This is a genomic window from Streptomyces atratus (assembly GCF_900119365.1).
Taxonomy (GTDB): Bacteria; Actinomycetota; Actinomycetes; order Streptomycetales; family Streptomycetaceae; genus Streptomyces; species Streptomyces atratus_B.
The window spans coordinates 56,454-171,796 of the sequence record NZ_FPJO01000014.1 but is presented as its reverse complement, the minus strand read 5'-3'; the positions used below and the strand labels follow the sequence as shown (position 1 = coordinate 171,796).

Annotated in this window: 98 protein-coding genes and 1 tRNA gene (2 of these 99 cut by a window edge); 51 read left to right on the top strand and 48 right to left on the bottom strand. The window is 71.3% G+C overall.

Annotation, left to right across the window (positions count from 1 at the left end; genetic code table 11):
• Positions 1-53, bottom strand: the beginning of a protein-coding gene (locus tag BT364_RS23230; protein WP_072487159.1) for a metallophosphoesterase. It extends 886 nt beyond the left edge of the window; 53 of the gene's 939 nt are visible here — the first part of the coding sequence; it begins with the start codon at positions 51-53; the stop codon falls past the left edge of the window.
• Positions 54-132: 79 nt separating this feature from the next.
• Between BT364_RS23230 and BT364_RS23225 the strand changes: the two genes are divergently transcribed.
• Positions 133-597 carry a GatB/YqeY domain-containing protein gene (locus BT364_RS23225; protein WP_072487158.1) on the top strand — a complete coding sequence of 155 codons (465 nt, stop codon included), beginning with the start codon at positions 133-135 and terminating at the stop codon, positions 595-597.
• Between the two features lie 108 nt (positions 598-705).
• Here the strand turns inward: BT364_RS23225 and BT364_RS23220 are convergent, their stop codons facing one another.
• On the bottom strand, positions 706-2,958 hold the full coding sequence (locus tag BT364_RS23220) for a transglycosylase domain-containing protein (protein WP_072487157.1): 2,253 nt from the start codon (positions 2,956-2,958) through the stop codon (positions 706-708).
• A gap of 386 nt (positions 2,959-3,344) precedes the next feature.
• Between BT364_RS23220 and BT364_RS23210 the strand changes: the two genes are divergently transcribed.
• A complete protein-coding gene (locus tag BT364_RS23210; RefSeq protein WP_177328207.1) occupies positions 3,345-3,695 on the top strand; it encodes a WhiB family transcriptional regulator in 351 nt (116 codons plus the stop codon).
• 13 nt (positions 3,696-3,708) lie between these two features.
• Here BT364_RS23210 and BT364_RS23205 read toward each other — a convergent pair whose 3' ends face one another.
• Entirely contained in the window at positions 3,709-5,127 is a 1,419-nt protein-coding gene (locus tag BT364_RS23205) for an ATPase BagB (RefSeq protein WP_256260175.1), read from the bottom strand.
• Positions 5,124-6,110, bottom strand: a complete 987-nt coding sequence (locus tag BT364_RS23200; protein WP_072487154.1) for an ATPase BagA — start codon at positions 6,108-6,110, stop codon at positions 5,124-5,126. Before BT364_RS23200 ends, BT364_RS23205 begins: the two co-directional genes overlap by 4 nt.
• A gap of 71 nt (positions 6,111-6,181) precedes the next feature.
• Between BT364_RS23200 and BT364_RS40285 the strand changes: the two genes are divergently transcribed.
• The 4 genes from BT364_RS40285 to BT364_RS23180 all read left to right on the top strand — a co-directional run bounded on the left by BT364_RS40285 (position 6,182) and on the right by BT364_RS23180 (position 8,710).
• Positions 6,182-6,340 carry a Sp36 family protein gene (locus BT364_RS40285; protein WP_003967454.1) on the top strand — a complete coding sequence of 53 codons (159 nt, stop codon included), beginning with the start codon at positions 6,182-6,184 and terminating at the stop codon, positions 6,338-6,340.
• Positions 6,340-6,810: a RidA family protein gene (locus tag BT364_RS23190; RefSeq protein ID WP_072487153.1), complete on the top strand. Its 471-nt coding sequence runs from the start codon at positions 6,340-6,342 to the stop codon at positions 6,808-6,810. Before BT364_RS40285 ends, BT364_RS23190 begins: the two co-directional genes overlap by 1 nt.
• 179 nt (positions 6,811-6,989) lie before the next feature.
• Positions 6,990-7,883 carry an NUDIX hydrolase gene (locus tag BT364_RS23185; RefSeq protein ID WP_072487152.1) on the top strand — a complete coding sequence of 298 codons (894 nt, stop codon included), beginning with the start codon at positions 6,990-6,992 and terminating at the stop codon, positions 7,881-7,883.
• Positions 7,880-8,710: an MBL fold metallo-hydrolase gene (locus BT364_RS23180; protein ID WP_072487151.1), complete on the top strand. Its 831-nt coding sequence runs from the start codon at positions 7,880-7,882 to the stop codon at positions 8,708-8,710. Before BT364_RS23185 ends, BT364_RS23180 begins: the two co-directional genes overlap by 4 nt.
• Positions 8,711-8,780: 70 nt before the next feature.
• Here the strand turns inward: BT364_RS23180 and BT364_RS23175 are convergent, their stop codons facing one another.
• The gene (locus BT364_RS23175; RefSeq protein WP_014046869.1) at positions 8,781-9,455 is read right to left on the bottom strand and encodes a Crp/Fnr family transcriptional regulator; all 675 of its coding nucleotides are present in this window, start codon (positions 9,453-9,455) and stop codon (positions 8,781-8,783) included.
• Positions 9,456-9,768: 313 nt separating this feature from the next.
• Between BT364_RS23175 and nth the strand changes: the two genes are divergently transcribed.
• From nth to BT364_RS23160, 3 genes are all read left to right on the top strand, one after another.
• Positions 9,769-10,584, top strand: coding sequence for an endonuclease III (gene nth / locus BT364_RS23170; RefSeq protein ID WP_256260173.1), 816 nt, complete (start codon positions 9,769-9,771; stop codon positions 10,582-10,584).
• A gap of 268 nt (positions 10,585-10,852) precedes the next feature.
• On the top strand, positions 10,853-11,515 hold the full coding sequence (locus BT364_RS23165; RefSeq protein WP_256260180.1) for an NUDIX hydrolase: 663 nt from the start codon (positions 10,853-10,855) through the stop codon (positions 11,513-11,515).
• An 88-nt stretch (positions 11,516-11,603) separates the two neighbouring features.
• A complete protein-coding gene (locus BT364_RS23160) occupies positions 11,604-12,809 on the top strand; it encodes a MarP family serine protease (RefSeq protein WP_072487148.1) in 1,206 nt (401 codons plus the stop codon).
• A 140-nt stretch (positions 12,810-12,949) separates the two neighbouring features.
• On the opposite strand, the gene BT364_RS43190 is transcribed toward BT364_RS23160, so the two are convergent.
• The 6 genes from BT364_RS43190 to BT364_RS23130 form a co-directional block, all read right to left on the bottom strand.
• Positions 12,950-13,153: a hypothetical protein gene (locus BT364_RS43190; protein ID WP_072487147.1), complete on the bottom strand. Its 204-nt coding sequence runs from the start codon at positions 13,151-13,153 to the stop codon at positions 12,950-12,952.
• A 106-nt stretch (positions 13,154-13,259) separates the two neighbouring features.
• Positions 13,260-14,372: an alpha/beta fold hydrolase gene (locus BT364_RS23150; RefSeq protein ID WP_072487146.1), complete on the bottom strand. Its 1,113-nt coding sequence runs from the start codon at positions 14,370-14,372 to the stop codon at positions 13,260-13,262.
• Positions 14,369-14,902, bottom strand: coding sequence for a phage holin family protein (locus BT364_RS23145; protein ID WP_072487145.1), 534 nt, complete (start codon positions 14,900-14,902; stop codon positions 14,369-14,371). The genes BT364_RS23150 and BT364_RS23145 overlap by 4 nt, the downstream gene beginning before the upstream one ends.
• 47 nt (positions 14,903-14,949) lie before the next feature.
• Complete coding sequence (gene nhaA / locus BT364_RS23140; RefSeq protein WP_072487144.1) at positions 14,950-16,365, bottom strand: Na+/H+ antiporter NhaA; 1,416 nt, start codon at positions 16,363-16,365, stop codon at positions 14,950-14,952.
• A gap of 244 nt (positions 16,366-16,609) precedes the next feature.
• On the bottom strand, positions 16,610-18,607 hold the full coding sequence (gene acs, locus BT364_RS23135) for an acetate--CoA ligase (protein WP_072487143.1): 1,998 nt from the start codon (positions 18,605-18,607) through the stop codon (positions 16,610-16,612).
• A gap of 219 nt (positions 18,608-18,826) precedes the next feature.
• Positions 18,827-21,511, bottom strand: coding sequence for a SulP family inorganic anion transporter (locus BT364_RS23130; RefSeq protein ID WP_107408289.1), 2,685 nt, complete (start codon positions 21,509-21,511; stop codon positions 18,827-18,829).
• Between the two features lie 285 nt (positions 21,512-21,796).
• On the opposite strand from BT364_RS23130, the gene BT364_RS23125 reads away from it, so the two are divergent.
• Positions 21,797-23,188: a polysaccharide deacetylase family protein gene (locus tag BT364_RS23125; RefSeq protein WP_256260168.1), complete on the top strand. Its 1,392-nt coding sequence runs from the start codon at positions 21,797-21,799 to the stop codon at positions 23,186-23,188.
• Between the two features lie 200 nt (positions 23,189-23,388).
• Here the strand turns inward: BT364_RS23125 and BT364_RS23120 are convergent, their stop codons facing one another.
• Entirely contained in the window at positions 23,389-24,384 is a 996-nt protein-coding gene (locus tag BT364_RS23120; protein WP_072487142.1) for an ATP-binding protein, read from the bottom strand.
• 102 nt (positions 24,385-24,486) lie between these two features.
• Between BT364_RS23120 and BT364_RS23115 the strand changes: the two genes are divergently transcribed.
• On the top strand, positions 24,487-25,311 hold the full coding sequence (locus BT364_RS23115; protein ID WP_072487141.1) for a Fic family protein: 825 nt from the start codon (positions 24,487-24,489) through the stop codon (positions 25,309-25,311).
• A gap of 108 nt (positions 25,312-25,419) precedes the next feature.
• Positions 25,420-26,275 (top strand): IS5 family transposase gene (locus BT364_RS23110; protein WP_256260167.1). Its coding sequence is split into 2 segments (ribosomal slippage): positions 25,420-25,476 and positions 25,478-26,275, totalling 855 coding nucleotides; the frame shifts between segments, so codons are not numbered across the junction.
• Positions 26,276-26,321: 46 nt separating this feature from the next.
• Here BT364_RS23110 and BT364_RS23105 read toward each other — a convergent pair.
• Together BT364_RS23105 and BT364_RS23100 are read right to left on the bottom strand one after the other, a co-directional pair.
• Positions 26,322-26,717, bottom strand: a complete 396-nt coding sequence (locus BT364_RS23105) for a contact-dependent growth inhibition system immunity protein (protein ID WP_256260166.1) — start codon at positions 26,715-26,717, stop codon at positions 26,322-26,324.
• A 491-nt stretch (positions 26,718-27,208) separates the two neighbouring features.
• Entirely contained in the window at positions 27,209-28,048 is an 840-nt protein-coding gene (locus tag BT364_RS23100; RefSeq protein WP_072487140.1) for an HAD family hydrolase, read from the bottom strand.
• A gap of 566 nt (positions 28,049-28,614) precedes the next feature.
• Here BT364_RS23100 and ssd point away from each other — a divergent pair.
• The 7 genes from ssd to BT364_RS39295 are packed head-to-tail and all read left to right on the top strand — an operon-like array spanning position 28,615 to position 33,717.
• On the top strand, positions 28,615-29,676 hold the full coding sequence (gene ssd / locus BT364_RS23095) for a septum site-determining protein Ssd (protein ID WP_256260179.1): 1,062 nt from the start codon (positions 28,615-28,617) through the stop codon (positions 29,674-29,676).
• A complete protein-coding gene (locus tag BT364_RS23090) occupies positions 29,673-30,821 on the top strand; it encodes a TadA family conjugal transfer-associated ATPase (protein ID WP_072487139.1) in 1,149 nt (382 codons plus the stop codon). The genes ssd and BT364_RS23090 overlap by 4 nt, the downstream gene beginning before the upstream one ends.
• Positions 30,818-31,687, top strand: a complete 870-nt coding sequence (locus BT364_RS23085) for a type II secretion system F family protein (protein WP_072487138.1) — start codon at positions 30,818-30,820, stop codon at positions 31,685-31,687. The genes BT364_RS23090 and BT364_RS23085 overlap by 4 nt, the downstream gene beginning before the upstream one ends.
• Positions 31,684-32,508 carry a type II secretion system F family protein gene (locus BT364_RS23080; RefSeq protein ID WP_072487137.1) on the top strand — a complete coding sequence of 275 codons (825 nt, stop codon included), beginning with the start codon at positions 31,684-31,686 and terminating at the stop codon, positions 32,506-32,508. Before BT364_RS23085 ends, BT364_RS23080 begins: the two co-directional genes overlap by 4 nt.
• Before the next feature lie 45 nt (positions 32,509-32,553).
• On the top strand, positions 32,554-32,766 hold the full coding sequence (locus BT364_RS23075) for a DUF4244 domain-containing protein (protein WP_072487136.1): 213 nt from the start codon (positions 32,554-32,556) through the stop codon (positions 32,764-32,766).
• On the top strand, positions 32,753-33,151 hold the full coding sequence (locus BT364_RS23070) for a TadE family type IV pilus minor pilin (protein ID WP_072487135.1): 399 nt from the start codon (positions 32,753-32,755) through the stop codon (positions 33,149-33,151). Before BT364_RS23075 ends, BT364_RS23070 begins: the two co-directional genes overlap by 14 nt.
• A complete protein-coding gene (locus BT364_RS39295) occupies positions 33,148-33,717 on the top strand; it encodes an Rv3654c family TadE-like protein (protein WP_079179592.1) in 570 nt (189 codons plus the stop codon). Before BT364_RS23070 ends, BT364_RS39295 begins: the two co-directional genes overlap by 4 nt.
• Here BT364_RS39295 and BT364_RS23060 read toward each other — a convergent pair.
• Entirely contained in the window at positions 33,647-36,136 is a 2,490-nt protein-coding gene (locus BT364_RS23060; RefSeq protein ID WP_072487134.1) for a DEAD/DEAH box helicase, read from the bottom strand. The two genes, BT364_RS39295 and BT364_RS23060, sit on opposite strands and share 71 nt — an antisense overlap.
• A gap of 78 nt (positions 36,137-36,214) precedes the next feature.
• Between BT364_RS23060 and BT364_RS23055 the strand changes: the two genes are divergently transcribed.
• The 15 genes from BT364_RS23055 to BT364_RS22985 all read left to right on the top strand — a co-directional run bounded on the left by BT364_RS23055 (position 36,215) and on the right by BT364_RS22985 (position 60,365).
• A complete protein-coding gene (locus tag BT364_RS23055; protein ID WP_003967428.1) occupies positions 36,215-36,568 on the top strand; it encodes an STAS domain-containing protein in 354 nt (117 codons plus the stop codon).
• A 403-nt stretch (positions 36,569-36,971) separates the two neighbouring features.
• Complete coding sequence (locus tag BT364_RS23050) at positions 36,972-37,454, top strand: ATP-binding protein (RefSeq protein ID WP_072487133.1); 483 nt, start codon at positions 36,972-36,974, stop codon at positions 37,452-37,454.
• Between the two features lie 354 nt (positions 37,455-37,808).
• Positions 37,809-40,259, top strand: a complete 2,451-nt coding sequence (locus BT364_RS23045) for a sodium-translocating pyrophosphatase (RefSeq protein ID WP_072487132.1) — start codon at positions 37,809-37,811, stop codon at positions 40,257-40,259.
• A gap of 325 nt (positions 40,260-40,584) precedes the next feature.
• The gene (locus tag BT364_RS23040) at positions 40,585-41,202 is read left to right on the top strand and encodes a small secreted protein (protein WP_072487177.1); all 618 of its coding nucleotides are present in this window, start codon (positions 40,585-40,587) and stop codon (positions 41,200-41,202) included.
• A 49-nt stretch (positions 41,203-41,251) separates the two neighbouring features.
• A complete protein-coding gene (locus tag BT364_RS23035) occupies positions 41,252-42,766 on the top strand; it encodes a N5-glutamine methyltransferase family protein (protein WP_072487131.1) in 1,515 nt (504 codons plus the stop codon).
• A gap of 427 nt (positions 42,767-43,193) precedes the next feature.
• The gene (locus tag BT364_RS23030) at positions 43,194-43,391 is read left to right on the top strand and encodes a hypothetical protein (protein ID WP_072487130.1); all 198 of its coding nucleotides are present in this window, start codon (positions 43,194-43,196) and stop codon (positions 43,389-43,391) included.
• Positions 43,392-43,719: 328 nt separating this feature from the next.
• Positions 43,720-46,587 carry a type I DNA topoisomerase gene (gene topA / locus BT364_RS23025; RefSeq protein ID WP_072487129.1) on the top strand — a complete coding sequence of 956 codons (2,868 nt, stop codon included), beginning with the start codon at positions 43,720-43,722 and terminating at the stop codon, positions 46,585-46,587.
• A gap of 184 nt (positions 46,588-46,771) precedes the next feature.
• Entirely contained in the window at positions 46,772-49,909 is a 3,138-nt protein-coding gene (gene tmk / locus BT364_RS23020) for a dTMP kinase (protein ID WP_177328203.1), read from the top strand.
• A gap of 222 nt (positions 49,910-50,131) precedes the next feature.
• Positions 50,132-51,337 (top strand): DNA polymerase III subunit delta', encoded by a 1,206-nt coding sequence (locus BT364_RS23015; RefSeq protein WP_072487127.1) that lies wholly within the window; start codon positions 50,132-50,134, stop codon positions 51,335-51,337.
• A gap of 123 nt (positions 51,338-51,460) precedes the next feature.
• Complete coding sequence (locus BT364_RS23010; protein ID WP_072487126.1) at positions 51,461-53,005, top strand: alpha/beta hydrolase; 1,545 nt, start codon at positions 51,461-51,463, stop codon at positions 53,003-53,005.
• Positions 53,006-53,123: 118 nt separating this feature from the next.
• A tRNA-Thr gene (locus BT364_RS23005) sits at positions 53,124-53,197 on the top strand.
• A 160-nt stretch (positions 53,198-53,357) separates the two neighbouring features.
• Positions 53,358-54,344, top strand: a complete 987-nt coding sequence (locus BT364_RS23000; protein WP_072487125.1) for a hypothetical protein — start codon at positions 53,358-53,360, stop codon at positions 54,342-54,344.
• A gap of 59 nt (positions 54,345-54,403) precedes the next feature.
• The gene (locus BT364_RS22995; protein ID WP_072487124.1) at positions 54,404-56,251 is read left to right on the top strand and encodes an HSP90 family protein; all 1,848 of its coding nucleotides are present in this window, start codon (positions 54,404-54,406) and stop codon (positions 56,249-56,251) included.
• A 2-nt stretch (positions 56,252-56,253) separates the two neighbouring features.
• The gene (locus tag BT364_RS22990; RefSeq protein ID WP_072487123.1) at positions 56,254-59,193 is read left to right on the top strand and encodes a tetratricopeptide repeat protein; all 2,940 of its coding nucleotides are present in this window, start codon (positions 56,254-56,256) and stop codon (positions 59,191-59,193) included.
• A gap of 233 nt (positions 59,194-59,426) precedes the next feature.
• On the top strand, positions 59,427-60,365 hold the full coding sequence (locus tag BT364_RS22985) for a coiled-coil domain-containing protein (RefSeq protein WP_256260161.1): 939 nt from the start codon (positions 59,427-59,429) through the stop codon (positions 60,363-60,365).
• A gap of 3 nt (positions 60,366-60,368) precedes the next feature.
• Here BT364_RS22985 and BT364_RS22980 read toward each other — a convergent pair whose 3' ends face one another.
• From BT364_RS22980 to BT364_RS22915, 14 genes are all read right to left on the bottom strand, one after another.
• Positions 60,369-62,939, bottom strand: coding sequence for an AAA family ATPase (locus BT364_RS22980; RefSeq protein WP_072487121.1), 2,571 nt, complete (start codon positions 62,937-62,939; stop codon positions 60,369-60,371).
• Positions 62,936-64,312: a coiled-coil domain-containing protein gene (locus BT364_RS22975; RefSeq protein WP_072487120.1), complete on the bottom strand. Its 1,377-nt coding sequence runs from the start codon at positions 64,310-64,312 to the stop codon at positions 62,936-62,938. The genes BT364_RS22980 and BT364_RS22975 overlap by 4 nt, the downstream gene beginning before the upstream one ends.
• Positions 64,302-64,994, bottom strand: a complete 693-nt coding sequence (locus tag BT364_RS22970; RefSeq protein WP_072487119.1) for a 4Fe-4S single cluster domain-containing protein — start codon at positions 64,992-64,994, stop codon at positions 64,302-64,304. The genes BT364_RS22975 and BT364_RS22970 overlap by 11 nt, the downstream gene beginning before the upstream one ends.
• Complete coding sequence (locus BT364_RS22965; RefSeq protein ID WP_072487118.1) at positions 64,991-66,562, bottom strand: vWA domain-containing protein; 1,572 nt, start codon at positions 66,560-66,562, stop codon at positions 64,991-64,993. Before BT364_RS22965 ends, BT364_RS22970 begins: the two co-directional genes overlap by 4 nt.
• Entirely contained in the window at positions 66,559-67,983 is a 1,425-nt protein-coding gene (locus BT364_RS22960; protein WP_072487117.1) for a hypothetical protein, read from the bottom strand. Before BT364_RS22960 ends, BT364_RS22965 begins: the two co-directional genes overlap by 4 nt.
• Positions 67,980-70,637, bottom strand: coding sequence for a hypothetical protein (locus tag BT364_RS22955; protein WP_072487176.1), 2,658 nt, complete (start codon positions 70,635-70,637; stop codon positions 67,980-67,982). Before BT364_RS22955 ends, BT364_RS22960 begins: the two co-directional genes overlap by 4 nt.
• Positions 70,634-71,800: a hypothetical protein gene (locus BT364_RS22950; RefSeq protein ID WP_072487116.1), complete on the bottom strand. Its 1,167-nt coding sequence runs from the start codon at positions 71,798-71,800 to the stop codon at positions 70,634-70,636. The genes BT364_RS22955 and BT364_RS22950 overlap by 4 nt, the downstream gene beginning before the upstream one ends.
• A 27-nt stretch (positions 71,801-71,827) precedes the next feature.
• Positions 71,828-73,678, bottom strand: coding sequence for a hypothetical protein (locus tag BT364_RS22945; RefSeq protein ID WP_072487115.1), 1,851 nt, complete (start codon positions 73,676-73,678; stop codon positions 71,828-71,830).
• A 264-nt stretch (positions 73,679-73,942) separates the two neighbouring features.
• Positions 73,943-75,016 (bottom strand): macro domain-containing protein, encoded by a 1,074-nt coding sequence (locus BT364_RS22940; RefSeq protein ID WP_072487114.1) that lies wholly within the window; start codon positions 75,014-75,016, stop codon positions 73,943-73,945.
• 56 nt (positions 75,017-75,072) lie between these two features.
• A complete protein-coding gene (locus tag BT364_RS22935) occupies positions 75,073-75,738 on the bottom strand; it encodes an RES family NAD+ phosphorylase (RefSeq protein WP_072487113.1) in 666 nt (221 codons plus the stop codon).
• Complete coding sequence (locus BT364_RS22930; RefSeq protein WP_072487112.1) at positions 75,735-76,418, bottom strand: hypothetical protein; 684 nt, start codon at positions 76,416-76,418, stop codon at positions 75,735-75,737. Before BT364_RS22930 ends, BT364_RS22935 begins: the two co-directional genes overlap by 4 nt.
• Entirely contained in the window at positions 76,415-77,707 is a 1,293-nt protein-coding gene (locus BT364_RS44300) for a CHAT domain-containing protein (protein WP_072487111.1), read from the bottom strand. Before BT364_RS44300 ends, BT364_RS22930 begins: the two co-directional genes overlap by 4 nt.
• The gene (locus BT364_RS22920) at positions 77,704-78,261 is read right to left on the bottom strand and encodes a hypothetical protein (protein ID WP_072487110.1); all 558 of its coding nucleotides are present in this window, start codon (positions 78,259-78,261) and stop codon (positions 77,704-77,706) included. The genes BT364_RS44300 and BT364_RS22920 overlap by 4 nt, the downstream gene beginning before the upstream one ends.
• A 174-nt stretch (positions 78,262-78,435) precedes the next feature.
• A complete protein-coding gene (locus BT364_RS22915; protein WP_072487109.1) occupies positions 78,436-79,116 on the bottom strand; it encodes a phosphotransferase in 681 nt (226 codons plus the stop codon).
• 117 nt (positions 79,117-79,233) lie between these two features.
• Between BT364_RS22915 and BT364_RS44295 the strand changes: the two genes are divergently transcribed.
• Together BT364_RS44295 and BT364_RS41035 are read left to right on the top strand one after the other, a co-directional pair.
• Positions 79,234-79,746 carry a carbohydrate-binding protein gene (locus BT364_RS44295; RefSeq protein WP_371268636.1) on the top strand — a complete coding sequence of 171 codons (513 nt, stop codon included), beginning with the start codon at positions 79,234-79,236 and terminating at the stop codon, positions 79,744-79,746.
• A gap of 67 nt (positions 79,747-79,813) precedes the next feature.
• On the top strand, positions 79,814-80,020 hold the full coding sequence (locus BT364_RS41035; protein ID WP_143166530.1) for a hypothetical protein: 207 nt from the start codon (positions 79,814-79,816) through the stop codon (positions 80,018-80,020).
• Here BT364_RS41035 and BT364_RS22905 read toward each other — a convergent pair.
• From BT364_RS22905 to BT364_RS44290, 5 genes are all read right to left on the bottom strand, one after another.
• Positions 79,983-81,677, bottom strand: a complete 1,695-nt coding sequence (locus BT364_RS22905; RefSeq protein ID WP_072487108.1) for a bifunctional 3'-5' exonuclease/DNA polymerase — start codon at positions 81,675-81,677, stop codon at positions 79,983-79,985. The two genes, BT364_RS41035 and BT364_RS22905, sit on opposite strands and share 38 nt — an antisense overlap.
• 106 nt (positions 81,678-81,783) lie before the next feature.
• Positions 81,784-82,842 (bottom strand): type III polyketide synthase, encoded by a 1,059-nt coding sequence (locus BT364_RS22900; RefSeq protein WP_072487107.1) that lies wholly within the window; start codon positions 82,840-82,842, stop codon positions 81,784-81,786.
• Between the two features lie 496 nt (positions 82,843-83,338).
• Entirely contained in the window at positions 83,339-84,544 is a 1,206-nt protein-coding gene (locus BT364_RS22895) for a cytochrome P450 (protein WP_072487106.1), read from the bottom strand.
• Between the two features lie 229 nt (positions 84,545-84,773).
• On the bottom strand, positions 84,774-85,790 hold the full coding sequence (locus BT364_RS22890) for a DUF1259 domain-containing protein (protein ID WP_072487105.1): 1,017 nt from the start codon (positions 85,788-85,790) through the stop codon (positions 84,774-84,776).
• Positions 85,791-85,873: 83 nt separating this feature from the next.
• Positions 85,874-86,227, bottom strand: a complete 354-nt coding sequence (locus BT364_RS44290; protein ID WP_177328202.1) for a hypothetical protein — start codon at positions 86,225-86,227, stop codon at positions 85,874-85,876.
• A gap of 419 nt (positions 86,228-86,646) precedes the next feature.
• Between BT364_RS44290 and BT364_RS22880 the strand changes: the two genes are divergently transcribed.
• Complete coding sequence (locus BT364_RS22880; protein WP_072487103.1) at positions 86,647-87,843, top strand: DUF2786 domain-containing protein; 1,197 nt, start codon at positions 86,647-86,649, stop codon at positions 87,841-87,843.
• Positions 87,844-87,940: 97 nt separating this feature from the next.
• Positions 87,941-90,112 carry an FUSC family protein gene (locus tag BT364_RS22875; RefSeq protein WP_072487102.1) on the top strand — a complete coding sequence of 724 codons (2,172 nt, stop codon included), beginning with the start codon at positions 87,941-87,943 and terminating at the stop codon, positions 90,110-90,112.
• Between the two features lie 18 nt (positions 90,113-90,130).
• On the opposite strand, the gene BT364_RS22870 is transcribed toward BT364_RS22875, so the two are convergent.
• A complete protein-coding gene (locus BT364_RS22870) occupies positions 90,131-90,613 on the bottom strand; it encodes a hypothetical protein (RefSeq protein ID WP_072487101.1) in 483 nt (160 codons plus the stop codon).
• Positions 90,614-90,878: 265 nt separating this feature from the next.
• On the opposite strand from BT364_RS22870, the gene BT364_RS22865 reads away from it, so the two are divergent.
• Complete coding sequence (locus tag BT364_RS22865; RefSeq protein WP_037690973.1) at positions 90,879-91,121, top strand: DUF397 domain-containing protein; 243 nt, start codon at positions 90,879-90,881, stop codon at positions 91,119-91,121.
• 96 nt (positions 91,122-91,217) lie between these two features.
• Here the strand turns inward: BT364_RS22865 and BT364_RS22860 are convergent, their stop codons facing one another.
• Complete coding sequence (locus tag BT364_RS22860; RefSeq protein ID WP_072487100.1) at positions 91,218-91,715, bottom strand: ATP-binding protein; 498 nt, start codon at positions 91,713-91,715, stop codon at positions 91,218-91,220.
• A 329-nt stretch (positions 91,716-92,044) separates the two neighbouring features.
• On the opposite strand from BT364_RS22860, the gene BT364_RS22855 reads away from it, so the two are divergent.
• The 4 genes from BT364_RS22855 to BT364_RS22840 all read left to right on the top strand — a co-directional run bounded on the left by BT364_RS22855 (position 92,045) and on the right by BT364_RS22840 (position 95,744).
• Positions 92,045-92,926, top strand: a complete 882-nt coding sequence (locus BT364_RS22855) for a helix-turn-helix domain-containing protein (RefSeq protein WP_072487099.1) — start codon at positions 92,045-92,047, stop codon at positions 92,924-92,926.
• Positions 92,927-92,979: 53 nt separating this feature from the next.
• Positions 92,980-94,437 carry an aldehyde dehydrogenase family protein gene (locus tag BT364_RS22850; protein WP_072487098.1) on the top strand — a complete coding sequence of 486 codons (1,458 nt, stop codon included), beginning with the start codon at positions 92,980-92,982 and terminating at the stop codon, positions 94,435-94,437.
• 95 nt (positions 94,438-94,532) lie between these two features.
• Positions 94,533-95,084: a DinB family protein gene (locus tag BT364_RS22845; RefSeq protein ID WP_072487097.1), complete on the top strand. Its 552-nt coding sequence runs from the start codon at positions 94,533-94,535 to the stop codon at positions 95,082-95,084.
• A gap of 18 nt (positions 95,085-95,102) precedes the next feature.
• Positions 95,103-95,744: a PadR family transcriptional regulator gene (locus BT364_RS22840; protein ID WP_072487096.1), complete on the top strand. Its 642-nt coding sequence runs from the start codon at positions 95,103-95,105 to the stop codon at positions 95,742-95,744.
• A gap of 17 nt (positions 95,745-95,761) precedes the next feature.
• On the opposite strand, the gene BT364_RS22835 is transcribed toward BT364_RS22840, so the two are convergent.
• From BT364_RS22835 to BT364_RS22825, 3 genes are all read right to left on the bottom strand, one after another.
• Positions 95,762-97,186, bottom strand: coding sequence for a glutamate decarboxylase (locus tag BT364_RS22835; protein WP_072487095.1), 1,425 nt, complete (start codon positions 97,184-97,186; stop codon positions 95,762-95,764).
• 71 nt (positions 97,187-97,257) lie between these two features.
• Positions 97,258-97,881 carry an NAD(P)H:quinone oxidoreductase gene (gene wrbA, locus BT364_RS22830; RefSeq protein ID WP_072487094.1) on the bottom strand — a complete coding sequence of 208 codons (624 nt, stop codon included), beginning with the start codon at positions 97,879-97,881 and terminating at the stop codon, positions 97,258-97,260.
• 87 nt (positions 97,882-97,968) lie between these two features.
• Positions 97,969-99,255 (bottom strand): ion channel protein, encoded by a 1,287-nt coding sequence (locus BT364_RS22825; protein ID WP_072487093.1) that lies wholly within the window; start codon positions 99,253-99,255, stop codon positions 97,969-97,971.
• 136 nt (positions 99,256-99,391) lie between these two features.
• Here BT364_RS22825 and BT364_RS22820 point away from each other — a divergent pair, with 136 nt between their 5' ends.
• The gene (locus tag BT364_RS22820) at positions 99,392-100,150 is read left to right on the top strand and encodes a MerR family transcriptional regulator (protein ID WP_072487092.1); all 759 of its coding nucleotides are present in this window, start codon (positions 99,392-99,394) and stop codon (positions 100,148-100,150) included.
• A gap of 42 nt (positions 100,151-100,192) precedes the next feature.
• On the opposite strand, the gene BT364_RS22815 is transcribed toward BT364_RS22820, so the two are convergent.
• A complete protein-coding gene (locus BT364_RS22815) occupies positions 100,193-100,558 on the bottom strand; it encodes a YbjQ family protein (RefSeq protein WP_072487091.1) in 366 nt (121 codons plus the stop codon).
• A 170-nt stretch (positions 100,559-100,728) separates the two neighbouring features.
• Here BT364_RS22815 and BT364_RS22810 point away from each other — a divergent pair, with 170 nt between their 5' ends.
• On the top strand, positions 100,729-101,442 hold the full coding sequence (locus BT364_RS22810; protein ID WP_072487090.1) for a DedA family protein: 714 nt from the start codon (positions 100,729-100,731) through the stop codon (positions 101,440-101,442).
• Positions 101,443-101,488: 46 nt separating this feature from the next.
• On the opposite strand, the gene BT364_RS22805 is transcribed toward BT364_RS22810, so the two are convergent.
• Positions 101,489-103,198, bottom strand: a complete 1,710-nt coding sequence (locus tag BT364_RS22805) for a threonine/serine exporter family protein (protein WP_072487089.1) — start codon at positions 103,196-103,198, stop codon at positions 101,489-101,491.
• Between the two features lie 203 nt (positions 103,199-103,401).
• On the bottom strand, positions 103,402-103,896 hold the full coding sequence (locus tag BT364_RS22800; RefSeq protein WP_031090989.1) for an inorganic diphosphatase: 495 nt from the start codon (positions 103,894-103,896) through the stop codon (positions 103,402-103,404).
• 56 nt (positions 103,897-103,952) lie between these two features.
• On the opposite strand from BT364_RS22800, the gene dacB reads away from it, so the two are divergent.
• The 6 genes from dacB (at position 103,953) to folE (ending at position 111,610) form a co-directional block, all read left to right on the top strand.
• Positions 103,953-105,488 (top strand): D-alanyl-D-alanine carboxypeptidase/D-alanyl-D-alanine endopeptidase, encoded by a 1,536-nt coding sequence (dacB, locus tag BT364_RS22795; RefSeq protein WP_107408287.1) that lies wholly within the window; start codon positions 103,953-103,955, stop codon positions 105,486-105,488.
• 49 nt (positions 105,489-105,537) lie between these two features.
• On the top strand, positions 105,538-106,671 hold the full coding sequence (locus tag BT364_RS22790) for a zinc-dependent metalloprotease (protein WP_072487087.1): 1,134 nt from the start codon (positions 105,538-105,540) through the stop codon (positions 106,669-106,671).
• A gap of 198 nt (positions 106,672-106,869) precedes the next feature.
• Entirely contained in the window at positions 106,870-107,952 is a 1,083-nt protein-coding gene (gene tilS, locus BT364_RS22785) for a tRNA lysidine(34) synthetase TilS (protein WP_072487086.1), read from the top strand.
• A gap of 100 nt (positions 107,953-108,052) precedes the next feature.
• Positions 108,053-108,592 (top strand): hypoxanthine phosphoribosyltransferase, encoded by a 540-nt coding sequence (gene hpt / locus BT364_RS22780; protein ID WP_072487175.1) that lies wholly within the window; start codon positions 108,053-108,055, stop codon positions 108,590-108,592.
• A 227-nt stretch (positions 108,593-108,819) separates the two neighbouring features.
• On the top strand, positions 108,820-110,850 hold the full coding sequence (ftsH, locus tag BT364_RS22775) for an ATP-dependent zinc metalloprotease FtsH (protein WP_072487085.1): 2,031 nt from the start codon (positions 108,820-108,822) through the stop codon (positions 110,848-110,850).
• Between the two features lie 154 nt (positions 110,851-111,004).
• Positions 111,005-111,610 carry a GTP cyclohydrolase I FolE gene (gene folE, locus BT364_RS22770; RefSeq protein WP_072487084.1) on the top strand — a complete coding sequence of 202 codons (606 nt, stop codon included), beginning with the start codon at positions 111,005-111,007 and terminating at the stop codon, positions 111,608-111,610.
• A gap of 64 nt (positions 111,611-111,674) precedes the next feature.
• Here folE and BT364_RS22765 read toward each other — a convergent pair whose 3' ends face one another.
• From BT364_RS22765 to BT364_RS22740, 6 genes are all read right to left on the bottom strand, one after another.
• Complete coding sequence (locus BT364_RS22765; protein WP_072487174.1) at positions 111,675-112,157, bottom strand: DUF3180 domain-containing protein; 483 nt, start codon at positions 112,155-112,157, stop codon at positions 111,675-111,677.
• Between the two features lie 99 nt (positions 112,158-112,256).
• Positions 112,257-112,868, bottom strand: coding sequence for a 2-amino-4-hydroxy-6-hydroxymethyldihydropteridine diphosphokinase (gene folK / locus BT364_RS22760; protein ID WP_072487083.1), 612 nt, complete (start codon positions 112,866-112,868; stop codon positions 112,257-112,259).
• Positions 112,865-113,224, bottom strand: a complete 360-nt coding sequence (gene folB / locus BT364_RS22755; protein WP_072487082.1) for a dihydroneopterin aldolase — start codon at positions 113,222-113,224, stop codon at positions 112,865-112,867. Before folB ends, folK begins: the two co-directional genes overlap by 4 nt.
• A 203-nt stretch (positions 113,225-113,427) precedes the next feature.
• Complete coding sequence (locus BT364_RS22750) at positions 113,428-113,910, bottom strand: nuclear transport factor 2 family protein (RefSeq protein WP_072487081.1); 483 nt, start codon at positions 113,908-113,910, stop codon at positions 113,428-113,430.
• Positions 113,907-114,767: a dihydropteroate synthase gene (gene folP, locus BT364_RS22745; protein ID WP_072487080.1), complete on the bottom strand. Its 861-nt coding sequence runs from the start codon at positions 114,765-114,767 to the stop codon at positions 113,907-113,909. Before folP ends, BT364_RS22750 begins: the two co-directional genes overlap by 4 nt.
• Positions 114,768-114,793: 26 nt before the next feature.
• Positions 114,794-115,343: the final stretch of a phosphatidylglycerol lysyltransferase domain-containing protein gene (locus BT364_RS22740; RefSeq protein ID WP_072487079.1), read on the bottom strand. It continues 1,292 nt past the right edge of the window; the window shows 550 of its 1,842 coding nt (coding positions 1,293-1,842); its start codon lies beyond the right edge, outside the window; its stop codon occupies positions 114,794-114,796.

Genomic DNA, 115,343 nt, shown 5'->3' with positions numbered 1-115,343 from the left:
ATCGCCGCGCCGACTGCCGTGACTTTCAGGGGTACTCCGTAGCGTGCGCGCATGCGCCCATCGTCGCAGACACCATGCGGCCAGCAGAAAACCGGCGGGCGCCGGTCGCCCCGTACCTGCCACAATCAGCACATGACCACGCTCAAGTCCAAGCTCAAGGAAGACCTCACCACGGCCATGAAGGCGCGTGACGAGCTGACCTCGTCCACGCTGCGGCTGACCCTCACCGCCATCACGAAGGAGGAGGTCAGCGGCACGACGGCCCGCGAGCTCTCCGACGACGAGGTGCAGAAGGTGATCGCCAAGGAGGCGAAGAAGCGCCGCGAGGCGGCCGAAGCCTTCGCGACGGGCGGCCGGACCGAGCAGGCCGAGCGTGAGAAGGCGGAGGGCGAGATCCTCGACGCGTACCTGCCGAAGCAGCTGAGCGACGACGAGCTGGGCGTGATCGTGGCGTCCGCCGTCGAGGAGGCCAGGGCCGCCGGGGCCGAGGGGCCGCGCGCGATGGGCGCCGTCATGAAGATCGTGAACCCGAAGGTGGCGGGGCGCGCGGACGGCGGCCGGGTGGCCGCCTCGGTGAAGAAGCTCCTCGCGGGCTGAGCCCGCGCGACGTATGCAGGACGTACGCGCAGGGACATGAAGGTGGGGTGTCCGGACCGGGATCGATCCGGACACCCCACCTTCATGTCAGGGGTCGAGCCGTGTGGCTCAGGGGCCCTGTGTGCCGCTGTTGGTCTGGCCGCGGTGGCCGCCGCCGTTGTTCCCGCCGGTCAGGTTCGGCGGGATGGTGATGCCCGGGAACGGGTTCTTGTCGGTGGGCTTCTTGCCCCCGGCGCCGGGCCGTCCCTCGTCGCGGCCCCGGCCCCTGTCCCGGCCCCGGTCGTCGTTCGTCGGCGGGTCCGGGATGTCGACCGTGTTGAAGGGGGGAGCGGCCACGCCGTTGAGGGCGCCCGTCATCGCGTCACGCCAGATGGGTCCGGGGACCTGTCCGCCGTACACCTTGTCCTGGTACACGCCACCGATCGTGATGCGCTCCATCTCGACGCTCTGGGACGGGCTGCCGACCCAGACCGCGCCGGACATGTTCGGCGTGTACCCGACGAACCAGGCGTTCTTGCGGGCGTCGGTCGTACCGGTCTTGCCCGCGTTGTCGCGGCTCTGGAGGCCCGCCTCCTGCCCGGTACCGGAGTCGACCACGCCGCGCAGCAGCGTGTTGACGGTGTCGGCCGTCGTCGGCGACATCGCCTGCGAGCAGGAGGTCTTGGGCACGGGGAGCGAGCTGCCGTCGGCCTTGTTGACCGACTCGATGGCGATCGGCGTGCAGTACGTGCCCCGGTTGGCGAAGGCGGCGTACGCGCTGGCCATCGTCAGCGGCGACAGACCGTTGGAGCCGAGGGTCAGGGTCGACGGGTTCTGCGGGAGCTTGGTGCCGTCGCCCTGCACCACGCCGAGCTTGTCGGTCATCTGCGAGACCGGGCACATGCCGATGTCCTGGAGCATCTGGACGAAGTAGGTGTTGACCGACTTCTCCATCGCTTCCTTCAGCGCGTACGGGCCCTTCTCGGTCTCGCTCTCGTTCTCCAGGTGATACTTCGGCACCCCGTCGTTGACCCACGGCTTCCCGCAGGACCGCACCGTGTCCGGGTAGTCCATCTCGTACGGGGACGGATAGACCTGCGTGGCCGGCTTGCCGCCCTCTATGGCCGCGGCGGCGAGGAAGGGCTTGAACGTCGAACCCGTCGGGAAGCCGTAGTTGGAGCCGCCCATGGACTTGTTGACCGAGTAGTTGTACTGGGTCTCGTTGGTCCCGAAGCCGTACGGCTTGGACTGGCCCATGCCCATGATCTTGCCGGTGCCCGGCTGGACCAGCGTCACGGCCGTCGCGACCTTGTCCGACTTGTAGACGTGGTTCTTGATCGAGGCCTGCACCGACTGCTGGGACTGCGGGTCCAGCGTCGTCCGTATGGTCAGGCCGCCCCGGTTCCAGATCTTGGCCCGGTCCTCCTTGGTCTCGCCGAAGACCGGGTCGGTGAGGAAGACGTGGCGTACGTAGTCGCAGAAGAAGCCGGCGCCGCTGACGGCCGTGATGCAGCCGTTCTGCGGCTTCTTGACCTTCAGCTTGATCGGGTTCGCCTTCGCCTTGTCGGCCTCGGCCTGCGAGATGTTCCCGACGTCCGCCATGCGCTGGAGCACCATGTTGCGGCGCTTGGTGGCCTCGGCCGTGTCGTTGACCGGGTCGTAGCGGCTGGGCGACTGCACGACGCCGGCCAGCAGTGCGGACTCCTCCAGCGTCAGGTCCTTCGCCGACTTGGAGAAGAAGCGCTGGGAGGCGGCCTCGATGCCGTACGCCTGCTGCCCGAAGAAGGTGATGTTGAGGTAGTTCTCCAGGATCTTCTTCTTGCCGAGCTCTTCCTCGACCTGGATCGCGTACTTCAGCTCCTGGACCTTGCGGCCCATCGTCTGCTGGGTGGCCTGCGCGACCTTGTCCGGGTCGTCGCCCGCCTCCTCGACGAAGACGTTCTTCACGTACTGCTGGGTGAGGGTCGAGGCGCCCTCGGCGGTCCCGCCCGTCTGCACATTGCGGTTCAGCGCGCGCAGGATGCCCTTGAGGTCGATGGCCCCGTGCTCGTAGAAGCGGGCGTCCTCGATCGCGACGATCGCCTGCTGCATGTACAGCGAGATGTTCTTCAGCGGGACCACCGTGCGGTCGCGCGAGTACACCGAGGCGATCATTCCGCCCTTGCTGTCCAGGATCGTGGTGCGTTGGCTCAGCGGCGGGGTCTTGAGGTTGGCGGGGATCTCGTCGAATCCCTCGACCGTTCCCTTGGTGGCGAGCCCCAGTGCTCCGGCGGCCGGCAGCGCGATGCCCGCGAGCACGACTCCGGAGAGTGCGGCGACACCGAGGAACTTGGCGGCCTGCTGGGTCGTCGAGAGACCCCCGCCCGAGCGCTTCTTTGGCATGGGGGCAGCCTACGTTCTCATTCGCCGGACACACGTATATGCCTTGGCCTAAGCTGCTCTCAACTGTCACAGCTGTCCGGTTCCGTATCAACCCCCGTGCATATTTCGGCCACGACCTCAGGTGCTCCCGAATTCGCCTTGTGTGTCACTGAACGTCCGTTGTGATCCAGGTGAACTGTCCCGATTCTGACGGGATGGTCGCGTATGCCCTCGCCTCACTCCCCTGGGTGATCTGCCGCATACGCATAGTCCGTTCGGGCCATTCAAGATTGGGCCCGAAGGGGGTGTTGTGCTGCCCCTACCTTCCGTAACGTCCTCAACCGGCAGCGGTGAATATGCCGCTACCGCCGTGGGGGAGCCTCGATTCGGGAGAGGACGGCGCCGTGATGGGCTGGGTAACCGACTGGAGTGCGCAGGCAGCCTGCCGCACTACCGATCCGGATGAACTGTTCGTACAAGGGGCAGCGCAGAACAGGGCCAAGGCGGTGTGCACCGGATGCCCGGTGCGGACGGAGTGCCTGGCCGATGCGCTGGACAATCGCGTCGAATTCGGCGTGTGGGGCGGAATGACCGAGCGGGAGCGCCGCGCACTGCTGCGCAGGCGGCCCACCGTCACGTCCTGGCGCCGGCTGCTGGAGACCGCACGCAGCGAGTACGAGCAGTCGACGGGCATCCTGCCCGTGGTGATCGGACTGGACGACGACGAACTGCACGAGAGGTACGCCGCGGTGGGATAGGGCTGACGAGCGGTTACGCAGCTCCGGCCGGGACAGAACCGGTCGCGAGCCGGTCCCCTACGGCCCGAAGTCCTTCGAGGTCGTGTACGTCACCGGGCAGCGCGGCCACTTCGGTCACGGCGACCTCGGGGTGCAGCGCGGTGAAGCGGTCGCGTGTGCGCTGTTCGCGCGCGACCACCTGCATCCGTTCGGCATGCAGCCGCAACAGACCTGCGGTCAGCTCCTCGACGGAGGGGGTTCCAGGGGTATCGGGAACGTGTCCCGGCGTCGGCTCGCGGTCTTCGCTGTCCTCACGCTCGGAGTTGTCGGGCGTGGCGTCGGGGGTGGTGTCCGGTGCGGCACCGGGCGCAGGAACGGCCGCGGGGGAGTCGGCCGACCGGTCGGCCGGGTCACGAAGTCCAGCCTTCCCGGCCGTCTGATCCACAATGCCGACCCCGTCAAGATTTTCTGCGGCGGCCAGAGCCTGCTCGGCGGAGAGCCGGGCGGCATCGCTGCCGTGGACCCGGTTCAGCACCAGACCGGCCAGCGGCATCTCCTCCGCGGCCAGCCGTTCCACGAAGTACGCCGCCTCGCGCAGCGCGTCCCGCTCCGGTGTCGCGACGACGAGGAACGCCGTACCGGGCGCCTGGAGCAGTCTGTACGTGGCGTCGGCCCGGGTACGGAATCCGCCGAACATGGTGTCCATCGCCGCGACGAAGGTCTGTACGTCGCGCAGGAACTGACCGCCGAGCAGTTTGCCGAGGGTACCGGTCATCATCGACATGCCGACGTTCAGGAACTTCATCCCCGCCCGGCCGCCCATCTTCGCCGGGGCCATCAGCAGCTTGATGAACTTTCCGTCCAGGAACGAACCGAGCCGCTTCGGAGCGTCCAGGAAGTCCAGCGCGGAGCGCGACGGAGGGGTGTCGACGATGATCAGGTCCCACTCGTTGCGCGCCCTCAGCTGCCCGAGCTTCTCCATCGCCATGTACTCCTGTGTGCCCGCGAAACCGGCCGACAGGGACTGGTAGAAGGGGTTCTCCAGGATCGCGCGGGCCCGCTCGCCGTCCGCGTGCGCCTCGACGATCTCGTCGAAGGTCCGCTTCATGTCGAGCATCATGGCGTGCAGTTCCCCGGTGCCCGCGCCCTCGATGCCCGGCACCCGGCGCGGGATGTTGTCCAGCGAGTCGATGCCCATGGACTGGGCGAGTCTGCGGGCCGGGTCGATGGTGAGCACGACGACCTTGCGGCCGCGCTCGGCCGCCCGTACGCCCAGCGCCGCCGCGGTCGTGGTCTTGCCGACGCCGCCCGAACCGCAGCACACGACGATCCGGATGTCGGGATCGTCGAGCAGCGCGTCGGCGTCCAGCGCGGGCGCGGGAGCGGGGGATCCGGCCGTGTCCGTCTTCGCGGCCGGGTCCGTCTTCGTGGCCGCGTCCGTGCGCTGTGTCATGTACCCACCCCTTGTCCCGCCCCTTCGCCCACGCCCTGCTTGCGGAGCTCGGTCGCCAGGTCGTAGAGACCGGCCGGGTCCATCCCCTCGTCGATCAGCGGGAGTTCGTACCCCGGAAGCTCCAGGTCCGCGAGGACGGCGCGCTGTTCGCGCTCCAGCTCGACCCGCTGGGCATGCTCGGCCGCCTGCTCGACCAGGGGGCGCACGAGCCCCGCGGAGCCGGTCACTCCCGCCCTCGTCAGCGCCTTGGCGATCTCCTTGCGGCGGCCGCCCACGGCGGTGCGCAGGGTGTCCTCGTCCAGCAGATGGGGCCGCACCATGTTCACGATGACCCGGCCCACCGGCAGTTCGGCGGCGCGCAGCTCGGCGATGCCGTCCGCGGTCTCCTGGACCGGCATCTCCTCCAGCAGCGTCACCAGATGGACGGCGGTCTCCGGGGACTTCAGCACCCGCATCACGGCCTGGGCCTGATTGTGTATCGGGCCGATCCTGGCCAGCCCCGCCACCTCGTCGTTCACATTGAGGAAGCGGGTGATGCGCCCGGTGGGCGGGGCGTCCATGATCACGTAGTCGTAGACGTACTGGTTCTGCTTGTCCTTGCGGCGTACGGCTTCGCAGGCCTTGCCGGTCAGCAGCACGTCCCGCACGCCGGGCGCGATCGTGGTGGCGAAGTCGATCGCGCCGAGCTTCTTGAGCGCCCGGCCCGCGCTGCCCAGCTTGTAGAACATCTGGAGGTAGTCGAGAAGGGCGCGCTCGGCGTCGATCGCGAGGGCGTACACCTCGCCGCCGCCCGGTGCGACGGCGATCTTTCGCTCCTCGTACGGGAGGGATTCCGTCTCGAAGAGCTGGGCGATGCCCTGCCTGCCCTCGACCTCCACGAGAAGGGTGCGCTTGCCCTCGGTCGCGAGGGCAAGCGCGAGGGCGGCGGCGACCGTGGTCTTACCGGTACCGCCCTTGCCGCTGACGACCTGGAACCTGCTCACGTATTCGAGCCTAACCAGTCGCGCCGCAGGCTACGCACGAGGCCGTGCGTGCCAGGTATTACAGTCGGGCCATGACCAAGTGGGAATACGCGACCGTGCCGCTTCTCGTGCACGCGACCAAGCAGATTCTGGACACCTGGGGCGAGGACGGCTGGGAGCTGGTCCAGGTCGTTCCCGGCCCGAACAACCCCGAGCAGCTCGTGGCCTACCTGAAGCGGGAGAAGGCGTAGTGGCGGGCGCCGTCGAGGCGAAGCTCGCCGAGCTCGGGCTGACGCTGCCGGACGTCGTACCGCCGCTGGCCTCGTACCAGCCGGCCGTGCAGTCGGGGGTGTACGTCTACACCTCCGGCCAGCTGCCGATGGTGGACGGCAAACTCGCGGTCACCGGCAAGGTCGGTGCCGAGGTCACGCCCGATGAGGCCAAGGAACTGGCGAGGACCTGTGCGCTCAATGCGCTGGCCGCCGTGAAGTCCGTCGCGGGTGACCTGGACCGGATCGCGCGGGTGGTGAAGGTCGTGGGCTTCGTCGCCTCGGCGTCCGACTTCACCGGGCAGCCCGCCGTGATCAACGGCGCCAGCGAGCTGCTGGGCGCGGTGCTCGGCGACAAGGGCGTGCACGCGCGCAGCGCGGTGGGCGTCGCGGTGCTGCCGCTGGACGCACCGGTGGAGGTCGAGGTCCAGGTCGAGCTGGTCGGGGCCTAGAGGTTCGGGTTCTTCACCGCTTTTCCGATCCCGTCCGGTCGTCACGACCGGGCGGGATCTTCCGTGTACGGGGCACGTGCGGCATCTGCGCACCGGTGTGCTGTCGGACCCGGTGTGCCTCGCGATGCGCTTTCCATGCACCTCTCGAACATCGGCGCGGTTCCGGATAGCCTCCGGCCATGTCCAATGGTCAGTGGTACCCACCGGAATGGCCCGACCGGATCCGGGCACTCGCCGCAGGTGAGCTGACGGCCGCGACCCCGAAGCGGGCCGCCACGGTGATGCTGCTCCGGGACTCCGCCGCTGGCACCGAGGGCGGTCCCGCCGTCCACATGCTGCGCCGCCGCGCCTCCATGGCTTTTGCCGGCGGGGCGTACGCCTATCCGGGTGGCGGGGTCGACCCGCGCGACGACGACCGGCTCGTCGGCTGGGCCGGGCCCGCGCTGGAGACCTGGGCCGAGCGGCTCGGCGTCGGGACTCCGTCCGAGGCCCAGGCCATCGTCTGCGCGGCGGTCCGCGAGACGTACGAGGAGGCGGGCGTCCTCCTCGCGGGGCCGGGCGCCGGCACGGTGGTCGGCGACATCACCGGCGCCGACTGGGAGGCCGACCGGCAGGCGCTGGTCGCCCGGGAACTGTCCTTCGCCGAGTTCCTGGACCGGCGCGGGCTGGTGCTGCGCTCGGATCTGCTGGGCGCCTGGGCGCGCTGGATCACCCCCGAGTTCGAGCCCCGCCGCTACGACACCTGGTTCTTCGTCGCCGCGCTCCCCGAGGGCCAGCGCACCCGCAACGCCTCCACGGAGGCCGACCGCACGGTGTGGATCCGGCCCGGCGAGGCGGCCGACGGATACGACAGGGGCGAGCTGCTGATGATGCCGCCGACCGTGTCGACGCTGCGGGCGCTGAGGCCGTTCGGGACGGCGGCCGAGGCCCTGAAGGCGGCGGATTCCCAGGACCTCGCCCCCGTACTGGCACAGGCGCGGCTGGAGGGTGACGAGTTGGTGCTGTGCTGGCCGGGACACGACGAGTTCACCAAGCACATCCCGAGCGGCGGCGTGGGCGGTGAGGCCGTATGACCGAGGCCGCAGCCCTTCCGGGACAGCCGCGCGGCGGGGTCCTGTCCGGGCCCGCCACCAGCCGTGCCGTCAACGTCCTCGCCCCCAACGCCTCGCCGATGACGCTGGACGGCACCAACACCTGGATCGTCGCCGAACCCGGCTCCGATCTCGCCGTCGTCATCGACCCGGGCCCGCTGGACGACACGCATCTGCGGGCCGTCATCGAGACAGCCGAGCGGGCGGGCCGCCGGATCGCGCTCACCCTGCTCACCCACGGGCACCCCGACCACGCGGAGGGCGCGGCGCGGTTCGCCGAGCTGACCCGTACCAAGGTGCGCGCCCTGGACCCGACGCTGCGGCTGGGCGACGAGGGGCTGACCACGGGCGATGTGATCACCACCGGCGGCCTGGAGCTGCGGGTCGTGCCGACCCCCGGGCACACCGCGGACTCGCTCTCCTTCCATCTGCCCGCCGACCGGGCGGTGCTGACGGGGGACACGATCCTCGGACGCGGCACCACGGTCGTCGCGCATCCGGACGGGCGGCTCGGCGACTACCTCGACTCGCTCCGCAGGCTGCGCTCGCTGACCGTCGACGACGGCGTGCACACGGTGCTGCCGGGGCACGGTCCGGTGCTGGACGACGCACAGGGCGCGGTCGAGTTCTACCTCGCGCACCGCGCGCACCGGCTGGCCCAGGTGGAGACGGCCGTCGAGGCGGGGCACCGGTCGGCGTCGGAGGTGGTGGCGCAGGTGTACGCGGACGTGGACCGGTCCCTGTGGCCCGCCGCGGAACTCTCGGTGCTGGCCCAGCTGGAGTACCTGGGCGAACACGGGCTGATCTGATCTGCGGCACAAGCACGGGAAGACCCCGCCGGGCGGCGGGGCCTTCCACGTCGTGAGGGGGTGCCCTGGGCTAGCGGGACCGCTTCGCCAGGCGCTCCACGTCCAGCAGGATCACGGCGCGCGCCTCCAGGCGCAGCCAGCCGCGGCCGGCGAAGTCGGCGAGTGCCTTGTTGACCGTCTCGCGGGAGGCGCCGACCAGCTGGGCCAGCTCTTCCTGGGTCAGGTCGTGGACGACGTGGATGCCTTCCTCCGACTGGACGCCGAAGCGGCGCGACAGGTCGAGGAGGGCGCGGGCGACACGGCCCGGCACGTCGGAGAAGACCAGGTCGGACATCTGGTCGTTGGTCTTGCGCAGGCGGCGGGCGACGGCGCGCAGCAGGGCCGTGGCCACCTCGGGGCGGGCGTTCAGCCAGGGCTGGAGGTCGCCGTGGCCCAGGCCGAGGAGCTTGACCTCGGTCAGCGCGGTCGCGGTGGCGGTGCGGGGGCCCGGGTCGAAGAGCGACAGCTCGCCGATCAGCTCGCCGGGGCCGAGGACGGCCAGCATGTTCTCGCGTCCGTCGGGGGAGGTGCGGTGGAGCTTCACCTTGCCCTCGGTGACCACGTAGAGGCGGTCGCCCGGGTCGCCCTCGTGGAAGAGCGCGTCGCCGCGTGCGAGGGTCACCTCACTCATCGAGGCGCGGAGCTCCGCGGCCTGCTCATCATCGAGCGCCGCGAAAAGCGGGGCGCGCCGCAGAACGTCGTCCACGAGTTCTCTCCTTGTCGGCCTGTCCAGGGAACCGTGGTCCCCATCATGCCGGACGGTAAAACAGTGCGATCAATCACAAACCAGTTTGACGCACGGGAGTGCCGATCCGAGCGGCAGGGGGCCGATTGGGGGCGGATACGCGGTGACAGGCGCGGATGTCAGTGCGTGGCTCTAGGCTGGCCGGGTGTCCAAATCGCCGGTGAGAGTGCAGGCCAAGGGGGCTGATGGAGTGTCGGAAGGCCGTGATTCCGCTGTGGGCGAACAGGGTGCGATTCGCCCGGAAAAAGCGACAAAACGCCCCGCGAGGGAGTCGGTGAAACGCCCCGCGAAGGCGAAGCCGGCGGGAGCAGGAGCAAAGCGGAAGCCGGAATCACGTCTGGCGATGGTGCGTCGCGCCCGCAGGATCAACCGCGAGCTCGCCGAGCTCTACCCGTACGCCCACCCCGAGCTGGACTTCAGGAACCCCTTCGAGCTCCTGGTCGCCACGGTCCTCTCCGCCCAGACCACCGATCTGAGGGTCAACCAGACCACTCCCGCGCTCTTCGCCGCCTACCCCACCCCCGAGGACATGGCGGCGGCCGTTCCGGAGGAGATGGAGGAGCTCATCCGGCCGACCGGATTCTTCCGGGCCAAGACCAAGTCGCTGATAGGCCTCTCCGTGGCGCTCAGGGACAATTTCGGCGGCGAGGTGCCGGGCCGGCTCGCCGATCTCGTCACGCTTCCGGGGGTCGGCCGCAAGACCGCCAATGTCGTCCTGGGCAATGCCTTCGGCGTCCCCGGGATCACCGTCGACACCCATTTCGGCCGTCTGGTCCGGCGCTGGCGGTGGACGGAGCAGGAGGATCCGGAGAAGGTCGAAGCCGAGATCGCCGCGATCTTCCCCAGGAGCGAGTGGACGATGCTCTCCCACCGGGTCGTCTTCCACGGCCGCCGGATCTGCCATGCCCGCAAGCCCGCCTGCGGCGCCTGCCCGATCGCCCCGCTCTGTCCCGCGTACGGCGAGGGCGAGACGGACCCGGAGAAGGCCAGGAAGCTGCTGAAGTACGAGATGGGCGGCCAGCCGGGGCAGCGGCTGAGCCCGCCGGCGGACTACCCCGGCAGGCCCGCGCCGCCTCTCGGGGCCGGCTGACCACGGCACCGCTCCGGAGCCGACGCACGCCGCCGGTTCCGGAACGGCCGGAACGAAATGCGTGACGACAGGCGTTGTGAGACGAGGGGTGCCTATGAAGACGCACGAACAGAGCACGGAACGCGGACATGGCACAGAAGCGGCAGCCGCGCCCTCGGCGGACAGATATGCGGCGGCCGCGCCCGCAGCAGGAGGCCCGGCAGTGGTCAGTCCCGCGGCGGCGGTCGCGGCGGCCGCCGCAGCGGCAGGCGCCGGTGAGGATGCCGCGATCACCGTCACGACCGAGGGCCTGCCCGCCTGGCTCGACCCCGTGGCCCGCGCCGCGCGGACGATCGAGCCCGACCAGCTCAGCCGCTTTCTGCCGCCGGAGAGCGGCGCCGGGCGGCAGTCCGCCGTGCTCGTGCTCTTCGGCGAGGGCGAGCGCGGCCCCGAGCTGCTCCTCATGGAGCGATCCGGAAGCCTGCGCTCCCACGCCGGGCAACCGTCCTTCCCCGGCGGCTCCCTGGACCCGGAGGACGGCGACCAGGCGACGACAGGGCCGCTCAGGGCCGCTCTGCGGGAGGCCAGGGAGGAGACCGGCCTCGATCCGCGCGGGGTCCAGATCTTCGGCGTGCTGCCCCGGCTCTACATCCCCGTGAGCGGCTTCGTGGTGACGCCGGTCCTGGGCTGGTGGCGTTCGCCGAGTCCGGTCGGTGTCGTCGATCCGGGTGAGACGGCCCGGGTCTTCACCGTTCCCGTGGCGGATCTCACGGATCCGGCCAACCGCGCGACCACGGTCCATCCGAGCGGTCATCGAGGCCCGGCATTTCTGGTCGAATCCGCCCTGGTGTGGGGCTTCACGGCCGGAGTGATCGACCGCATTCTGCACTACGCGGGCTGGGAGCGCCCCTGGGACACCGCCAAGCAGGTGCCGCTCGACTGGCGCGCATGACAGGCTGAGACCCCTGCTGCGCTGTCCGGCCCCGCCCGGACCCAGCCGAAGGAACGGGCCCGGTGACGAATCTGCGAGGCTATAGACGGTGAACGTGCTGGACATCCTGCTGCTGGCCGGCGCCGTGTGGTTCGCGGTCGTCGGCTACCGACAGGGGTTCGTCGTCGGCATCCTGTCGGTGATCGGGTTCCTGGGCGGCGGTCTCGTCGCCGTCTACCTGCTGCCGCTCCTGTGGGACCAGCTGACGAACGGCTCCGAGGTCTCGTCGACGGCTGCCGTCGTCGCCGTCGTCATCGTGATCGTCTGCGCCTCGGTGGGCCAGGCATTCACCACCCACCTCGGCAACAAGCTCCGCCGGTACATCACGTGGTCGCCCGCGCGCGCCCTCGACGCCACCGGCGGCGCCCTGGTCAACGTCGTCGCGATGCTGCTGGTCGCCTGGCTGATCGGCTCCGCGCTGGCCGGCACCTCGCTGCCGACGCTGGGCAAGGAGGTCCGCAGCTCCTCGGTCCTGCTCGGCATCTCCCGGGTGATGCCCACGCAGGCCTCCACCTGGTTCACGGACTTCTCCTCGGTCCTCGCGCAGAACGGCTTCCCGCAGGTCTTCAGCCCGTTCGCCAACGAGCCGATCACCGAGGTCCAGGCCCCGGACCCGGCGCTGGTGGGCAGCCCCGTCGCGGCCCGCGCCAAGAAGTCCATCGTCAAGGTCGTCGGTACGGCCCCGAGCTGCGGCAAGGTCCTCGAAGGCACCGGCTTCGTCTTCTCCGACCGCCGGGTGATGACCAACGCGCACGTCGTCGGCGGCGTCGACGAGCCGACCGTCCAGATCGGCGGCCAGGGCCGGCTGTACGACGCGAAGGTCGTCCTGTACGACTGGCAGCGCGACATCGCCGTGCTCGACGTACCGGACCTCGACGCGAAGCCGCTGAAGTTCGCCGAGCCCGACCGCGACGCCCGGACGGGGGACAGCGCCATCGTCGCGGGCTTCCCGGAGAACGGCTCGTACGACGTACGGGCCGCGCGCGTCCGGGGCCGTATCGGCGCCAAGGGCCCGGACATCTACCGCCGGGGCACCGTCCGCCGCGATGTGTACTCGCTCTTCGCGACGGTCCGTCAGGGCAACTCCGGCGGACCGCTGCTGACCCCCGGCGGCCTGGTGTACGGCGTCGTCTTCGCCAAGTCGCTCGACGACCCCGAGACCGGCTACGCGCTGACGGCCGACGAGATCCGCCAGGACATCAAGCGTGGCCGCTCCGCCAACCAGCAGGTCGACAGCCAGGCATGCGCGCTCTGAGCACCTGTCCCTGAGCGGCCCGCGCGAGAGTGGCCCGTGTACGGCAGGGGGCGGGCACAGCACGGCGTGCCGAGGCCCGGAAGAGCCGCGGTGAAGTCCCGCCCGGCCGGTGAGCGTTCACCGGCCGACCGGGGCGGAGATCATCCGCGTGGATGGCGCAGCCGCGCCGAGACCCAGCGGGCCCGACGGCGCAGAATGCGCGGAATGCCGAGCCGGGGATCATGCAGAACATGCATATCGTGCACCCGGCCCTGGGGGCCGCCCCCCTCATGAGCGCTCGAACCCGCCGTGGCGGTCGAGCGGCGGTTGCGTGCTGTGTCACCGAAGTCGTGCGTCCAGCCCATACCGGGACGTCTGCCCGTGCCTCATGGTCGGTAACCGCCCATCCGTCAGCCAATTGGCCTATGCGCCGGGCAATTGGCTGTTCGTCGGACAACTGTGCCCGTACGGCTACCGATCGGGCTCGGAATCCTTGAGCCAGCTGATGAGTTCGGCCGAGAACCCGGCCGGGTCCTCCTCGTGCGGGAAGTGCCCCAGACCGTCGAAAAGTCGCCAACGGTACGGCGCTTCGACGTACTCGCCGGAGCCCGCCGCGCTCCGTGTGCGGATCGCCGGATCGAGTGAACCGTGCAGATGCAGGGTCGGTACCCGCACCGGCAGCTTCATCCGCCGGTTGAACTGGATTCCGTCCGGACGGGCGAGGGAACGCACCATCCAGCGGTACGGCTCGATCGAGCAGTGCGCCGTCGACGGGATGCACATCGCGCGCCGGTAGACCTCCACCGTCGCGTCGTCGGGGAAGTCCGGGGTCCGGGGGCCGGCCCATTCGTGGATCAGCCGGCCGACCAAGGCCGCGTCGTCCGCGACGAGCTGACGCTCCGGTACCCATGGGCGCTGGAAACCCCAGATGTACGAGCCGGCCCGGGACTGTGCGAAGTCGGAGAGCATCGAGGAGCGCCAGCGGCGCGGATGAGGCATCGAGGAGACCACGAGGCGGCGCACCAGCTTCGGCCGCATCACCGCGGCCGTCCAGGCGAGGTAGCCGCCCATGTCGTGGCCGACCAGGGCCGCGTCCGGTTCGCCCAGCGAGCGGATCACACCGGTGATGTCGAGCGCCAGGTTGGCGGGGTCGTAGCCCCGGGGTGTACGGTCGCTGCCGCCGACCCCGCGCAGATCCATCGCGACGGCCCGGAAACCGGCGTCGGCCAGCGCGGTGAGCTGGTGGCGCCAGGTCCACCAGAACTGCGGGAAGCCGTGCAGCAGCAGCACCAGCGGCCCCTCGCCGAGCTCGGCGATGTGGAAGCGGGCGCCGTTGGCCGCCACGTCCCGGTGCGTCCACGGCCCCTCGATGCGTACGGGCCCGCCGGAGCCGCCCGGGACCGCTGGGCCCGGTGAGGCAGAGCCCGGTACCGCTGGGCCGTCCGAGCCTGTCCGGCTGTCCTTGCCCGCGGAGCCTGACTGACCTGCCGGGCCCGCGGGGTCGACCGGGCCTGCCGGATCTGCAGGGCCCACAGGATCTGCCGGACCTTCTGGGTCGAATGCGCTGGAATCGGGGACGGTCATGTGGACGAGCGTGCCACAGAGGAGGCCTTGTCCTGGACCGGAGCCTTCTCCATGGCGGTGCCCGCCAGCGTGCTGCCCGAGACGGCCGGACGGCTCGTCCCCGCCGTGACGGCCGGCCGCGGGTGCGGCTTGACGCCCTGGAGGACGGCCGCCGTCTGCTTGGCCGAGGCGATGGACTTCTCCGGCGGCTTCAGCTTCTTGAACTTGAGCCAGCCGATCAGCCCCAGCAGGGCGGCCAGGAGGAAGAACCCGCCGGCCACGATCAGGAACGACCACGCCAGGCCCAGGCCCAGGTTGTGGATCCCGTAGGCGGCCGCGAAGCTCAGCATCGGCATCATGAACAGAAGCAGCACGGCCGCGACGATCATCGCCACGCTGCCGATCGCCCCGCGCTTGACGTCCTGCCGTACCTCGGCCTTGGCCAGGGCGATCTCGTCGTGCACCAGTGCGGACATCTCGGCTGTCGCCGCGGCGACCAGCTGCCCGAGACTGCGGTCGGCGCTGCCCGCGTTGTTGCCGGGGTCGCTCATCCCTGACTCCCTCTCCTGTTCTGCTGCTCAACACATCTGGTGTCAGATCATGCCGGACTGTCCGGCTCGTTGCTCGCTGCCCCCGCCCGTTGGGCAAGGCGGCGGTGCTCGGCCGCCTTCTTCTCGTGGATCGCCGCCATCCGCAGGTGGTACTCCGGATCGTCCTGCTCGTAGACATCGGGCACCCCGTCCTCGTCCTCGTCGAGCTCCTCCGCCTCGTACAGCGCCCGGTATTTGCGTACCCGGAGTTTGAGCAGTACGCCGGCGAGTACGGCGGCCGTCAGGGAACCGAGCAGCACGGCGGCCTTGATCTCGTTGATCATGGCCTCGTCGCCGACGAAGGCCAGCTCACCGATGAGCAGCGAGACAGTGAAGCCGATCCCGGCGAGCATGGCGACCGCGAAGACATCCGCCCAGGCCAGGTCCTTGTTCAGCTCCGCCTTGGTGAAGCGGGAGGCCAGCCACGTACCGCCGAAGATGCCCACGGTCTTGCCGACGACGAGGCCCAGGACGACACCGAGCGTCTCGGGCCGGGTGAAGACGTCCGCCAGGGCGCCGCCGGAGAGGGAGACACCGGCCGAGAAGAGAGCGAACAGCGGCACGGCGAAACCGGCCGACAGCGGGCGGATCAGGTGCTCGATGTGCTCGCCGGGCGAGTGGGTCTCGCCCTCCCGGCGGGTGCAGCGGAGCATCAGACCCATGGCGACACCGGCGATCGTGGCGTGGATGCCGCTGTTGTACATCAGGCCCCAGATGACCACGGCGAGCGGTACGTAGATGTACCAGCCGCGCACATTCCTGCGCAGCAGCAGCCAGAAGACGGCCAGCCCGACGAAGGCGCCGAGCAGCGCCATGAAGTCGATCTGCTCGGTGAAGAAGACCGCGATGATCAGGATCGCGAAGAGGTCGTCGACGACGGCGAGGGTCAGCAGGAAGGCGCGCAGCGCGTTCGGCAGCGAGGTGCCGATGACCGCGAGTACGGCGAGTGCGAAGGCGATGTCGGTGGCGGTGGGGACGGCCCAACCGCCCGTCGAACCTCCGCCGACCACGTTCACCAGCGTGTAGACGATGGCCGGAACGGCCATTCCGCACAGCGCGGCGACGACGGGGAGTGCGGCCGCCTTGGGATCACGCAGTTCGCCCGCGACCAGTTCCCGCTTGAGCTCGACGCCCGCGACGAAGAAGAAGATCGCGAGCAGCCCGTCCGCCGCCCAGTGCGCCACAGAGAGGTTGAGGCCCAGCGACTCCGGCCCGAAGTGGAAGTCGCTGACGGACCTGTAACCGGAATAGAAGGTGTTCGCCCACACCAGGGCGGCTATCGCGGCGACCAGCAGGATGACGCCGCCGACGGTCTCGGTGCGCAGGGCGTCGGCGAGGTAGTTCCGCTCGGGGAGGGAGAGCCTCCCGAGAAAGGTGCGGCGGGAGGGAGAAGGGGGTGCGGGGGAGGGGGCGGGCGCGGCCACGGGTGGAGACCTCCGGTGTCGGTACGGCAGCGATGGCATGGCTGATGCACTTGCCGACCAGACTTCCCGGCACCCCTGTGGAGATTTCTTATTGCTTTGTTGACGCGGCAATCACTGTACCCGGGGCGTGCGGGGCTGTATCCGGTGATCTTCACCTTAAATGCCCGAGGGGCATCCGGCGCGTTGCCGGATGCCCCTCGGGGACGTACTGCTGCTCGCTGTGGCCGGTCCTCGCAGGCTGTGATCAGTCCTCGGAGGGGGACGACGGCAGCTGGGCCTGGATCAGGTCCATCACCGAGGAGTCGCTCAGCGTGGTGACGTCTCCCACCTCGCGGTTCTCGGCGACGTCGCGCAGCAGGCGGCGCATGATCTTGCCCGAGCGGGTCTTCGGCAGCTCGGCGACCGGAAGGATCCGCTTCGGCTTGGCGATCGGGCCGAGTGTGGCACCGACGTGGTTGCGCAGCTCGGCGACGAGCTCGTCGGAGGCGTCGGCCGTGCCGCGCAGAATCACGAAGGCGACGATGGACTGGCCGGTCGTCTCGTCGGCGGCGCCGACCACGGCTGCCTCGGCGACCGAGGGATGCGAGACGAGCGCCGACTCGACCTCGGTGGTCGAGATGTTGTGCCCGGACACGAGCATCACGTCGTCGACCCGGCCGAGCAGCCAGATGTCACCGTCCTCGTCCTTCTTGGCGCCGTCGCCCGCGAAGTACTTGCCCTCGAAGCGCGACCAGTAGGTGTCGATGAAGCGCTGGTCGTCACCCCAGATGGTGCGGAGCATCGACGGCCACGGCTCGGTGAGGACGAGGTAGCCGCCCCCGCCGTTCGGAACCTCGTTGGCCTCGTCGTCGACGACCGTGGCCGAGATACCGGGCAGGGCGCGCTGGGCGCTGCCAGGCTTGGTCTCCGTCACGCCCGGCAGCGGCGCGATCATCATCGCGCCGGTCTCGGTCTGCCACCAGGTGTCCACGATCGGGCACTTGTCGGCGCCGATGTGCTTGCGGTACCACATCCACGCCTCGGGGTTGATCGGCTCACCGACCGAACCGAGGATCCGGAGGCTGCTCAGGTCGAACTTGGCGGGGATGTCGTCACCCCACTTCATGAACGTGCGGATCGCGGTCGGCGCGGTGTAGAGGATCGTGACGCCGTACTTCTGCACGATCTCCCAGAAACGCCCCTGGTGCGGGGAGTCGGGCGTGCCCTCGTACATGACCTGCGTCGCGCCGTTGGCCAGCGGGCCGTAGACGATGTACGAGTGGCCGGTCACCCAGCCGATGTCGGCGGTGCACCAGAAGACATCGGTCTCCGGCTTGAGGTCGAAGACCGCGTTGTGGGTGTACGCCGCCTGCGTCAGGTAGCCGCCGGAGGTGTGCAGGATGCCCTTCGGCTTACCCGTCGTGCCGGAGGTGTAGAGGATGAAGAGCGGCTGCTCCGCCTCGAAGGCCTCGGGGGTGTGCTCGGCGGACTGGCGGCCGGTGATCTCGTGCCACCAGACGTCGCGGCCCTCGGTCCACGCGGTGTCCTGGCCGGTGCGCCGCACCACGAGGACGTGCTCGACGCCGTCGATACGGGAGACGGCGTCGTCCACGGCGGGCTTGAGCGCGGACGGCTTGCCGCGGCGGTAGCCGCCGTCGGCGGTGATGACGACCTTGGCGTCCGCGTCCTGGATGCGGGCGGCGATGGCTTCGGCGGAGAAGCCGCCGAAGACCACCGAGTGGGCGGCGCCGATGCGGGCGCAGGCCAGCATCGCGATGGCGGCCTCCGGGATCATCGGCAGATAGACGGCGACCCGGTCGCCCTTGCCGACACCGAGCTCGATGAGCGCGTTGGCGGCCCGGGAGACCTCGTCCTTGAGCTGTGCGTAGGTGATGGCGCGGCTGTCGCCCGGCTCGCCCTCGAAGTGGATGGCGACCCGGTCGCCGTTGCCGGCCTCGACGTGACGGTCCACGCAGTTGTACGCGACGTTGAGCTTGCCGTCCGCGAACCACTTCGCGAAGGGCGGGTTGCTCCAGTCGAGCGTCTCGGTCGGCTCCGTGGCCCAGGTCAGGCGACGGGCCTGCTCGGCCCAGAAGCCCAGCCGGTCCGCCTCGGCCTGCTCGTACGCCTCCGCTTTGACGTTGGCATTGGCGGCCAGATCGGCAGGCGGTGCGAACCGCCGCTCCTCCTTGAGCAGATTGGCCAGGCTTTCGTTGCTCACGACATCTCCCATTCCCAGGGTGTCCGTTGTGTCCCGGGGCATAGCTCATCAGGCCAAAGGCCGGGTGACAAGTGTCTTCCCGGAATTGGTTTAGACCTGTGTCTCGTGTATTAGGAGACACAGTCCCGCATCCACATGCGGCGCAACGCGGCGCGACGGGCGCGGTGCGACGTGGTGCGACGCGACCGGCGCGGTGCGACGCAGTGCGCCGCAGTGCGGAGGCAGGACCACAAGGTCTCACGGACCCGGGGCAAAGGTGGTTCAGACGCCGCTCCGTTCCAACTCGCCCGGACCGGAGGGCTCGCCGGGGCCCACGCGGTCGAAGACCTCGTCGAGCTCCAGCCCGCTGCTCGCCCCCTCGGTCAGCAGATACGCCTGCGCCTCGCCCACGTGGAAGTACATGCCGTGCAGCCGAAGCGTGCCTTCGGCGAGCCGCCGAGCCACGGATTCGTGTGCCCGCAGGTGGTCCAGTTGCTGGACCACATTGGTGAGGCAGAGCTGCTCCAGCGCATCGGCCGGCAGCCGCCCGGAGATCCGGGCCCAGGCGTGGTGCCGGGACGCCATCCGCTCCAGGCTCGGCAGCCCATGTCTCAGCCACCGCCACAGGGACGTGGGCGGAGTGCCCGGGTCCGGTCTGGTGCCGAGCAGCGCCTGCATCGCTCCGCAGCCGGAGTGCCCGCAGACGGTGATGGACTCCACCTTCAGTACGTCCACCGCGTACTCGATCGCCGCGCCCACCGAGTCGTCGCCCGACTCGGCGTTCGGCAGGGGCACCAGATTGCCGATGTTCCGCACGGTGAACAGGTCGCCCGGGCCGCTCGCCGTGATCATGCTGGTGACCAGGCGGGAGTCCGCGCAGGTGATGAAGAGCTGGGAGGGGCGCTGCCCCTCGGCGGCCAGCCGGGCCAGCTCGTTGCGCACCAGCGGAGCAGTGTTGCGCTGGAACGAACTGAGGCCGCTGATCAGCTGATTGCCGCCGGGGCGGCGGCCGGCCGCGGAGTGCGGGCCGGTCGTCCGGCCGGGGGAGCGGTGGACAGTGGGGTCCGGGCCGGGGGCGGCGGTGGGGCGTGGGTCAAGGGTGCAGGCGAGGGTGGAGGCGGGGGTGGAGGCGTTGCGGGGAGTGTCGTGGGATGTGTTGATCCGGTCGGTGCCGGGGTGGGCTTCGGCGGAGGGGCTGATGAAGTGGCCGCCGAGGCCGTGGCCGGCCTCGGGCGCACTGCCGGGCTCGTCGTGGCAGTGGTGGTTGCGCCAGGGTGTCCAGGGGCGACAACAGGAGTGCGCCGCCGAGGAGGGCTCGGCGATCCGGCCGCCGGACCTGCCGGTGAACACGACCCTGCCGCCGTGCGCGGTCTGAGCGGTGCTCCAGTCCTGGATCGCCTCGTATGCCGCATGGTCTATGAAGAAGCCGTCCAGTTCGACGACAGCATCGCCGCCCTGGGGCAGCTGGCCGAGTGTGCGGCTGAGCCGGGGCACCGCGAGGAACGTCAACTGGCCCCGTACGACGACCAGATGCTGCCCGCCCTGATCGGTGACCGTGATCCGGGTGCGGGCCAGCCGGTGCAGGGCGACCGCCACCGCCACCGTGATGCCGATCGCCACGCCCTTCAGCACGCCGAAGAGGATCACGCCGGTGATCGTCGCCCCGTACACCAGGACTTCGCGGTGCTTGTGGACGTTGCGGATGTGGGCGAAGCTCACCATCTTGATACCGACCATCATCACCAGCGCGGCGAGCGCGGCCAGTGGAATCCACTCCAGCACCGTGACCAGCAGCCCGGTGGCGAGCAGCACCCAGACGCCGTGCAGCACGGTGGAAGCACGCCCGGTCGCCCCGGCGCGTACGTTCGCCGAACTGCGCACCGCGCCGCCGGACACGGCCAGCCCGCCCACCAGCCCGGACAAGGTGTTGGCGATTCCCTGGGCCCGCAGCTCACGGTCGAGATCGGAGCGTCTGGCGGGCAGCGTGGGCGCGGTGGTCGAGTCGGCTGAGCCCGGTGAGCCGGACGGCGCGGGCGGTGCCGAGGCCGGGGCCGAGTGCGAAGGTGAGGCCGAGTGCGAAGGCTGGGCCGACAGTTTGTCCACGGCCACTGCGGCGAGCAGTGACTCCAGGCTGGCCACCAGCATCACCGTGAACACGGCCGTGGCCAGGGCGAGTACGGGGCCGTGCGGCATCTCCGGCAGGGCGTGCGAGCGCCAGGACGGCAGATCGACCCGAGCGATCCCGGGGGCGGCGATCGCAGCCACCGCCGTAGCGGTCACCACCGCGGCGAGGGCGGCCGGAATCCGTCGTACACCGCTGCCGATCCGGCCCGGAATCCGTGGCCACAGGACCAGGATCGCGATGGTCAGCACACCGATGAGCGGCGCGGCGGGGCTCACCCGGCCCAACTGGTCGGGAAGCGCCAGGGTGTTGGCGACGGCGGAACTCTGCGGCGAACCGCCGAGCACGATGTGCAGCTGGGCGAGCGCGATGGCCACGCCGATACCGGCGAGGGTGCCGTGGACGACGGCGGGGCTGACGGCGAGGGCGCTGCGCGCCGCCCGCAGCGAGCCCAGCAGGATCTGCAGAAGCCCGGCGCCGATGGTGATCGCGCAGGTGGTGCGCCAGCCGTAGACCTGGATCAACTCGGCTGTGACCACGGTCAGTCCGGCGGACGGGCCACTGACCTGGAGGGGCGTGCCGCCGAGCAGTCCGGCGACGATGCCGCCGATCGTGGCGGAGATGAGGCCGGCTTCCAGCGGGGCGTCCATGGCGACGGCGAGGCCGAGCGACATGGGGACGGCGAGCAGGAAGACCGTGATCGATGCGGACAGATCGGCGCCCGCGATACGGAATCGTCCGCCGCGCGGTGGCGGCGGGCTGTGTGGTCGCTTGACTCCCGAGGCACGCGGCGGGCGCGAACTACGGGATGTGCGGTTGTGACGAGTGGGGACGCAAGCGGACATGTTCCCGTCTCCTCCGGGGCAGCGCGGTCGCGGAATGTGGGGACGCGGCCATGGGTCACGGCGTGCAGCGGCGGGATTTCTCAACTCTCAGTAAACAGATCGTAATGGAGAGTAAAGATCCGTGTCCATGCTTGAGGTCAAATGGCCCATTTGATCAGCCATTCAAGTGAATAAGCATCTTTTCATTCGGCCTGCCGTGCTGATCCGACGGAGCCGTGTGCGAGCTTGACCGCGCCGTGTCGGCACTTCGATGCAAATTACCGGCAAGGAAGAGGTGGGCGGATGATGGCTGCCACGACGAGAGTCGCCGCGAAGAGAGTCGTTGCGAGGAGAGCCACCGAGAAGACGGCCGCCGCCGGGCGGGTCGCCCTGGGTGCCGTGGCCGTCGCGCTGACCGCGGGAGTGGCGGGTTGTTCTTCCGGTTCCGACGCCGGCCGCGGAGCCGGAGGGCCGGGAGTGGCGAAACCGGCCGCTGGAGCGAAGAAGCCGGCCGCCAAGACCAGGAGGAAAGTCCCTGAAGTCGCGCCCAAGGGCGTCTTCCGGCTCATCGGTGACGGCTCGACCGCCTTCACCGGCAGTCAGCCGAAGCAGCCCGTGGCTAAGCGCCTGACCCCAGGTCAGAAGCCACCGCAGTTCGTGGTGTTCTCGTGGGACGGCGCGGGCGAGGACAGCCAGAAGCTGTTCTCGCACTTTCGCGAGGTCGGCAAGAAGTACCACGCGAACATGACGTACTTCCTCAGCGGCGTGTACATGCTGCCGGAGGACAAGGCGCAGCTCTACGACCCGCCGAAGCACAACGCCGGCAGCTCCGACATCGGCTTCAACGACACCGAGGGAATCCGGAACACCATCACCCAGGTGCGCGGGGCCTGGGAGGACGGTGACGAGATCGGCACCCACTTCAACGGCCACTTCTGCGGTCCCGACGGCGGTGGCACCTGGTCCGTCGACCAGTGGAAGAGCGAGATCAGCCAGGCCAAGTCCTTCGTGAAGAACTGGAAGACCAACGACCCCGGCCTCGAAGGGGAGAAGCCGCTTCCTTTCGACTACGACAAGGAGCTCATCGGCGGCCGCACACCCTGCCTGGAGGGGCAGAAGAACATGGTCGCCGCAGCACGGACGATGGGCTTCCGCTACGACTCCAGCGGGGTCAACAACCAGGTCTGGCCGAAGAAGAAGGACGGCCTCTGGGACCTGTCGATGCAGCTCGTTCCCGTGCCGGGCCGAGAGTTCGAGACCCTGTCGATGGACTACAACTTCATGTTCAACCAATCCGGTACGACGCAGGGCGACCCGGACCGGCACGAGTACTGGGGCAACCAGATGCGCGACGGCCTGCTCCAGGCCTTCGACCGTTCGTACGACGGAAACCGCGCCCCGCTGATCATCGGCAACCACTTCGAGTCCTGGAACGGTGGCACCTACATGCGCGCCGTCGAGGAGACCATCGCGACGGTCTGCACGAAGGAGAACGTGCGCTGCGTGTCCTTCCGGCAGCTCGCCGACTGGCTGGACGCGCAGGATCCGGCGACGCTGGCGAAGCTCGGCACGCTCGAAGTCGGCCGGGCACCCGCGAAGGGATGGACCGCGTTCCTCGGCGGAACGGGGACCTCCGGGACCGACCGGGCAGCGGAGGCCGACAAGCGTGACCGGGGAACCGCCGGGCACGGCCGCTGAGCTGCGCGACCTTCGGCTGCGCCGGCGTGTCATGCGCCGGACAGACCGAACAGACCGGACAGCCCGGACAGCCCGGGCAGCCCGGGCAGCAGGGCCGCGCGTCGAGCGCCGGACGGGTCGGAGAGCCGATCCCGTCCGGCGTCCGGGATGCGACGGCTCCCGCAGGGAGACGCGAATCCTGCCGACGGGGTGCCGGTGGCTCAGGCGGGCTGAGTGGCGCCGTCCTGCGCGTACCGCTCGTCGAGGACGAAGGCGGGGTCGACCTGGGCAGCCAGATCGGCGCCCGTCTTCTCGTTGCCCCAGCTCTCCGCGTTCTTCAGATGGAAGTGCACCATCTGCCGCGTGTAGCGCCCCCAGTCCCGCTGTTCGTACGAGTCCTCCGCGGCGTTCTGCAGCGCCTGCAGAGCCATCCGGTTGTCCGCCTCCAGCAGCTCGAAGCGAGCGGGGCGACCCTTCTCCATCGCCCGTACCCAGTTGGAGTGACCGACGGTGACCAGCAGGTCGTCGCCCACCTCGGCGCGCAGGAAATCCAGATCGTCCTCGCCCTGCACCTTGTTGCCGATGACCTTCAGCGCGACCCCGAAGTCCCGCGCGTACTCCTTGTACTGGCGATAGACCGAGACGCCCTTACGGGTCGGCTCCGCGACCAGGAACGTCATGTCGAAGCGGGTGAACATCCCCGAGGCGAAGGAGTCCGAACCCGCCGTCATGTCGACGACGACATAGTCGTCGGGGCCGTCGACGAGATGGTTGAGGCAGAGCTCGACCGCGCCGACCTTGGAGTGGTAGCAGGCCACGCCCAGATCCGACTCGGTGAACGGCCCGGTGGCCATCAGCCGGATCTCCCCGTCGTCGAGCCGGACCGCACGGGCGCACGCGTCGTAGATCGGGTTGTCCTCGCGGACCCGCAGCAGCCGGGAGCCCTCGCCGGGTGGAGTCGTCTTGATCATCGTCTCGCCGGAGGCGATACGGGGATTGCTGCCGCGCAGATACTCCTTGATCAGAGGCAGGTGCGCTCCCATGGCGGGCAGCGCGGCGGCCTCCTGGTCGTCGAGGCCGAGCGCGGCCCCGAGGTGCTGGTTGATGTCGGCGTCCACCGCGACGACATGGGCTTCATTGGCGGCGAGGTGGCGGATGAAGAGCGAGGACAGCGTCGTCTTGCCGCTGCCGCCCTTCCCCACGAAAGCGATCTTCATGTTCACCTAGGGTAGCGGCGTGATCGCGTTCGGTTGTCAGACTTCGTGAAGAAGGCCACTCCCGGGCGGCAGCGGTGCGGCGGGCGCGTAGCCTCGTTACCTATGAGTACGACTGCCTCTGATCCGCTCGCCGCCCTCGGCACCCTGCCGGGCGTCGCCGACGCGGTGGACTCCGTACGCAAGGCCGTCGACCGGGTCTACGGTCACCGCGTCATGCGGCGCCGCAGCAATGAGGTCACCGCGGAAGCGGCGCTGCGCGGCGCCCGCGGTTCGGCGGCGCTGTCCGGTGCCGACTGGAATCTGGAGGAGGTGCGCCGGCGCACCGACTTCAGTGGTGACGACGAGGCGCAGGTTGTCGGGGCGGCCCTGCGGCTGACCGCCGAAGCGGGTCAACTGCTCTCCATCTGGCGGCAGTCACCGCTGCGGGTGCTGGCGCGGCTGCATCTGGTCGCGGCCGGCGGGGCGGCACCCGATGACGCCGTCGGCCGGCCGAGACTGGCGGGCGAGTCCGTGGACGAGCCGCTGGTCGAGGCGCCGCTGCCGGATGCCGACGAGGTGGCCGGGCGGCTGGAGGGTCTCTCCGGGCTGATCCTCTCGGGTACTTCGGCGCCCGCGCTGGTGACGGCGGCGGTCGTGCACGGTGAACTGCTGGCCCTGCGTCCCTTCGGCTCGTACAACGGCCTGGTGGCGCGGACCGCCGAGCGGATCGTGCTGATCGGGAGCGGGCTCGACCCCAAATCGATCTGCCCCGCCGAGGTCGGCCACGCCGAACAGGGGCGGGCGGCGTACATCGCGGCGTTCGAGGGCTACCTGTCGGGAACGCCGGAGGGGATGGCGGCCTGGATCGCGCACTGCGGACGCTCCGTGGAGCTGGGTGTCAGGGAGTCGACGGCGGTGTGCGAGGCGCTGCAGCGCGGAGCCGCGTAACGGGGGACGGCCATGCCGTGTGTGCGCTGCGGCGGGTGCCGTGATGTGTTCTGAGACCGCGTTTGAGATCTGTCGTGTCCCTGTGCGGGAGGGGTCGTTGAGCCTTGCGTGAGTGGCTCTAGGGGTGGGTATCCGTCGGATCTAACGGATGAGCAGTGGGCTCTTTGTTGAACTGTTACTGCCGGCGGCGAGGGTCGGGCCGAAGGGCGGGCGGCGGGAGAAGCACCCACGTCGGCGGATCGTGGACGCGATCTTCTATGTGGTGCGGACCGGGTGCGCCTGGCGCCAGTTGCCGAAGGACTTCCCGCCCTGGCCGACCGTGTATTGGTACTTCACTTGGTGGCACGACGACGGCACGGTCGAGCAGGTCCACGACACGTTGCGCGGCCGGGTCCGCGAGGCTGACGGCCGTAGAGCGGAGCCGAGCGCCGGGCTGATCGACTCACAATCCGTGCGCACGGCCGATACGGTCCCGGCCAGAACCCGAGGCTTCGACGCGGGCAAGAAGGTGAAGGGCCGCAAGCGGTTCATCGTCACGGACACCCTTGGCCTGCTCCTGGCTGTTCACGTGGTCGCGGCGAACATCCAGGACCGCGACGGCGCGAAGCGTTCGTTGCTGTGGACTCGCCTGGACCATCCGGGCGTGCAGAGGATTTGGGCTGACCAGGGCTTTGCAGGCCGCCTCGTCGAGTGGTCACGGACGATCCTCGGCCGCGAACTGGAGATCGTGCGCAAGGCCCCGGACCAGCGCGGATTCCAGGTTCAGCCCAAGAGGTGGGCGGTCGAGCGCACCTTCTCGTGGCTCACCGCCCATCGCCGCCTCGCGCGTGACTACGAGACCAGCCCGGCCCGCTCTGAGACCATGATCCGATGGGCGATGATCGGCATCATGGTCCGTCGGCTCGCCCGTGGCCGACCGGCGACACGTCCGGGTCCGCGCGTGTCCCTGCGAGACGTTTCGTAGTTACACGCCGACCGTCGCTTCGAGAGGGAGCGCCCTGCGGCGGTGCCTATGGAGCCAGGAAGAGCTCAACCTTCTGTTGCAGGTCAGGGGGCAGGTCAGTCAACTTCGAGGTGATCACGCGAAGCTCTCTGCCAAGGTCGGGAAACTCGTCCCAGACTGATGGATTCCTGGCGAGGACCGCGGACAGTAGATCACCTTCGTACATGTGCCCCTCGGCCATTGGGTTCTCCCGAAGTACCTCCAGTGCCAGCGGCAGGAGGTAGGGCAGGCCCATGCCCTGCCCTATCAACAAGCGCAAGTCCTCGACGGCCAGTTCGTCGATCGGCCGACGCCGCAAGGCGTGGGCAGTAGTGACAAGACGGGTGTCGTCGGCAGATGGGGCTGGCCAGCGGGTGCGTTCAAGCTCTTCAAGCGAGCGGTCACGATTCAAGGGGAGTGTCACCGGTCGATTGTCCTACGAGCAGATCTCAAACGCGGTCTGAGATGTGTGTTGAGATAAATCCACCGAAGTAACTTCATCGCGGTAACTTCGCCGAATTGTCTTCACCGCATCGGCTTCACTGCCCGGTAAAAGGGTTGCGGCGGTACCGTCCTCGGTACCGCCGCTGGCATGTCTACCCAGTTACCATGCGTCCTCGATATATGCCCATCAGGTCGGGTTGCTTTGCCCGTTTCCCTGGTGCGGCTGGCCCGTAATCGACGGGTCGACGTCGCGTGGGTGCTCGGTTTTCATGCTCGGTCCGTGGGGCCGTCTCTGCGTTACAGGTAATCCTCTCGGATGTCCTTGGTCTCGCGGGCCGTTGACTCATTTGTACTCCAGGGCGGGGGTGAGCGGTAGTGCTGGCCCCACTTCTTTACTTTTAGGTTCAATTACGGGCGAGTTGGATAATTCGGTGCCGGTCGCGTCGGTGTACGCCGAGTCCGGGGTGCGTGTCAGACGGAGGCCGTGGCCGCGCGGCGGCGGGAGGTGTACCAGACCAGCCCTGCCGTGACGGCGGCCGCGCCCACCGCTGCCGCCGCGACCAACGCCGGACGCGGCGGCAGCGAGAACGCGGGCAGTCGCTGCTTGAGCCGGACCGGCCGGTTGAAGACGAGAATCGGCCACTCGCGGAGGGTCGCCTCCCGCCGCAGCGCGCGATCCGGATTGACCGCGTGCGGATGACCGACCGAATCCAGCATCGGTACATCCGTGGCAGAGTCGCTGTAGGCGTAGCAACGTGAGAGGTCGTACCCCTCCGACACTGCGAGGGACCTGATCGCCTCGGCCTTGGTCGGCCCGTACGCGTAGTACTCGACCTCGCCGGTGAAGCAGCCGTCGTCGCCGACGACCATTCGGGTGGCGACGACCCGGTCGGCGCCGAGCAGCTCGCCGATCGGTTCGACGACCTCGGCGCCCGAGGTTGAAACGATCACTACATCGCGTCCGGCGGTGTGATGCTCTTCGATGAGCGTTGCGGCTTCGTCGTAGATGATGGGGTCGATCAGATCGTGAAGGGTCTCGGCGACGATTTCCTTCACTTGCTGGACGTTCCAGCCCTTGCAGAGTGCGGAGAGATATTCCCGCATCCGCTCCATCTGGTCGTGATCTGCACCCCCGGCAAGGAACACGAACTGTGCGTACGCGGTGCGCAGTACAGCGCGGCGGTTGATCAGTCCGCCTTGGTAGAAGGACTTGCTGAAGGTCAGCGTCGAAGACTTCGCAATGACCGTCTTGTCCAGGTCAAAGAAGGCGGCTGTGCGCGGCAAGAAGCGGTTTTCCACAAGGCAGAGCATAGGGGGACACCATTCGGCGTAAACTCTGGCGCGTGGGTTTGCCTGAGAAGGCTCTCGGGTACACCATGGAAGTCACGGATCGTTCGCGACCGTGCTAACCCGGTCCGGCTCCTCCCCCCCCGAGTCGGCCGTGGGGACGACCCCCGCTCTCCCCCCCGGCGGGGGTCGTCGCATGTCCGGACCCGTTTCTGTCGTTCGGAGCCAGGCATTCTGCCTCCATTTCGGCCGCGACGGCCCGCTTCTCGTTCCGTCTCCCACGAGCATGACTCGTCACGTTGTGTAGCGGAAGGGGTGCGCTCCGGAAGTCGTCGGTTGAGCGACGGAGATATCCACAACGGTGGAGTTGTCCACAGTTTTCGAGCAAGATCCACACGATTCTCCGAAGCGCTGCACGGTGATTCCAGCCGCGAAGTCCGCGGGTTGTGGAATCGCCGGTCCCGGAACGCTCCGGGATCACCGCGATCCGCGATGAAGGTGCAGTGATGAAGGGGGCGGAGATCGTGGCCGAGTCCATCGCGCGGGATCGTCTGCCGGCCGCCGGAGTGCGGCGGGGCGGACCGCTGATCGTGACCGAGGATGTGGAACTGCTCGACGATCTGCTGCGGCTGTGTGCGGCCGCTGGAGCGGAACCGGAAGTTCATCACTCGCTGCCCGAAGACAGAGGCAGTTGGGAGCGGGCTCCGATGGTTCTGGTGGGCGACGACGCCGCCCAGCGGTGCCGAGGGGCGGTGCGCAGGCGGGGCGTGATGCTCGTCGGCCGGGATCAGGACGCCCCGGACGTCTGGCGCCGCGCTGTGGAGATCGGAGCCGAATATGTGCTGAGGCTGCCCGATTCGGAGAGTTGGCTCGTCGACCAGATCGCCAATGCGTCGGAAGGCGTGGGCCGGCCGGCGCTCACCGTGGGGGTGATCGGCGGCCGGGGCGGCTCCGGCGCGTCCACCCTGGCCTGTGCCCTCGCGGTGACCGCGGCCAGGGCCGGGCGGCGGACCATGCTGATCGACGGTGATCCGCTCGGCGGCGGCATCGACGTGCTGCTCGGCGGCGAACGGGCCGAGGGGATGCGATGGCCGGATTTCGCCCATTCCAAGGGGCGGGTCGGCGGAGGTGCGCTGGAGGAATCACTTCCGGCGCTGCATGGGCTGCGGGTGCTCAGCTGGGGCCGCGACGACTGGGTGGTCATCCCGCCGCAGGCCATGCGGGCCGTGCTGGCCGCCGCACGCAGGCTAGGCGGGGTGGTGGTCGTCGATCTGCCGCGCCGGGTCGACGAATCGGTGGCCGAGGCGCTCGCGCAGCTGGACCTCGGGCTCTTGGTGGTCCCGGGGGAGCTTCGCGCGGTCGCGGCGGCGAAGCGTGTGGCGTCGATGGCCGGGATGGTCCTGGACGACCTGCGGGTGGTGTCCCGCGGGCCGTATGCGGCGGGCCTCGACGAACGGTGGGTGGCACAGGCGCTGGGGCTGCCGCTCGCCGGTGAACTCCCGCTCGAAGCCGGGCTGTCGGCCGCCCAGGACGGCGGCACGCCGCCGGGTGGCAGTGCGCGTGGTCCGCTGGCCAGGTTCTGCACGGCGTTCTGGGAGCGGGCGCTCGCACCGGAGGGTGCGGGGGGACGCGCTGGTGGAGGTGCGTCATGACGGAGACGCTGCTCGATGCCGTGCGACAGCGGCTCGCACAGAGCGGCACGGCACCGACCCCGGCCGGGGTGGCGGCGGCGCTGCGGGCCCAGGGGCGTCTGCTCGGGGACGCCGAAGTACTCGGTGCGGCCGATGAGTTGCGTGGCGAGCTGGTCGGGACCGGGGTGCTGGAGCCGCTGCTCGCCGATCCGGAGGTGACGGATGTGCTGGTCTCCGCGCCGGACCGGGTGTGGGTGGACCGGGGCGGCGGCCTCGAACTCACCGGGGTGACCTTCTCGGACGCCGCCGCGGTGCGCAGGCTGGCCCAGCGGCTGGCCGCCGTGGCGGGGCGACGGCTGGACGACGCCCGCCCCTGGGTGGACGCCAGGCTGCCGGACGGCACCCGTATGCATGCCGTGCTGCCGCCGGTGTCCGTCGGCTCGACGTGTCTGTCGCTGCGGGTGGTGCGGCCCAGGGCCTTCTCGCTGACGGAGCTGGTTGCGGCGGGGACGGTGCCGCCGGGCGGTGACCGGGTGCTGCGGGCCCTGGTGGAGGCCCGGGTCTCGTATCTGATCAGCGGAGGGACGGGTGCCGGGAAGACGACTCTTCTGTCGAGTCTGCTGAGTGCGGTCGGGAAGCGGGAGCGGATCGTGCTCGCCGAGGACTCCGCGGAGCTGCGGCCGGACCATCCCCATGTGGTGCGCCTGGAGTCGCGCCCCGCCAACCAGGAGGGGGCGGGCCGGGTGACGCTCCGGGACCTGGTGCGGCAGGCGCTGCGGATGCGGCCCGACCGGCTGGTGGTCGGAGAGGTGCGCGGCGCCGAGGTCACCGAGCTCCTGGCCGCTCTGAACACTGGCCACGAAGGCGGGTGCGGGACGGTTCACGCCAATGCGGCCGAGCATGTACCGGCCCGTCTGGAAGCACTGGGGACGGCGGCGGGGCTGGACCGGACGGCGCTGCACAGCCAGTTGGCGGCCGCACTGTCGGTGGTGGTCCATCTCGTACGGGACCGGGCCGGACAGCGGCGGATCGCCGAGGTGCAGGTCCTGGAGCGGGACGCGGCAGGGCTGGTGGTGACCGTGCCCGCGCTGTGCTGGGGCGCCGGTGGATTCGTGCGGGAGCGGGGCTGGGAGCGGCTGCGGTCGCTGATCGGGGGTGCGTTGTGACCGGTGGTGTGTCGACGGGCGTGAGCTGTGCGGTGGTCCTGTGCGTCGGGGTGGCGGCCTGGCTGATGGTGGTGCAGGACCACGGGCGACGGAGGGCCCGGGCGCTGTTCGTCGACGGGGTGGACCGGTCGCCGCTGCGTGTGCGCTGGGAGCGGGCCGGGGCGCGGGTGCTGGGGCGGGTGCGGGAGCGGCGGGAGTGGCTCTGCCTCCCGGTGGTGTTGGTCGTCGCCGTGCTGGGGGAGTCGGTGCTGCCGCTGTTGGCCGGGGCGGTGGCGGTGCCGCTGGTGCGGCGGTGGCTGCGGAGGCGGGCCCAGGGCAGGGAGCGGGAACGCCGGGCGGCCGGGGTGGTGGCGCTGTGCGGTGCGGTCGTGGGTGAGCTGCGGGCCGGACACGAACCGGGCCAGGCGCTGCTCGTCGCCGTTCGCGGCACCGGGGTGATGGGGGCTGCGGAGGCCGGTGTGTCCGCCGCGGCGCGATTCGGTGGCGATGTGCCGGGGGCGTTGCGGCAGGCGGCACGGGAGCCGGGCCTGGACGGGCTCGCCGGGGTGGCGGCCTGCTGGAGGGTGGCGGCCGACGGCGGGGCCGGGCTCGCGGCGGGTCTGGACCGCCTGGCGGGCGCGTTGCGGGCCGAGCGGCGCAGACGGGAGGAGCTGCGGGCCCAACTGGCGGGTGCCTGGTCGACGGTGGCCGTGCTGGCGCTGCTCCCGGTGCTGGGCCTGGGGCTGGGGGCGGCGCTCGGGGCCGATCCGTTGAGGGTGCTGCTGCACACGTCGGCCGGGCTGGTCTGTCTGGCGACGGGCGGACTGCTGGAGGCGGCCGGGCTGTACTGGGCCGGCCGGATCGTACGGGCGGGGGAGGCGGCATGAGCGGGGCCGCCGGCGAAGCCGTCCACCGGGTGGCGGCAGTGTGCGCGGTGCTGAGTGCGGTCGCCGGTACGGCCTTCGCCCTGGCGGGAGCGCAGCGGGGGCGGACGGTGCGTCGCCGGGGCGCGGTGCTGCTGGCGATCGGTGTGCAGAAGCGTCGGCGTGGCCGGAGGCGTGGCTGTGGGCAGGGCCGCGGGTACCCGGCATCCGGTGTCCGGGCGAAGGAGTGGATCGCGCCGGTGGGCGCTGTGGCGTCGGGCTGGGTCCTGGTCGGCGGCCTGCCGGGGTGCGTGGCGGGGCTGGCGGGGGCGTACGGCGCCTGGCGGTGGCAGCGGTCCCGGCGCAGACCCGAACCGGGAGCCGGGCAGGCGGAGATGGCGGAGGCCGCACGTCAGCTCCCGCTGGCGGCCGACCTGTTGGCGGCCTGCATCTCGGCCGGAGCCGGGCCCCGGGAGGCTGCGGAGGCGGTGGGAGAGTCGCTCGGCGGGCCGGTCGGCGTGCGCCTGGCGCGGACGGCCGCAGAGATCCGTCTCGGTGGTGAACCCGCGGCGGCCTGGGGGCGGTTCGGGGAGATGCCGGGTGCGAGCGCGCTGGCCCGCTGTCTGGACCGGGCGGGGGCGACCGGAGCCCCGGCGGCGGAGCCGGTGGCGCGGCTGGCCGAGGCGATGCGGGCCGAGCGTGCGAGTGCGGCCGTGGCGCGCGCCCAGCGGGCAGGGGTGGCGGTCACCGCCCCCGTCGGACTCTGTTTTCTGCCCGCGTTCCTGATGGTCGGGGTGGCACCGGTGGTGATCGGTCTGGCGACCGGACTGCTGCGCATCGGATGACCGAAAAGTATGAGTGCAAACCATTCAGCATGAATTAGGAATTCCATGGGGGTTGGGATGGTACGGCGAATCAAGGACTGGGTGCGCGGCATGGCACGCCGAGTCCGGTCGGACAACGGAATGACGACGTCCGAATACGCGGTGGGGACGATCGCGGCCTGTGCGTTCGCGGCGGTGCTCTACAAGGTGGTCACCAGCCAGCCGGTGATGTCCGCGCTGCAGTCACTGTTGAAAGACGCGCTCGATGCCAAGTTCTGAGAGCAGGAAAAGCGGGGGAAGCGGGGGAGTCCGGGCCCGAGGGGACCGGGGCGCGGTGACGGCGGAAGCGGCCATGGCGATTCCGGTGCTGGTGGTGTTCGCCCTGACGCTGGTGTGGGCGCTGATGGCCGCCTCCGCCCAGATCCGGTGTGTGGACGCGGCGAGGGCCGGGGCGAGAGCGGCGGCCCGTTCCGAGCAGGAGGCGCAGGTGCTGGAGGCCGCCCGTTCGGCGGCACCGGGTGGGGCTGAAGTCGCGATGGAACGGACCGGGGAGCTGTGGCGGGTACGGGTGGCGGCGTCGATGCCGGGGCCGGGACCACTGGCCCTGAAGCTTCACGCGGAGGCGGCGGCACTGGCCGAGGACACGGTGGGGGTGGCGCAATGACCGGGACGCGTCGCCGGAAGCGGCGTACGGCCGCCCTTGCCCGCCTGCGCGGGATCCGTGGGGCGGCGGACGGGGACAGGGGCCTGGCCACGGTGTGGGTGGCGATGACCACGGCCACGCTGTGCGCGGTGTTCGCGGTCGTGCTGGCCCTCGGGCAGGTGGTGGCCGTTCGGCACCGGGCGGGCGGTGCGGCGGACCTGGCAGCCCTGGCGGCGGCCGACCGGGCTCTGCAAGGCCCTGGGGCGGCATGCGGGGCCGCCGAGCAGGTGGCCGCGGCACAGGGGGCCGTGGTGGTCCGGTGTGCGGTGCGCGGGGAGGTCGCCGATGTTACGGCCCGGGTGAGTTTCGGGCCGTACGAACCGGCGGTCAGGTCCAGGGCCGGCCCTCCGGAGGCTGCTCCCGGTCCTCCCGAGCCGGGGCCTCCGACCCGGCCTCCCGCACCTGGGCCACCTGCGCCCCAGCCACCTGCTGCTCGGCCCCGCCCGCCTCAGCCTCCTACGCCTCCGGCGGATCTGCCGGGCCGGGACTCCCGGGGGCCGGAGGCGCACACCGCAGGAGCTCGGTGAGAAGGCGCACGGCACCGCGCTTGTGCAGTGGCTCGTTGCCGTTGCCGCACTTGGGGGACTGGACGCAGGACGGGCAGCCCGCCTCGCACTCGCAGGAGGCGATGGCCTGGCGGGTCGCGGTCAGCCACGTACGGGCGGTGTGGAAGGCCCGCTCGGCGAATCCGGCACCGCCCGGGTGGCCGTCGTACACGAAGACCGTGGGCAGCAGGGTGTCCGGATGCAGGGGCACGGAGACGCCTCCGATGTCCCAGCGGTCGCAGGTGGCGAAGAGCGGCAGCATCCCGATCGACGCGTGTTCCGCGGCGTGCAGGGTGCCGCCCAGGATCTCCGGGTTGATGCGGGCGGCGTCGAGCTGGTCCTCGGTGACCGTCCACCAGACGGCGCGGGTGCGCAGGGTGCGGGGCGGCAGGTCCAGCTTGGTCTCGCCGAGGACCTCGCCGGTGATCAGCCTGCGACGCAGGAAGGAGACGACCTGGCTGGTGACCTCCACCGAGCCGTAGCAGAGCCGTCCGTCACCCCACGGGATCTCGGTGTCGGTCTCCAGGACGGCGATGGAGGTGGTGTCGCGTGCGGTGGTCGAGTACGGCGGGACGGCCTCCTCGACCAGGGCCACCGAGTCCTCCAGGTCCAGCTTCCGGACCAGGTAGGTGCGGCCCTGATGGAGGTGGACGGCGCCCTCGTGGACGGCGGTGTGCGCGGCCGACTCGTCGACGGTGCCCAGCAGCCGGCCGGTGCCCTCCTCGACGATCTGGACGGGGCGGCCGCCCTCGCCACGGATGTCGGTGAGATCGGCGGCACGCTCGCGGCGGGTCCAGTGCCAGCCCGATGGCCGCTTGCGCAGCAGTTTCGCGGCTTCCAGCTGCGGCAGCAGTTCGGCCACGGCCGGGCCGAAGAGCTCCAGGTCCGGATCGGTGAGGGGGAGCTCGGCGGCGGCGGCACACAGATGGGGGGCGAGGACGTACGGATTGTCCGGGTCGAGGACGGTCGACTCCACGGGCTGCTGGAACAGCGCCTCGGGATGGTGGACGAGGAAGGTGTCCAGCGGGTCGTCGCGGGCCACCAGGACGGCCAGGGCGCCCCGGCCGGAGCGCCCGGCGCGGCCCGCCTGCTGCCACAGCGACGCCCTGGTACCGGGGTAGCCGGCGATGACGACGGCATCCAGGCCGGAGACGTCGATGCCGAGTTCGAGGGCGGTGGTGGCGGCCAGTCCGAGCAGCTGCCCGGAGTGCAGGGCGCGCTCCAGGGCGCGGCGTTCCTCGGGAAGGTAGCCCCCGCGGTAGGCGGCGACCCGGGCCGGCAGGGAGCGGTCCACCTCGGCGAGACGCTCCTTGGCGATGACGGAGATCAGCTCGGCGCCGCGCCGGGAGCGTACGAAGGCGACCGAGCGGACACCCTGGACGGTGAGATCGGTGAGGAGGTCGGCGGTCTCGGCGGTGGCGGTGCGCCGGACCGGGGCGCCCTTCTCGCCGTGCAGGTCGGTCAGGGGCGGCTCCCACAGCGCGAAGACCAGCTCGCCGCGGGGCGAGGAGTCGTCGGCGACCTCCTTGACCGGGAGACCGGTGAGGCGGCCGGCCGCGACGGAGGGTTCCGCCGCGGTGGCGGAGGCGAGGAGGAAGACCGGATCGGCACCGTAACGGGCGCACAGGCGGCGGAGCCGGCGTACCACCTGGGCGACGTGGGAGCCGAAGACACCGCGGTAGGTGTGGCACTCGTCGATGACGACGAAGCGCAGGGCGCGCAGGAAGGAGGACCAACGGGGGTGGGACGGGAGTATCCCGCGGTGCAGCATGTCGGGGTTGGTCAGGACGTAGTTCGCGTACTGACGCACCCACTCGCGTTCCTCGACCGGGGTGTCGCCGTCATAGACCGCAGGCCGGACGGCGTTGCCGAGCGGTGCGGCGAGCCGCTTCACGGCACGCCTCTGATCGGCGGCCAGGGCCTTGGTGGGAGCCAGGTACAGGGCGGTGGCGCCGCGGCCGTTCGGGGCCTCGGAGCCGTCGAGCAGGGCGCTGAGGACCGGGGCGAGGTAGGCGAGCGACTTGCCGGACGCCGTGCCGGTGGCGATGACCACGGATTCGCCGTCCAGGGCGTGCTCGGCGGCGGCCGCCTGGTGCGCCCACGGATGGTCGATTCCGGCCTTCTGGATCGCGGCGACGACTTCCGGCCGGATGCGATCGGGCCAAATGGCATGGGTTCCCGCACGCGGGGGCAAGTGCTCCGTATGAGTGATGCGCGCGGACCGGCCCGCCACTGCGGCGAGCCGGTCGAGGACCATGGCGGGAGAGGGGCTGGACTCGCTGTTCCCGGGTGGTCGACTGGGGCGGTGATTCTTGGCCATCGGCACCGAGTGTGTCACTGGCGTGACGGACAATGGTCCCAAGGCGTCGTGCATGCCTGCTGGTAAGTGATTGAATGCCATCGCGGCTGGCGATCCGTTCCCTGGCTCCGCCGGGGAGACTGAGGGGCGACCGCTCGATAGCAAGGTGCTGGAGGATCCGTGGACCTGTCCTTGTCGACTCGCAATGTGTCCGGCCCTGGTGGCGACCGTACGGTCGTCGAGGTCGGTGGCGAGATTGATGTGTATACCGCGCCCAAGCTGCGCGAGCAGTTGGTCGAGTTGGTGAATGACGGCAGCTACCACCTGGTTGTCGACATGGAAGGCGTCGACTTCCTCGACTCCACCGGCCTCGGCGTGCTCGTGGGCGGCCTGAAGCGTGTCCGGGCCCATGAGGGCTCGCTGCGCCTGGTCTGCAACCAGGAGCGCATTCTCAAGATCTTCCGGATCACTGGTCTGACCAAGGTGTTCCCGATCCACACCACGGTCGACGAGGCCGTCGCGGCCACCGACTGACGGTCGGCCCGAGGCCGGTCCGCCGATCGGGCGGATCGGCCGAAGGCCGGTTCGGCGCGCAGTCGGCGCACCCGCTGCCCGCCGGGCGGCCGGTGCGACGCGGGCGTGCCTGGTGGCCGATTTGCCGTGAGGCACGCCGGCCGGTCGGTCGGCGTTCGGCGGGATGCCGGCCAGTCTGCCGGTGACCCGTTCGGCAGCCGGCCGGTGGTCTGTCGCTCTGTCGTCCGAGGGCCGGGCCGTCCGTCGGCCAGGTCGGCTCCGGTCGGCCGTCCGGCGGGGCCGGCGCGGCAAACGGCTGCGGAAGAAGAGCCGTCGGCCCGGAAAAAGAGAAGAAAAGAGCAGGGACACCGGGCAGCGCGCTCGGGCCCCTGGGATGCACGCCCGTACGTCTGAGGGGGATCGCATGACCACCGTTGAACTCCGCTTCAGCGCCCAGCCCGAACACGTCAGGACGGCCCGCCTCGTGGCGGCCGCCGTGGCGCGCCGGGCAGGGGTCGACGAAGCCGTGCTCGACGAGGTCAGACTCGCAGTCGGTGAGGCCTGCAGCCGCGCGGTCGGGCTGCACCGCAGCCATGGCATCACCGCTCCCGTCTCCGTCGTCCTGATCGAGGAGGAGAAGTCCTTCTCCGTCGAGGTCGGCGACGAGGTCCCCGGACCGGGGGACGATCCCGCTCTTGGTGGACCCGCAGGAGCCTCCGCGACACGCGGCGCCACGCCCGGCGCGGGGCTCGATGGGCCGGATCACGAGAGTGATGCGGATGGCGAGGACGAGATGGGTCTCGCGGTCATCAGTGGCCTCGTCGACGATGTGGAAGTCAGATCGGGAGCCAATGGCGGAGTGATCCGTATGAGCTGGCCGAAGACGCCCGCGACAGCGCTGCCGTGACGATGCTCGCCGGGCGCCCCTTGCTCTTCTGAGGGCTCCTCCTAGGCGCCCCGGGTGCCCCGGACGTCGCAGGCGCCCCAGACACCCAAGGCGCCATCCCCGATCCGTTTCTTGATCCGCCTTCCAAGGCCCTGCCGAGCAGGGTCTTTTTTTATTTATGTGTGATCATTCATGTGTGATCGTCAATCCATGGAAAATGCTCCTGCCCCATTACTGCATTCGGGGCGATCCGGGAGTTCGATCATTTGCCGATCGGCTGATGAAGGTCAATTGCATTTACCGCACACTGTTTTGATCGGCTTCCGCTCCCTACAATCCGTCCACGTCTTGAGCGCTGAGCGTCAAGGAGGACGTATGGCGGAGTTCTTCAACACCCCACTGGCAGGACCCGCGCAAGATTCCGCATTTTCCGCGCCTTCCGGCCGGTCCACTTCTCTGGCGGCCGCGGTTCTCACCGATGACAATCGCGTCATCGTGATCGTCGTCGCGGCCGTCGCCGTCGCCGCTCTGGTCGTCGCCAGACTGCTGGTGCGCCAGGTGCTGGCGGCCGGCGAGGGCACCGACCGCATGAAGGAGATCGCGGCCGCCGTACAGGAAGGCGCGAATGCCTATCTGGCCCGGCAGTTGCGCACCGTCGGCATCTTCGCCGTCGTGGTCTTCTTTCTGCTTCTGCTGCTACCGGCCGACAACTGGTCGCAGCGCGCGGGCCGTTCGCTGTTCTTCCTGGTGGGTGCGCTTTTCTCGGCGACCACCGGATACATCGGGATGCGGCTCGCGGTACGCAGTAATGTCCGTGTGGCCGCTGCTGCGCGTGAGGCGACTCCCGCGGAAGGCGAGCCGGAAAAAGATCTCACCGCCGTTTCGCACAAAGCGATGAAGATCGCTTTTCGTACCGGTGGCGTGGTCGGCATGATCACCGTGGGCCTCGGCCTGCTCGGCGCTTCCTGTGTCGTGCTCGTCTATGCCGCCGACGCCCCGAAGGTGCTGGAGGGCTTCGGCCTCGGTGCCGCGCTGATCGCCATGTTCATGAGGGTCGGCGGTGGCATCTTCACCAAGGCGGCGGACGTCGGCGCCGACCTCGTCGGCAAGGTCGAGCAGGGCATCCCGGAGGACGACCCGCGCAACGCGGCCACCATCGCCGACAACGTGGGCGACAACGTCGGTGACTGCGCCGGAATGGCGGCCGACCTCTTCGAGTCGTACGCCGTGACGCTCGTCGCCGCGCTCATCCTCGGCAAGGCCGCCTTCGGCGACTCCGGACTGGCCTTCCCGCTGATCGTTCCGGCGATCGGCGTGATCACCGCGATGATCGGGATCTTCGCGGTCGCCCCCCGGCGCGCCGACCGCAGCGGTATGACCGCCATCAACCGCGGATTCTTCATCTCCGCGGTGATCTCGCTGGTGCTGGTGGCCGTGGCCGTCTTCGTCTACCTGCCGTCCTCGTACGCGGATCTGGACGGGGTCACCGACAGCGCCATCACCTCGCACGGCGGCGACCCGCGGATCTTCGCCCTGGTCGCCGTGGCCATCGGCATCGTGCTGGCCGCCCTGATCCAGCAGCTGACCGGCTACTTCACCGAGACCAGCCGGCGCCCCGTCAAGGACATCGGCAAGTCCTCGCTGACCGGTCCGGCCACCGTCGTACTCGCCGGTATCTCGATCGGTCTGGAGTCCGCCGTCTACACGGCGCTGCTGATCGGCCTGGGCGTCTACGGGGCGTTCCTGCTCGGCGGTACGTCGATCATGCTGGCGCTCTTCGCGGTGGCCCTGGCGGGGACCGGGCTGCTCACCACCGTCGGTGTCATCGTCGCCATGGACACCTTCGGACCGGTCTCGGACAACGCGCAGGGCATCGCCGAGATGTCCGGTGATGTCACGGGCGCCGGTGCGCAGGTCCTCACCGACCTGGACGCCGTCGGCAACACCACCAAGGCCATCACCAAGGGCATCGCCATCGCCACCGCCGTCCTGGCGGCGTCGGCACTCTTCGGCTCGTACCGCGACGCGATCGCCACGGCGGTCGACGGCGTCGGGGCCAAGGCCGGGGAGATGACGCTCAGCCTGGACATCTCGCAGCCCAACAACCTGGTGGGCCTGATCCTCGGTGCCGCGGTCGTCTTCCTCTTCTCCGGTCTCGCGATCAACGCGGTGTCGCGGTCGGCCGGGGCCGTGGTCTACGAGGTGCGGCGGCAGTTCCGCGAGCACCCCGGGATCATGGACCGCAGCGAGAAGCCGGAGTACGGGCGCGTGGTCGACATCTGCACCAAGGACGCCCTGCGCGAGCTCGCCACGCCCGGCCTGCTGGCCGTCATGGCGCCCATCGCCGTCGGCTTCACGCTCGGTGTCGGAGCGCTCGGTTCCTATCTCGCGGGCGCCATCGGGACCGGCACCCTGATGGCGGTCTTCCTCGCCAACTCCGGTGGTGCGTGGGACAACGCCAAGAAGCTCGTCGAGGACGGTCATTACGGCGGCAAGGGCAGCGAGGCCCATGCCGCGACCGTCATCGGCGACACGGTCGGCGACCCGTTCAAGGACACGGCGGGGCCGGCGATCAACCCGCTGCTCAAGGTGATGAACCTGGTCGCCCTGCTCATCGCCCCGGCGGTGGTGCAGTTCAGCTACGGGCAGGACGCGAGCGCCGGCGTGCGCGCTGTGGTGGCGGTGCTCGCCGTCGTGGTCATCGTCGGCGCGGTCTATGCCTCCAAGCGGCGCGGAATCGCCGTGGGCGACGGGGAGGATCCCGGCGACGGGGACGGAGGAGGGGGCAGGCCGGCCAAGTCCTCGGGCCAAGCGGCCGTTTCGTGACACCGCTGCCGGGGCGGGGCGCCGGTACATAGCCGGCCTCGGCTCAATGGCCGGGCGGGCGGCGCATTCTGATGCACCGTCCGCCCGGCCGCATCTCGGCCGACGTGCCGGTCCACTGCTGACCTGCCGCCGATCTGTCCCCCGTTCGCGTGATTGCTCGTGCAGGTGTTCCCGAGTGCCGAGGGCTGTGCGGGTGAGTTGTATCTCCCTCATTTCCCTTGGTGCAAATGGCTATAAAAGGCCACTCATCGGACACCCGGCACCCGGACGGAGGGCGCTCGCCGTGTAAGTTCCGGGGCCGAGAGCCTTGGAAGGGACCGATCCGGTGAACAAGAAGCTTGCGGCCGCACTGTCCGGCGGTGCGGTACTGGTACTTACGCTGTCGGGCTGCAGCAGCGACGACAACAGCGACAAGGTGAACGACTGGGCCAAGAAGGTCTGCGACCAGGTGCAGCCCCAGCTCCAGAAGATCGCCAACGCCAACGCCGCCATCCAGCAGCAGACCGCCGACAACAGCAAGCCCGCCGACGTCCAGAAGACCGACTCGGCCGCCTTCCAGCAGATCTCGCAGGCGTACAAGGCACTGGGCGCGGCGGTCGAATCCGCGGGCCCGCCGCCGGTCGACGGCGGTGAGACCACGCAGAAGAAGGCCGTGAAGGAGCTCGAAGCATCCTCCGCGGCGTACGCGAACCTGCAGAAGAAGGTCGACGCCCTCGAAACGAAGGACCAGGCGAAGTTCGCCGACGGGCTCAAGGGCATCGCGGACGAGCTGAACAAGATCAGCACCAGTGGTGACGAGGCGTTGAAGAAGCTTCAGTCCGGCGAGGTCGGCACCGCGATGGCGAAGCAGAAGGGCTGCCAGAAGCCGACGGCCTCGGTGCCGCCGAAGTCCGCCACGCCGCCGTCCACGGCGCCTTCCGCCTCGCCCAGCAAGAAGTCGTGACCGGGCGGCGGCAGCAGCGGTTGTCAGTGGGAGCGGCCACAATGGGTGGGTGAGTACGACCAGTCTCCCCGTGCCCGACCGTTCGCCCCGGCTCCGCGAAGCCCTGCTTGCCGCCGCCTTCACCGCCGACGGGCTCCTCGACCTGCTCGGCGCGCCCGCCTACGCCGCGCTCGCCCGCAGTGAGACGGTCCCGGCGCTGCGCGCCACCCGGGGCGACTCCCCGCTCGACACGCTGGTGCGGCTCTTCCTGCTCCAGCACCCCGTGCCGTACGAGCGGGTCCGCGCCGCGCTCCCGCTGGCCGAGTGTGTCGAGGACGGCTGGGTGACCCACGCCGGCGAAGAGGTGCGGGCCACGGTCGATGTACGGCCGTACAGCGGGCCCGAGGGGCAGGACTGGTACATCGTCTCCGACCTGGGCTGTGCGGTCGGTGGCGCGGGCGGCATCGGTTCGCGCGAGGAGGGCGTGGTCCTGGGGGTCGGCGGGGCGTCCACCACGCTCGCCGGGATCACCGTCCGTACACCTGTCGCCTCCGCGCTCGACATCGGTACGGGCTCCGGCATCCAGGCGCTGCACGCCTCGCAGCACGCCACCCGGGTCACGGCCACCGACCTCAACCCGCGTGCGCTGGACTTCACCCGGCTGACACTCGCGCTGTCCGGCGCCGCCCCGGCCGAGCTGCACCAGGGCTCGCTGTACGAACCGGTCGGCGCCGAGACGTACGACCTGATCGTGTCCAACCCCCCGTTCGTCATCTCGCCCGGTGCCCGTCTCACCTACCGCGACGGCGGCATGGGCGGCGACGATCTGTGCCGGACCCTGGTGCAGCAGACGGGCGACCGGCTGAACGAGGGCGGATACGCCCACTTCCTCGCCAACTGGCAGCACGTCGAGGGCGAGGAGTGGCAGAGCCGGCTGGGTTCCTGGGTCCCGTACGGCTGCGACGCCTGGATCGTGCAGCGCGAGGTCCAGGACGTCACGCAGTACGCCGAGCTGTGGCTGCGCGACAGCGGCGACCACCGCTCGGACCCCGCCGAGTACGCCGCGCGGTACGACGCCTGGCTGGACGAGTTCGAGGCCCGCAAGACCAAGGGCGTCGGCTTCGGCTGGATCACCCTGCGCAAGTCCGCCGCGGCCGCCGCCGGTAATCCGTCCGTCGTGATCGAGGAGTGGCCGCACGCGGTGGAGCAGCCGCTCGGCCCGGCCGTCGAGGCCCACTTCGCCCGTCAGGACTACCTTCGCGAGCAGGACGACGCGGCGCTTCTGACCGGGCACTTCACCCTGGCAGCCGAGGTCGTGCAGGAGCAGGTCGGCCTGCCGGGCGCGGAGGACCCGGAGCATGTGGTGCTCCGTCAGAACCGGGGCATGCGGCGTGCGACGAAGGTCGACGCCGTCGGCGCGGGCTTCGCGGGTGTGTGCGACGGGTCGCTGCCCGCGGGCCGGATTCTGGACGCGATCGCCCAGTTGATGAACGAGGACCCGGTGCTGCTGCGTGACCGGACCCCGCAGGCGATCCGGCTGCTGGTCGAGGAGGGCTTCCTGGAGCCGGTTCCTCCGGCGAGCTGATCGGCGCCGGGCCGGTCCGGCAGGGCCGGTGGTGCGCCGGTCGTGCTGCCGGTCATCCCGGGCTCCGTTCCCTTTCGGGCGCGTACCGCCGTACGTAGAGAAGGGGTGCCGCGATCAGGGGCTTCCGGCTCGTCGCCGCCCGGTGCGTCGTGGAGGCCGCGGATTCCGGATGATGCGCGGGCGAGGGTTCCGGGTGGTGCGCGGCGAGGGTTCCGGGTGGTGCCCGGATCGGCTCGTCGGCCGGCCCGCGCCCGGGGCGCCCGCCCCGTGTTCGCCCCCCGCTCGCCCCATATCCGAGAGACGGGGAGGAGGCAGGCGAATCCGGCCATTCACCCGGGGTTCGCGTCGATGACGCCCTCGGGTGGCAGCCTCCCCCTGGACCGGAGGGCACCCGCCCCGGCCGGGCAGGACAGGGAGGCGTACGGGCATGGAGAGCGGACCTGCGGTCTTCGCCGGGGCGGCGTTCGCGCTGTTCGGTGCCGCGCTGCTGCTGTGGACGGGGACACGTGTGCTGCACCGCGCGCCGGTGGCGCATGGTGTGAGCCCCGTCGCCTCCGCCACTCTCGCCACTGTGTTCGGCGTACTTTTTCTCGTCCTCGGTGTGTGGTGCTTCACCCGTATCTGATCCACTCCCCACCGGCCCGGCCGGGACCGCGGAACACGGCAGGCAGTGGCGGGGAACACGCCCGCATCGCACGCGGCCCGCCGCCGGGGCCCGCAGTGGCGCAAGAGCACCAGGAAACCCGCAGGCAGCGACCGCGCACACGGCGTACCGGACGGTCCGGGCGGCAGGAATGGCGGAAGTCGGGTTACCGTTCGAGTGGCCGTTGCGGGCTTTTGCCGTTTGACACGGGGGCGGGTTGTACCGTCACACTCCGCAGCGACAGCACCGTCGGCAGCGTCATCGCGCTGCCCGGATGCCCACCGAGCGTCGACCGGAGAGAAGAGCGAAGTTGTCCCCGACCAGCGAGACCGCACAGGGCGGCCGCCGACTCGTCATCGTCGAGTCGCCTGCCAAGGCGAAGACGATCAAGGGCTACCTCGGCCCCGGATACGTCGTCGAGGCGAGCGTCGGGCACATCCGCGACCTGCCGAACGGCGCCGCAGAGGTTCCGGACGAGTACACCGGCGAGGTCCGTCGGCTCGGCGTCGACGTCGAGCATGACTTCCAGCCCGTATATGTCGTCAACGCGGACAAGAAAGCGCAGGTCAGGAAGCTCAAGCAGCTGCTGGCCGAGTCCGACGAACTCTTCCTCGCCACCGATGAGGACCGCGAGGGCGAAGCCATCGCGTGGCACCTGCAGGAAGTCCTGAAGCCCAAGGTCCCGGTCCACCGGATGGTGTTCCACGAGATCACCAAGGACGCGATCCGGGCCGCCGTCGCCAACCCGCGCGAGCTCAACCAGCGCATGGTCGACGCCCAGGAGACCCGCCGCATCCTCGACCGCCTCTACGGCTACGAGGTCTCGCCGGTCCTGTGGAAGAAGGTCATGCCGCGGCTGTCGGCCGGCCGTGTCCAGTCCGTGGCGACCCGGCTCGTCGTCGAGCGGGAGCGCGAGCGCATCGCCTTCCGTTCCGCCGAGTACTGGGACCTCACCGGCACCTTCGCCACCGGCCGCCCCGGGGGCGCCTCCGACCCGTCGAGCCTTGCCGCCCGCCTGAGCACGGTCGACGGCCGCCGCATCGCCCAGGGCCGCGACTTCGGCCCGGACGGGCAGCTGAAGCCCGGCTCCGGCCAGGTGCTGCACCTGGACGAGACGAACGCCCGCGCCCTGGCCGCCGCGCTCGCCGACGCCACGTTCGCCGTACGGTCCGTCGAGTCGAAGCCGTACCGCCGCTCCCCGTACGCCCCGTTCCGTACGACGACCCTCCAGCAGGAGGCGAGCCGGAAGCTGGGCTTCGGGGCCAAGGCCACCATGCAGGTCGCGCAGAAGCTGTACGAGAACGGCTTCATCACCTACATGCGTACCGACTCCACGACCCTCTCGGACACCGCGGTCGCCGCGGCCCGGGCGCAGGTCACCCAGCTCTACGGCGCCGACTACCTGCCGGAGAAGCCGCGCACGTACGCCGGGAAGGTCAAGAACGCGCAGGAGGCGCACGAGGCGATCCGCCCCTCCGGCGACCGCTTCCGCACGCCCGCCGAGACCGGCCTGAGCGGCGACCAGTTCCGGCTGTACGAGCTGATCTGGAAGCGGACCGTCGCCTCCCAGATGAAGGACGCGGTCGGCAACTCCGTCACCGTCAAGATCGGTGGCCGGGCGAGTGACGGCCGGGACGCCGAGTTCTCCGCGTCCGGCAAGACGATCACCTTCCACGGCTTCATGAAGGCGTACGTCGAGGGCGCCGACGACCCGAACGCCGAGCTCGACGACCGCGAGCGGCGCCTGCCGCAGGTCGCCGAGGGCGACGCGCTGTCGGCCGAGGAGATCTCGGCCGACGGACACGCCACCAAGCCGCCGGCCCGCTACACCGAGGCCTCGCTGGTCAAGGAGCTCGAAGAGCGCGAGATCGGCCGCCCGTCGACGTACGCGTCGATCATCGGCACGATCCTGGACCGCGGCTACGTCTTCAAGAAGGGCACGGCGCTCGTTCCGTCGTTCCTCTCCTTCGCCGTGGTCAACCTGCTGGAGAAGCACTTCGGCCGGCTCGTCGACTACGACTTCACCGCGAAGATGGAGGACGACCTCGACCGCATCGCGCGCGGTGAGGCCCAGTCCGTGCCGTGGCTCAAGCGCTTCTACTTCGGCGCGGGCGACGACGACACGGCGGGCGCGGGCGCGGCCTCCGACGCGGGCAACGGCGACGGCGACCACCTCGGCGGTCTGAAGGATCTGGTCACCGATCTCGGTGCGATCGACGCACGGGAGATCTCCTCCTTCCCCGTCGGCAACGACATCAAGCTCCGCGTCGGCCGCTACGGCCCGTACATCGAGCGCGGTGAGAAGGACGCCGAGGGCCACCAGCGCGCGGACGTGCCGGAGGACCTGGCGCCCGACGAGCTGTCCGTGGAGTACGCGGAGGAGCTGCTGGCCAAGCCGAGCGGCGACTTCGAGCTCGGCGCGGACCCGGTCACCGGCCACCAGATCATCGCCAGGGACGGGCGTTACGGGCCGTACGTCACCGAGGTGCTGCCCGAGGGCACCCCGAAGACCGGCAAGAACGCGGTGAAGCCGCGGACCGCCTCGCTCTTCAAGACCATGTCCCTGGACACGGTGACGCTGGCCGACGCGCTCAGGCTGATGTCGCTGCCGCGCGTCGTCGGCGAGGACGCCGAGGGTGTCGAGATCACCGCGCAGAACGGCCGCTACGGCCCGTACCTGAAGAAGGGCACGGACTCGCGGTCGCTCACCTCCGAGGACCAGCTGTTCGACATCACCCTCGAAGAGGCCCTCGCGATCTACGCCCAGCCCAAGCAGCGCGGCCGGGCCGCTGCCAAGCCGCCGCTGAAGGAACTGGGCACGGACCCGGTGAGCGGGGCTCCGGTCGTGGTCAAGGACGGCCGCTTCGGCGCGTACGTCACCGACGGCGAGACCAACGCGACGCTGCGCACCGGCGACAGCGTCGAGGACATCACGCCGGAGCGCGGCTACGAGCTGCTCGCCGAGAAGCGTGCCAAGGGGCCCGCCAAGAAGAAGACGGCGAAGAAGGCCCCGGCCAAGAAGTCGTCGACGGCCGCGAAGAAGACCGCTGCCAAGAAGACCACGGCGGGGGCCAAGAAGACCGCGGCGAAGAAGACGACGGCCGCGAAGAAGACGACCGCCAAGAAGGCAACCGCGGCGAAGAAGGCGGCTACGGCGTCGTCGTCCGTCGAGGACTGAGCGGAGGACCGGGCGCAGTACTGAGCGGTACGCGTCGAGTACGCCGGAGGGGGCCGGGTGATCCGGCCCCCTCCGGCGTTCGCGCGGGCTCCGGGGGGTGGGCCGTAAGTGCCGGGACGGCTCGGGCGCCCAAATGTTCGGACGGGGCCTCCGGGGACCCCGCCGCTCCGGATAGGCTGGGCGGATGACGCGAGCCGAGCAGCCAACGGTCGTGAGCCCCACCTCCGACACACTTGCCGCAGACTCACGCGAGCGCGCCGTACGAGCCCTGTTGCGTGTTCCCCCGCTGAAGCGGTTGTGGAGCGCGCAGCTCGTCGGCAGTACCGGCGACGCACTCGCCCTTCTCGTGCTGGTGCTGATGTCGCTGCAAGCGGCGGTCCTGGGGGGCTCATTCGGAGCCGGGTACCGAGGTGCGGCCTTTGCCGTCGCCGCGGTGTTCGGTGCCCGGATCCTTGCCACCCTGCTCTTCGGAGCCGTACTCCTGGGGCCGCTGACGACGCTCACCGCGCCCGGAGGACCGCTGGACCGGCGGTGGCTGATGATCGGGACGGACGGTCTGCGGCTCGCGCTGCTGGTCGTCGCACCGCTGTGGATCGACTGGATGCCCGACAAGGCACTCATGATGATCCTCATCACCGTCTTCGTCGTCGGCGCGGCCGAGCGGCTGTGGACGGTCGCCAAGGACGGCGCCGCTCCCGCGCTGCTGCCCGCCCCGCCCCCCGAGGGCGCCGCGGTACGCCCGCTGCCCGACCACCTCGACGCACTGCGCCGGCTCTCCATCCGTACCGACTTCGCCGCGATCCCGGTCGCGGCGGCCGTCCTGCTGATCGCCACCCTCGTCGGCAACCTGCTGGGCTCGGGCCTCGAGTGGTTCTCGATCCACCAGGCGGCCCTCGGCTCGTACGTCGCGGCCGGGCTGTTCTCGGCGTCGATCTCCACCCTGTACTTCCTGGAACTGCCCGGTACGCAGACCCCCCGCCCGCGCTCGCCGCTGGAGGGCCTGCGGCGGCCGTCGACCGGCGGCGGACCCGACCGGGGCCGCACCGGAGCCGTCCCGCTGATCATTGGCGCGTCGGCCGCGGTCGCCGGGGCCATCGCCGCCGCTGCCGCGGTCTCGGTGCTGCACGCCGCCGACCTGGGCGGCGGACCCGTCACCCTCGCGCTGCTGATCCTCGCCCTGACCGGTGCCACGGGAGTCGGCATCCGGACCGCGGGGAAGGTGCTGCCCGCCCTGTCGCGGCGCCGGCTGCTCGCTCTGGCCACCGCCGTCACCGGTATCGCGCTGCTCGCCATGGGCCTGGTGCCGGACACGGCGACCGTGCTGATGATCGCGGTGCTCGCCGGATACGCGGCGGGCGTCGCCGCCCACACCGGTCATGTCCTGGTCGACCAGGAGACCGAGGAGTCCCGCCGGGCCAGGACCACCGAGCACCTCCAGGCCGTCGTACGGGTCCTCGTCGCGCTCGGCGCGCTCGCGGGCCCGCTGCTGGCCGCCGCGATCGGCACCCACCGGCTGGTCTCGGGCGACTTCGTCTTCGAGCACGGCGGAGCGGCGTTCGCCCTGATGCTGATCGGCGCGCTGCTGCTGCCGGTCGCCGTGATCGTCCTCGCCAAGACGGACGACCGCTCGGGAGTGCCGCTGCGCCGCGATCTGCGCGAGGCGCTGCGCGGCGGCGACCCGGCCGTCGCCCCCGCCGCGACCGGATTCTTCATCGCCCTGGAGGGCGGCGACGGCGCGGGCAAGTCCACCCAGGTCGAGGCGCTCGCCGAGTGGATCCGCGCCAAGGGCCACGAGGTCGTCGTCACCCGCGAGCCGGGCGCGACGCCGGTCGGCAAGCGGCTGCGCTCGATCCTGCTCGACGTCTCGTCGGCCGGGCTGTCCAACCGGGCCGAGGCGCTGCTGTACGCCGCCGACCGCGCCGAGCACGTCGACTCGGTCGTCCGCCCGGCGCTGGAGCGCGGTGCGATCGTCATCTCCGACCGCTACATCGACTCGTCCGTCGCCTACCAGGGCGCGGGCCGCGACCTCTCCCCGACCGAGATCGCCCGGATCTCGCGCTGGGCGACGAGCGGGCTCGTACCGCATCTGACGGTGCTGCTGGACGTCGATCCCAAGACCGCACGGGAACGGTTCACCGAGGCGCCCGACCGGCTGGAGTCCGAGCCGCCGGAGTTCCACGCCCGGGTGCGGTCCGGCTTCCTGACCCTGGCCGCGGCCGACCCGACCCGCTACCTGGTCGTGGACGCGGGCCAGGAACCGGAGGCGATCACCACGGTCGTACGTCACCGGCTCGACCAGCTCCTGCCGCTCTCCGAGGCCGAGATCAAGGCCCAGGAGGAGGCGCGCAAGGCGGCCGAGGAGGAGGCCAGGCGCAAGGCCGAGGAAGAGGCGGCCCGCAAGGCCGAGGAGGAGCGGCTGGAGCGCGAGCGGCAGGAACAGCTCGCCAAGCTCCGTGCCGAGGAGGAGGAGCGCAAGGCCCGCGAGCTGGAGGAGGCCCGCCGGCGCGAGGCCGAACGCCAGGCGGAGGAGGCCCGGCAGCGGGCCGAGGAAGCCCGCCGGGTGGCCGAGGAGGAGCGGGTCCGGCGAGAGGCCGAGGAAGCGGCCCGCGAGGCCGAGCAGGCCAGGCTCCGCAGGCAGGCCGAGGAGGAGGCGCGGCTGCGCAAGGAGGCCGAGGCCCTGCGGCTGGAGAAGCAGCGCAAGGCCGAGGAAGCGCTGTTGCGGGCCGAGGAGGCGCGCAGGCGGGCCGAGGCCGAGGCCGCCGCCGCGGCGGAGAAGGCCCGGGCGGAGGCCGCCGCAGCGGCGTCCGTGCCGGACAACGAGATCACGGTGCCCACGCCGATCGTCGACCCGAACGACGTGACGCAGCAGGTGCCCGCGCCGGACAGCTCGGCCACGCCCTCCGACGAGGCCGAGACGGCGATGATCCCCAAGATCCAGGACCGGCCAAAGCGGCCCGGTGCGGCGGACGAGACGGCGGTTCTTCCTCCGGTACGGGACGCGGATCCGGCGGACCGGATCCCGCGGGGCATCTTCCGCGACGAGCGCCCGGCGGGCTCCGTACCGGAGAGCGAGAACGAGCGCACCCGCGAGCTTCCGCAGATCGGCGATCCGCACGCGGGCACCCCGCAGCCGGTCCAGGACCACTGGGAGGGCAGGGAACGCCAGGAGCGCCTCGCCCGCCGTCCTCGTCCCGACTGGGCCGAGGAGACCCCGCTGGACGATCTGCCGACGCTGGCGGACGATCTGCTGGGCGATCACCGTGACCAGCACGACGACGGGGACCCGGGCCGCTCGGGCCGGGGACGCCGCCCGCGCCGCTGATCCGTGACGGCTGTCGGGCGGGCGGTCTCGGCCCTGCCCGGCCCGGCAGCCGGACCGCCGTGTGCCGGGATTGTCAGACCCGTCCCCCACAATGGGAGTCGGATCGGGGAAGCCGGACCGACAAGCGGCGGCATCAGCGCCGCGACCAGCGACATCGGAACTGCGCGGTGGCATCGCACGACGGGCCGCACGGCGCGCACACCACCGGAAGGGCGGTGACTCATGACCGTATGGGACGACCTGGTCGGCCAGGACCGGGTGCAGGAGCAGCTCGGCGCCGCCGCCCGGGACGCCGATGCGCTGGTCACCGCCCACTCCGCGGGGGAGCCGGTCCCGCCGGGGTCGAGGATGACCCATGCCTGGCTGTTCACGGGGCCGCCGGGCTCCGGCCGTTCGACCGCCGCGCGTGCCTTCGCCGCCGCTCTGCAGTGCACCAGCCCCGACCGGGCCCTGGGCGGCGCACCCGGCTGCGGCTTCTGCGACGGCTGCCACACCAGCCTCATCGGCACGCACGCCGATGTCGAGGTGGTCCGGACCGACCTGCTCTCCATCGGTGTGAAGGAGACCCGCGATCTGGTCCGCCGCGCCCAGCTCTCCCCGGCCGGCGGGCGCTGGCAGGCCATCGTCCTGGAGGACGCCGACCGGCTCACCGAAGGCGCGGGGAACGTGCTGCTGAAGGCGGTCGAGGAGCCCGCGCCCCGCACGGTGTGGCTGCTCTGCGCGCCCTCTCTGGAAGACGTGCTGCCCACCATCCGCTCCCGCTGCCGCCACCTCACACTGCGCACGCCCCCGGTCGACGCGGTCGCCGACGTCCTGATCAGGCGTGACGGCATCGATCCGGAGCGGGCCGCGTCCGCCGCCCGGGCCACCCAGGGCCACATCGGCAGGGCCCGCCGCCTCGCGACCGACGAGCGGGCCCGCTCGCGCCGCGCCGCCGTGCTCAAGCTCCCGTTGCGGGTCGAGGACATCGGGGGCTGCCTCAAGGCCGCCCAGGAGCTGATCGACACCGCCACCGATGACGCCAAGCAGGTCTCCGAGGAGGTCGACGCCAAGGAGACCGAGGAGATGAAGGCCGCGCTCGGCGCCGCCGCCGGGGGACGGCTGCCGCGCGGTACCGCAGGGGTGATGAAGGAGCTGGAGGACAGACAGAAGCGCCGCAAGACGCGTACGCAGCGCGACAGCCTCGATCTCGCGCTCACCGACCTGACCGGCTTCTACCGCGACGTACTGGCCATCCAGCTCGGCTCGCGGATCGCCATCGCCAACGGGGACGCCCAGGACGCCCTCGACCGCGTCGCCCGCTCCTCCACGCCCGAGCGCACTCTGCGCCGGATAGAGGCGGTGAGCGCCTGCCGCCGGGCGCTGGACCGCAATGTGGCGCCGCTGCTCGCGGTGGAGGCGATGACGATGGCACTGCGCGCCGGCTGATACGGCCCGTTCGTGGCCGCCCATCCGCACCCGGCCCGCTCACGATCGCTCATTCATGAGCGTCCATTCACCCGTACGGGGAGCGAATCGGGTGAACCGCCCTGCGGCCACTACGCTCCGGGAATGGACTCCAGGCGCTCGCTCCGCATTCTCGCCACCGCGCTCGGCACTGCCGGCCTTCTCATCTCCGGCTGTTCCAGCGGCAGTTCGACAAGCGCCCCGCCGTCCGCATCGGCCACTTCGCCCGCGCCGTCCGTCCCCACAGGGCTCAAGTCGTACTACGCGCAGCAACTGAAGTGGCGGGGCTGCGGCGTCGAGGGATTCCAGTGCACCACGATGATCGCGCCGCTGGACTACAAGAAGCCGGACGGTGGCGACATCAAGCTGGCCGTCGCCCGCAAGAAGGCCACCGGCCCGGGCAAGCGGATCGGCTCCCTCCTGGTGAACCCGGGCGGCCCCGGCGGCTCCGCCGTCGAATATCTCCAGAGCTACGCGGCCGTCGGCTACCCGGCCCAGGTCCGGGCCCGGTACGACATGGTCGCCGTCGATCCGCGCGGAGTGGCCCGCAGCGAGCCCGTCGTATGCCTCACCGGCCCGCAGATGGACGCCTACACCCAGGTCGACCAGACTCCGGACGACGCCCGCGAGGTCACCACGCTGAACAACTCGTTCAAGCAGTTCGCGGGCGGCTGCGAGGAGCGCTCCGGCGAGGTCCTTCCCCATGTCTCCACCGTCGAGACCGCCCGCGACATGGACATGCTGCGAGCCCTGCTCGGCGACGAGAAGCTGCACTACGTCGGTGCGTCGTACGGCACCTTCCTCGGCGCGACGTACGCCGAGCTCTTCCCCGCCCGGGTCGGCCGGCTGGTCCTCGACGGCGCGATGGACCCGTCGCTCGACGCCGTCGAGCTCAACCGTGAGCAGACCGCGGGCTTCGAGACCGCGTTCCAGGCCTTCGCCGCCGACTGCGTGGAGAAGAAGGACTGCCCGCTCGGCACGGCCTCGACCGCCGATGCCGCCACCCGTATGAAGCGGTTCTTCGCCGACCTGGACGCCCGCCCGATCGCCACCGGCGACTCCCGCAGGCTCACCGAGTCCCTGGGCACCACGGGGGTCATCGCCGCCATGTACGACGAATCGGCCTGGCCCCAGCTCCGCGAGGCGCTCTCCGCCGCCCAGGGCGGCGACGGCTCCGGCCTGCTCGCCCTGTCGGACAGCTACTACGAACGCCGGCCGAACGGCACGTACGCCAATCTCATGTTCGCCAACGCCGCCGTGAACTGCCTGGACCTGCCGCCCGCCTTCGCCGGCACCAAGGCCGTCACCCGGGCCGTACCCGGCTTCGAGAAGGCGTCCCCGGTCTTCGGCGAGGCCTTCGCCTGGGCCGCCCTGAACTGCGCCGACTGGCCGGTCCCGCCCACGGGCACCCCCCACCGCATCGAGGCGAAGGGCGCCTCCCCGATCGTCGTCGTCGGCACGACCCGCGACCCGGCCACCCCGTACAAGTGGGCCCAGTCCCTGGCCGGCCAGCTCGACTCCGGCACCCTCCTCACCTACCAGGGCGACGGCCACACGGCGTACGGCCGCGGCAGCGACTGCATCGACACGGCGATCAACACCTACCTCCTGGAAGGCACCCCGCCGACCAAGGGCAAGAAGTGCTCCTGACCACCCTGCCGCACCACTGACCTGCGAAAACGGCCCAGAACGAGGCTGGTGCGGAGCACCCTCGGAAACTGTGTAGACTTGGCGACGCTGCTGATCGCACCATGGTGCGACAGGGCGTGCCGCCTTAGCTCAGTTGGCCAGAGCAACGCACTCGTAATGCGTAGGTCTCGGGTTCGAATCCCGAAGGCGGCTCCGTAGAAAACCCCAGGTCAAGATTTTGACCTGGGGTTTTTTGTCATGGATGACCTTCGGCTCGGGATTGTGAAGCGTCCGTGAATACTCCGTGGAAGCGATGTCGGTGAGGCCCCTTATGCTGCACCGGACGATCGCGCGGGACCAGGGGAGGGCTCGGATGTTCGGCAAGCTGTTCGGCAGGAGTGGGGAGGGGCCGGCGGCGGATCCGTACGCCCTTCCCGTCCCGCGCAGACGGAAGAACGGGATGTACACGCTGCGCGCGCTCGGGGACCAGCGGGTGCTCGCGCTGGTGGAGGCGGCCGACGCGGGTGACTGGGAGGCGGTCAAGGCGGCGCTGGCCCCGTTCGACCTCGGTCGTGACCATCAAGTTCTGGGTGAGCTGGCCGACTTGGACGGATTGCAGGACTGGATCGGCCGCGCCGTCGAGGAGGACGAGGAGCACCGGGCGACGGCCCTGCTGATATCCGGGACGCGCTACATCAGCTGGGGCTGGGAGGCGCGCACCGCCGAGCGTGCCGCGAACGTCACGCAGGAGCAGTGGCGGGTCTTCCACGAGCGGCTCCGGATCGCCGAGGAGCAGTTGCTGGAGGCCGCCGAGCTGCGGCCGGAGTGGGTCACGCCGTGGCGTCAACTCCTCACCTCCGGCCGTGGCATGTCGCTGGGGTCCGCTGTCAACGGGACCCGGCTCGACGCCGCCCTGCGCCGCGAACCGCTGGACCAGGAGACCCACGTCGAATGGCTGTCGCAGTTGCAGCCCCGTTGGGGCGGCGAGCCGGGCCAGGCCCTGGCGTTCGCCCGCGACGCGTTCGCCCGTGCCCCGCAGGGGCACCGGATCGGCTGTGTGATCGCCATGGCGCACATCGAGGAATGGGTCGAGTCGGAGCGTGCGGACTGCCTCGTGACTCCCGAGATCCAGGCCGAGTTGCGGAACGCGGCCGATCACAGCATCCTCCACCCCTCCCATGTGCGGCGACCGGGCTGGCAGCAGGACTTCAACATGTTCGCCATGGCCTTGTCGCTGGCCGGTGAGCGCCACACGGTCCGGCGCGTCTTCCAGGCGCTCGACGGCGCCTGCACCCGCTGGCCCTGGGCCTATTTCGCGGACCCCGAGAAGCAGTTCGCCCGTCACCACCGCCGCGTCTGAGCACACGCCGGACCCGGTCCCTCCCGCCACCCGCCGCCTCTCCCCCTTCGGACTGCCCGATGAATCTGCCCGACACCGCCGCGACCCCGGCCGGCGCCGATCGCACCTTCCAGGTGGATCTGCGTGGCCTCGTCGATCTCCTCTCCCACCACCTCTACTCCAGCCCCCGCGTCTACCTGCGCGAACTCCTGCAGAACGCGGTGGACGCGCTGACCGCCCGGCACGGCCTCGAACCGGACGCCCCTGCCGACGCCTTCGGCATCCGCCTGTACGCCGACGGATCGGTGGTACGAGTCGAGGACGACGGCGTCGGTCTCACCGAGGCCGACGTGCACACCTTCCTCGCCACGATCGGCCGCAGCAGCAAGCGCGCCGAAGGGATTGCCGAGCAACGCGGCGACTTCATCGGCCAGTTCGGAATCGGCCTGCTCTCCTGCTTCCTGGTCGCGGACGAGATCCATGTCCTGAGCCGCTCCGCCCGCACCCCCGACGCACGCGCCGTGGAGTGGCGGGGGCGCGGCGACGGCAGCTACACCGTCCGCACCCTGCCCGCATCCGCCCGCCCCCGGCCCGGTACCACCGTCACGCTGACGCCGCGCGCCGACGCGGACGAGTGGACCCGGCCGGCGCGGGTGCACGCGCTGGCCCGGCACTTCGGCTCCCTGCTGCGCCACCCGGTGACCTTCGACGACGGCACGGGTGGAGCGGGCGCATCCGTCAACCCGGAGCCCGCACCCTGGGCACGTACGCACCCCACCCCGGGAGCCCGTTCCCGTGCGCTGGCCGCGTACGGCGAGGAGGTCTTCGGGTTCACGCCGCTGGACACCATCGAGCTGGACCTGCCGGCCGTAGGGCTGAAGGGCATCGCGTGCGTGCTGCCCGAGGCGGTGCCGGCCGGCCGCCGCCACGGCCATCGCGTGCACGTCAAGGGCATGCTGCTGTCCGAGCAGGCCGAGGAGATCCTGCCCGAGTGGGCGTTCTTCGTCCGCTGCGTCGTCGATGCCGAGAGCCTGCGTCCGACGGCGTCCCGCGAGTCCCTGTACGAGGACGACACGCTCGCCGCCGTTCGCGAGGCCCTCGCCGAGCGGCTGCGCGCGTGGATCGCCCGGGCCGCCGCCAGCGACCCGGACCTGCTCGGCCGCTTCCTCCAGGCCCACCACCTGGCCGTCAAGTCGCTGGCGGTGCACGATGACGAGATCCTGCGGATGCTGCTGCCCTGGCTGCCGTTCGAGACCACCGACGGGCACGCCACCCTCGACGAGTTCGCGCGCACCCACCGCACCGTGCTCGTGACGTCGAGCGTGGAGGAGTTCCGGCAGGTCGCGGCGATAGCCTCGGCCGCCGGGCTCGGCGTCGTCAACGGCGGCTACACATACGACCGTGAACTGGTCCACCGGCTCCCCGAGATCAGGCCCGAGGTCAGCGTCGCCGACCTCGACCCGGCGACCCTCACCGCCCATCTCGACCCCGTCGACCGCGAGACGGAACTGGCCGCCATGGCCTACCTGGCCCTGGCCCGCGACGCCCTCGCCGTCTTCGACTGCGACGTCGCGCTGCGCACCTTCCAGCCCGCCTCCGCCCCCGCCCTCCTCGTCGACAGCCGCGAGGCCCGGCACGAGCGCACCCGCTCCCAGCTCGCCCGTGAGCAGGAGGGCGGCCTGTGGGGCGACATCCTCGGCGCTCTGCGCCAGGAGGCCCCGCGGGCCCAACTGATCCTCAACCAGCTCAACCCGCTGGTCCGCGCCGCCGTCGCCATCGACGAGCCCGAGCTGGCCCGTACCAGCGCCGAAGCCCTCTACGGGCAGGCCGCGATGCTGTCCCGGCGCCCGCTCAGGCCCGCCGAGTCGAGCCTCATCAACCGCTCCTTCCTCGACCTTCTCGCCCACGCCCTCCGCAAGGACAGCTGACGATGCCGACCGCACCCCAGACCACCGACGAGCTGTACCAGGCGCTCCAGGAGAACGACCGGCGTCCCTACGGTCGCCCCCGCACCGTCACGGCCGAGGAACTCGTGGATGCCGCCGAGCAGTTCGCGGAGCCCGTCCCGCTCGTCGACGCGCTCTTCGAACTCCACGAGGCGTACACCTACGGATCCGAACCCCGGAAGTCGCCCGTCGTCTTCGCCCGCCTGCTCACCCTCTTCGACGAGCAGCCCGATGTCTTCGACGAGCGTCGGCGCCACACGCTGTTCTGGCGGTTCAAGTGGGTGGCCGGCGCCCTGCGCGAGCTGCCCGAGATACCGCTGGCCAGCCTGCGCCAGTGGCTGAAGGAGATGCGCGACCGGTACGAGAAGGCCGGCCTGGGCCTCCAGCCCTACTACGGAGAGGCGTTCCAGCTCGCCGTCCACGTCGGCGAGGACACCACCCTCGCCTACGAGCTGTGGGCGGGACGTCCCCGGACCCGGCTCAGCGACTGCGAGGCCTGTGAGATCGGCGAGCTCGCCCTGCACCACCTCGCGGCGGGCGACGACGAGCGGGCACTGGGCGCCTGGGAGCCCGTCCTGGCCGGGAAGGAGTCCTGCCAGGAGGAGCCGGCCCGCTCCGCCTCGTACGCGCTGCTGCCCCTGCTGCGCACCGGCCGTATCGACCGGGCCCGTGAACTGCACCTCGCCGGCTACCGGGGCTGCCGCCGCAACCCCTCGATGTCCCGGGAGGTCGGCCGGCACCTGGAGTTCTGCGCGCTGACCGGAAACGAGGCGCGCGGGCTGGAACTGCTCGCCGAGAACCGGAGCCTGTTCGACGAGGTGGACTCGCCGCTGGACCTGTTCGACTTCCTCACCGGCGTGGAGGTCCTCCTCCAGCGCGTCGACCACCTCGGCCACGGCGAACTGCCCGCCGCCGGATACGCGGGCCGCACCTGGACGGTGGCGGCACTCCGCGCCGAGGTACGCGGTCGCGCCGACGACCTCGCCGCCCGCTTCGACGCCCGCAACGGAACCACGGCCCACACCGGCCGGCGCAGGGCACGGCTCGACCGGGCCCCGCTCCTGGAGTCGCTGGAACTGACCCTGCGCACCCGCGGCCTCGACGATGTGACCCCGGCCGTCCCGGTTGCCGCGCCCGCCGCCCGTACGGCCGCAGTCGTCCCGGAGTCGCTGCCCGAACTCATCGGTCGTGCGAGGGAGTTGGACGAGCAGGGGCACCCGGACGCCCAGGCCTGCTGGGCGCGGCTGCGCACGCTCGTCGCCGCCCGCGACTACGCCCACCCCGACGACCCGGCCGTGGGCCCGCTCGTACAGCTGAGCGCGGATCTGCTGACCGACGAGGCGACCCGGGCAGGCGAGAAGGACGATTTCGCTACCGCCGCCGCTCTCCACGAGGAGGCCGCGGGGCTGTACGAAGACGCCGGAGTGCCGGGTGACGCGGCGATCGCCCGCGCCTGCGCCCTGTTCGCCGCCGCCGAGATCCTCGCACAGGGCGAAGGTGTGGACGGGACCGAGGTGAAGGTTGCCGCGCTGACCGATGCCCACGCGTCCGTGGTCCGCCTGCACGAGGAGACGTCGGGCCTCGCCCCGTACCAGGAAGCCCGCCTGCTGCGGCTGCGGGCGACCGCGCTCGGCATGCGCCTGCAGACGTCGGGGAGCGAGGAGCACGTCGCGCCGGTCTTCGCCGAGGTGGACCTGTTGCATGCGTTCGCCACCCGGCACGACCTCGTCGGGCAGATCTCCGGTGCCCTGCTGCTGCGGGCCGGCACGTACGCCCTCTCCGGCGACCTGCCCGCCGCGGTCACCGGGATCGACGGCCTCCTCGGCCGGCTGAAGGAGCACGGACCCGCCTGGCACCTGCCCCGTGCGCTCGGACTGCGCGGCCGGCTCCAGATCGGGCTCCAGGACGCGCAGGCCGCGCACGCGGACCTGACGGAGAGCCTGCGACTGGCCGCCGACTGGCCGGCCGGCGTGGTCGACGCCGCCCGCCTCCACGGTGACCTGGCCGAGGCCTGCATGCACCTCGGCCGCCCCGACGAGGCCCTGCGGCACCTGACGCGCTCGGCGGAGCTGGACCTGCGCGGCGGCAGCCGGACGGACGCGTTCTGCACCTACAGCAACGCGGCCCAGCTCTGCCTCGACCTGGGCCGCGTCGAGGACTGCATCGCCCTGCTCGACTCCCTCCTGGCCGAACCGGACGTCACCGCCGGAGAGCTGGATGACCGGCTCGTCGCTCAGCTGCGGCTGACCCGCGCCCGCGCGCTGCACGCGGGGGAGGACCTCAAGGCCGCCACGGCGGAGTTCGTCAGCCTCGCGGCCGAGTCGGCCGGCTGGGACGACGACCCGGGGAGCCACGCCATGATCGCCGCGGAGACGGCCGTACTCCTCGGCGAGTCCGGCGAGTTCGGCCGCGCCCGTGAGGTCGTGGACCAGGCGCTTGCCGCCCACGCACGGGCTCCGCGCTATGAGCAGCTCAGCAACTGCCTGCGCGAACTCGCCCGCCTCCAGGCCCAGCAGCATGGCTCCGACGGCCTGGCCGACGCCCTCGCCCACCTCGCCGAGGCCGGCCGGATCGCCGACGAGGCCCGCGCCGACGGGTACCGGGCCCGCGGCCGTTCCCTGGACACCGCCCTGGCCTACGAACACGGGCGGGTCAATGCCTACGCCGGTGAGTGCGATGCCGCCCTGGCCGCACTGGAGAAGGCCCTCACCCTGCTCGGCGATCCGGGGCAGGAGGAGGACCACGCCGGTGAGTGGGCCGAGTGCGTCCGTCTCGCCGGTGCCGTGGAGGGCATCTACATGGAACGCCCCGCCCCCGCCCTCAACCGCCTCGACGCGGCGGTCTCCCGTCTGACCGCCCTGGGCCACACCGAGGAGGCCGAGCCGCTGGCCTCCTTGGCGAACCGGCTGCGCGACGGGGGATGACGAGGCGCGTGCGGTGTGGGATCCGTTCCGGCCTCGGCGGGCGACCGGCCGACCCGGGTATGAAGTCCCCCTGACGCCAGGGTGGTCGAGCTGTCGCCGAGGCTGCCCTGCCGTCGGACCGCAAAGGCCGGAACAGCCGATCGGCGCGGAGCCGGGGATGCGATGATGTTCCGGCGGGGCGGCTGTGTGCCGGCTTCGCCGAGTCGGCCCACCCCGGGAGGACGGAGATCGTCGTGAACGATGCCCGACGCGAGGGGCCGGATGCCGAATCCGCACTCCTGGAGCTCGGCCAGGCCTTCCGCCGGGCCGTGGCGGCGCTGGAGCAGGTGGACGACGGCGCGGGCGGCGCCCACGCGCTCGGTGCGCTGTTCGCCCTGGACGACGCGCTGGAGGAGAGCCGTCCGCTCGCCGGACTGCTGCCCGGACTGCTCGCCGCGGCGGCACCCGGGGACCGGGTGGCCGGTGACGCCGAAGACCTGGTGCGACGGTTCGCCGAGCTGACCGAACGGGTCGCGGAGGAACGGGCCGCCCTGGAGGAGCTGCGCGCCTCCGAAGAGGCGCTGCGCGACCGGCTCGCCGAACACGCGGCCCTGCGCCGGCAGGTCGACGAACTGCGCCGCCAGGAACAGCTGGTGCTCGCCCTGGACGCGCTCCAGGAGCAGCAGGAGGTCATCGCGGACCGGCTGGCCGCCCTGCGCGGCCGGGACACCGGGGCAGAGGAGGCGCTGCGGACCGGCAGCGACGATCTGGTACGCCTCTCCGAGGACCAGCTCGCCCTTCTGGCCCTCCGGACGCGGCAGGTCCTTGAGCGGGCCGCCGCCGCGCAGGCCGAACTGGCCGCCGCGGAGCGCGAGCACAGTGAGGGAGCCGCGGAACTGGCCTCCTGCCAGGAGCGGTTGGCGCGGATCCAGGAGGCTCATGGCGCGCAGCTCGCCTCGTTGCGGAGGTACGCGGCAGCCGATCGGGACCTCGCACGCGCGCTCGGCGAGCCCCAGGGCGCCCCCAGCGGCACCGCCACCCCGCAGCAGCACCTCTCGCTCGCCGACGTGGAGGCCGCGACCGCCGACATGGAGCGCCGCCTGCGCGCCGCCGACGAGGCGCTTCGCCGGGTGGTCGACGAACGCGAGGCGCAGGATGTGCAGGGGCGGTCCCCGGTCCCCTGGTCGCGGTGACCGTCAGGTGACGGGCGGGGCGGGGACGTCCTCGGGCACGTACTCCGAGGGTGCCGGGTCCTCGGCGCCCCCACGGGCGTAACGGTCCGCCATCCGTGCCTCCATGAGCTCCAGCAGTTTGCGGACCGTACGGGCGTTGCCGAACTCGGCGGGGTTGGCCAGCCGGGTCCCTCCGAGCCAGGCCCCGGCCCGCTCCCGTACCCCCTCGGCCAGGGTGCAGTTCTCCTCGGCCGCCATGCGGCCGAGGATCTCCACCAGGTCGTCCGTGTCGTAGTGGGGGAAGGGGACGCGGGTGGTGAAGCGGGAGCCCAGGCCCGGGTTGGCGGCGAGGAAGGTGTCCATCTCCCGCGGGTAGCCGGCGGCGATCACCACCAGGCGGCCCCGCCGGTTCTCCATCTCCGGGACCAGGGTGTCGATCGCCTCCTTTCCGTACCCCCCGTACCGGGCATCGCTGACGAGGCTGTAGGCCTCGTCGATGAACAGCACGCCGTCCAGTGCCTCCTGGACGGCCTTGCGCACCAGCGGTGCGGTGTGCCCCTGGTACTCGCCGACCAGGGTGGCGCGTCCGGCTTCCACCACGTGGCCTTTGCGCAGCAGGCCCAGATCGCGGAAGATCCTCCCGACCAGCCGGGCCACCGTGGTCTTGCCGGTGCCGGGCGGCCCGGTGAACAGCAGATGCGGCGGGGCGAACCCGTCCTGGCCCCTGGCCTGCCGCAGCCGTATCCGCTTGACCAGGTCCGTCAGCGTCTCCCGGACCGGGCCGAGTCCCACGTACCTGTCGAGTTCCGCCAGCGACTCCGTGGGATCCGGCGCGGGCCGCGGCAGGAAGCCGCGGTAGCTCTCGGGTATGTCCACGGGGGCGGCAGGCACTTCCAGCCGGCCGCGCACCCGGCCGGCCCACCGGTCGAAGACACTGTCGGCGAGGGTGCGCATGTCGCGGGCATTGCCGAAGGACTCGTCCCGCGTGCGGTGCATCCCGAAGACGATCTCCCGCAACTGCCCCTCGGTCTCGGACGAGGGCGTCGCGCCACATTCGGTCAGCCGGCGCAGTGCGATGGAGTACAGGGTCTGAGGCGGGTAGTCGGGGAAGTCGAGAACGGTGACCCTGCTCGGCAGACCCAGGTCGGCCGCCAGGAATTCCCTCATCTTGTCCGGGTACCCGGCGAGGATCACGACCAGTCGGCCACGGTCGTTCTCCATGCGTGCGACCAGCGTCTGAATGGCCTCGCCGCCGAACCCCTCGCGCTGGTCGCTCAGTCCGTAGGCCTCGTCGATGAACAGCACACCCTCCAGTGCCCGGTCGACCGTCGCATTGGTCAGCCCCGCCGTCTGGCCCACATAGCCGGCCACCAGGTCCGATGTCTTCGTCTCGACGACATGGCCCCGTCTCAGCAGCCCCAGGTCGCGGTAGAGCTCGCCGACCAGCCGGGCCACCGTGGTCTTCCCGGTGCCCGGATTGCCGCTGAACACCAGGTGCAGGGAAGGCGGTTCGACCGCCGTCGTGCGGCCTTCGGCCCGCAGGGCGTCCAAGGTCTCGACCGAGGCCCGCAGTTGCTCGAAGTGCGCCCGGACGGCGTCGAGACCGGGCATGGCCGCCAGCCGTTCCCAGGGACTGCGGCTGTCCGCGGCGGAGACGTCCGCCCCCTTCTCACGCACCGCTGCCACCGTCAGCTCGCCGCCCGGAGCCGTGGCCAGCCGCTCCAGCCACGCCTTCCAGGCACGGGCCTTCTCCGGATGCGTCGCCATCGCCTTGACGATCGTGTCCAGTTCCCGCCAGTCGTCGAGCCGTAGCCCCGAACGCAGCCGCACCCTGTGGATCAGGCGCTCGGTCTCGGCGGCATGCGGATCACCGATCCTGACGGCACCGGACCGGCCGGGGCCGGACCGCCCGGCCTGCTCGCGCACGAACGTCTCCAGGGGCGGGTAGCCGCGGCACCCCTCCACGTACTGCGCCGTGTCCTCCAGGGTGTCCTGCCCGAAGACCAGCACCCACAGATTGCCGTTGTCGTGGCGTCTGGCCCAGTGGGCCATCGCACCGGCCAGGGCCCTCGGTGCCTGGTTGTAGCGGAGGTAGTTCTCGGCGTGGGGGATGACGACGGCGGTGCGGGGCCCGTTCTGCTGGAGATAGCCGGTCAGGGTCATCACCGCGAAGGGGTCACTCACCCCCGACGCCGGTGCCGGCGGTTCCGCCGGGCTCCGCTCCTCGGCGGGTGCCCGCACCCTGGTCACCAGGAGATTGCCCATCGGTCCGCTCATGCCCGGGGTGCGCATGGTGCGGGGACCCGTCGGTGAGCTCGGCCGCCCGGTGGCGCTCCTGCGGCACAGGTCGCGCGAGGCGGAGTCCCGGAAGTACACCGGTTGGTCGGTCGAACCGAACACGATGCGCGCGTATCCCTCGGCGCGGAGCAGCCGCCACAGCACCTGCTCCAGCGTGCACACCTGGTAGGCGGTGTCGATGAAGACGTCGCTCACTCCCGGGCCGTAGACAATGGTGAACGGCTCGCCGCTGTGCAGGACGACTCCGTCGAACCGTTCCACCACCGGCCCGGGAGCACGGGACGGTTCCTTCCTCATGCGCCGCCCTCCGCGGGACGCGCCGAACCCTGCCGCTGGCTCCGGATGTCGAGCAGCTTCCGGTCCGGTGCCCCCGGCTCGGAGGCGGGCGCCCCCGACACCGGGTGGCCCTCGTCCGCCAGTGCCCGGCTGATCGCCTCGGCCCGCTCCTGGAGCTGCGCCTCCGCGGTGATGTCGTGGTCGTACGACAGCACCTGCACCACGTGCCGGCCGGAGTCCGGTCCGGTCTGCGAGATGGCCAGCACGATTTCGTTGCCGTTCTCATGGGCGAGCTTGGCGTAGTAGGTGCCGCGGGGGTCCGAGCCCCGGTACTCGCCGTCGACGAATTCGTAGTAGGCGGTCCGGCCCAGCGCCTGCACCACGGCGTCCGCCAGGTTCACCCGGGTCTGCGAGGCCAGATGCCGCAGGCACGCCCGTTCCACCGTGTCGCCGAGCGCCTCTTCCAGCCGGGGTGCCTCCTGCGCCCGGAGCAGCCGCAGCTCGTCGGTGCCGGTCCGGTCGTCACGCGCGCGGGCCAGTCCGTTCGCGGTCTCCTCCCGCAGTAGGCCGAGTCCGCCCCGGGACCAGTAGTCGACGTCCACCGTGCTGCCGTCCACCGGGACTCCGTCGGGGTCGAGCACCGGCCGGCTCAGGCTGCCCTCGATCTCCTTCTCCACGGTGGTCAGGGCGTCGATCGCCTCCATCCGGGCCGTGCAGCGCGCGAGTTCCCGCTGCTCGGTCTCCGCCCGCAGCTCGCTCAGCGAGTGGTACGTGTCCTGCGCCATCGCGAGCGCCGCGTCGAACCTGCCCTGCGTCGCGCTCTGTTCCGCCGTCGCCAGCCGGGCCGTCAGCCGGTCCAGCTCGCCGGGCGCGTACCGCTCGTGCAGCCCGGCCCCGGCGATCGCCTCCGTCATCGCCCTGGCATCGGACAGCCATGTCTTCACCAGCTGCCCGGCCTGTGCCCGGTCCTGGTCGATGACGTCGAACCGTGCGGACAGCCGGGCCGTCTCGGCCCGGCGCTCGGCGCGTTCGGACGCGATCTCCCGGCGCACCCGCTCCTGTTGTTCGGCCAGCCGCTGCCGGGTCTCCTCCCGGATCTGCCCGGCGCAGGCGGCCAGTTCGCCGCGCACCTCGGCGGCCTGCTGCTTCAGCCGCCGCGCGGTGTCGGCCTCCAGCTGCCGTGTCTGTTCGCTGAGTCGGCCGACCAGCGCGTCGTGCTGTGCCTGCCTCCGCTCGACCCGGGCGAAGGCCCGGTCGAGGTCGGCGCTCGTCTGCCGGCGCACGGCGTCGATCAACTGCGGGACCTCGCGTTGCACCCTCCTCAGCTGCCGGGCCTGGCTCTGGATGCGGTACCACTCGGACTGGTCGACCTGGATGCGCTTCCTACCGCTCATCGCGTTCCTGTTCTCCGATGGCCGTGCGTGCGGCCTCGCCGGTGTGGAAGTCGGATGCGTCCACTCGGGCACGGACCGTGTCGACCGCGCTGTCGAAGGCGTCGATCAGCCCCTTCGGGGGCACCCCGATGAGCAGTGCCTCCGGGCCGGTGACGGCGATCTCGGCGGTCCGCGGCCGGTCCGCGAAGTCGTAGCCGCCGTCCGCGTGCCGTCCGGTGAGGTGATGGACCCGCTGGTTGGAGCTGCCGCGCAGCCCGCGCCCGTCGTCCAGGCCGGTCACGTACAGCCCGTCGATCAGCACATCGATCTCGCCCAGGAGGCCGGGCACGCCCGGGGAGGGCGGCCGGGCCCGTAGCCGCTCCAGCCGGTAGCCGGTGAAGCAGATCACCGACACGTCCCGCGTCTTTCGGGCCAGCCGGGCGACTTCGGCGAGCCCGGCCGCCTGCTCCATCGGCTCTCCTCCCGAGAAGGTCAGGCCCCCCACCCGGGGATCGGCCAGCAACTCCTCGGCCAGTTCCCGGGGCCCGGCCCGGCGGGCGGGCCGGAAGGGGATCCACTCCGTCGACATGCACCCGGCACAGTGGAAAGGGCAGCCCTGGACCCACAGCGCCGAGCGCACGCCGGGTCCGAGCGCCTCGGTGCCGACCCTGGTGGCCGCCACGTTCAGGACGGGGCCGGTCATCGCGGCAGCCCTTCGGCCGGCTCGGGGGCCTGCTGCGGCACATGGGTGAAGGACACTCCGCCGACCACGACCCTGCCTCCGGGCCGGCAGGTGGCCCGGCTCTCCCGGGCGGTGGAACCGTCGGGCGTGTAGCGGATGCGCAGGTCGATCCGAGGCCCCTGCTCGGTGGAGCGGAGTCTGCCCTGCACCCGCCCGCGTCCGCCCACCGACGACGGCCGGAGCACCACCCGGCGGCCGTTCAGCCCGACGCGGTCCGGCTGCTGCTCGCCGAAGGCCGCTGCCAGCAGCAACTCGCCGTGCAGCAGCGGCCGGTTGATCCGCCGCCACCACAGCCAGGCGCCCAGCACCAGCAGGACGACAGCGGTCACCAGCGCGGGCAGGAGGACCACCGACCCCACCGAGGCCCGCAGCGGCACCGCCCTCTGCCCGAGGCGTATCGCATGCGGTACGGCCAGCTCGACGTCCGGAGCGAGCGGCCGCTCCCAGGTCGAATCGACCCGGCCCGCCAGGTGCAGCACGGCATCGCGGCGCTCGGTCCGCCGGTACGGCAGGGCGCTCGCCGTCAGCCGTCCACTCAGGCGGACCTCCAGGGTCCGGGACTCACCCGGTTCCAGCGTCACCTCGTCCGGCAGCCCGCTGACGTCGAGGGACGGACCGGTGAGGGTCGCCCGCAGCCCGCTGACGGTCAGCGGCAGATGGCGCGTCGTGGACCGCAGGACGAGCTTGGCGGTCGCCCGGCCGTCGGTGACGTCGGCCGCGGTGCCGCCCTGCCAGGTGGCGCTCACCCCTTTGCCGGCGTCCTCGGCCAGCAGCAGTCCGGCCTTGCGGGCCCGGGCCCGTTCGCCGGCACGGGCCAGATAGGAGCCGAGGTCCTGGATGCTCTGCGGCCGGAGCACGGAGGTGTTCCGCACGACGTTCCCGACGAGCCGGGCGCCCGTCGCCCCGCTGCCCAACGGCAGGGCGTATCCCGCCAGATCGGTGTGTTCGGCGATCGCCTGCGCACGCTTGCGGAGCGCGTCCCAGGAAGGCCCCTCGGACGTGGGGTAGCGGGAACCGCGGGGAGGGTGGTGCAGGCCGTCGGTGAGCAGCACGACCGAGGCCACCGAGGCGGCGTCGTCGCGACCGAGTTCGGTCAGCGCGGCATTCAGCGCGGCACCGGTGTCGGTGTCGCCCGCGGCGTTCGGCCTGGCCGGCAGCTTCGAGACGATCTCCGCGGAGTTGCCGGCCGCGCCGATGTACCGCACCTCGGGCCGGGAGTCGAAGGTGAACAGCGCGACATGGTCCTTGGACGTGAGGCCGTCCAGGAACCGGCGCAGCGTGGAGCGGACGGTGGTGTAGCGGCCGCCCTCCGCCATGGAGCCGGAGGTGTCCACGAGGATCACGTGGTCGGCGGGCTCCTGGTCCAGCGCGAGCGCCCGGTAGATCTCGGCGCGGCTCGGGGCCTCGCCGCCGGCCGCGGGTGCCGCGTGCGCCGCGGTCACCGGCGGGGCCACCAGCAGCGCGGCGGTGAGCAGGGCGGCGCATCTCGGGCCGAACCGGAGCGGCCACGACGGACTGGTGTGCTTCACGAAGGCTCTCCCTTGGGATCGGTTCCGAGATCGGTCGGCAGGTCGCCGAGAGGGAATTCCGTGGGCGCTGACGGGCCGAGCGGATGCAGCACCAGCCGGGCCGTTCCGTCCACGGCGAGGCGTACGCCCACGTGGAAGCGGTCTTCCTCGGGGGCGCCGGGCAGCGCCAGCGTGCGGACCGGCGTACTCGCGCCGCCCCGCGGATCGCGCACCCGTACCTGTACCGGCCGCCCGGCGGCGGCTCCCGCGGGTCCGGTCCGCACGCGCAGCCGCTCCCCGGCCGCCTGCGCGTAGACCGTTTCGCCGCCCGGCTCCAGGTGCCCGGCCCCGCTGATGACCAGCTCCTGGCCCTCGGGCCGTCCCGCGACCGTCCGATGGGCGCCCACGCACACGGCGTACGGATAGCGGTCCGCCGGGTCGATCCGGCCCGCGGCGACCAGCGAGGCGCCGAAGACCGCGGCGAGCGCGGGGTCGGTGCCGGCCGGAAGCGGAGCGAGCTGCCATCCGCGGTCGGCCAGATGACGCACCAGCGGCGCGAACCGGGCGGTGCCGCCCACGGCGACCAGGTGCCGGGCGGGGGCGCCGCCGGGGCCGGCCGGTGGGGCGGCGGGGGTGCTGCCCGGGGGTTTCGCCCCGGCGGAAGGGCCGTCGCCCGGTGCTCCCTCCGCCCCGCCCGGCAGCCGGGACAGCGCCAGGTCCAGGCCGGCCGTCAGGCGCCGCAGGGCCACGCGGACCGTGCCCGCGGTGATCTCGCGCCCTGCCACCCGGAGCACGGTGGTGGAGTCGAAGCGGTCCGGGCGGGCTTCGGCCCGCCCGAGGGCGAGGTCCAGGCGCTGAGCGGCGCCGTCCTCGGCCCGCGCGGCGGCGAGGGCCGGCCGGCCCGCCTCGTCGTCGCGCAGACCCGCTTCCGCCAGGAGGGCCGTGTCCGAGCCGGCGCCGTAGCCGCCCGGGGGAGCGTGCCGTGAGGTTCCCGCCACGGCCACTGCCGCAGCCGTCACCACGCACAGCGAGACCTCGGCCGCCGCCGCACCGAGGTCGCACACCGCAAGCCGGCTCCGGGCCGCCGTCCCCGCGTCCCGGAGCAGCGCCAGCACGGCCCGAGGGGTGCTCAGGGTGCGCAGGTGCGGCGCCCGGCCGTCGCCGTGCAGCTCGGCCAGGGCGGCGGTGGCACGCCGCACGTGTTCCAGGTGGCCGCTCTGCGGGACGACCACCACCATGTGGGCGGGCGTGCCGTGCTCTCGGCGGTACGCGGAGTACACCGCACGCAGCGCCTCCTCCCGGCCGGCTCCCGCACCGGCCGGGACGGGCAGGCCCTCACCGGGGACCGATCCCGGCAACTCGATCAGTTCCGGGGCTCCTTGACCGCCGACGCGGGCGATCCGGGCGTACCGGCTGCCGATGTCGATACCGACGGAGTTCATGAGTTCCTCCGCTTCCTGGACCAGGGGAGAAAACCGCGTCGCCGGTCCCGGTCGTCCGGCGGGTAGTCGGCGGCTGCGGGAAGGGGGGCGGGGCGCCCGGCGCCGGTGCGGTCCGGTGGTTCCGGCGGGGGTACGGCCGGGCCGGCGGGCGGAACGGCGCGCGGCGTGGTGTACGGAACGGCGCGCGGCGTGGTGGGAACGGCGCCCGGCCTGGTGGACGCAACGGTTCCGGCTGCGCCCAGGGCGGCGAGGAGCATGCGGTGGCGGTTCTCCTGCTCACGGCTGTGACGGACCAGCCCGTCGCGTACGTCCTGGTACTCCCGACTGCTGCCGAGGGCCTGATACAGCGCGAGTCCGAGCCCGTGCGCCCGAACGTCCAGTTCGGTCGTGAGGCCGAAGGCGAACCGGGATCCGCGGCGGCGCACGAGCAGGGCGACCTCGTCGAGCAGCTGGGGGGAGAAGGTGCGGTGGGGACACGCCTCGGCCACGATCCGGCCGAGTTCCTCCAGCGGGACCCGGTCGGTGTCGGCCGCCCGAAGCCGCCGCACCGGGCGCAGCCACGCCAGCCCGTCGCGGTACACCAGCCCGTCCACCAGGTCCTCGGGCAGATCGAGGCCGATCCAGCGGGCGGGGGCCGCCGAGGTGAGCCGCCGGGCCAGGCCGGCCCGCACGGCCGGCTCGATGCTGGGGCGCTGCCGCATCCACAGGGACAGCACCGTCCAGGAGGCGCCGTCGGGGTCCGGCTCGTCGCCGAGCAGCGCCTCGACCACCTGCTCCTTCAGCTCCGGCTCGGCCTCGGTGCGCCGGACGACCGTGGCGGTGTACGCGTCGAGGCCGGGGTCGTCGGCGCCGAGCAGCCGCAGTCGGCGCATCGTGGGGGCGAGCCGCCCACCGGCGCCGCCGAACGGGGCCGACATCCGCAGCAGGTCCGCGTCGGCAGCCGTCTGCGGTGACACCTCCGCTGCTCCGGGGGGCGCCACGCTGTCCAGCACGGCCGACACCTGGGCGTGCGTGCCGCTGCGGACCAGCTGCCTCAGGACGGTCCACATCGGGCCGATCACGGCCGGCCGGTTGTTGTCCCGCGCCGTCTCCAGGGCGATCCGCCACGCGTCCCCGTGCCCGGACGCGAACTCGGCGGCGTCGGTCGCGACGACCTCGGCCGCGGAGAACTCCCCGGTGAGCAGCCCGGCGAAGCGCAGCCAGCCGGGCCTGCGGTCGACGGGGGTCCCGGCGGCAAGCGCCACCAGGCGGGACAGCGGCCGCAGATCACGGGGCCTGGCCCCGAACAGCACGTCCAGCCAGGCCAGTCCGGCCTCTCGCGAGTCGAGCAGGACGCGGTCGGCCGCCTCGCAGTCGTACCCGAACTCCTTCTCCACCATGCAGACGAGGCACCCGGCCCAGGCCGGGTCGTACCCCGGTGCGGTGGCAAGGGCGGTGAACAGCCGGTCGAACGAGCCGGGATGCGCCCCTTCCAGCCCGAGCAGCAGGGTCAGGTACTCCTTCGCCAGCGTGAGGTTCTGCTTCGACGGAGTACGGGCGACGACGTGGGCGGCGAGCAGGTCCGGGGCCCGCGGCGTCCAGTGGCGCGTCAGCAGTGCCTGGGCCGCTTCGGCTCCCGGACGCCGTGCGCGGTCGGCCAGGAAGACCACCACGGTCTCCAGCTGCCCCTCGTCCAGCGACTCCACCGAGTGCAGTTCCAGGAGCCGCTGTACGTCGCCCACCTGGCCGTGACCGTGCCGGATGTCGTTCAGCACCGAGTCCAGCAGGTCCAGCTCCTGCAGCAGACGTACCGCTTCCGCGGCGTCGCGCAGCGGGAGGGCGGTGGTGGCCGCCAGCAGATGGGCCACCACATCGGCGGTGGATCCCCGCTTGGCCCGCAGCCTCAGCAGCTCGGTGAGGTAGCGGCCGGCCGTCCCGCTCCGCGGGGCCGGCGGGCGGCCGGTGCCGAGTGGCACCTCCTGCTGCCCGGACCGCGCGGAGGCGGCGAAGACCAGCCGCAGATCGTGTTCCGTCCTGCCGGTCCAGGTGGCGCCGCTCAGCCAGACCCGGCATCCGTAGGGCAGCAGGGAGCAGACGGCATCCAGCATCCGGACCCGCTCGTCCAGACCGGGCAGGGCGCGCCCGGGCGGCGCCGTGATCACCAACTGCTCGCCCTCCAGCAGCAGGGCGGCCATGCCCGCGGCCCATTCGAAGCCCAACCGGTCGACGGTGTCCGCCAGCTCGGCGGCGGAGGTGCGCACCGCCGCCGGGCTCGCGTCGGGCCGGTCCGGTTCGGATCCGGCCTGGGCGACGGCCCGGTCCAGTGCGGTCCAGGTCACCCCGGCACGGCTGGCCGCCCGCCATTCGAGGAGCAGCAGCCGCCAGGTGTAACTCGGCCTTCCCGTACCGTCCTTGGAACCGTCCCAGCTGGTGTCCACGACCGCGCAGACCGAACCCGGCTCCCCGTCCGCGCCGCTGAGGAACACCCGCCAGGGCAGACCGCCCGCCGGTTCACGGGCGTCCGGGGTACCCGTGGTGGCGCTCCACAGATAGCGCTGGGCGCGGGTCCCCGGCAGGCTGCCGTCCAGCACCTCGTAGCCCATGCTGCGGCCCGGATGCTTGCCCAGGACCGCCCACTCGGCGGCGAGCCGGTTGGGGTTCCGGTCCTCGTTCACCACGGCCGCCGGCGGCGCGCGGCCGAGCGGATCCGGCGCTCCAGGTCGGTCAGCGGCTCCAGGACGTTGATCGGCACGGGCGAGGTGCAGATCCGGGAGACACCGTCGACGATCTCCACGTTGTGGTAGTTGCGGTAGTCGAAGACGTGCTGCGGATTGAGGCGGAAACCGATCGCCGAGGAGACGTAGTACGAGATGCGCTCCGGCCTGAAGAACGCGCCCAGTCCGTCGCGTACGAGCCGGGCGGAGGAGCCCTGGAACTCGTCGCACATCCACTGGAAGTAGCGGGCGGCCTGCTCCGCGGGCACCCGGGGCAGCCGGGCCCCTTCGGAGTCCTGCGTCACCCAGCCGGCCTCCACCGCCGGGCGGAACACCTCGGGGTGGTCGAACTTGGTGACGCAGACGGAGACATGGTGCGGCAGACGGTTGCGGTGGAGCTTGCCCGCGTCCCGGACACGGGTGTTGAGCTCGGTGAGCATCGAGTAGAAGAAGTCGAGGCTCCTGGTGGCCGGCCGGCTGCCGAGCAGCGGGTCGAAGAGGTAGACCAGCCCCTGGGAGCGGGCCAGTTGATCGAGGACCCTGGGCCGCAGGATGTGCTCGACGTCGTTGCTGAACGCCTCACCGGCCACGTCCTGGACCTCCAGCACGAAGCCGGCCTCCCGCCGTCGGCGGAGCACCCGGGACGGAGCCTCCTCCCCCTGGAACGACCAGGCGAGCTGCTGCTGGCCCACGCTGGCCTCCGGGAACACCCGGTCGCTCTCCAGCCGGGTCACACCGGAGATGAGGAATTCGGTGGACTCCGGGTTCATCCCGCTGACCGCCCAGCCGGCCTGGCCGTGCCTGCTCTGCTGCATCGCGGCGATGGGCACCGCGGACAGATAGGTCGTCTTGCCGGAGAGCGGAGCACCCCACAGGCCGATCCGGAGCCGGTCCGTCGAGGCGCCCGGGACACTGTTCGGCGGCCGTGGGATCATCCCCGGCTGGAGGTTTCCGTCCAGTCCGGCGGACGCGGGACCGGGCGACCAGGAGGCGGCGGCCTCGTTCTCCGGGTCTTCCGGATCCTGCGGCCGGAGGTCGGGCACCGGGTTCAGTTCGGGCCGGCGCCGGGGCGGCTCATCCGGGCCCCGCGGGTTCTCGTTGGGGTCGTAGTACGGATCGGACATGGTGTTTCTCCTCGTACTGACGGCTGCTCACAGCAGGGGAGTTGCCAGGGCGAGGCGGCAGGGCGGACCGTCCCACCGCCACTCGGGGGCCAGGGCCTCTGCCACGTCGGCCGCCGTGTCGACGCCCTGACGGAAGGACCCGTCGGCGGAGAGGGTGTTCCACGCATCGGCGGTGTAACGCCGTACGGCGTCCGCTTCGCGGCCGGAGCACGGCCGGCTCTTCTCCAGCCGGGTCCGCACCCGGACGCCCCGGCCCTGTATGGCTCTGAGCTCCGCCCGCCAGTCGGCGCCGAGCGGACAGGCCGGTACCACGCCGTGCTGCTCGGGCGTTCCCGGCGGGCGGCGGCCGACGATCAGCAGGGCGCGCTCGGCGGGGCGGCCTTGGGGGCCGCCCGGCCGGGCCGTGGCCGAACCGACCTTCTTGAGCGCGTCCTCCAGCGAGGAGACGGTGTCCTGCTCGTGCCGGGTGGGCCGCCAGTCGGCCAGGGAGGCCCGGGCGCTCTGCGCGGGGCCGGCGGGGACGGTCAGCAGCAGCAGGGACCGGGGGGTGTAGGCGGTCTCGCGTACGACGTGGTCGTAGTGGCCCACCACACCGACCCGCAGGCCGTCACCCGAGCCGTGCCGACGGGCCAGCGCGGCGATGACATCCCGGACGAACGCCAGCCGCTCGGCGGTCTCCTCCGGTTCGGCACCGCTCATCTCGACGGTGAAGAAGACATCCAGGGCGGGCGGGCGGACGATGCGCCGCGGGAGGCGCCCGACCAGGGCGGAGACCTCCGGGGGAGCCACCGGGGAGTCGTCCGCCGCCGGGGCGCCGGGAGTTCCTCCGGCCGGCCGGAGCAGCGTCACCTCTCCGGGGCCGCGCAGGACGAAGGACAGCCGCGCCGGGGCGAAGGCCGTCAGCGCGGTCTGCCGCGCGGAGAGCATCACCGGCCCGTCGCCGTCCGCGGCGGCCAGCACGGGCAGGATCACCGGGGTGCGGCCGTTCGGCCCGCCGTGGACGGTGATCTCCGCCGTGGCGGTCTCACCGTGCCGGAGCCGGGATCCGGCCGGGAAGAGTACGTGGGTGTGTGCGTGCACGGTGCCGGTCCGCCGGTCGACGCGGGCGAGCAGCAGTGTGTGGTCGGCCGTCAGCGGTGCGGTGCGCAGTGCCTCGCGTACCGCTCCCTCCGTGTCCGTCCCGTGCGCGGGGCCGGGGCGACCGCCGGCCTCGCCCGGTGCGACGGGACCCGCCGGTGCCGGGCCGAGCTCGGCCCGCGGGGCGTACGTGATCCGCAGCAGCTCCGTGGCCCGGTCCAGCAGGAGCCAGCCCGCCCGGCGGTTGAACAGTACGACCGTGTGGGCGCAGGAGGACGGAACGTGTCCGCGGAGCCACCGGGTCACCGCGTTGTCGAACTCCTTGCGGCCGACCACCGGCAAGGTGCCGATTCCGCCGGCGAGCTGGAACCGGAGTATTTCCTCGCAGGGATCGAACAGGGGGGCGACGGAATTCCAGTCCGTGCTTTCCGTGGCGGTCTGCCGCGGTATTCCGCTCCGGTCCGCAACGGCCTTGATCATATTGATGCGTTCGGAAGTGAATTCAATGAACAGCACTGTTTCGATACGGCCGTTGACCAGGTCCGCCAGGGTCTGTTCCCACTGGGCCGTGCTGTGCGGGGGCAGATCCGGGTGGACAGCGGGCCGCTTCGCCGGAGCCGGGGCGTCGGGCCCCGCGGGACCGCCCCGCAGCACCGAAGTCGTCTGCCCCGCACCGTCGGTGCCCGACCCCGACAGTGCCGCCGCCCGTATGTCCCAGGCGTGTTCGGCGCTCCGCAGCGCGGCCGCCGCGGACGCCCGGTCGGCGTCGGTCAGATCCCCCAGGACCGGGTCGCCGTGCATCTGCCAGCCACAGTCCGGGCATTGGGCTTCGCCCCCGTCAGGAGTTCCGCACACCGGACACGCACGATCATTTTCGCCGATCAATGATCCTTTACCTCTCCGATCGCAGTGCCAGTCGACCTTTGAAGCATGCAAGTGTCACGGGCGCCTACATGAACCACACGGTTCCGGAATCCTCCCGATCCCCTTCGGGAGGCGGAGCGAAATGAAGATCACGGGGGAATTCCGGTCCGCGGACGGCCGGAATTTCCCCCGTGATTCCAGTCAACAGGAAGGTCCGGGCGGGGACTGGTCGCGGTCCGGGCGGATCCTGGTGGGCAGCCGTTCGAGGAGCGCGGCGGCGGTCGGCGTGCGGACGACGAAGTGGAGATCCCACTGTGCGCCGCGGGCCAGTTCGGCCTCCACGGCGGCCCACATGGCGGCCAGGCTGACCTCGTACGGCAGGCCGCCGCGCCCCGAGCCGAGCAGCGGGAAGCACACCGAGCGCAGCGGTGGCGTGAAGTGGTCGCGCTCGCCGGCGAGGATCGCGAGGACGCGGGAGGTGGCCCGGGTGATGTCGGCGGGGAGCACGTCGTAGTCGTTGGTACCGGCCCTGGGCACGGCGACGGCCGCGTGGTAGATCCGGCGGATCCCCTGGCTGACGAGGGCGCCGGAGTCGGTCGCGGCCACGGTGCCGGGAAGGACGGGGCGGCCCGAAGTGCCCTGCTGGGCGGCCCATTTGCGCAGACCGTCGAGGACGGGGTCGTCGTGCACGTCGCCGGTCACGCCCTGCACCGCGCCCGCCCGGCGCAGCGAGGCCGAGACGGAGGACTTGTACGGCTCGGGCAGCCCGAAGTGGGTATTGCTCGGCGAGACCACCACGTCGACGTTCCGCAGCAGGTCGACCGGGTGGACATGGAGTGTGAGGCGGACGTCGCGTCCGGCCGTGCGGAGGTCCACGTGCCGGTGCGAGGAGCCGCTCCAGTCCTGCGCGGCGCCGCCGTCCGCCAGCTCCACGATCTGGTCGGCGACGTACCCGAGGACCAGGAGTTCCTGGTGCTTGCGGAAACGCTCGACGCTGACCCCGTAGACCTGGGCCGCCCGGCTGCGCCGGGAGGAGGGCGCCCAGTCCCGGGTGCCCTGTGCCAGGCCGAGGGTGTACTCGGCGGCCGTCCGCAGTGTGTCCGTGTCGATGCGCGCCACGGCGAGCCGCAGCAGTCCCTCGACCGAGCCGTCCGGTGTGCGGGCGGCGGCCGCACACCGGAGGGCGGAGAGCTTCAGGTCGCGCAGTCTGACCGGTCCGGCCAGCCGAACCTTCCTGAGTTCCGCCAGAATTGACCCGTGGTCAACGAGTGGCATGGTGTCACGATGGCACCGCTCGCGCGCCGCCACAAGCGAAGGGGTGACACGGGCGATCAGCCGGTCCGGGGCGGCACGATCGCACTGCGCAAGGGGGCGAGCAGCTGGTTCGTCTCCGCGACACCGGCCGGGGAGCCCATGTCCGCGATGCCGTTGCCGGGCACCACGGCGAGCGGCTCACCCGCGCACCGGTCGTGGAAGAGGACCGACGCGAGGTGGGGCCGGTTGCGCCGGGACTGCCAGATCAGGCCCATGGCCTCGGGTGTCTGGGCCCGGATCTCGCTCGCCCAGCGACGGGTCTTCGCGTAGCGCTCGCCCTCCGCTTCGAGCAGCCACGAATCCTGGCACACGGCGGCCAGGTCCGCCTCGGTGACCAGCGAGACCAGGGCGAGTTCGCAGCGGGTGCGCAGCAGGGTCAGGGACTTGCCCCGGACCGCGGCGTACGGGATCAGGCGCATCCCGGCGTCCTGGTCGAATTCGAGGGAACGCAGCAGGGTCTCGGCCAGGGCGGTGGCCGGGGTGTCGGCCAGGTACAGGTACTGGTACGGGTCCGACTCGGTTCCGTCGAAGCGGTTGCCGCCGAAGTGGGCGTCCACCGCGATCGGGTTGAACTGCACGGCCGGCCGCTTCGTGCTGTGCATGCGCCACAGCGGCGTACCGGCGGGGAGCAGACGGCTGTTGGGTCGCAGCACGAAGGCGGACGGGGGCAGGGTGCCGGTCATCGGTCGCCCTCCACAAGAGCCGTGGCGGCGCCCACCAACTGCTCGTCGGGAAGTTCCCCGAGCAGCGCCGCGGGCTTGCCGCCGAGCCAGACGTTGCCGCTCAGCCACCAGTCCGCGGCGCCCCAGGGGTCGGTGTCGGCGAGGAGGATGCGGTTGACCCGCAGGACGACGGGGATCGGCCCGCCGGCCGCACCGGCGAACTGGAAGGCCGGATAGCGGTCGCCGTGTTCGGTGTCGTCGAGGCGGATCAGTTCCGGTGGTGGTGCTCCGAGGCCCGAGGAATGGCAACGGGCGTCCACAACCGGGTGGTCGAGTGCGGGTTCCGCCCGCAGCCGGGCCTGTACCGAGCGGATGATCGCCGCCGGGTCGGGCACGGGCTGCGGCTCCGAGAGCCGTACGAGGAGCGACCGCGCACCGGCCACGGCGTCCGTCGGCTCCGTCGCGGGCCCGGCGAACCGGGGGGAGTCCAGGGCCAGGTACACCGGATGGTCGAACGGCAGTGGGATCAGCGCGTGCTTGACGCCCTTCAGGGCCCTGAGGACCGCCTTGTTGTCCTCCTCCGCCGTCTCGGCGAGCGCACCCAGCCGGGCGAGGAACAGCGCGTACTGCTCGTCGTCCAGTGACTCGCGGATACTGTCCCGGTGCTCGCCGACGAGGGCGAGCAGCTGTTCCGGATTCATACGGTTCCTCCTTCGGACGCGGTCCGCGCCGTCGCTGCCGTGGCCGGTCCGGGGCCGGGGTGTCCCTGGTGGATGAACGCCGCCCAGACCGGGAGGCGGTCGAGTCCCGGGCGCTGGATCTCGCGCAGCAGCCCGCCGCCGAGCGAGCCCGGATTCTTGCGGTCGGGGTCGAGCATCCACAGCTGTGCGGCCCTGAGCGCGTCCGCCGGCCCCTGCCCCTCGACTGCCAGGTAGTGGTGGAACACCGCCATCATCAGCGCCGAGGCTCCGTCCTGGGCGGTCCACCGCGACCCCACCACATTGCGTGCCCCGCCCGAGACGAAGGATGTCGTCAGGGTCAGGGCCTCGTCGTGGTCCCGGGTACTGAGGTCGGTCTCGCAGGCACTCAGGACCACCAACGGGCCGTGCGCGTCGCGAAGCCGGCCCAGAGCCTGGTCGAGGGCCTCCGGATCGCCGTTCCGGAGAACGCTGAACGCTTCGAGCACCGAGGGGACGACGGCGTTCACGGCGGTGAAGGCCTCGGTGCCGCCGGGAGCCGGACCGGGAGCCGAGCGGCCTTCCGTGCGCGCGCCGGGTCCCGGATCCGCCGCCGGGCCGGGCAGGTCCGACAGCAGGTCCGTCACCCGCCGCAACTCGTCCTCGTACGGGAACCCACCGGACATCGTGTCCATGAACGTGCGCATGGCGTGGACGGGTGATCGGGGCCCGGCCAGCTGATCGAGCATGCTGCCCGTCCGGCGCAACTGCTCGTGCTGCTCCGGCGGCAGCGGCAGTTCCCTGACCTCGTCCAGCAACTCCCGTATCTCGGCCACGGCGTCGGCCATCCCCGCCGGACCCAGCTCGGAGTGCCAGCCGAGCAGACCGGACATGGCGGGCGGCCGATCGCCGCGAACCCCCTTCTGCGGTACCGGCAGCACAAGGGAGAGCAGCGACAGCGCGGCCCATCGCCTGTCATCCGGGTCCGTCGCCGCCCCGGTCGGCGTCGCCGGGTCCCGGGCCTCCCGCAGCAGTCGCCGCGCCCGCTCCCGGTCCGCCGGCACGCCGCCCCTGGCGAGGTGACGCATCGCAAGGACGGAACCGAGCTGGACCGACACCGTGGCACGCAGTTCCGCGTCGTGTTCCAGCAGACGCATCAGCTCTTCGAGCTCGGCGATCGATCCGTCGTACATGTCCGGGCCGGCCGTGGAGGCGCCCGGCGGGTACAGCCGCAGCGCCCGCTTCGTGGCGGCCATCACCCAGGCGCGCAGCGCCCGGACGCCCCCGTTCTCCTCGGTCTCCGGACAGGTCATACGTCCCCCTCGGCCTGCCGGTCGTCCCTGTCCGTTTCCCGTAGTTCTTCCCGCATCTCCCGCCGCAATGTGCGCAGCCGGTCCCACAGCACATCGATTTCGGCCTTCGCGGCGGTCGGCGAGTCACCCGGGCGCGGCATCCCGTCGGCCAGGCGCAGCAGCCGGCCGTACAGCGTGCCCAGACCGTGGCTGACCTCGTCCGCGATGCCGAGGATCCGCTCCGGCAACCGCAACTGGGCTTCCGCGTGGGCCTCCCGGTGCAGATCGCGGGCCTCGACGAGCCGGCGTCGTACGAGTCCCGGGTCCTCGGTGCCGCCGAGCGCGTGGAACTGGTCGGTGAGGGCGGCCAGGTACTGGCGGGCGGCCGTGTTGAGCGCGACGCAGGTCGAGTGGCGCGCCTCGGCCTCGCTGCGCCGTGCCCGCAGACGCTCCGCGCGCGTGTTCTCGCGCTGTCGGCTCCGGTCCGCGGCGCGCTGGGTCAGCAGGGCGGACAGCAGTGTGCCGACGACCCCGATGAACGCGACCGCCGCGGCGGTCGCGTTACCGACGTCCATGCCGTCCCGGCCGGGGTGCTCGCACCTGGCTGTTCGCACTCACCCTGCCAGCGAAGCAGCAGGGTCCGCGCGGCGTGAAGCCCTGTACCAGCAAGCGCCCGGTTCACAACCGGCATACGCCCGAAGCCGCGGTACCCGATGGGCGCCCGGGTGCCGGCCACCGGCACTCCGCTCTCAGGTCGTCAGTTCCGTGATCAGGGATGTCGCCTCGCCGATGAGTGCCACCTCGTGCGGGCTCATCGTCGGGTTGGCGGCGCGCTGCGCGGCGGCCTCGGCGAGGTGATGGGCGGGGATTCCGCCGGACGCGGAGAGGTGCGGCAGCAGGGCGTCCAGCAGGGAGCGGGCGCCCGCCGATGCGGGGGAGCGGGGGTCGACCGCCACCTGGGCCAGGATCAGGGACGACATGGCGCGGTCCGCGGCCGGAGCGCCCTCCCTGGTGTTGCCCCAGTCGATCACCACCGGGCCCCGGCCCGTCAGCATCACATTGTCCGGGTGCAGGTCGAGGTGGAGGATCCGGTCCTCGGGGTGCGGGGAGAGCCGGGCCGGAACGGTGTGGAGTTCGGCGAGCAGGCCGGCCAGCACGGCCGCCGCGTCGGCCGCCGACAGTTCGCCGGTCAGCAGGGAGTCCAGCATCGTCGGTCCGGTCAGGCGTTGCAGCACCAGGTCGCAGGGGGGTGTCTTGGCGTCCCGGGGGCCGAGGCGGGGGAGCGGGTAGCCGTGTGCGACGAGGTAGGACATGACCATCCATTCGGGAGTGGCGTCCATGCCGTCGCGGTAACGGCGCAGGACCCACTTCTCGTCGAGTGCGTACACATCGGCGGACCGTCCCGCACCCAGTAGCTCACCAATTCGCATGGGGCGAACCTACGGGGACGGGCGCCGGATGCGGTGGCGTGGTGGCGATACGGGGCCGACGGCGCTGGTCAGGGGCCTCATAACGCGAAGTGAGGGGGCGGACGGGATCTCCTGGGGATGACGTGTACGCGGCTACCTTGGCGGCAATTCCCCCGAAGTCAAGGAGAGTTCCGTGGAGAGATCCGTGCTCCGCAGACGTGCCCTGGCCGCGTGTACCGCCACCGTGGCCGTCGGTGTGCTCGCGCTGGCAGGTCTGACCGGCAGCGCGTCCGCCGATCCGGCCCCCGACCTCCGGCCGACCCGCCCACCGACCCGCCGACCGAGCCGGGCGGCACCTGGGCGGCCGGTACGACGTACGCGGCGGGCGATGTCGTGATGTACGGCTCCGACAGCTACCGCTGCCTCCAGCCGCACCTGGCGCAGCCCGGCTGGACGCCGCCGAACGTGCCGGCCCCTGGGGGCGCGTCTGACGGCTGCCCCGCGGCCCAGCTCTGTGTCATGCACGTGCCCTTCCCCCACCCGAGACCAGCGGGGCGTACGCCGCGCCGGGTCCGGGCCGGACGCACCTTCGGCCCGGACCCTTTCTCGCGCCCGATTCCTGTCGGGGCGGGGGGCCGGGCGGCGGAGTAGCCTGGATGCGTACGGCTCCCGGTGAGCCGCCCCGGTCGGCCTGCGCATCGAAGGGGGCCGGTATCGCATGGACACCTTGGTCATGGTCGTGGTCGTCCTCGCGATGATCGCGGTCGCGGCGTTCGTCATCCATCTGCTCAATGCCCGGCACCGGCATCAGCATCTGCGTCCGGCGCACTACGACCACGGGCTGGCCGGGTTCGACGAGGGGCCGGGAAAGGGACCGGACAAGGGTCCTACTTCGCGTCCGAATAACGCTCCACCACCGCCGTAGTGAACGGAAAGCGCACCGGAGTCTCACCGAAGGCGGTCCGCCCGGCCAGCTCACCGGCCGCCCGGATCGCCGCCACCACCGCCTCCGCCTCCTCCCGGGGGCAGTGCACGATCACCTCGTCGTGCTGGAAGAAGACCAGCTCGGCACGGAGGCCGGCGGAGCGGAGCGAGCCGCGCAGGGCGGCCAGGAGCAGCAGCGCCCAGTCGGCCGCGCTGCCCTGCACCACGAAATTGCGGGTGAAGCGGCCCCGCGCGCGGGCGTTCGTCGATGCGTAACCAGGGGTGAACGCGCCGTCGGCGGAGGGTGTGTCGGGGCTCTCCTGCGGGATTCCGGCCTCCTCGTACGCCCCGCTCCCGGCCGCCGGGGGACTGGTCCGGCCCAGCCACGTCCGTACGAGACGTCCCTCCTCGCCCGCCTTCGCGGCATCATCGACATAGGCCACGGCCAGCGGGAACCTCCGGCGCAGGGCGGCCAGGTTCTTCAGGCCGTCGCCCGAGGTCTGGCCGTAGACCGCGCCGAGGAGTGCGAGCTTGGCGTGGTCCCGGTCGCCGTGGAACGCCCGGTCCGACAGGGCCGTGTACAGATCGCCGTCGTGGCCCGCCACCTCCATCAGACCGGGGTCCCGGGAGATCGCGGCGAGCACCCGGGGCTCCATCTGGTCCGCGTCCGCGACGACCAGGCGCCAGCCCTCGTCGGCGACGACCGCCTGCCGTATCACCTTGGGGATCTGCAGCGCCCCTCCGCCGTTGGTCGTCCAGCGGCCGCTGACCGTGCCGCCGGGCAGGTACTCGGGGCGGAAGCGGCCGTCGCGCACCCAGTCCTGGAGCCAGCTCCAGCCGTGCGCCGTCCAGATCCGGTACAGCTTCTTGTACTGGACGAGGGGCTCCACCGCCGGGTGGTCCAGCTCCTCCAGCTCCCAGCGGCGGGTGGACTTCACCTTGATACCGGCCTGCGCGAAGGCCTTCACCACGTCGGCGGGGAGGTCGGGGCGGACCCGTCTGCCGAAGGCGGCCGACACCTCGTCGGCCAGCTCGGCCAGTCTGCGGGGCTCGCCGCCGCCCGCGTAACGCTCGCCGAGCAGATCGTGGAGGACGTCCCGGTGGACATCGGCGCGCCAGGGGAGACCTGACCGGTTCATCTCGGCGGCGACCAGCATTCCGGCCGACTCGGCGGCCGTGAGCAGGCGCATCCTGCCGGGGTGCTCGGTGGCGTCGTGACGGCGGAGCTGGTCGGCGTAGACCTGGAGCAGGCCGTCGAAGGGGAGCTGGGTGCCGGACCGGGGCTCGAAGAGCGAGGACTGCGAGCCGGGCTCCGCGGAGCGGGGCGGCGGATCGGGCGGCACGGGGGCGTTGTGCAGGCGGGCGTGGGCGGCGGCCGCCGAACGGGGCTCGCCGAGGCGGCCCTCATGGGCGAGCAGGAGGGATTCGGCGACCTCGATGTCGTAGCAGCGGCTCACGGGGACGCCGGCCGCGAGCAGCCGCGGGTAGATCTCGGCGGTGGAGCGCCACACCCAGCGGGTGACGTCCGGGCGGGCGCGGACCGCCGCCACGAGGTCGGGCTCGGTGACGACCGGGGCGGCGGGCAGGCCGGAGGGGGCCAGCGGGGCCAGGAGGGCGCCGCCGGTCTCCGTCATGGCCAGAGCCCAACGTTCGGTCATGCCTTCGAGTCTGGCACCCGGCACTGACACCGCACGGCGGGCGGGCGGTGCGTGTCCCCCGGTCCGGGTGCCGGGGACGGCACCGGGACCGGGGGAGCGGAGGGCGTCAGGAATCGGATTCGGAGGTCCAGGTGCCCAGGGAGATCTCGGCGGTGATGCCGGGGCCGAAGCCGGCCATCAGGCCGCGGTGTCCGTCGAGGGCCGAGGCCTCGTCGAACATGCGGCCGAGGGCGTCGAGCACCACGGCGCTGGCTATGTTGCCGTACTCGGTGAGCGTGGCGCGGCTGAAGCGGAACGCCTCGGGCGGCACGTCCAGGAAGCGGCTCAGGTCGTCCAGGATGCGCGGGCCGCCCGCGTGGATGATGTAGAAGTCCATCTTCCCGGCGTTCCACTGGTTCTCCTCGGCGACCGCCTCCAGGGCCGGTGCGAGGGGTTCCATGGTTCCGGGCACCCGCTTGTCGAGCTGGAAGTGGAACCCGGTGGACCGGACCGCGTAGGAGATCCAGTCCTCGGTGTCCGGGATGACGAACGAGCCGTTGTGTTCCAGGCGTACTCCCGTGCCGCCGCTGCCGCGGAGCACGACGGCGGCTATGCCGTCGCCGAACAGCCCGTTGGACAGCAGCGATCCCACACCGAGGTCGGTGGGCTGGTAGCAGAGCGAGCAGAACTCGCACGCCACGATCAGCACATTGGCGTCGGGGTAGGCCGTGCAGAAGTCGTGCGCCCGGTTGACGGCCGCACCGCCCGCCGCGCAGCCGAGCTGGGCGATCGGCAGCTGCCGGGTCTCCGGCCGGAAGCCCATCTCGCCGATGAGCCACGCGGTCGGCGGCGGCATCATGAAGCCGGTGCAGGAGACGTAGACGATCAAGTCGATCTGCCGCGGCTCCAGTTCGGCCTGGTCGAGTGCCCGGCGTACGACCTCCGGCACGCGGGCCTTGGTGTGTTGCTCGTACGTGATGCTGCGGGCGTCGAAGCCCGGGTGCTGCAACACCTTGTCGATCGGCTGGATCAGATGTCGCTTCTGCACCCCGGTGTGTTCGATCAGACGAAGGACCAGGTCGATCTGCGGATGGTCGCCGTGCAACCGTTCAGCCAGCTCAAGGGTTTCCTCGTTGGTGATGACGTACTCGGGAACCGCGATGGCCGGCTTGCAGAGAACCGCCATGGAACTCCTCCTAGCGGACTTGGTCCACACGGCCGGGCCCAAATGGTTCCGGGGCGTTCGCCTGCCGGAGACGGCCACTGCGGCTCCGTACACGCTGCGTTGCGCGGACGTGGAGTGCTGGTGGATTCCGGCGCCGGGTCAGGTACCCCTGGAACGGGCGCGGACGGGCCGACCGTCGAAGACTGAGTTCCAGCCGTTCATGGGCGGAAAGAGGTTCCGCCACGGCTGGGGTGGCCGTCGGAATCACGCTACGGCAGGCGGATCGGGGCCGCATGTCGAGCGTACGTCGGCACACGCTTCGGCGCCGTACGCGGGGGGCGTGCGGCCCGGCCGTGCGGCGGGGCTTCGTGCCGGGAATCTCCGGGACGCCCGGCGCCCCGGAGATTCCCGGGTTGCCGCCGGCCGTGGGCCGACGCATCATCGATGACGGCCCGGCGTCGGCCACGGCCACGACGGGTGAGTCGCCCACGACGGGCGGATCACCCGCGCTCCCCGGTCACCAGGTGACGGGCAGTTCCAGGGGATAGCGCCAGATCGACGTCTTGTTCCAGCGCACTTCCTCGGCCGGTGTCGCCAGCTTCAGGGCGGGGAAGCGCCTCAGCAGTGTTCCGATGGCGACCTCGAGCTCCGTGGCCGCGAGCGGGGCGCCGAGGCAGTGGTGCCCGCCCCACCCGAAGGTCATGTGGGACGGTCCCTGACGCTCCAGGTCCAGCTCGTCGGGGCGGTCGAACTTCCGGCCGTCGCGGTTGGCCGTCAGATAGGAGACGTGCACGATGTCCCCCTCCCGGATCCGCACCCCGCTCAGCTCCACGTCCTCGGTGGCGACACGGGGGATGCCGACACCCTTGCGGAAGGGGATGAAACGCAGCAGCTCCTCGATGGCCTGCGGGAGCATCTCGGGGCGGTCGCGCACCGTGTCGAGCTCGCCCGGCCTGGTGAGCAGCGTGTAGGCGATGTTCCCGATCTCGTACGTGGTGGTGTCCTGGCCGGTGATGAGCAGGACCATGGCCATGACGGTCAGTTCCTGGTCGTCCAGGATCTCGTCCCCGTCACGCGCGGTGGCCAGTGCGCTGATCAGGTCGTCGCCCGGGTTGGCGCGCCGCTCGGCGGTCAACTCCTCGAAGTAGGCGCGGAGCTCGGCCTTGGCCCGGATCGCCGCGTCCTTGTTCTCGACCGTGGTGTCCATCATGGTCCGGGCGTGGGCGCGCAGTTGTGCGCGGTCGGCCTCCGGGATGTCGAGGACCTCGCAGATGGTGGTCAGCGGCAGCGGCGCGGCCAGATGCTCGAACAGGTCGGCCGGGGCGCCGTGCTCCTCCACGCGGTCCAGCAGCTCGTCGACCACATGTTGCGTACGCACCCGCATGCGCTCCATGTGCCGGGGGGCGAAGCCCTTGGAGATCAGGCTGCGCAGGCGGCTGCTGCCCGGCGGGTCCATGACGTTGATCGCTTCGTCCTGGACGATCGGCTCGGGGGTCATGCGCGGGAAGTTCCGGCCGATGATGGCGCTGCGGCTGAAGCGCCGGTCGGTGGTCACCGTACGCACGTCGTCGTAGCCGGTGACGAGCCATGCCTCGCCGTCGCCGTGCGGGAGACGGATGCGGGAGACGGGTTCTTCGGTCATCAAGTGCCTGAGCACCGGGTCGAATTCGAGGGCCTCGGCGTAGTCGAACGGGCAGTGCCGTGCGCCGGCGACTGGTTCCATGCGGAGCTCCAGAGGGGGATCTGACGGGTGGTTCATGGCAGGTGCGGGCTGGACGGGACATAGGTGCCCGATCGCCCGCGGGGCCACGCGCCGGTCCGGGCCGATTGGTCCATATGCAGAACGGATTCGACGGTGCCGGTCGCTGGACCGGCGCAATGCGGTCCGGCGACCGGCACCGGTCCGGTGCCTCGTACGGGCCCGGTGACGTACGGCCGGTGCGGCCGGGGTCTCAGACGTTCGGTACGACGTCGGTGGCGTCCACCGCGGGGCGCAGGGCGCGGGCGAGCTCGACGCCGTCGCCCACCGCCCAGAAGTGGGTGAAGAACAGGCGGGGGTTCTCCGACAGGTGGTGGTTGTGCAGCTCGACGAGCTTGATCCCGCCGCGCCGCAGGGCCCGCAGCACGTACGGGACCTCGTCGCTGAGCATGGCGCAGTCGCCGCTGAGCGCGGCCCGGCCGCCGCCCACCGGCTGGAAGTTGAAAGCGCTGGTCGACCCCAGGCCGGGAGGCAGGATCAGATGGCCGTCCGCGACGGTCTCGCGGCGGACGAAGAGGATCTTGTAGAGCCCGTCCTCGATGGAGCCCTTGGTGCCGAGCGCCGCCTCCATGCCCGCGGTGTCCAGGTCGACCGGGGCCGGCGGCAGCGGCGGCGCGGGCGGCGGGGTGCCGGTGCGGTCGAAGCCCGCGCGCAGCCCGCGGGCCAGGGCCACCGCGTCGTGGCCGTGTCCGTGGACATGGGTCCACCAGATGTCGGGGGTCTGGGAGAGCAGGTGCTTGTGGAGCGCGGTCTGCTCGATCCCGTGCGCCTGCCAGGCGTCGGTCACCCGCTGGAGCTCCCGCTCGGTGACCACCACGTCGCCCATGAGCATCGTGGTGCCGTCGGCGTAGCGGACGAAGGCCACATGCGTGCCCAGTGCGAGCCCCGGGGAGACGACGACGCCGTCGGAGACCACGTGGAGATCCCGCCGGGGGAAGCCCGTGTGGTACGTCGTATCGCGCAGCATGTTGCCGGGGCGGCCCAGTGCCTTCGCCACGTCCGCCCAGTCGTCGAGGCCGGTCGGCACCGGCTTGACCCGCTTTCCGTGCCCCTCTTTTCCGTGCCTCGCCCCGGTCATCCCGGTGGGCAGCGCACGGGCGGGGGCGGGGTTCGCCGCCGCCAGTACGGGCGCGAGGGCGGCGGCGGCAAGGACCCGCCGCCGTGAAGTGATCGCCCGCACGCCGCTGTTCTGCTGTCGGTCTCCGGTCATCCTCTGATCGCCTCCATCGGTCGCCCCCATGGCGTGATGAAAGCACGTGAAATCGTGATGAAAGGATGAAAGCGGATACATCGTCAGCGGGTGCCGCTGGATGGACTAAACGCGTTGTCCGGCCAGGCCCTTGGTCCGTGCCCCCTGCTTCGGCCCACCGCCGGCGAGCGGCGCCGCACCGCGACGACGAGGACCGAGACGAAGACGGTGAGCTCGCCCGCGGTACCGAGCAGGACGTTCGCGGTCAGCAGCGCCTCGGCATCCCGTTCGGTGACCGGGTCGGCCCGGCGGCGGTCGTCCCCGGTGAGAACCAGGGCGCGGCCGCCGACCACCCGGCGCACCTCGGCGACGGGCGCGTCCACACCCACGGCGTCCCCGCCGTCGTCCCGCGTCACCGGGCCGAGCCTCCGGAGCTCGCGCAGGAGTTCGATATCCACAGGGTGTGGATGAGCGAGCCTGCGGCTGACCCCCACTGTGGACGGCCCGCGCCGCACCCGTACGGTCAGGGTGTCGTCGCCCATCACCACCACCGATGACGCGGCGAAGCGCCGCGGCGCCCGGTCCGGGGCGTCGAGGGCCGAGGCGAGGGCGAGACCCGGAGGGGCCCATGACGGCGGTGAAGGTACCGCCCCGGACGGTGAGGTCGATGCCGTCGAGGGCGTCGACGCCGCCGTAGGAGCGGCGCACGGAGCGAAGCCGTACGGCGTCGGCGGCACCCGGAGGCGCGGCGGAACCGTGGGAGGAGGTCATGCCTTCGACCGAAGCGTTTCCGCGCCCCGCGATCACGACCACCAGAGCCCGTCCACGGGGTAGGGCCAGCCATCCCCCGCCGCACCGCCCTGCCTACCCTGACCTCATGGAACCGGTGACCGACCAGGCATTCGCGGCAGCCCTCTACTCGGACGGCGACGCCGGTCTCGACACCGGGGCCTCCCTCCTCGCCGCCGACCCGACGGCCGACGCGGAACTGTTCCGGCGCGGCGAGGAGTTCGTCCGCCGGGCCTGGGAGCGCGGCTGGCAGCCCGCCGACGTCGTACGCCTCGTCCGCCGCGAGCTCGACGAGAACGCGGCCGGCCTGGCCGCCGGACTGATCGGCTCGGAGACCGCACGGTACGAGCGGCTTCCGCCGCGCTGGCGGTCCCAGCTCGACGCGCTCCCGGACGCCCCGCCCCGCAACCGCCCGGACCGTTTCTCCTACGCAGGGGCCGTCCTCGGCCTGTACCGGCTGCTGCTCCGGCTCCCCGCCATCGAACCGGTCGGGCCCCCGCCCGGCGCCGCCCCGCACGGACTCCGGCTGCCGCCCGCGCACGACGAGCCCCGGATGCTGACCCGGATCCGCGCCCTGCTCGCCAAGGCGGAGGCGACCGGCTTCCCCGAGGAGGCGGAGGCCCTCACCACCAAGGCGCAGGAACTGATGGCCCGGCACTCCATCGACGAGGCCCTGCTCGCCGCCCGCACCCACAGCAAGGCGGCGCCGGGGGCGTGCCGGATCGGGGTCGACGCGCCGTACGAGACGGCGAAGGCGATCCTGCTCGACGCGGTGGCCGCCGCGAACCGCTGCCGTGCGGTGTGGAACAGCGACCTCGGCTTCTCCACGGTGGTCGGTTTCGAGGCGGACCTGGACGCCGTGGAACTGCTGTACACCTCCCTGCTGGTCCAGGGCACGGCGGCGATGACGAAGGCGGAGGCGGGCCAGCGGGCCGGCGGACGCAAGCGGACCAAGACGTTCCGGCAGTCGTTCCTGATGGCGTACGCCCAGCGGCTGGGCAGCCGGCTCGCCGCCGACACCGCTCGTGTCACCGCCGAGGCCGAGGCCGAGGGCGGGACCGGCGCCGGACCGGCCGGGTCCGGCGCCCCTCGGCTGCTCCCGGTGCTCGCCGCCCGCGACATGGCCGTCACGGACACCGCCGAGCGGATGTTCCCCGAGACCACGACCACCCGGGTCCGGGGCGCCACCGACCTGGACGGCTGGACCCATGGCACAGCCGCGGCGGACCGGGCGCGGATGGGCGGGAGCGGTCCGGAGCTCCGTGGCGGGCGCGGGAGGCGGTAGGCACCGCCCCCGCGGGCGCGGGAAGCGGTAGGTACCGCCCCTGCGAGCTGATTTCCGGCAACTCGGACCAAGCGGTAATTCCGGTTAGGCTCTGGGCATGAGCTGGCTCCGGGCGCTGAAGGAGACCGCCCGCTCGGGGCTGTCGATCGAGCGGCGACGCCTCGAACCGCTCATCGCGATCCGCGGCGCGGCCGGGCTCGCCCTCGTCATCGGGACCAGCCTCGCGTTCTTCGGGCCCGTGGTCGCCGCGAGCTCCGCGTTCGGCGCGTTCCAGGCGGCCATCGCCACGTTCCAGCGCAGCTGGCGGCCCCGGCCCGTGCTCGCCCTGGTCTCCGGGGCGAGCCTCGCCGTGTCGACGTTCCTCGGCTATCTCACCGGCTCCCGGCTGCCGCTGTTCCTCGCCCTGCTGGTGCTCTGGACGTTCGTCGCGGGCCTGGCCTGGGCGGCCGGGCCGACCGCCGGCATCATCGCGGCGTCGAACGTGGCGATCATGCTGGTCACGGTCACCCTGCCCACCTCCGTCGCGAACTCGGCCGTGCACGCCGCGATGATCCTGTTCGGCGGCCTGGTGCAGGCGGCGCTGATCGTCCTGTTCCCGGTACGGAGATGGGGCGCCCAGCGCGACGCCCTCGCCGACGCGCTGGCCGCCGAGGCCGACTACGCCCGCCGGCTGCGCCACGACCCGCTCGCCCCCTTCGACCCGGTGCCGCTGATGACGGCCCGCAGCGCGGCCGCGGTCACCCCGCGCCAGGCCCGCCGCCGACCGCCCGAGCTGCGGGGCCCGCGCGGGGTCGCCGAACGGATCAGACCGGTGCTCGCCTCGCTCGCCGACCCGTCGCTGGGCGTGCCGTCCGAAGGGCCGGAGCGGGAACGGGTCCGCGAGCTGCTCGCCGCCGCCGGATCGGTGCTCGACTCGGCCGCCCGCGCGATCCGGCACGGCGACCCGGTCGAGCTCGCCCCGTCCGCCGTGGCCGCACTGAAGACCCCGGACACCGGCACACTCCTCACCGGCCCGCCGCTGCGCGCCGCCGACCGGCTCGGCGCGCTGCTCTCCGACGTCATCGAAACGGCCGAGGGCGAGGGCACGAAGGAGCAGGACGCCTCGGACAGGTCCAGGGCCGCCGAGGCCGCCGAGGCCATCAAGGCCACCTCGGGCGGGACCCCCGCCGCCCCGCACCGCCGCCGCCCCACCCTGCTGCGGCTGGTCCCCGTTGTCCTGAAGGAGATGCGCGCCGAACTGCGCCCGGGGTCACCGATCCTGCGGCACGCCGTCCGGGTCTCCATCGTCGCGGCCGTCGGCTATCTCATCGGCACCGCGCTGCCGTTCGGTCACGGCTACTGGGCGCCCATGGCCGCCGTCATGGTGATGCGGCCGGAGTTCTCCCAGACGTACGCGCGTTCCGTGGCCCGGTTCGGCGGCACGATCGTCGGCGTCGCGCTCGCCACCGCGATCGTCCAGACCACCAGCCCCGGGGTGACCACGGCCGCGATGCTCTCCGTGCTCTGCGCCCTGCTGATGTATCTGCTGATGCGCACCGGGTACGTGGTCGGCCAGGCCTGCGTCTCGGCGTATGTCGTCTTCCTGCTCGGCATGGCGGGCGACAACTGGTCGCAGACCGTGCTCGAACGGGTCGTCCTCACCCTCGCGGGCGGCCTCCTGGCGATGATCTCGTACGCCCTCTACCCGGCCTGGGAGACGCCGAGACTCCGCGGCAGGCTCGGCGACTGGCTGAAGGCGGACGGCCGGTACGCCGCCTCGGTCGTCGACCAGTACGCCGAGCCGGCCGCGCGCGGCCACGACGACGTGCGTTCCGCGCTGCTCGACACCCGCGAGGCCCGGGTCGCCTGGCAGGAGGCGCTGGCCACCGCCCAGCACGAACCGGTGCGCAACCGCGGTCTCTCCCGCGCCGCCGCCGACGACACCCAGCACGCGCTCGCCCAGCTCGGCCGGGCCGCGATGCTGCTGGAGGCCCATCTGCCGGGCGGCGGCGCCACCCCCGTACCGGACGCGGCGCACCTGGCCGAGGCGTTGCGCCGGGCCACCGAACAGGGCGCGAAGGCGGTGCGGGAGCGGCGGGTGCCGGACTGGGCCGAGGTGCGCGAGGCGCTGGCGGAGTGGGACGCGCGGCAGCGCCCGGACGAGGGCGAGGCGGACCCCTTCGTACGGGAAGGTGCCCACCTCCTCCTCGAAGCCCTGGAGGAGTTCTCCCGGGGACTGGACGGGAAGCCGAAGCCGGACGCGAACCCACCCGGGGAACAAGCGCTCTGACGGGTCGTCCGGTGTCCGTCAGGGGGTCGGCAGGCCCTCCAGGTCCGGCAGGCCGGACGGCAGCGCGCCCGGGTCGGTCTTGGCCAGGGTGTCCTTGACCCCGCTGTCCCAGGACACCACGACGGTCTTGCCGTCGTTGGACTCGACGGACCCCGTGGTGCGGTCGTCACCGCCGTCGACGCACTTCAGCGTGAGCGTCACCTCGCCCGTGCCCTGAACGGTGCCCGTGCAGGCACGCTGTTCGGTGACGAGCACGGCCTTCCCCGACGAAACCGACAGGACGACCGCCTTGTCGTCGGTCCTTCCGGCCCAACCGCCCTCCAGCGCGGCGGCATTCGTCCCGGATCCGCTGTCGTCGCCGGGAGCCGGGGTGGTCTGCCCGGCGCCGGAGCCGCCGGCCGGTTCGTCGTTCTTCTTGCTGTCACTGCTGCAGCCGGTCAGCGCCACCGCGGTGAGGATTCCGGTGGCGATCACGGCACCGGTACGTGCGACTCCGTGCATCTGTAATTCCCCCTTGTCGACGAAAGACCGGGCCAAGTTATCAGCGCGAAACGGCGGGATGAGGAGATCGAACGGGGGTAGACGGAGCCGAAACGGCATCGGATACGTCTGTCCATGTGAGTGTCCGTACGGAGTAAAGCTGTAATCGCGAGAACACCCCGCGTGCACGTGCATCCGCGCATGCATCTGCCCATGCAGGGAAATTTGAACACAGCTATGATCCGAGACAGTTGACACTTGCACCTTGCAACTCGGGGAGCGTCCTGTGCACCACGTGTACAACGGCATGGCGGCCACAGAGCTTCGCGGAGTCGTCTGGCAGAAGAGCAGACACAGCAACTCCCAGGGTTCCTGCGTGGAGTTCGCGAAACTGCCCGACGGGGATGTGGCGATGCGGAATTCGCGCCACCCCGACGGGCCGGCGCTGGTCTATACGCCCGCCGAGATAGAGGCGTTGCTGCTCGGGGTGAAGGACGGGGAGTTCGACCACCTCATAGCGGGCGGCTGAGCACAGCCCGCGGGCCGGTGTCCGGCCCGGACCGCCGGCCGCGGGCTCTCCCGCCCGGCATGGTCCAGGCGAGAGATCTCGTCGCGGCCGGCCGGGTCACACGCCGTCGGAGAGCCGGAACAGCGCCCAGACCACCTTGCCGCGCGGCGCCGACAGGCCGCCCGGGGTCTCCGGCTCCGGCGATGGGTGCCAGCCCCAGGAGTCGCTGAAGGACTCCACGAGGAAGAGACCGCGCCCGGATTCGGCGCAGTCCGGTGCCTCGGAGGCGACCGGGCTCTCCTGGCTGGGGTCGCGCACGGCGCACACCAGGCGCGAGCTCCAGCGCATCAAGTGCAGCCGTACGGGCGGATCCTGGGGATCCGGCGCGGTGCTGTCCGAGGGCAGGGCGTGCCGCAGGGCGTTGGTGACGAGTTCGGAGACCACCAGTGCGACGTCGTCGAAGCGCTCGGAAAGGCCCCATCCGTTCAGCGTCGTCCGGGTGAACCGCCGAGCTCCGCCCACCGCTTCGTAGCGGGCGGGCAGGGTGCAGGTCGCCGATCCGGAGACGGCTGAGGGATCGATGGGGGGAAGCCCCTGCCGTAAGGGCTCGAGCATCGTCGATCCATTCGTCCCCATGCGAGGCACTCCCGGGATTCGCGGCTGTATCGGTACTGCGGGGGGTACAGCGGCACAACACGAACGAGCACGCAGGTGCGCGAGCCCCATGGTTCCCAATGCGTTGGGCAGATGCAAGGGCAGATGCACGTGCACGCGCCTGACCTGTCCGAACCCGTGCCGGTTCTTGGTCATTTCTTCCTGTGTGTATTTTTGCGGCCTTCTGGAAGGCTTCTCATTTCCGTAATCGAATGAGTACGGGCTGAAGCGTTTTGATGGCAGAATCCGGCACTTGGGGTTCAGGGGGGAGCCCCGGTGCCCAGGAAGCGATGGGGAGGACCGGACCAGTGGCGGCAGGCGAGTCGAGTGGATCGGTGGTGCGGCGCATCCTGCTGGGCTCACAGCTCAGGCGGCTGCGTGACTCGCGCGGCATCACCCGTGAGGCGGCCGGCTACTCCATCCGGGCCTCCGAATCAAAGATCAGCCGCATGGAGTTGGGACGGGTGAGCTTCAAGGCCAGGGACGTCGAGGACCTGCTCACGCTCTACGGAGTCACGGACGACGCGGAGCGGGACGCTCTGCTCGGCCTGGCCCGTGAGGCCAATGTGGCGGGCTGGTGGCACAGTTACGGAGATGTACTGCCTGGGTGGTTCCAGACGTACATCGGTCTGGAGGGAGCGGCCTCACTCATCCGGGTGTACGAAGTCCAGTTCATCCACGGCCTGTTGCAGACCGAGGCCTACGCGCACGCGGTCGTCGCCCGGGGCATGGGTGCCGCGCCCGCCGTCGAGATCGACCGCCGCGTGGCGCTGCGACTGGAGCGCCAGAAGGCCCTCGTCTCCGAACGCGCACCCCATTTCCATGCCGTGCTGGACGAGGCGGCGCTGCGCCGTCCGTACGGCGACCGTGAAGTGATGCGCGCGCAATTGCGGCATCTGATCGAAATGTCGGAACAGCCCAACGTCACTCTCCAGGTCATGCCCTTCAGTTTTGGCGGGCATGCCGGAGAGAGCGGTTCCTTTACGATGCTGCGATTCCCGGAATCCGACCTGTCGGACATCGTCTATTTGGAGCAGCTGACAAGTGCGCTCTATCTGGACAAGGCCGAAGAAGTCGCTCAGTACGAAAAGGCCATGACGCGACTGCACGAGGACAGCCCGGGGCCCGAGGAGAGCCGCGATCTGCTCCGTGGTCTGCTCCAACTCACCTGATTCGTCAGTACGATGACGGTTCGACGGAGTCTGCACCTGAGTTAAGGGATCGCATGTCCTTCTTCTACGAGCTGGCCGACCAATACATCGACGGTGAGTGGCGGACCGGAACCGGCTCGTGGGACATCATCGATTTCAACCCCTACAACGGGGAGAAACTCGCCGCGATCACCATCGCGACCGCGCAGGAGGTCGGCCTGGCCTACCGCGCCGCCGAACGCGCCCAGCGCTCCTGGGCCGCCACCGGACCTTACGAGCGCCGCGAAGTCCTGGACCGCGCGCTGCGGATCATCGGGGAACTGCACGACGACATAGTCGACGCGATCATCGACGAACTGGGCGGCACCCGGGTCAAGGCGGAGTACGAGGTCCGTGTCGCCGAGGAGTTCCTGCGCGACGCGATCCACCGGGCGCTGCGTCCGCCGGGCAGCATCCTGCCCGCCCTGGCGGACGCCAAGGAGAACCGCCTCTACCGGCTGCCGGTCGGTGTCATCGGGGTGATCAGCCCCTTCAACTTCCCCTTCCTGGTGGCGATGAAGTCCGTCGCCCCCGCCCTCGCGCTCGGCAACGCGGTCGTCGTCAAGCCCAATCAGAACGCCCCCGTCGTCGGCGGCACGCTGATCGCGAAGATCTTCGCGGACGCCGGACTGCCCGCCGGGCTGCTCAATGTCGTGATCACCGATGTCGCCGAGATCGGGGACGCGTTCATCGAGCACCCCGTGCCCAAGGTGATCTCGTTCGCGGGATCGGACCGGGTCGGCCGCCATGTCGGCGCGGTCGCGGCCGGGCACTTCAAGCGGGCGATCCTCGAACTCAGCGGCAACAGCGCCCTGGTGGTGCTGGACGACGCGGACATCGACTACGCGGTCGACGCGGCCGTCTTCAGCCGCTTCGTGTACCAGGGACAGGTCTGCATGGCCGCCAACCGCATCCTGGTGGACCGCCGCGTCGAGCGGGAGTTCACCGAGAAGTTCACCGCCAGGGTGGCCGCGCTCAGGACCGGTGACCCGCGCGACCCGGAGACCCGGATCGGCCCGGTCATCAACACCCTCCAGGCCGACGCGCTGACCGCCCTGGTCGACCAGGCGGTCGCCGAAGGGGCCACCGCGCTCGTCCGCGGCCGGACCCGCGGCAACCTCGTGGAGCCGACGGTGCTCGCCGGGCTCCCCGAGGACTCCCCGCTGCTGTCCCAGGAGATATTCGGCCCGGTGGCGCTGCTGGTGACCTTCGACGGCGAGGAGGAGGCCGTACGGATCGCCAACGACACCCCGTACGGGCTGAGCGGCGCCGTGCACACCCGCAGCACCGAACGCGGGGTGCGGTTCGCGCGGCGCGTGGTCAGCGGGATGTTCCACGTCAACGACTCCACCGTCCAGGACGATCCGCTGGTGGCCTTCGGCGGCGAGAAGTCCTCCGGGACCGGCCGGCTGAACGGTGAGGCGACCGTCGACGCCTTCACCACCCGGAAGTGGATCTCCATCCAGCACGGCCGGGCGGCTTTCCCCTTCTGACTGCCCGTCTCCCGTTGCGGACAGCAGTTGACCTCAAGGGTCCGTAGCCTGGTCGGTGTCAGGAAGAACCGGCACGGATCATCAAGGCGGACACCATGGTCACTCACGTTCCCTCGGAAGCCCCCGGCGACGAGCGCGGCATGTTCCTCTCCTTCGTCGAGGCCCAGCGCGGCGCGATCCGGCGCTCCCTGATCGGGCTGACCGAGGAGCAGGCGGCGAGCCGCCCCAGCGCCAGTGAGCTCTCCCTCTCCGGACTGGCCAAGCATGTCGCCGAGGTCGAGCTGAACTGGCTGCGGATGGCCCAGCAGCAGGTGAACGAGACCGTCCGGAACGAGAGCACCTGGGCGGACGGCTTCCGGCTCGTCGGCGACGAGACGGTGGAGCAGGTGCTGAAGTTCTGGGACGGCGTCGTGGCCGAGGAGGAGGAGTTCATCCGCTCGGTGCCCAGCCTGGACGACACCTTCCCGCTGCCGGACGCGCCCTGGTTCCCGAAGGGCGAGCGGGTCTCGATGAGGTGGCTGCTGGCCCATCTCGTCGAGGAGATCGCCCGGCACGCCGGGCACGCCGACATCATCCGGGAGTCCCTGGACGGCCGGACCGCGTTCGAGCTGGTGGCCGAGGCGGGGGGCTACTCTGATCAAAGTTGAATAGAAAGGGTGCGTGAGATGTCCGCGATCCGGCTGCTGGTCCTCTGCGCCGTACGCCAGCACGGCCGGGCGCACGGCTATCAGGTCCGCAACGACCTGGAGTACTGGGGCGCGCACGAGTGGTCCAACGCCAAGCCCGGGTCGGTCTATCACGCGCTGAAGCAGATGGCGAAGCAAGGGCTGCTGGTCGCCCACGAGACCGCCCCGAGCACGGCGGGCGGCCCGCCCCGTACCGAGTACGAGATCACCGAGCGCGGCGACGAGGAGTACTTCACGCTGCTGCGCGCGGCGCTGACCTCGTACGACCAGAAGCCTGACGTGCTGTCGGCGGCCCTCGGCGGCATCGTCGACCTGGAGCGGTCCGAGGCGGTCGCGCTGCTCAAGGAGCGGGTCGCCGGTCTCGCGGCCTGGCGGGCCACGGTCACCGAGCACTATGTGCCGGAGGCCGGGCCCGAGTCGGTCGGCCACATCGGCGAGATCATGAACCTGTGGGTCCACTCGGCGGACGCCGGGGCCGAGTGGACGCGCGGGCTGATCGCCCGTGTCGAGGGCGGGGCGTACACCTTCGCGGGGGAGGGCGAGCCCTTCGTCGGTGTGCTCGCCGAGGGGCAGCGCAATCCGTACGCGACGGGGGTGCCGGACCCCGGCGACGACGAGTGAGCGGGCGCTGATCCCGCTCAGTGGTGGAAGGCCGTCGTCGGCTGCCGGTCCTGGCTCAGCGGGTGCGGCTGGCGGCGCAGGTCGGGCAGGATCAGCCCGATGTCCTCCAGCAGCAGCTCGGCGAGGTCCGACGAGAATCCGTTGCGGCACACCACCCGGAGCACCGCCAGGTCCTGCCGGTTGGCCGGGAAGGTGTACGCGGGCACGCGCCAGCCCTGTTCGCGCAACCGCCGCGACACGTCGAAGACGTCGTACGCCGTCACGTCCGGCCCGGTCGTCAGCGCGAAGACGGGCAGCTGGTCGCCCCGGGTGAGGAGCCGGAAGTCGCCGATCGCCTCGATCCGCTCCGCGAGCCCGCGGGCCACGTCCCGGGACGCCTGCTGAACGGCCCGGTAGCCCTCCCGGCCCAGCCGCAGGAAGGTGTAGTACTGCGCGACCACCTGCGCGCCGGGCCGCGAGAAGTTCAGCGCGAAGGTCGGCATGTCGCCGCCCAGGTAGTTGACCCGGAACACCAGCTCCTCGGGCAGCTCGGCGGGCGAGCGCCACAGCACCCAGCCGACGCCCGGGTAGACCAGGCCGTACTTGTGCCCGGAGGTGTTGATGGAGGAGACCCTCGGCAGCCGGAAGTCCCACACCAGGTCCTCGTCCAGGAACGGCGCCACCATCGCCCCGGAGGCCCCGTCCACGTGGACGGGGATGTCGAGACCGGTGCGTTCCTGGAGGGCGTCCAGCGCCGCGCACAGCTCCGCGACCGGCTCGTACGAACCGTCGAAGGTGGAGCCGAGGATGCCGACGACGCCGATGGTGTTCTCGTCGCAGAGGTCGGCCGCGGCCTGCGGGTCGAGGTGGAAGCGGTCGCCCTCCATCGGGACCGTCCGCGGCTCGACCTCCCAGAAGGTGCAGAACTTGTCCCAGCAGACCTGCACATTGATGCCCATGACCAGGTTCGGCCGGGCGGTCGCCGGATAGCGGTCGGCGTTCCTGGCCGCCCAGCGGCGCTTCAGCGCCAGCCCCGCGAGCATGCAGGCCTCGCTGGATCCCGTCGTCGAACAGCCCACGACCGCCGAGGGATCGGGGGCGTTCCAGAGGTCGGCGAGCATCGACACGCAGCGCCGCTCCAGCTCGGCCGTACGTGGGTACTCGTCCTTGTCGATCATGTTCTTGTCGCGGCACTCGCCCATCAGCACCCCGGCCTGGGGCTCCATCCAGGTGGTGACGAAGGTGGCGAGGTTGAGCCGTGAGTTGCCGTCGAGCATCAACTCGTCGTGGACCAGGCCGTACGCGGTCGACGGCGGCATCGGCCCGTCGGGCAGCCGGTGCCGGGGCGGTGCCGACTCCATGCCGGCGGCCGGGTCGGCCTCCCCGTAGAACGGGTTGAAGGCGAGCCTGCGGCGCCCTTCGGACGGTTCCGTGCTCGGGGAAGAACCCTTGTGGAGAGGCATCGGCGGGCAGCCCTTCTCGGTTCTCGGCGGTGTTGTGGGACCCGTGGGGGTCCGGTCGGCGTGCGGTGCCGTCAGTTCTCGGTGGCGAGGCCGTCCTTGATGGCCCGGGTGAACTTCACGACCCGTTCGGCCTGGACCCGGGTGGCGGTCAGGGTCTGCTCACCGACCGGGATGTCGCCCTGGCCGGCCACGTGCGAGGTGCCGTACGGGTTGCCGTCGACGAACTTCGACGGGTCCGTGTAGCCGGGGGCGACCAGGATGCCGCCGAAGTGGTGGATCGTGTTGTAGAGCGCGAGCAGCGTGGACTCCTGGCCGCCGTGGGCGGTGCTGGTGGAGGTGAAGCCGCTGTAGACCTTGTCCGCGAGACGGCCCGCCTGCCAGAGGCCGCCGAGGGTGTCGAGGAACTGCTTGAGCTGGGCGGTGACGTTGCCGAACCGGGTCGGCGTACCGAGGATCACGGCGTCCGCCCAGATCATGTCGTCGGGCGAGGCCTCGGCGATGTCGGCGGTGTCCTTCGCGTTGGCCGCCCAGGCCGGGTTGGAGTCGATGGCCGCCTGTGGGGCGAGCTCACCGGCCTTGCGCAGCCGTACCTCGGCGCCGGCCTTCTCGGCGTACTGCGCCATGGCCTTGGCGATCGTGGCGACGGTTCCGGTCGACGAGTAGTAGATGACGGCGACGTTGACGGGCGTGGGCATGGCGGAGACCTCCGACGGGCCTGACGGGACGAATCCATACGGATGCGACGATACGGAAGGGGTGGGCATCCGGCGCGCCGGACGCTCTTATCTCAGCGGCGTACCGTCCTCGTGCAGTTGCATCTGCGGACGCCCGGTCACCAGCAGCCAGGCGGGCAGCGAGGCGATGCAGAGCACCGGGAGCACGGCCGCGTCGCCGACCAGCACCGCCGCGGTGAACAGGCTCAGCCAGCCCTGCCGGGTGATGGCCAGCAGGATTCCCAGCACCCCGCAGGTCACCGCGAGCGCCACCGGCACCGACGGGACCAGGGCGTGGGCGCAGAGCCCCAGCGAGACCCCCACGAAGACGGCGGGGAAGATCCGCCCGCCCCGGAAGCCGCAGCTCGCCGCGATCACCAGCGCGGCCGTCTTCACCACGGCCATGACCGCGAACTGCCCGGCCGACCAGCCTTCCGGGTCGGCGGCGAGCGTCTTCACCTCGTCGAGCCCCTTGAACAGGGTGAGATGGCCGCCCAGCGCCCCCAGCAGACCGAGCAGCAGCCCGCCCGCGGTCAGCGCCAGGACGGGGTGCTTCAGGGCCCGAAAGAGCCGGTGCGCGTACGGGAACGCGTACACCGCCAGCAGCCCGAGCACCGCCCCGGCGAGCGCGATGACGACGGAGGGGAGCAGGTCGCCCCAGTGCGGGTTGGTGTAGCCCGGCAGCGACAGGTCGAAGCTGGGATGGGCCAGCAGGGTCATGGTGAGCGCGCCCGCGGTGCCCGCCGCGAGCGGGCCGAAGAGGCGGTCCCAGAGCGCGCCCGGTCCGGCGCGCGAGGCGAGGATCTCGGAGAGGATCAGCGCGGCGGCGACCGGGGTGCCGAAGAGCGCCCCGATGGTGCCGGCCGCGGCGAGGGAGAGCCAGAGCTCCATCGGCGTGCCGGGCAGGAGGCGGCGGCCGAGCCAGAAGGCCAGCGCGATGTTGGCGGCCGTGATCGGGTTCTCCGGACCGAGGCTGATCCCGCCCGCCAGGGTGAGGACCGTGACGAGCAGCAGCCCCGGGACCGCGCCCGGCGGCAGCGGCGGATCGACCAGCCCGGTGGTCGCCGGATCGGGACCCGCGTGACCGGGCACCGCCCGGATGAGCAGCCCGACCACCAGCCCGCTCGCGGTGAGCGTCACGATCATCCAGAGCGCGGAGTAGCGGCCTACGGAGAGCGCGTCGGGGAGCGTCTCCCAGAGCACGTCCTGGAGCTTCTCCGCGAGCAGGCTGATGCCGAGCAGGACGAGGGCGGAGAGGATCCCGACGGCCAGGGCGGGCACGATGACGGGCAGCAGCCGTCGTACGGGGGTGGGTTCGGAAGCGGATCCGGGGAGGACGGAGGATTCGGTGGCCACCGGCTCACCATAACGGCCTAAAAGACATATAACCCCTCGAATGGCGCCGGAGTGGCGGCGATTCGGGCTTGCACCTCACGTCACGTCAGGACCCAGGCTCGGGAGGTACCCGATCGAAGAAGGGAGCGGGGGAGTCATGGAGTACCCCGTGGGACAGGTCGCCTCATTCGCCGGAGTCACGGTGCGCACCCTGCACCACTACGACGGCATCGGACTGCTCTCGCCCAGCGGGCGCAGCCGGTCCGGGCACCGCCGCTACGACGACGGTGATCTCGACCGGCTCCAGCAGATCCTGTTCTACCGGGAGCTCGGCTTCCCGCTCGACGAGATCGCGGTACTGCTCGACGATCCGCGGGCGGACCCGCAGGAGCATCTGCGGCGCCGGCACCGGCTGCTGTCCGACCGGATCGCCGAGCTGCGAAGGATGGCCGACGCCGTCGAGACAGCCATGGAGGCACGGAAGATGGGCATCAACCTCACACCCGAGGAGAAGTTCGAAGTCTTCGGGGGCAAGGACCCCGAGGAGCACGCAGAGGAGGCCGAACGCCGCTGGGGCGGAACCGACGCGTACGCCGAGTCGCAGCGCCGGGCCGCCCGGTACACCAAGGACGACTGGAAGCGGATGCAGGCGGAAGTCACCGAATGGGGCGCCGCCTACGACGCGCTGATGGAGGCCGGGGAGCCGGCCACCGGCGAGCGGGCGATGGAGCTGGCCGAGGCCCACCGGCTCCACATCGGCAAGTGGTTCTACGAGTGCTCCGCCGAGATGCACCGGGGGCTCGGCGAGATGTATGTGTCCGACGAGCGGTTCCGCGCGTTCTACGACTCGATGCGGCCGGGCCTGGCCGAGCATCTGCGGGCCGCGATCGACGCCAACGCCCAATGCCTGGAGTGACCGCCGCGGGGTGGGGCGCCCCCACCCCGCGGCCGCGCCCGCTCAGCTCCGGCTGATCACGACCGCGGTGCCGTACGCGCACACCTCCGTGCCCACGTCGGCCGCCTCGGTCACGTCGAAGCGCATCATCAGCACCGCGTTGGCGCCCCGGGCCTTCGCCTGCTCGACGAGCCGTTCCATCGCCTGGTTCCGGGTCTCGACGAGGGTCTTGGTCAGCCCCTTCAGCTCGCCGCCGATCATGGACTTCAGCCCGGCGCCGATCTGGCTGCCCAGATGGCGGGAGCGTACGGTCAGGCCGAACACTTCCCCGATCACCCGGGTCACCTGGTGGCCCGGTACGTCGTTCGTGGTGACGACCAGGACGTCCGACCGGTCCGTCTGTCCGCCGCCGTAATCCTCAATGCCCATCGTGTGGCACCTCCTGGGGACAGCTTTGTCCCGGTTGATCCGGAGTGCATCCCCGGCCGGCCCGGTGTGTGTGCTCGCGGGGACCATCTGGAACCCGGGAGCGTCATCCTACGTTGATAGCTTTGGGCAGCCACGCAGCCGCCATCGATCGATCCAGGAGCCCCGGACCCTTGAATACGCTTGCGCTCGGCCCGAGCTGGCTGGACCCGGACTATCTGATCAACACCTTCGGAGTTCCCGGCGTCCTCCTCATCGTCTTCGCCGAGTCCGGACTGCTGATCGGCTTCTTCCTCCCCGGCGACTCGCTCCTGTTCACCACGGGTCTGCTGGTGACCACCGGCCAGCTGGACACCCCGCTCTGGCTGGTCTGCCTCCTGGTGGCCCTGGCGGCGATCATCGGCGACCAGGTGGGCTATCTCTTCGGCCGCAAGGTCGGTCCCTCGCTCTTCAAGCGCCCGGACTCCCGCCTCTTCAAGCAGGAGAACGTGGAGAAGGCGCACGACTTCTTCGAGAAGTACGGCCCGAAGTCGCTGATCCTGGCCCGCTTCGTGCCCGTGGTGCGTACGTTCACCCCGATCATCGCCGGTGTGAGCCGGATGAACTACCGCTCGTTCATCGTGTTCAACATCATCGGCGGAGTGCTCTGGGGCGTCGGCGTCACGCTGCTCGGCTCGGCCCTCGGCAAGATCGACTTCGTCCACGAGAACATCGAGGCGATACTCATCCTGATCGTGCTCATCTCGGTGCTGCCGATCGCGATCGAGTTCCTGCGGGCCCGCTCCAAGTCGAAGAAGGAAGCGGCGTCCGGTGGTGGCGAGGGCCACGGCCCGTCCGCCGGGGGCAGCCCGTCCTCGGGCCAGCGCGGCCGACACGCCAAGCGCTGACGTATGCCCCGGCCGCCGCGGGCCTCAGAGGTCACCCGACAGGCTCTCAGAAGCCGCGCGTCCGTTTGGCCGCGCGGCGGTTGGCCCCGCCGACAGCTCCCGGCACCCGCATGAACAGCCGGGAGATCTCGCTCCCCAGGTTCACCCCGATCGCGATGGCCAGCGCCGTGGCCACCGCGGTCGACAGCGAGGCGAGCCCGGCGTTCACCCGCCCCTGCGCCACGGCCAGCAGACCGAAGTACGTGGCCGAACCGGGCAGCAGCGGGCCGATCGCCGCCGTGATGAACGGCAGCGACGAGGTGTACTGGTAGCGCGAGAGCAACTGCCCGAACAGACCCACCAGACCGGCCGCCGTCGCCGTCGCCGCCACCGGCGAGATATTGCCGGTACGGGCCATCGCCCCGTAGATCACCCAGGCCACACCGCCGTTGAGGGTCACCGCCAGCACCGTGGACCGGTCCTGCTGGAGCAGGATCGCGAAGGCGAAACAGAGCGCCATCGACGCCAGGATCTGCACCACCGGCCGGTCGTGGGCGATGAACCTGGCCTCGGGGTTCAGCTGGGCGCCCAGCTGAACCCCCAGATACAGCACCAGCAGCACACCGACGACGATGCCGATGAACAAGTACATGACTTCGAGCAGCCGCGCGGCCGCGGTGATGTAGAAACCGGTCAGCCCGTCCTGCACACCCGCCACCAGGGCCCGCCCCGGCAGCAGCGCGAACAGCCCACCGGTGATGACCGCGGACGGCCGTACGTCCGACCAGTGGGTGAGGGTCAGCGCCACCCCCAGCGCGGCCGGCGGCATCGCCGCCGCCACGAACTGGTAGAACTCCGGCAGCCCCCGCCCGGCGCACAGCCAGGCGAGCCGGTCGCCGAGCATCGCGCCGACCGCCGCCACCAGGAAGACCAGCGGACCACCGCCGAGCAGCACCGAGGCCGCCCCCGCGAGACCGCCGGCGGCCAGCGTCAGCACCCAGCCGGAGTACGGATGCCGGTTGCGCCGGATCTCCGCCAGCCGCCGGTAGGCCTCCTCCAGCGAGACCTCGACGTCCTCGGTGGTGATGTCGTCGATCAGCCGGAAGACGGCGGCCAGCCGGGTGTAGTCGGTGGCGCGGCGGCGTACGGTACGGCTCGCCGTCACCGGGTCGTCGACCAGCGACGGCTGGTGCGAGATCGACAGCAGGGTGAAGGTGACCGTGGGCTCGCAGCGGTCCAGTCCGTAGCTGCGGGTCACCGCGAACATGGCCGCCTCGACGTCCTCGGCGCCCTCGCCGCCCGCCAGCAGCAACTCCCCGATGCGCAGCGTCAGGTCGAGCACGCGCGGCACCGCGGGCCCCGTCTCGTCGGGCTTCTGCACCGTCTCGGGCGCCGGGCGCTCGGCGACCGGCATCCGCAGCATCGTGCGCATCCGGTCCTGCCAGGGGGCCTCCTTGGTCAGCCGGATCATCGGGCTGCCGTGGGCCGGAGTGAAGGCGGGCGGCGAGTGCTGGGCGCTGTAGGTGCGCGGCGGCGCGAAGGCGGAGCCGATCGTGTCCGAACCCGATCCCGGCCCCGGTGCGGAACCCGAAGCGGAACCCGCAGCCGGCCCCTGGGGCTCGGTCGCCAGACCCGCCGGAATCGCGAATTCCGATGTCGGCTGGTCGTCCTCGGAAGCGGACGTGCGCCGGTCCACCCCGGCAGGCGGGACGAAGGCACTGCGTGCCTCGTCGGACTGGGGCTTCTGGTCCTCGGGACCGCCCTGTTCCGCCACCACTCGATCTCGCTCCTCGTCGGCTGCGCCTCTGTGCCCAGTATGGCCACGGGCCGGGGCGGGGACGAGAGAGGGCCGCCCAGGGACGGCAGGAGGCCGGTGCGCGGGCCGGGCGGGGCATACGGAACGGGCGGCACCCCTCGGAAGGAGTACCGCCCGTTCCCTGCCCGGAACCGTGGAAACGGAACCGGGTCACGACCCTCGGGTCAGTGCGCGCCGCCCTGCGCCTCAAGGCGCTTGTAGGAGGCCTCGATCTCGGCCTCGGCCTCGGCGCGGCCGACCCAGTCGGCGCCCTCGACGGACTTGCCGGGCTCCAGGTCCTTGTAGACCTCGAAGAAGTGCTGGATCTCCAGGCGGTCGAACTCCGACACGTGGTGGATGTCGCGCAGGTGCTCCACCCGGGGGTCGGAGGCCGGCACGCACAGCAGCTTGTCGTCGCCGCCGGCCTCGTCCGTCATCCGGAACATGCCGATGGCGCGGCACTTGATGAGGCAGCCGGGGAAGGTCGGCTCCTCCAGGATGACCAGCGCGTCCAGCGGGTCGCCGTCCTCGCCGAGGGTGTTCTCGACGAAGCCGTAGTCCGCCGGGTAGCTGGTCGAGGTGAAGAGTCGACGGTCCAGACGGATCCGACCGGTCTCGTGGTCCACCTCGTACTTGTTCCGCGAACCCTTCGGGATCTCGATAACGACGTCGAACTCCACGGGTGGCTCCTCCATGATCAACACATACGACTGGTGATTAAGTGTCCCCCACGCAGATGTGTGCTCGCGAAAGGGGCTGGTCAACGGTGGACGAGCCGGTGAAGAGACTGTCGGTCAACCCGCTGGACAAGCTGAGCCGGCTCACCCCTCGGGCCGCCATGATCAGGTTGAAGGGACTGAACGACCGCCAGTTCACCGCCGTCTCCGCCGGCCTCGGCCTGGCGCTCGCAGCCGGCGTCGTCCTTGCCGCCGGCCCCTGGGACTCGGGTCAGCGTAAGGCCGAGACGGACCTGGCCGCCGCCCGGAACCGTACAGGTGGCGCACATCACGAGCCCGCCGCGCCGTCCGGACCGGCCCCCGCACCCAGCGCCCCGCCCGTACTCGCGGCCCTCTCCGCCGCCGTCGACAACTCCGCCCCCGACGCCCGCACCGCCCCGGACGACGCAGCCGCCGCCCTCCGCTCCGCCCTCGGCCCGCTGCTGAAGGACCCCGCCCTGGGCAAGCGGCGCACCGCCGTCGTCATCGACACCGCCGGCGGCGAGCGGCTGTACGGCCAGGGCGTCGACACCCCCATGACGCCCGCCTCCACCGTCAAGATCGCCACCACGGTCGCCGCCCTGAGCGCCCTCGGCCCCGACCACCGCATCGCCACGACGGTCCGGGCCTCCGCCGACTCCCGCAGTATCGTCCTGGCCGGCGGCGGCGACCCCACCCTCGACAAGGCCGCACTGCGCGGGCTGGCCGCCGACACCGCCCGCGCGCTGAAGGGGCGCGGCGTCGACAAGGTCCGCCTCGCGTACGACACCTCCCGCTACTCCGGGCCTGCCCGGCACCCGATCGGCCCCAACGAGAACATCGCGCCCGTCAGCGCCCTGATGACCGACGAGGGCAGGCTCGACAGCACCGACAGCGGACCCGCCCCGCGCAGCGACGACCCGGCCGGCGACACCGCCCGCACCTTCGCGAAGCTCCTCGACGACGCGGGCATCGCCACCGGGGCCGGCCCGAAGCCCGGCCGCCCGGCCGCCGGGTACGAGAAGGTCGCCGAACACCGCTCGGCCCCGCTCTCCGCCCTGGTCGAACGGTCCCTGACCAACAGCGACAACGACATCGCCGAGGCACTCGCCCGGCAGACCGCCCTCGCCGCGGGCGAACCGGCCGACTTCGACGGCGGCCGACGGGCCGTCACCGCACAGCTCAAGAAGCTCGGCCTGCCGCTGAAGGGGGCCGACCTCGCCGACGGCAGCGGACTGAACCGCAAGGACAAGGTCACCGCAGGACTGCTGGCCGGCCTCCTCGCCCGCGCGGCCGACCCGGACCACCCCGAACTGCGCCCCGTCCTCACCGGCCTGCCCGTGGCCGGTTTCAGCGGCACGCTCAGCGACCGCTACACCGGCAAGTCCGCGGGCACCGGCCTGATCCGCGCCAAGACCGGCACCCTCACCGGCGTGAACACCCTCGCGGGAACGGTCGTCGACCGTCAGGGCCGGCTGCTCGCCTTCGCCTTCCTGGCATCCGGCACCACCTCCCCGTCGGACGCCCAGTCCGCCCTCGACCGCCTCGCCACCACGCTCGCCTCCCGCCCCCATTGAGCCGGTCAACACCACACCGCGGACGGACCCGAGCACGTACGGTTGACGCATGACGAGCATCGGTGGTGCCGAGATGGTCGACTGGAATCTCGCGGTCGCGACCGCGACCCGACTTGTGCGGCCGGGGCCGGAGATCAGCCGCGAGGAGGCCCGCGAGGTCGTCGCGGAGCTGCGCCGGCATGCCAAGGCCTCGGAGGAGCACGTCCGTTCCTTCACCCGGATGATCCCGGAGGGGGCGCACCCGGAGGACACCCCGGTCCTGGTCGTGGACCGGGCCGGCTGGATCAAGGCCAATGCCGCGGGCTTCCGCGAACTGCTCCGCCCGCTGCTCGGCAAGATGCAGGACCGGCGCCCGGGCGGCCCCGGCGGCGCGGTGCTCGGCGCGGTCGGCGGCAAGGTGACCGGCGTCGAGGTGGGGATGCTGCTGTCGTTCCTGGCCTCCCGGGTCCTCGGCCAGTACGAGACGTTCGCCCCGGCCACCCGAGAGCTCCCGGCCTCGGCCGACGGCGGCGGCAGGCTGCTGCTCGTCGCCCCGAACATCGTGCACGTCGAGCGCGAACTGGAGGTCGACCCGCACGACTTCCGGCTCTGGGTCGCGCTCCACGAGGAGACCCACCGCACCCAGTTCACCGGAGTGCCCTGGCTCCGCGACCATCTGCAGGGCGAGATCCAGTCATTCCTCGACGAGACCGACGTCGACCCGATGACCCTGCTGGAGCGGCTCCGCGAGGCCGCCCAGTCCCTGGCCGGGGGCCGCCCCGAGGGCGAGGACGGCGAGGACGGAGGCCGCAGCCTGGTCGAACTCGTCCAGACGCCCTCCCAGCGCGAGATCCTCAGCCGGCTCACCGCCGTGATGTCCCTGCTCGAAGGCCACGCCGACTACGTGATGGACGGCGTCGGCCCCGAGGTCGTCTCCTCCGTCGGCGAGATCCGGGAGAAGTTCCAGCAGCGCAGGGCGCGCGGCGCCGGCCGCCTCGACCAGGCGCTGCGCAAGCTCCTCGGCCTCGACGCGAAGCTGCGTCAGTACCGCGACGGCGAGCGATTCGTCCGGGCCGTGGTCGACGAGGTCGGCATGGACGGCTTCAACCGGGTCTGGACCTCGCCGAACACCCTGCCCACCAAGGCGGAGATCGCGAAGCCCGCGGACTGGATCGCGAGGGTGCACCGTAAGGCAGAGTCCTGACCACGACCGGCCCGACGGCGGGCGACAGGATGAAAACGCGCCGGTAATCACCCATCCGAGGGACCGTAGGGGCATGGGAAGGCGTGCAATGCTCGATGAACGGCTTGCCTCTGTCACCATCGACGCACTCTGAGTGACGGCACACTTCCCGTCCGGCACTTCGAGGCACCTCACCGAACTTCACGAAGGGCACCGGACATGGGTCCCCATCCTGCGGTCGCGGCGATACGCCTGGCGGTCCGCCGCGTACTCCACGACGTACTCACCGAACACACCCGAAGCGCCGAACGCACCCGGCGCACCCCGCACCCCGAGCTCGCCGAAGCCGGTGCGGGCAGGCAGCGCGCCGCACTCCCCGAGCGCCCCGACACCCCGCTGGTGCTGGTGGCATGCTCCGGCGGCGCCGACTCCATGGCCCTCGCCTCCGCTCTCGCCTTCGAGGCCCCCAAACTCGACGTCCGGGCCGGCGGGATCACCGTCGACCACGGCCTCCAGGACGACTCCGACGCCCGGGCCGCCGAGGTCGTCGACCGCCTCACCGACATGCGCCTCGACCCGGTCGAGGCCGTCGCCGTGCAGGTCGGTCACGAAGGCGGCCCCGAGGCCGCGGCCCGGGACGCCCGCTACGCCGCCCTGGACGCCGCGGCCGAGCGGCACGGCGCCGCCGCCGTCCTGCTCGGACACACCCGCGACGACCAGGCGGAGACGGTCCTGCTCGGCCTCGCCCGCGGCTCCGGCATCCGCTCGCTCTCCGGCATGGCCGCCGCGTCGGGCCCGGCCGGCCGCTACCGCCGCCCCTTCCTCCAGCTCGACCGGCAGACCGCCCGCAAGGCCTGCCTCGTCCAGTCCCTGCCCGTCTGGGACGACCCGCACAACATCGACCCCGCCTACACCCGCTCCCGGCTGCGCCACGAGGGCCTGCCCGCCCTGGAGAAGGCGCTGGGCAAAGGGGTCGTCGAGGCCCTGGCCCGTACCGCCCAGCTCTCCCGCGACGACGCCGACGCACTGGACACCTGGGCCGCCGAGGCCGACCGCGCCGTGCGGGACGACGCGGGCCGTCTGGAGTGCGCCAAGCTGTACGCGCTGCCGCCCGCCGTACGCCGCCGGGTCCTGCGCCGGGCCGCCATGGAGGCGGGTTCCCCGGCCGGTTCGCTCTTCGCCCGGCACATCGAGGAAGTCGACCGTCTGATCACCGGCTGGCGCGGCCAGCGCGCCATCAACCTGCCCGGACGCGTCGAAGCCATGCGGCAGGGTGGCAGACTGGTCATTCGGCAGAGCTGAAGCACAAGCGGCTGACACGCAGGCGAGCGGCCGCGCAGGTGCGGGGGCAACACCCCGGACCCGGCAGGCAGAGAAAGAGACGCGGGTGAACGAGAAGGACATGGGCACCGACCTTCAGTCGGTGCTCCTCACCAAGGAAGAGATCGACGCGAAGCTCGTCGAGCTGGCCGCGAAGATCGACGCGGAGTACGCGGGCAAGGACCTGCTCATCGTCGGCGTCCTCAAGGGCGCAGTGATGGTGATGGCGGACCTGGCGCGCGCGCTGTCCACCCCCGTCACCATGGACTGGATGGCCGTCTCGTCGTACGGCGCGGGCACCCAGTCCTCCGGAGTGGTCCGGATCCTCAAGGACCTGGACACCGACATCAAGGGCAAGCACGTCCTGATCGTCGAGGACATCATCGACTCGGGCCTGACCCTGTCGTGGCTGATGTCGAACCTCGGCTCGCGCGAGCCCGCCTCCCTGGAGATCTGCACCCTGCTGCGCAAGCCGGACGCGGCCAAGGTCGCGCTCGACTGCAAGTGGGTCGGTTTCGACATCCCCAACGAATTCGTCGTCGGTTACGGGCTCGACTACGCCGAGAAGTACCGCAACCTCCCCTTCGTCGGCACGCTCGCCCCGCACGTCTACGGGGGCTGACCTCCTCCCGGAGCCCTTCGCCCGGCCCCAGGGGCGCCCGGACCGACCGGAGCCGACGGCGGGAACCTTTCAAGGGATTCCCGCCGTTGAGCCTTCGAAGGCGGGTTTTGACAGACGTCCCCGGCGGTCGCGGGTGACAATGCTGGGGTACCGTCCGAAGAACAGTCTTTTCTCACAGCAGCATTTACCTACGGGCAGGAGGGACGGGGCGGCTTCGCCCCGTATGGATGGACGTGAAGCGATACTTCCGTGGGCCGGTCATGTGGATCGTGCTGGCCGTCCTCGCCGTGGTCGTGTTGATGACAGTCGTCGGCTCGTCGGGCGGCTACAAATCGGTGGACACCGGCAAGGTGATCCAGGCGATCAGCAAGGACCAGGTGGCGCAGGCCAAGCTGACCACCGGTGACGATCAGATCATCAAGATCGAATTGAAGAAGGGCCAGGAGCTCTCGGGCGAGTCCGGCACCAAGTTCCAGGCGAGCTACATCGGCGACCAGGGTGTCCAGCTGGCCGACACGCTGCAGCAGAAGTTCGAGAGCGGCAAGATCGACAAGGGCTACACGGTCTCGCCGTCCAAGCAGTCCCCGTTCATTTCGATCCTCCTCTCCCTGCTGCCCTTCGTCCTGATCGTGGTCGTCTTCCTGTTCCTGATGAATCAGATGCAGGGCGGCGGCTCCCGGGTCATGCAGTTCGGGAAGTCCAAGGCCAAGCTGATCACCAAGGACACGCCGAAGACGACGTTCGCCGATGTGGCGGGGTCGGACGAGGCCGTCGAGGAGCTCCAGGAGATCAAGGAGTTCCTCCAGGAGCCGGCGAAGTTCCAGGCCGTCGGTGCCAAGATCCCCAAGGGCGTCCTGCTGTACGGGCCTCCCGGTACGGGCAAGACGCTGCTCGCGCGCGCCGTCGCAGGCGAGGCGGGCGTCCCGTTCTACTCGATCTCCGGTTCCGACTTCGTCGAGATGTTCGTCGGTGTCGGTGCCAGCCGGGTCCGTGACCTCTTCGAGCAGGCCAAGGCGAACGCCCCGGCGATCGTCTTCGTCGACGAGATCGACGCCGTCGGCCGGCACCGCGGTGCCGGAATGGGCGGCGGGCACGACGAGCGCGAGCAGACGCTGAACCAGCTGCTCGTCGAGATGGACGGCTTCGACGTGAAGGGCGGCGTCATCCTGATCGCCGCCACGAACCGGCCGGACATCCTCGACCCGGCGCTGCTGCGCCCGGGCCGTTTCGACCGGCAGATCGCGGTCGACCGGCCGGACATGCAGGGCCGGCTGGAGATCCTCAAGGTGCACCAGAAGGGCAAGCCGGTCGCGAAGGACGTCGACCTCGGCGCCGTCGCCCGTCGTACGCCTGGCTTCACCGGTGCCGACCTGTCGAACGTGCTGAACGAAGCGGCGCTCCTCACGGCGCGCGGCAATCTGAAGCTGATCGACAACAAGATGCTCGACGAGGCCATCGACCGCGTCGTGGCGGGCCCGCAGAAGCGGACCCGGATCATGTCCGAGAAGGAGAAGAAGATCACCGCGTACCACGAGGGCGGACACGCCCTGGTCGCGGCGGCTTCCCCCCAGGCGGACCCGGTCCACAAGATCACGATCCTCTCCCGCGGCCGCGCCCTCGGTTACACGATGGTGCTCCCGGAGGAGGACAAGTACTCCACGACGCGCAACGAGATGCTCGACCAGCTGGCCTACATGCTGGGCGGGCGCGCGGCCGAGGAGCTGGTCTTCCACGACCCGACCACCGGCGCTGCGAACGACATCGAGAAGGCCACCGCAACGGCCCGCGCGATGGTCACGCAGTACGGCATGACGGAGCGGCTCGGCGCGATCAAGTTCGGCGGCGACAACACCGAGCCCTTCGTGGGCCGGGAGATGGGCCACCAGCGCGACTACTCGGAAGAGGTCGCGGCGCTCGTCGACGAAGAGGTCAAGAAGCTCATCGAGACCGCCCACAACGACGCGTGGGAGATCCTCGTCGAGAACCGCGACGTGCTGGACAACCTCGTTCTCCAGCTCCTGGAGAAGGAGACGCTCGGCAAGGAGGAGATCGCCGAGATCTTCGCCCCGATTGTGAAGCGCCCGGCCCGTCCGGCGTGGACCGGTTCCGCACGGCGTACGCCGTCGACGCGGCCGCCGGTGCTCTCGCCGAAGGAGCTCGCCCTCACCAACGGCGCCACCACGGCGAACGGAACGGCCGTCCCCACGGACACCGTCCCGGCCACCGAGGTCGTCCCGGAGGACCGCCCCGAGAGCTGAGGCCCTGTTCCCCGGTGTGGCCCCTTTCACGGGAGTCGCACCGGGCCCGGAATGGAAGCCGCGCCCCCACAGGTTCTAGCCTGTGGGGGCGCGGCTTTTTCGTACGCCCGTGCGGAGGTATGCGCGGGTGACAGCTCAGAGGAACGAGGCACAGATGACCGACCCGGTGACGCTGGACGGCCAGGGCTCGATCGGCGAGTTCGACGAGAAGAGGGCCGAGGCAGCCGTCCGCGAACTCCTCATCGCGGTGGGCGAGGACCCGGACCGCGAGGGACTGCGGGAGACGCCGGGGCGGGTGGCACGGGCGTACAAGGAGATATTCGCGGGCCTCTACCAGGAGCCCGAGGACGTTCTGACGACCACGTTCGACCTCGGCCACGACGAGATGGTGCTGGTCAAGGACATCGAGGTGTTCTCCACCTGTGAACACCACCTGGTGCCGTTCCGGGGTGTCGCGCATGTCGGGTACATCCCGGCGACCAGCGGCAAGATCACCGGCTTGTCGAAGCTGGCCCGCCTCGTCGATGTCTTCGCCCGGCGCCCGCAGGTCCAGGAGCGCCTCACCACGCAGATCGCCGATTCGCTCATGGAGATTCTGGAGCCGCGCGGGGTCGTCGTCGTCGTCGAGTGCGAGCACATGTGCATGTCCATGCGCGGTATCCGCAAGCCCGGTGCGAAGACGCTGACCTCGGCGGTACGCGGACAGCTCCGCGACCCCGCGACGCGCGCCGAGGCCATGAGCCTGATCATGGCGCGCTGACAAACTCCTGCGCAGCCGCGCGAGAAGAGCTCGGAGGCCCTGGGGGCTGTCCGCCGGACAGCCCCTACGCGGCCGCCGAGCTCTTGTCGTTGTCCTCGTCGTCCGGGAGCTTGCAGATGCGTTCCAGCCAGAGGGCGGCGGCGACCACCGCGATGCCGGCCAGGACCGCGAAGCCCGCGTAGATCGCCTGGTCGCGGCGGGCCGGGATGTCCAGGGAGCCGAGCAGGAAGACTCCGATGCCGCCGTACATGCCGGAGACCAGCGAGACGACCAGGGCGCTGGCCTGGCCGAAGACGACCGCCCGGGCCGCCATCAGCGGTTCGACGCCCTTGGCTCCCGGCCGGCGCTCGCGCTGGGCGCGCAGCCGGGAACGGATGGAGAGCGCCGTCGCCAGCAGGATGACGGCGATCACCGCGAGCACGATCGGCGCGGCGAGGGGAACGCTCGGCAGGTTGCCCAGGGAGTCCCAGAGGCGGGCGCCGCCCCAGGAAAGCACCCCGGCCGCGGCGAAGAGGCCGGCCAGTACCCCGAGCCTGAGTTGCTTCACCGAGTGGTCCGCCCTTCGCCGCCAGTGGTCCGTGTCGCCCGTGGTCACCGTCGCCGGGAAACCGCGGCGCCGGTGATCCGTTTCCGTTGAGCCTAACGACTACTCGGGCAGACGGAGTTCCAGATCGGCCCGGGGCAGCACGCCGTCCCGGCCGACCCCGGCCAGCAGCTCTGCGACGGGTCCGGCGCCGGGCAGCTGGGCATCGGGGTCGATGTCGTGCCACGGGGCGAGGACGAAGGCCCGCTCATGGGCCCTGGGGTGGGGGAGGGTGAGCACCGGGTCGTCGGAGACGACGTCCGCGTACGCCACGATGTCGACGTCGATGGTGCGCGGGCCCCAGCGCTCCTCGCGGACCCGGTCGAAGGCCTCCTCGATCGCCTGGCCGCGCTCCAGGAGGGAGGACGGGGGGAGCGTCGTCTTCACGACGATCACCACGTTGAAGTACGACGGCTGGGAGCCGGGGGCGACGCCCCAGGGCTCCGTCTCGTACACCGGGGAGACGGCCTTGACCCGCAGGCCGGGGGTGTCCTCCAGGGCGTCGACGGCGCCCTGGAGGGTCTCCAGGCGGTTGCCGAGGTTGGATCCCAGGGAGATCACGGCACGCTTGGGGTTGGAGAGGGTGCTGTCCGCCGCGTCCACCTGCTCGACCACGGAGGCGGGCACCGGCTGTACGGTCGGGTCGCTCTGCCCTTCGGTGGAAAACGCAGTCATACTCGGCTCCGGGTGATGGTGATGGTCACATCGTCGAAGGGGACGGTGATCGGCGCATCCGGCTTGTGCACCACGACCTCCACCTCCTCTACTCCTTCGTGCTTGAGGCACTTCTGGGCGATGCGCTCCGCGAGCGTTTCGATCAGATCGACGGGTTCACCCTGCACCACTTCGACGACCTCCTCGGCGACGACGCCGTAGTGCACGGTCTTCGTCAGGTCGTCGGCGGCCGCCGCCGGGCGGGTGTCCAGGCCGAGCACCAGGTCCACGATGAACGTCTGGCCCTCTTCCCGTTCCTTGGGGAAGACGCCATGGTGTCCACGGGCCTTGAGGCCGCGCAGCGCGACACGATCCACGCGAATCACTCCTGCTGTCGTTGGGCGTAGAGACACGGGGCCGCGTGCGGACGGCAAGGTGCCCTCTTTCGAATCTACCTGCGAGCACCGACAGTGCTCGCCCGTGGGTGGCCGTGGAAGCGGCCTCACGGGACTGGTAGCCGCGTATACCCGCGCTTCCCGGATCCAACCCCTTTCAGGGGTGCGGCCACTCGACCACCGGGTCAGGAGGGTGTCTCTTCGTCCTCTTCCTCACCGGTTTCGGTCAGTACGGGCGAGCCGTGGTGGGACCAGAGTTTCCAGCCGTCCGGTGTGCGCCGGAACACATTGGTGGCCACGACGAGTTGGCCGACCAGGGGCCCGAGCGCGTTGCCGTCCTCGGCGGGGCCGCCGCTGAGGATGTTCTCCGTGCAGGTCACCAGGGCGGTGTCGCCGGTCATCGAGACCCCGACGTCGGTCAGGAAGAACTGGATGTACTCGGTGTTCGCCATGATCAGCGCGTAGCTGCGCAGCACCTCGCCGCGGCCGGTCAGCACCGGCCAGCCCGGGTGGACGCAGGAGACGGTGAGGTCCTCGCCGGGCAGCCAGAGCCCGGAGAGCTCCTCGAAGTCGCCGCGCTCCATCGCCTCGTAGAAGGCGGTGTTGGCCTGCTCGACGGCCGCGATGTCGGCGGCCGCCTCCGCGTGCTCGTCGCGGGGCCCGGTCACGCGGCTCCCTCGACGGCGCGGGCGACCCGTACGGCGTCGGCCGTGGCCCGTACCTCGTGGACCCGGACGGCCCAGGCGCCCGCGTGGGCGGAGAGCGCGGAGATCGCCGCGGTGGCGGCGTCGCGTTCGCGGGCGGGCGGCGGTGCGGCGCCCTCGCCGGCCAGCACATGGCCGAGGAAGCGCTTGCGGGAGGCGGCGACCAGCAGCGGGCGGCCCAGGGCGCGCAGCTCGTCGAGGTGGGCGACCAGGGCGAGGTCGTGGCAGGCGTCCTTGGCGAAGCCGAGACCGGGGTCGATCACGATCCGTTCCGGGGCGACACCGCCCGCGACCACGGCGTCCATCCGGTCCCGCAGCTCCGTGACGACCTCGGCGACGACGTCCCCGTACACCGCCCGGCTGTTCATGGACTCGCTGAAGCCGCGCCAGTGCATCACGACGAAGGGGGCGCCGCCCGCGGCGACGACCCGGATCATGTCGGGGTCGGCGAGGCCGCCGCTCACATCGTTGACCAGGGCGGCCCCGGCCGCGACCGCCTCCTCGGCGACCCGGGCCCGCATGGTGTCCACGGAGACCGTGACCCCTTCGGAGGCCAGGCCCTTGACCACCGGGATCACGCGCCGCAGCTCCTCCGAGGCGTCCACCCGGCTGGCGCCGGGGCGGGTCGACTCGCCGCCGACGTCGATCAGGTCGGCGCCCTCGGCGACCAGGTCGAGGCCGTGTTTGACCGCGGCCGTGGTGTCGAACCAGCGGCCCCCGTCGGAGAAGGAGTCCGGGGTCACGTTCACGACACCCATGACCGCGCAGCGGTCCCACTCCGGCAGGCCCTGGACCGTACCTCGTCCACGCAACGTACTCATGCGACCAGCGTAGGCCCCGTACGGCGCTACGCCGCGCGGGCGTGCTGCTCCTGGCCGGGCGCCGGGGTGTGGGCGCAGGGGCGGGGCCGGCGGGCCGGGAAGCGGCGGGCGAAGGGGCGGGGGAGGGCGAGGTTCACGAAGCCCTCCGCCTGCATGGCGGCGAGGGAGATGCGGGGCAGGTCGCGGGCGGCGCGGTAGACGACGAAGCGCGGCTCCCAGCGGGGCCGGAACTTGGCGTTGAACTTGTACAGCGACTCGATCTGGAACCAGCGCGAGAGGAAGATCAGCAGCCCGCGCCAGGTCCGCAGCACCGGTCCCGCGCCCAGTTTCTCGCCCCGGGCGAGCGCCGAGCGGAACATCGCGAAGTTCAGCGAGACGCGCCGGACCTCCAGCCGGGGGGAGTCCTGGAGGGCGGCGACGATCAGCAGCTCGTTCATGCCGGGGTCGGCGGAGCGGTCGCGGCGCATCAGGTCGAGGGACATGCCGTCGTGGCCCCACGGGACGAAGTGGAGCACGGCCTTCAGGTCGCCGTAGGGGGAGTCGGCGGTGTGCTCGTCGGCCTTGTGCGCGGTGGCG

Coding starts and splice junctions, on each gene's coding strand:
- BT364_RS23225 (WP_072487158.1), top strand. CDS start 133: ATGACCACGCTCAAGTCCAAGCTCAAGGAAGACCTCACCACGGCCATG.
- BT364_RS23220 (WP_072487157.1), bottom strand. CDS start 2,958: ATGCCAAAGAAGCGCTCGGGCGGGGGTCTCTCGACGACCCAGCAGGCC.
- BT364_RS23210 (WP_177328207.1), top strand. CDS start 3,345: ATGGGCTGGGTAACCGACTGGAGTGCGCAGGCAGCCTGCCGCACTACC.
- BT364_RS23205 (WP_256260175.1), bottom strand. CDS start 5,127: ATGACACAGCGCACGGACGCGGCCACGAAGACGGACCCGGCCGCGAAG.
- BT364_RS40285 (WP_003967454.1), top strand. CDS start 6,182: ATGACCAAGTGGGAATACGCGACCGTGCCGCTTCTCGTGCACGCGACC.
- BT364_RS23185 (WP_072487152.1), top strand. CDS start 6,990: ATGTCCAATGGTCAGTGGTACCCACCGGAATGGCCCGACCGGATCCGG.
- BT364_RS23180 (WP_072487151.1), top strand. CDS start 7,880: ATGACCGAGGCCGCAGCCCTTCCGGGACAGCCGCGCGGCGGGGTCCTG.
- BT364_RS43190 (WP_072487147.1), bottom strand. CDS start 13,153: ATGGGCTGGACGCACGACTTCGGTGACACAGCACGCAACCGCCGCTCG.
- BT364_RS23150 (WP_072487146.1), bottom strand. CDS start 14,372: ATGACCGTCCCCGATTCCAGCGCATTCGACCCAGAAGGTCCGGCAGAT.
- BT364_RS23145 (WP_072487145.1), bottom strand. CDS start 14,902: ATGAGCGACCCCGGCAACAACGCGGGCAGCGCCGACCGCAGTCTCGGG.
- acs (WP_072487143.1), bottom strand. CDS start 18,607: ATGCCCCGGGACACAACGGACACCCTGGGAATGGGAGATGTCGTGAGC.
- BT364_RS23130 (WP_107408289.1), bottom strand. CDS start 21,511: ATGTCCGCTTGCGTCCCCACTCGTCACAACCGCACATCCCGTAGTTCG.
- BT364_RS23125 (WP_256260168.1), top strand. CDS start 21,797: ATGGCTGCCACGACGAGAGTCGCCGCGAAGAGAGTCGTTGCGAGGAGA.
- BT364_RS23120 (WP_072487142.1), bottom strand. CDS start 24,384: ATGAAGATCGCTTTCGTGGGGAAGGGCGGCAGCGGCAAGACGACGCTG.
- BT364_RS23115 (WP_072487141.1), top strand. CDS start 24,487: ATGAGTACGACTGCCTCTGATCCGCTCGCCGCCCTCGGCACCCTGCCG.
- BT364_RS23100 (WP_072487140.1), bottom strand. CDS start 28,048: ATGCTCTGCCTTGTGGAAAACCGCTTCTTGCCGCGCACAGCCGCCTTC.
- BT364_RS23090 (WP_072487139.1), top strand. CDS start 29,673: ATGACGGAGACGCTGCTCGATGCCGTGCGACAGCGGCTCGCACAGAGC.
- BT364_RS23080 (WP_072487137.1), top strand. CDS start 31,684: ATGAGCGGGGCCGCCGGCGAAGCCGTCCACCGGGTGGCGGCAGTGTGC.
- BT364_RS23075 (WP_072487136.1), top strand. CDS start 32,554: ATGGGGGTTGGGATGGTACGGCGAATCAAGGACTGGGTGCGCGGCATG.
- BT364_RS23070 (WP_072487135.1), top strand. CDS start 32,753: ATGCCAAGTTCTGAGAGCAGGAAAAGCGGGGGAAGCGGGGGAGTCCGG.
- BT364_RS39295 (WP_079179592.1), top strand. CDS start 33,148: ATGACCGGGACGCGTCGCCGGAAGCGGCGTACGGCCGCCCTTGCCCGC.
- BT364_RS23060 (WP_072487134.1), bottom strand. CDS start 36,136: ATGGCATTCAATCACTTACCAGCAGGCATGCACGACGCCTTGGGACCA.
- BT364_RS23050 (WP_072487133.1), top strand. CDS start 36,972: ATGACCACCGTTGAACTCCGCTTCAGCGCCCAGCCCGAACACGTCAGG.
- BT364_RS23045 (WP_072487132.1), top strand. CDS start 37,809: ATGGCGGAGTTCTTCAACACCCCACTGGCAGGACCCGCGCAAGATTCC.
- BT364_RS23030 (WP_072487130.1), top strand. CDS start 43,194: ATGGAGAGCGGACCTGCGGTCTTCGCCGGGGCGGCGTTCGCGCTGTTC.
- tmk (WP_177328203.1), top strand. CDS start 46,772: ATGACGCGAGCCGAGCAGCCAACGGTCGTGAGCCCCACCTCCGACACA.
- BT364_RS23015 (WP_072487127.1), top strand. CDS start 50,132: ATGACCGTATGGGACGACCTGGTCGGCCAGGACCGGGTGCAGGAGCAG.
- BT364_RS23010 (WP_072487126.1), top strand. CDS start 51,461: ATGGACTCCAGGCGCTCGCTCCGCATTCTCGCCACCGCGCTCGGCACT.
- BT364_RS23000 (WP_072487125.1), top strand. CDS start 53,358: ATGTTCGGCAAGCTGTTCGGCAGGAGTGGGGAGGGGCCGGCGGCGGAT.
- BT364_RS22995 (WP_072487124.1), top strand. CDS start 54,404: ATGAATCTGCCCGACACCGCCGCGACCCCGGCCGGCGCCGATCGCACC.
- BT364_RS22990 (WP_072487123.1), top strand. CDS start 56,254: ATGCCGACCGCACCCCAGACCACCGACGAGCTGTACCAGGCGCTCCAG.
- BT364_RS22980 (WP_072487121.1), bottom strand. CDS start 62,939: ATGAGGAAGGAACCGTCCCGTGCTCCCGGGCCGGTGGTGGAACGGTTC.
- BT364_RS22975 (WP_072487120.1), bottom strand. CDS start 64,312: ATGAGCGGTAGGAAGCGCATCCAGGTCGACCAGTCCGAGTGGTACCGC.
- BT364_RS22970 (WP_072487119.1), bottom strand. CDS start 64,994: ATGACCGGCCCCGTCCTGAACGTGGCGGCCACCAGGGTCGGCACCGAG.
- BT364_RS22960 (WP_072487117.1), bottom strand. CDS start 67,983: ATGAACTCCGTCGGTATCGACATCGGCAGCCGGTACGCCCGGATCGCC.
- BT364_RS22950 (WP_072487116.1), bottom strand. CDS start 71,800: ATGTCCGATCCGTACTACGACCCCAACGAGAACCCGCGGGGCCCGGAT.
- BT364_RS22945 (WP_072487115.1), bottom strand. CDS start 73,678: ATGCACGGCGACCCGGTCCTGGGGGATCTGACCGACGCCGACCGGGCG.
- BT364_RS22940 (WP_072487114.1), bottom strand. CDS start 75,016: ATGCCACTCGTTGACCACGGGTCAATTCTGGCGGAACTCAGGAAGGTT.
- BT364_RS22935 (WP_072487113.1), bottom strand. CDS start 75,738: ATGACCGGCACCCTGCCCCCGTCCGCCTTCGTGCTGCGACCCAACAGC.
- BT364_RS22930 (WP_072487112.1), bottom strand. CDS start 76,418: ATGAATCCGGAACAGCTGCTCGCCCTCGTCGGCGAGCACCGGGACAGT.
- BT364_RS44300 (WP_072487111.1), bottom strand. CDS start 77,707: ATGACCTGTCCGGAGACCGAGGAGAACGGGGGCGTCCGGGCGCTGCGC.
- BT364_RS22920 (WP_072487110.1), bottom strand. CDS start 78,261: ATGGACGTCGGTAACGCGACCGCCGCGGCGGTCGCGTTCATCGGGGTC.
- BT364_RS22915 (WP_072487109.1), bottom strand. CDS start 79,116: ATGCGAATTGGTGAGCTACTGGGTGCGGGACGGTCCGCCGATGTGTAC.
- BT364_RS44295 (WP_371268636.1), top strand. CDS start 79,234: ATGACGTGTACGCGGCTACCTTGGCGGCAATTCCCCCGAAGTCAAGGA.
- BT364_RS41035 (WP_143166530.1), top strand. CDS start 79,814: ATGGACACCTTGGTCATGGTCGTGGTCGTCCTCGCGATGATCGCGGTC.
- BT364_RS22905 (WP_072487108.1), bottom strand. CDS start 81,677: ATGACCGAACGTTGGGCTCTGGCCATGACGGAGACCGGCGGCGCCCTC.
- BT364_RS22900 (WP_072487107.1), bottom strand. CDS start 82,842: ATGGCGGTTCTCTGCAAGCCGGCCATCGCGGTTCCCGAGTACGTCATC.
- BT364_RS22895 (WP_072487106.1), bottom strand. CDS start 84,544: ATGGAACCAGTCGCCGGCGCACGGCACTGCCCGTTCGACTACGCCGAG.
- BT364_RS22890 (WP_072487105.1), bottom strand. CDS start 85,790: ATGACCGGAGACCGACAGCAGAACAGCGGCGTGCGGGCGATCACTTCA.
- BT364_RS22880 (WP_072487103.1), top strand. CDS start 86,647: ATGGAACCGGTGACCGACCAGGCATTCGCGGCAGCCCTCTACTCGGAC.
- BT364_RS22875 (WP_072487102.1), top strand. CDS start 87,941: ATGAGCTGGCTCCGGGCGCTGAAGGAGACCGCCCGCTCGGGGCTGTCG.
- BT364_RS22870 (WP_072487101.1), bottom strand. CDS start 90,613: ATGCACGGAGTCGCACGTACCGGTGCCGTGATCGCCACCGGAATCCTC.
- BT364_RS22860 (WP_072487100.1), bottom strand. CDS start 91,715: ATGCTCGAGCCCTTACGGCAGGGGCTTCCCCCCATCGATCCCTCAGCC.
- BT364_RS22855 (WP_072487099.1), top strand. CDS start 92,045: ATGGGGAGGACCGGACCAGTGGCGGCAGGCGAGTCGAGTGGATCGGTG.
- BT364_RS22850 (WP_072487098.1), top strand. CDS start 92,980: ATGTCCTTCTTCTACGAGCTGGCCGACCAATACATCGACGGTGAGTGG.
- BT364_RS22845 (WP_072487097.1), top strand. CDS start 94,533: ATGGTCACTCACGTTCCCTCGGAAGCCCCCGGCGACGAGCGCGGCATG.
- BT364_RS22840 (WP_072487096.1), top strand. CDS start 95,103: ATGTCCGCGATCCGGCTGCTGGTCCTCTGCGCCGTACGCCAGCACGGC.
- BT364_RS22835 (WP_072487095.1), bottom strand. CDS start 97,186: ATGCCTCTCCACAAGGGTTCTTCCCCGAGCACGGAACCGTCCGAAGGG.
- wrbA (WP_072487094.1), bottom strand. CDS start 97,881: ATGCCCACGCCCGTCAACGTCGCCGTCATCTACTACTCGTCGACCGGA.
- BT364_RS22820 (WP_072487092.1), top strand. CDS start 99,392: ATGGAGTACCCCGTGGGACAGGTCGCCTCATTCGCCGGAGTCACGGTG.
- BT364_RS22815 (WP_072487091.1), bottom strand. CDS start 100,558: ATGGGCATTGAGGATTACGGCGGCGGACAGACGGACCGGTCGGACGTC.
- dacB (WP_107408287.1), top strand. CDS start 103,953: ATGTGTGCTCGCGAAAGGGGCTGGTCAACGGTGGACGAGCCGGTGAAG.
- BT364_RS22790 (WP_072487087.1), top strand. CDS start 105,538: ATGACGAGCATCGGTGGTGCCGAGATGGTCGACTGGAATCTCGCGGTC.
- tilS (WP_072487086.1), top strand. CDS start 106,870: ATGGGTCCCCATCCTGCGGTCGCGGCGATACGCCTGGCGGTCCGCCGC.
- hpt (WP_072487175.1), top strand. CDS start 108,053: ATGGGCACCGACCTTCAGTCGGTGCTCCTCACCAAGGAAGAGATCGAC.
- ftsH (WP_072487085.1), top strand. CDS start 108,820: ATGGACGTGAAGCGATACTTCCGTGGGCCGGTCATGTGGATCGTGCTG.
- folE (WP_072487084.1), top strand. CDS start 111,005: ATGACCGACCCGGTGACGCTGGACGGCCAGGGCTCGATCGGCGAGTTC.
- folK (WP_072487083.1), bottom strand. CDS start 112,868: ATGACTGCGTTTTCCACCGAAGGGCAGAGCGACCCGACCGTACAGCCG.
- folP (WP_072487080.1), bottom strand. CDS start 114,767: ATGAGTACGTTGCGTGGACGAGGTACGGTCCAGGGCCTGCCGGAGTGG.